The 95,256-nt window shown below is 62.2% G+C and carries 79 protein-coding genes, 2 tRNA genes and 2 pseudogenes; 36 read left to right on the top strand and 47 right to left on the bottom strand.

Features of this window, described 5'->3' with window-relative positions:
- The 10 genes and pseudogenes from APH35_RS29340 to ychF form a co-directional block, all read left to right on the top strand.
- Positions 1 to 96, top strand: a pseudogene (locus tag APH35_RS29340) (Hcp1 family type VI secretion system effector); the annotation flags it as partial.
- 10 nt (positions 97 to 106) lie between these two features.
- On the top strand, positions 107 to 1,081 hold the full coding sequence (locus tag APH35_RS11245; protein WP_060514812.1) for a hypothetical protein: 975 nt from the start codon (positions 107 to 109) through the stop codon (positions 1,079 to 1,081).
- A gap of 586 nt (positions 1,082 to 1,667) precedes the next feature.
- Complete coding sequence (locus APH35_RS11235; RefSeq protein WP_060514811.1) at positions 1,668 to 3,389, top strand: tetratricopeptide repeat protein; 1,722 nt, start codon at positions 1,668 to 1,670, stop codon at positions 3,387 to 3,389.
- A gap of 4 nt (positions 3,390 to 3,393) precedes the next feature.
- A complete protein-coding gene (gene lolB / locus APH35_RS11230) occupies positions 3,394 to 4,011 on the top strand; it encodes a lipoprotein insertase outer membrane protein LolB (protein WP_012270479.1) in 618 nt (205 codons plus the stop codon).
- Between the two features lie 4 nt (positions 4,012 to 4,015).
- The gene (gene ispE, locus APH35_RS11225; RefSeq protein WP_012270478.1) at positions 4,016 to 4,876 is read left to right on the top strand and encodes a 4-(cytidine 5'-diphospho)-2-C-methyl-D-erythritol kinase; all 861 of its coding nucleotides are present in this window, start codon (positions 4,016 to 4,018) and stop codon (positions 4,874 to 4,876) included.
- A gap of 20 nt (positions 4,877 to 4,896) precedes the next feature.
- Positions 4,897 to 4,971: transfer RNA gene (locus tag APH35_RS11220), tRNA-Gln, on the top strand.
- Between the two features lie 48 nt (positions 4,972 to 5,019).
- Positions 5,020 to 5,961 (top strand): ribose-phosphate pyrophosphokinase, encoded by a 942-nt coding sequence (locus APH35_RS11215; protein WP_003247410.1) that lies wholly within the window; start codon positions 5,020 to 5,022, stop codon positions 5,959 to 5,961.
- Between the two features lie 120 nt (positions 5,962 to 6,081).
- Positions 6,082 to 6,675, top strand: coding sequence for a 50S ribosomal protein L25/general stress protein Ctc (locus tag APH35_RS11210; protein ID WP_012270477.1), 594 nt, complete (start codon positions 6,082 to 6,084; stop codon positions 6,673 to 6,675).
- Positions 6,676 to 6,754: 79 nt separating this feature from the next.
- Entirely contained in the window at positions 6,755 to 7,339 is a 585-nt protein-coding gene (pth, locus tag APH35_RS11205) for an aminoacyl-tRNA hydrolase (RefSeq protein WP_012270476.1), read from the top strand.
- A 24-nt stretch (positions 7,340 to 7,363) separates the two neighbouring features.
- Positions 7,364 to 8,464 carry a redox-regulated ATPase YchF gene (gene ychF / locus APH35_RS11200; RefSeq protein ID WP_060514810.1) on the top strand — a complete coding sequence of 367 codons (1,101 nt, stop codon included), beginning with the start codon at positions 7,364 to 7,366 and terminating at the stop codon, positions 8,462 to 8,464.
- 144 nt (positions 8,465 to 8,608) lie between these two features.
- Here ychF and APH35_RS11195 read toward each other — a convergent pair whose 3' ends face one another.
- The 6 genes from APH35_RS11195 to APH35_RS11170 all read right to left on the bottom strand — a co-directional run bounded on the left by APH35_RS11195 (position 8,609) and on the right by APH35_RS11170 (position 18,126).
- Positions 8,609 to 9,997, bottom strand: a complete 1,389-nt coding sequence (locus APH35_RS11195; protein WP_012270474.1) for a hypothetical protein — start codon at positions 9,995 to 9,997, stop codon at positions 8,609 to 8,611.
- Positions 9,994 to 11,931 carry a dynamin family protein gene (locus APH35_RS11190; RefSeq protein WP_177335367.1) on the bottom strand — a complete coding sequence of 646 codons (1,938 nt, stop codon included), beginning with the start codon at positions 11,929 to 11,931 and terminating at the stop codon, positions 9,994 to 9,996. Before APH35_RS11190 ends, APH35_RS11195 begins: the two co-directional genes overlap by 4 nt.
- Complete coding sequence (locus APH35_RS11185; RefSeq protein ID WP_012270472.1) at positions 11,906 to 14,014, bottom strand: hypothetical protein; 2,109 nt, start codon at positions 14,012 to 14,014, stop codon at positions 11,906 to 11,908. Before APH35_RS11185 ends, APH35_RS11190 begins: the two co-directional genes overlap by 26 nt.
- Before the next feature lie 159 nt (positions 14,015 to 14,173).
- Positions 14,174 to 16,576 (bottom strand): TonB-dependent siderophore receptor, encoded by a 2,403-nt coding sequence (locus APH35_RS11180; RefSeq protein WP_060514808.1) that lies wholly within the window; start codon positions 16,574 to 16,576, stop codon positions 14,174 to 14,176.
- Between the two features lie 99 nt (positions 16,577 to 16,675).
- Positions 16,676 to 17,623, bottom strand: a complete 948-nt coding sequence (locus APH35_RS11175; protein ID WP_060514807.1) for a FecR domain-containing protein — start codon at positions 17,621 to 17,623, stop codon at positions 16,676 to 16,678.
- The gene (locus tag APH35_RS11170) at positions 17,620 to 18,126 is read right to left on the bottom strand and encodes a sigma-70 family RNA polymerase sigma factor (RefSeq protein ID WP_060514813.1); all 507 of its coding nucleotides are present in this window, start codon (positions 18,124 to 18,126) and stop codon (positions 17,620 to 17,622) included. The genes APH35_RS11175 and APH35_RS11170 overlap by 4 nt, the downstream gene beginning before the upstream one ends.
- A 118-nt stretch (positions 18,127 to 18,244) precedes the next feature.
- Between APH35_RS11170 and APH35_RS11165 the strand changes: the two genes are divergently transcribed.
- Positions 18,245 to 19,957: a SulP family inorganic anion transporter gene (locus APH35_RS11165; RefSeq protein ID WP_060514806.1), complete on the top strand. Its 1,713-nt coding sequence runs from the start codon at positions 18,245 to 18,247 to the stop codon at positions 19,955 to 19,957.
- An 8-nt stretch (positions 19,958 to 19,965) separates the two neighbouring features.
- Here APH35_RS11165 and APH35_RS11160 read toward each other — a convergent pair whose 3' ends face one another.
- From APH35_RS11160 to APH35_RS11110, 11 genes are all read right to left on the bottom strand, one after another.
- The gene (locus tag APH35_RS11160) at positions 19,966 to 20,982 is read right to left on the bottom strand and encodes a DUF2955 domain-containing protein (protein WP_012270467.1); all 1,017 of its coding nucleotides are present in this window, start codon (positions 20,980 to 20,982) and stop codon (positions 19,966 to 19,968) included.
- Positions 20,972 to 22,069 carry an HlyD family secretion protein gene (locus tag APH35_RS11155; protein ID WP_012270466.1) on the bottom strand — a complete coding sequence of 366 codons (1,098 nt, stop codon included), beginning with the start codon at positions 22,067 to 22,069 and terminating at the stop codon, positions 20,972 to 20,974. Before APH35_RS11155 ends, APH35_RS11160 begins: the two co-directional genes overlap by 11 nt.
- On the bottom strand, positions 22,066 to 23,580 hold the full coding sequence (locus APH35_RS11150; RefSeq protein ID WP_060514805.1) for an efflux transporter outer membrane subunit: 1,515 nt from the start codon (positions 23,578 to 23,580) through the stop codon (positions 22,066 to 22,068). The genes APH35_RS11155 and APH35_RS11150 overlap by 4 nt, the downstream gene beginning before the upstream one ends.
- A 3-nt stretch (positions 23,581 to 23,583) precedes the next feature.
- Positions 23,584 to 24,681 carry an AI-2E family transporter gene (locus tag APH35_RS11145; protein WP_060514804.1) on the bottom strand — a complete coding sequence of 366 codons (1,098 nt, stop codon included), beginning with the start codon at positions 24,679 to 24,681 and terminating at the stop codon, positions 23,584 to 23,586.
- 40 nt (positions 24,682 to 24,721) lie between these two features.
- Complete coding sequence (locus APH35_RS11140; protein WP_012270463.1) at positions 24,722 to 25,918, bottom strand: monovalent cation:proton antiporter-2 (CPA2) family protein; 1,197 nt, start codon at positions 25,916 to 25,918, stop codon at positions 24,722 to 24,724.
- Between the two features lie 36 nt (positions 25,919 to 25,954).
- Positions 25,955 to 26,773, bottom strand: coding sequence for a polyphosphate kinase 2 (gene ppk2, locus APH35_RS11135; RefSeq protein ID WP_012270462.1), 819 nt, complete (start codon positions 26,771 to 26,773; stop codon positions 25,955 to 25,957).
- Between the two features lie 108 nt (positions 26,774 to 26,881).
- Entirely contained in the window at positions 26,882 to 27,502 is a 621-nt protein-coding gene (ycaC, locus tag APH35_RS11130; RefSeq protein ID WP_060514803.1) for an isochorismate family cysteine hydrolase YcaC, read from the bottom strand.
- Between the two features lie 101 nt (positions 27,503 to 27,603).
- A complete protein-coding gene (locus APH35_RS11125) occupies positions 27,604 to 28,623 on the bottom strand; it encodes a transporter (protein WP_012270460.1) in 1,020 nt (339 codons plus the stop codon).
- Positions 28,624 to 28,732: 109 nt separating this feature from the next.
- Complete coding sequence (locus APH35_RS11120; protein WP_012270459.1) at positions 28,733 to 31,153, bottom strand: TonB-dependent siderophore receptor; 2,421 nt, start codon at positions 31,151 to 31,153, stop codon at positions 28,733 to 28,735.
- A 139-nt stretch (positions 31,154 to 31,292) separates the two neighbouring features.
- Positions 31,293 to 32,237 carry a FecR domain-containing protein gene (locus tag APH35_RS11115; RefSeq protein WP_012270458.1) on the bottom strand — a complete coding sequence of 315 codons (945 nt, stop codon included), beginning with the start codon at positions 32,235 to 32,237 and terminating at the stop codon, positions 31,293 to 31,295.
- Positions 32,234 to 32,737: a sigma-70 family RNA polymerase sigma factor gene (locus tag APH35_RS11110; RefSeq protein WP_012270457.1), complete on the bottom strand. Its 504-nt coding sequence runs from the start codon at positions 32,735 to 32,737 to the stop codon at positions 32,234 to 32,236. The genes APH35_RS11115 and APH35_RS11110 overlap by 4 nt, the downstream gene beginning before the upstream one ends.
- A 200-nt stretch (positions 32,738 to 32,937) precedes the next feature.
- Here APH35_RS11110 and APH35_RS11105 point away from each other — a divergent pair, with 200 nt between their 5' ends.
- From APH35_RS11105 to APH35_RS11095, 3 genes are all read left to right on the top strand, one after another.
- Entirely contained in the window at positions 32,938 to 33,327 is a 390-nt protein-coding gene (locus tag APH35_RS11105) for a YybH family protein (protein WP_060514802.1), read from the top strand.
- Between the two features lie 91 nt (positions 33,328 to 33,418).
- The gene (locus tag APH35_RS11100) at positions 33,419 to 34,918 is read left to right on the top strand and encodes a purine-cytosine permease family protein (protein WP_060514801.1); all 1,500 of its coding nucleotides are present in this window, start codon (positions 33,419 to 33,421) and stop codon (positions 34,916 to 34,918) included.
- Between the two features lie 13 nt (positions 34,919 to 34,931).
- A complete protein-coding gene (locus APH35_RS11095) occupies positions 34,932 to 36,362 on the top strand; it encodes an aldehyde dehydrogenase family protein (RefSeq protein ID WP_060514800.1) in 1,431 nt (476 codons plus the stop codon).
- Between the two features lie 105 nt (positions 36,363 to 36,467).
- Here APH35_RS11095 and APH35_RS11090 read toward each other — a convergent pair whose 3' ends face one another.
- From APH35_RS11090 to APH35_RS11080, 3 genes are all read right to left on the bottom strand, one after another.
- Positions 36,468 to 38,879 (bottom strand): DUF3772 domain-containing protein, encoded by a 2,412-nt coding sequence (locus APH35_RS11090; RefSeq protein ID WP_060492874.1) that lies wholly within the window; start codon positions 38,877 to 38,879, stop codon positions 36,468 to 36,470.
- Positions 38,880 to 38,935: 56 nt separating this feature from the next.
- Positions 38,936 to 39,988: a bifunctional DNA-binding transcriptional regulator/O6-methylguanine-DNA methyltransferase Ada gene (gene ada / locus APH35_RS11085; protein ID WP_012270452.1), complete on the bottom strand. Its 1,053-nt coding sequence runs from the start codon at positions 39,986 to 39,988 to the stop codon at positions 38,936 to 38,938.
- A 70-nt stretch (positions 39,989 to 40,058) separates the two neighbouring features.
- Positions 40,059 to 40,685 carry a DNA-3-methyladenine glycosylase family protein gene (locus APH35_RS11080; RefSeq protein WP_012270451.1) on the bottom strand — a complete coding sequence of 209 codons (627 nt, stop codon included), beginning with the start codon at positions 40,683 to 40,685 and terminating at the stop codon, positions 40,059 to 40,061.
- 171 nt (positions 40,686 to 40,856) lie between these two features.
- On the opposite strand from APH35_RS11080, the gene APH35_RS11075 reads away from it, so the two are divergent.
- Positions 40,857 to 41,372, top strand: a complete 516-nt coding sequence (locus APH35_RS11075; RefSeq protein ID WP_012270450.1) for a sigma-70 family RNA polymerase sigma factor — start codon at positions 40,857 to 40,859, stop codon at positions 41,370 to 41,372.
- Positions 41,359 to 42,315: a FecR domain-containing protein gene (locus APH35_RS11070; RefSeq protein ID WP_060514799.1), complete on the top strand. Its 957-nt coding sequence runs from the start codon at positions 41,359 to 41,361 to the stop codon at positions 42,313 to 42,315. Before APH35_RS11075 ends, APH35_RS11070 begins: the two co-directional genes overlap by 14 nt.
- Before the next feature lie 6 nt (positions 42,316 to 42,321).
- Here the strand turns inward: APH35_RS11070 and APH35_RS11065 are convergent, their stop codons facing one another.
- The 3 genes from APH35_RS11065 to APH35_RS11060 form a co-directional block, all read right to left on the bottom strand.
- Entirely contained in the window at positions 42,322 to 43,479 is a 1,158-nt protein-coding gene (locus APH35_RS11065) for an MFS transporter (protein ID WP_012270448.1), read from the bottom strand.
- Positions 43,480 to 43,562: 83 nt separating this feature from the next.
- A complete protein-coding gene (locus APH35_RS28995; RefSeq protein ID WP_171577253.1) occupies positions 43,563 to 43,700 on the bottom strand; it encodes a hypothetical protein in 138 nt (45 codons plus the stop codon).
- 101 nt (positions 43,701 to 43,801) lie between these two features.
- Entirely contained in the window at positions 43,802 to 45,016 is a 1,215-nt protein-coding gene (locus APH35_RS11060) for an MFS transporter (protein ID WP_012270447.1), read from the bottom strand.
- 184 nt (positions 45,017 to 45,200) lie between these two features.
- On the opposite strand from APH35_RS11060, the gene APH35_RS11055 reads away from it, so the two are divergent.
- On the top strand, positions 45,201 to 46,133 hold the full coding sequence (locus APH35_RS11055; protein ID WP_012270446.1) for a FecR family protein: 933 nt from the start codon (positions 45,201 to 45,203) through the stop codon (positions 46,131 to 46,133).
- 94 nt (positions 46,134 to 46,227) lie between these two features.
- Positions 46,228 to 46,304: transfer RNA gene (locus tag APH35_RS11050), tRNA-Met, on the top strand.
- A gap of 89 nt (positions 46,305 to 46,393) precedes the next feature.
- On the opposite strand, the gene APH35_RS11045 is transcribed toward APH35_RS11050, so the two are convergent.
- On the bottom strand, positions 46,394 to 46,678 hold the full coding sequence (locus tag APH35_RS11045) for a DUF4880 domain-containing protein (protein WP_012270445.1): 285 nt from the start codon (positions 46,676 to 46,678) through the stop codon (positions 46,394 to 46,396).
- Between the two features lie 107 nt (positions 46,679 to 46,785).
- Positions 46,786 to 47,400, bottom strand: coding sequence for a LysE family translocator (locus APH35_RS11040; protein WP_012270444.1), 615 nt, complete (start codon positions 47,398 to 47,400; stop codon positions 46,786 to 46,788).
- A 165-nt stretch (positions 47,401 to 47,565) separates the two neighbouring features.
- On the opposite strand from APH35_RS11040, the gene APH35_RS11035 reads away from it, so the two are divergent.
- Positions 47,566 to 48,483, top strand: a complete 918-nt coding sequence (locus APH35_RS11035; protein WP_012270443.1) for a LysR substrate-binding domain-containing protein — start codon at positions 47,566 to 47,568, stop codon at positions 48,481 to 48,483.
- Here the strand turns inward: APH35_RS11035 and APH35_RS11030 are convergent.
- The 3 genes from APH35_RS11030 to APH35_RS11020 form a co-directional block, all read right to left on the bottom strand.
- Positions 48,423 to 48,998 carry a D-Ala-D-Ala carboxypeptidase family metallohydrolase gene (locus APH35_RS11030; protein ID WP_012270442.1) on the bottom strand — a complete coding sequence of 192 codons (576 nt, stop codon included), beginning with the start codon at positions 48,996 to 48,998 and terminating at the stop codon, positions 48,423 to 48,425. The genes APH35_RS11035 and APH35_RS11030 overlap by 61 nt on opposite strands.
- Positions 48,999 to 49,063: 65 nt before the next feature.
- Entirely contained in the window at positions 49,064 to 49,519 is a 456-nt protein-coding gene (gene rimI, locus APH35_RS11025) for a ribosomal protein S18-alanine N-acetyltransferase (RefSeq protein WP_060514798.1), read from the bottom strand.
- Entirely contained in the window at positions 49,516 to 50,301 is a 786-nt protein-coding gene (locus tag APH35_RS11020; RefSeq protein WP_060514797.1) for a hypothetical protein, read from the bottom strand. Before APH35_RS11020 ends, rimI begins: the two co-directional genes overlap by 4 nt.
- A gap of 237 nt (positions 50,302 to 50,538) precedes the next feature.
- Here APH35_RS11020 and mksB point away from each other — a divergent pair, with 237 nt between their 5' ends.
- From mksB to mksF, 3 genes are read left to right on the top strand one after another with little or no spacing between them, the layout of a single operon-like run.
- Positions 50,539 to 51,828, top strand: coding sequence for an Mks condensin complex protein MksB (mksB, locus tag APH35_RS11015; RefSeq protein ID WP_012270439.1), 1,290 nt, complete (start codon positions 50,539 to 50,541; stop codon positions 51,826 to 51,828).
- On the top strand, positions 51,818 to 52,525 hold the full coding sequence (gene mksE, locus APH35_RS11010; RefSeq protein WP_060514796.1) for an Mks condensin complex protein MksE: 708 nt from the start codon (positions 51,818 to 51,820) through the stop codon (positions 52,523 to 52,525). The genes mksB and mksE overlap by 11 nt, the downstream gene beginning before the upstream one ends.
- On the top strand, positions 52,522 to 55,353 hold the full coding sequence (gene mksF / locus APH35_RS11005; protein WP_012270437.1) for an Mks condensin complex protein MksF: 2,832 nt from the start codon (positions 52,522 to 52,524) through the stop codon (positions 55,351 to 55,353). Before mksE ends, mksF begins: the two co-directional genes overlap by 4 nt.
- Before the next feature lie 104 nt (positions 55,354 to 55,457).
- Here mksF and APH35_RS11000 read toward each other — a convergent pair whose 3' ends face one another.
- The 5 genes from APH35_RS11000 to rplU form a co-directional block, all read right to left on the bottom strand.
- Positions 55,458 to 55,919, bottom strand: coding sequence for a CreA family protein (locus APH35_RS11000; protein ID WP_012270436.1), 462 nt, complete (start codon positions 55,917 to 55,919; stop codon positions 55,458 to 55,460).
- Entirely contained in the window at positions 55,916 to 57,034 is a 1,119-nt protein-coding gene (proB, locus tag APH35_RS10995; RefSeq protein WP_012270435.1) for a glutamate 5-kinase, read from the bottom strand. Before proB ends, APH35_RS11000 begins: the two co-directional genes overlap by 4 nt.
- A gap of 85 nt (positions 57,035 to 57,119) precedes the next feature.
- Positions 57,120 to 58,346: an Obg family GTPase CgtA gene (cgtA, locus tag APH35_RS10990; RefSeq protein ID WP_012270434.1), complete on the bottom strand. Its 1,227-nt coding sequence runs from the start codon at positions 58,344 to 58,346 to the stop codon at positions 57,120 to 57,122.
- Positions 58,347 to 58,533: 187 nt separating this feature from the next.
- Positions 58,534 to 58,791, bottom strand: a complete 258-nt coding sequence (gene rpmA, locus APH35_RS10985; protein WP_003247464.1) for a 50S ribosomal protein L27 — start codon at positions 58,789 to 58,791, stop codon at positions 58,534 to 58,536.
- 38 nt (positions 58,792 to 58,829) lie between these two features.
- Positions 58,830 to 59,144, bottom strand: coding sequence for a 50S ribosomal protein L21 (rplU, locus tag APH35_RS10980; RefSeq protein ID WP_003247466.1), 315 nt, complete (start codon positions 59,142 to 59,144; stop codon positions 58,830 to 58,832).
- 244 nt (positions 59,145 to 59,388) lie between these two features.
- Between rplU and APH35_RS10975 the strand changes: the two genes are divergently transcribed.
- From APH35_RS10975 to APH35_RS10965, 3 genes are all read left to right on the top strand, one after another.
- On the top strand, positions 59,389 to 60,357 hold the full coding sequence (locus APH35_RS10975; protein WP_012270433.1) for a polyprenyl synthetase family protein: 969 nt from the start codon (positions 59,389 to 59,391) through the stop codon (positions 60,355 to 60,357).
- A gap of 167 nt (positions 60,358 to 60,524) precedes the next feature.
- Complete coding sequence (locus APH35_RS10970; RefSeq protein WP_012270432.1) at positions 60,525 to 60,863, top strand: zinc ribbon domain-containing protein YjdM; 339 nt, start codon at positions 60,525 to 60,527, stop codon at positions 60,861 to 60,863.
- A gap of 84 nt (positions 60,864 to 60,947) precedes the next feature.
- Positions 60,948 to 61,193: a PA4570 family protein gene (locus APH35_RS10965; RefSeq protein WP_012270431.1), complete on the top strand. Its 246-nt coding sequence runs from the start codon at positions 60,948 to 60,950 to the stop codon at positions 61,191 to 61,193.
- A 127-nt stretch (positions 61,194 to 61,320) separates the two neighbouring features.
- Here APH35_RS10965 and APH35_RS10960 read toward each other — a convergent pair whose 3' ends face one another.
- From APH35_RS10960 to APH35_RS10940, 5 genes are all read right to left on the bottom strand, one after another.
- Positions 61,321 to 61,938, bottom strand: coding sequence for an FKBP-type peptidyl-prolyl cis-trans isomerase (locus APH35_RS10960; RefSeq protein ID WP_012270430.1), 618 nt, complete (start codon positions 61,936 to 61,938; stop codon positions 61,321 to 61,323).
- A gap of 85 nt (positions 61,939 to 62,023) precedes the next feature.
- Positions 62,024 to 62,329: a DUF6482 family protein gene (locus APH35_RS10955; RefSeq protein ID WP_012270429.1), complete on the bottom strand. Its 306-nt coding sequence runs from the start codon at positions 62,327 to 62,329 to the stop codon at positions 62,024 to 62,026.
- A gap of 128 nt (positions 62,330 to 62,457) precedes the next feature.
- Positions 62,458 to 62,946 (bottom strand): TIGR00645 family protein, encoded by a 489-nt coding sequence (locus APH35_RS10950; protein WP_012270428.1) that lies wholly within the window; start codon positions 62,944 to 62,946, stop codon positions 62,458 to 62,460.
- Between the two features lie 109 nt (positions 62,947 to 63,055).
- Complete coding sequence (locus APH35_RS10945; protein WP_003247487.1) at positions 63,056 to 63,394, bottom strand: PA4575 family protein; 339 nt, start codon at positions 63,392 to 63,394, stop codon at positions 63,056 to 63,058.
- A 160-nt stretch (positions 63,395 to 63,554) separates the two neighbouring features.
- Positions 63,555 to 65,993: a Lon protease family protein gene (locus APH35_RS10940; RefSeq protein ID WP_060514795.1), complete on the bottom strand. Its 2,439-nt coding sequence runs from the start codon at positions 65,991 to 65,993 to the stop codon at positions 63,555 to 63,557.
- Positions 65,994 to 66,254: 261 nt separating this feature from the next.
- On the opposite strand from APH35_RS10940, the gene APH35_RS10935 reads away from it, so the two are divergent.
- The 4 genes from APH35_RS10935 to APH35_RS10920 all read left to right on the top strand — a co-directional run bounded on the left by APH35_RS10935 (position 66,255) and on the right by APH35_RS10920 (position 69,845).
- Positions 66,255 to 66,743 (top strand): DUF3015 domain-containing protein, encoded by a 489-nt coding sequence (locus APH35_RS10935; RefSeq protein ID WP_012270426.1) that lies wholly within the window; start codon positions 66,255 to 66,257, stop codon positions 66,741 to 66,743.
- A 71-nt stretch (positions 66,744 to 66,814) separates the two neighbouring features.
- Entirely contained in the window at positions 66,815 to 68,668 is a 1,854-nt protein-coding gene (locus APH35_RS10930; RefSeq protein ID WP_060492884.1) for an Lnb N-terminal periplasmic domain-containing protein, read from the top strand.
- Positions 68,669 to 68,923: 255 nt separating this feature from the next.
- Positions 68,924 to 69,280, top strand: a complete 357-nt coding sequence (locus APH35_RS10925; RefSeq protein WP_060514794.1) for a hypothetical protein — start codon at positions 68,924 to 68,926, stop codon at positions 69,278 to 69,280.
- Positions 69,281 to 69,347: 67 nt separating this feature from the next.
- Positions 69,348 to 69,845, top strand: coding sequence for a GreA/GreB family elongation factor (locus tag APH35_RS10920; protein WP_012270423.1), 498 nt, complete (start codon positions 69,348 to 69,350; stop codon positions 69,843 to 69,845).
- A gap of 188 nt (positions 69,846 to 70,033) precedes the next feature.
- Here APH35_RS10920 and gdhA read toward each other — a convergent pair whose 3' ends face one another.
- The 3 genes from gdhA to APH35_RS10905 form a co-directional block, all read right to left on the bottom strand.
- Positions 70,034 to 71,374, bottom strand: a complete 1,341-nt coding sequence (gene gdhA / locus APH35_RS10915) for an NADP-specific glutamate dehydrogenase (RefSeq protein ID WP_012270422.1) — start codon at positions 71,372 to 71,374, stop codon at positions 70,034 to 70,036.
- A gap of 221 nt (positions 71,375 to 71,595) precedes the next feature.
- Positions 71,596 to 73,263: an energy-dependent translational throttle protein EttA gene (gene ettA, locus APH35_RS10910; RefSeq protein ID WP_060494663.1), complete on the bottom strand. Its 1,668-nt coding sequence runs from the start codon at positions 73,261 to 73,263 to the stop codon at positions 71,596 to 71,598.
- A 300-nt stretch (positions 73,264 to 73,563) separates the two neighbouring features.
- The gene (locus APH35_RS10905) at positions 73,564 to 73,977 is read right to left on the bottom strand and encodes a hypothetical protein (RefSeq protein ID WP_060514793.1); all 414 of its coding nucleotides are present in this window, start codon (positions 73,975 to 73,977) and stop codon (positions 73,564 to 73,566) included.
- 1,094 nt (positions 73,978 to 75,071) lie between these two features.
- Between APH35_RS10905 and APH35_RS10900 the strand changes: the two are divergent.
- From APH35_RS10900 to APH35_RS10890, 3 genes and pseudogenes are all read left to right on the top strand, one after another.
- A pseudogene (locus APH35_RS10900) lies at positions 75,072 to 78,056 on the top strand (EAL domain-containing protein); the annotation flags it as partial.
- Positions 78,057 to 78,249: 193 nt separating this feature from the next.
- Positions 78,250 to 79,503: a serine hydroxymethyltransferase gene (gene glyA / locus APH35_RS10895; RefSeq protein ID WP_012270418.1), complete on the top strand. Its 1,254-nt coding sequence runs from the start codon at positions 78,250 to 78,252 to the stop codon at positions 79,501 to 79,503.
- Positions 79,504 to 79,747: 244 nt separating this feature from the next.
- Positions 79,748 to 80,701, top strand: coding sequence for an arsenic resistance protein (locus APH35_RS10890; protein WP_060514791.1), 954 nt, complete (start codon positions 79,748 to 79,750; stop codon positions 80,699 to 80,701).
- 51 nt (positions 80,702 to 80,752) lie between these two features.
- Here the strand turns inward: APH35_RS10890 and APH35_RS10885 are convergent, their stop codons facing one another.
- From APH35_RS10885 to APH35_RS10870, 4 genes are all read right to left on the bottom strand, one after another.
- Positions 80,753 to 83,089, bottom strand: a complete 2,337-nt coding sequence (locus APH35_RS10885; protein WP_060514790.1) for a TonB-dependent siderophore receptor — start codon at positions 83,087 to 83,089, stop codon at positions 80,753 to 80,755.
- Positions 83,090 to 83,220: 131 nt separating this feature from the next.
- The gene (locus APH35_RS10880; protein WP_060514789.1) at positions 83,221 to 84,150 is read right to left on the bottom strand and encodes a FecR family protein; all 930 of its coding nucleotides are present in this window, start codon (positions 84,148 to 84,150) and stop codon (positions 83,221 to 83,223) included.
- A 5-nt stretch (positions 84,151 to 84,155) separates the two neighbouring features.
- Positions 84,156 to 84,653 carry an RNA polymerase sigma factor gene (locus APH35_RS10875; RefSeq protein ID WP_012270414.1) on the bottom strand — a complete coding sequence of 166 codons (498 nt, stop codon included), beginning with the start codon at positions 84,651 to 84,653 and terminating at the stop codon, positions 84,156 to 84,158.
- Between the two features lie 286 nt (positions 84,654 to 84,939).
- The gene (locus APH35_RS10870) at positions 84,940 to 85,869 is read right to left on the bottom strand and encodes a malate dehydrogenase (RefSeq protein WP_060514788.1); all 930 of its coding nucleotides are present in this window, start codon (positions 85,867 to 85,869) and stop codon (positions 84,940 to 84,942) included.
- A 334-nt stretch (positions 85,870 to 86,203) separates the two neighbouring features.
- On the opposite strand from APH35_RS10870, the gene APH35_RS10865 reads away from it, so the two are divergent.
- The 4 genes from APH35_RS10865 (at position 86,204) to APH35_RS10850 (ending at position 91,763) form a co-directional block, all read left to right on the top strand.
- Positions 86,204 to 87,589 (top strand): GntP family permease, encoded by a 1,386-nt coding sequence (locus APH35_RS10865; RefSeq protein ID WP_060514787.1) that lies wholly within the window; start codon positions 86,204 to 86,206, stop codon positions 87,587 to 87,589.
- A 141-nt stretch (positions 87,590 to 87,730) separates the two neighbouring features.
- Complete coding sequence (locus APH35_RS10860; protein ID WP_012270410.1) at positions 87,731 to 88,237, top strand: sigma-70 family RNA polymerase sigma factor; 507 nt, start codon at positions 87,731 to 87,733, stop codon at positions 88,235 to 88,237.
- Positions 88,234 to 89,190 (top strand): FecR domain-containing protein, encoded by a 957-nt coding sequence (locus tag APH35_RS10855; protein ID WP_060514786.1) that lies wholly within the window; start codon positions 88,234 to 88,236, stop codon positions 89,188 to 89,190. The genes APH35_RS10860 and APH35_RS10855 overlap by 4 nt, the downstream gene beginning before the upstream one ends.
- Positions 89,191 to 89,318: 128 nt before the next feature.
- Positions 89,319 to 91,763: a TonB-dependent siderophore receptor gene (locus tag APH35_RS10850; protein WP_060514785.1), complete on the top strand. Its 2,445-nt coding sequence runs from the start codon at positions 89,319 to 89,321 to the stop codon at positions 91,761 to 91,763.
- 210 nt (positions 91,764 to 91,973) lie between these two features.
- Here APH35_RS10850 and APH35_RS10845 read toward each other — a convergent pair whose 3' ends face one another.
- A complete protein-coding gene (locus tag APH35_RS10845; protein ID WP_060514784.1) occupies positions 91,974 to 94,379 on the bottom strand; it encodes a TonB-dependent siderophore receptor in 2,406 nt (801 codons plus the stop codon).
- Between the two features lie 82 nt (positions 94,380 to 94,461).
- On the bottom strand, positions 94,462 to 95,256 hold a 795-nt coding region (locus tag APH35_RS10840), incomplete at its 5' end, for a FecR domain-containing protein (RefSeq protein WP_156341213.1).

Genomic DNA, 95,256 nt, shown 5'->3' with positions numbered 1-95,256 from the left:
AAGACCACCTACACCTTACAGAAGCGTATCGACGGTTCGGGCGGCGGCAATATTGCCGGCGGTTGGGACCGGATCGGCAACAAGAAATACGCGTGAGGAAATTGCCATGACCGAAGCTCGCGCGTTCATCAACCCCAAAATGCAGAACTACCACACACTCAAGGCCGGCCTTGCCCTGAGCGGGCATTCGGCCAGCAAGTTCGATGTACTGAACTCACACATTTACAACAGTGTGGTCAGAAGCGGCGAACTGGTCATTGTCGGTGACTGGTCCACGCCTTCATGTACTAGCCAGGAGGCGTATCTGATGGCAAAGGCTGCCGCTACGCACATGGGGCTAATGCGCAGCGGGCAAGGTGCCGACGAGTTCTTTCTTGAGAACTTCGAGTTGCTGAAGAGCCTGCTCGCCCATGCATCCATGGGTGCAGGCGTGGTCAGCGATGGGTGGAGCAGATACCTGAAGGCCACTCAAGACACGTTGCTGGAAATTGAGAAACTGTATCAGGAGCACATGAGTTCTGGGACGTTCAAAGCGCGCGATCAGTTCTATGCCAAGCGAGCGGCGCTATTTGGGAGGCTGGATGAGCAGTTGAGCAAAATGGCCGCGTTCGGTGCGAGCCTGCGAAACCAAGGGTCGATTAAAAGAACCCTTGGCATCTCCACGAAAAGCTATTTGCATACAGGAGAAATTGCAGGGTATGCGGATAAGGTTGCCGGAGTGGGCAAGGCTGCCAACCTGATAAAAAAAGGTACCTATTTAGGCATATCGCTAGAGGTTGCGTCTATTGGATTAGATATTCAGAAGGCATGCACATTAGGGCGGCAAGACGCTTGCAGGAAAGCAGCATATATTGAAGGCGCTTCATTAGCCGGAAGTCTAGGAGGAGCCGCGGGTGGCGCGTATCTGGGTAGCTATGCTATTGAGCAACTTTGTATAGCGATTGGTGTTCCTACAAGAGGCCTCGGCACACTCGCGTGTGCAGTCATTGGGGGGGCGACTGGAGGCATGCTAGTAGGTGATGTCGGCAAAACACAGGGAGCAAGGCTCGGAGAACTTTTGTACGAGGTCTCAGGTGAATGACAAGCACTTTATGGATAATCATCTCTTTTCTTGTTCTGATCTCGCTGCTTTTCAGTGTTTCCGCACTGACCTATATCGCATATCGGCACGTTGAAAGCTTCGAGACGCTTTTGACAAATTGCAAATTCGTACAAGGAAACCGCTCAGCGTACTCTACGGCAGGCGTTTTCGGCAAAACGATGAGACTTTGCATGATAGCAGGAATGCTGTCGACCCCGAATTTTTACCTGCGCCGTAATCTGGCAGATATCTCTGACATAAAAAATTTCCCCCAGAGAACCAAGCGCCTGATCCTCTTTTTCTGGTACCACCTCATGCTCTCAGTGTCATCATTAATCATCTTCGAATGCGTCACAAGATACCTCGAACGAGGCTAGTTCAAAGTGCAAAAGAGGCGAACATCCCCATACCCTCTCGCGGAACAGGCATTCTGAGCCCGAGCCGCACTGCAACGAACCCATGCCTTAGCCTGTTGTCCCACACCTGCACCACCCAGGCTGTAAACCACGACCTTCGCAGGTGGGTTTGCCCCCGCGCTTGTGTCATCATGCTCCGACCGCCGGTGAGTCCTCCTATAAGCCTTTCTATGAACAAACCATACGCATTGCTGCTTGCCTTCGCCCTGCTCCAGGGCTGCCAGAGCCTGGCCCCGCAAAAAGCCGAGCCTCCCGTCGCCGAAGCCGGCAAGGGCGAGGCGGAAAAGCCCGTGGTGTATGGCTCGTTCAAGCAGGACACACTCTATAGCCTGTTGGTAGCCGAGCTGGCCGGCCAGCGCAACCGCTTCGACATCGCCCTGGCCAACTACACCGACCAGGCGGCAAAAACCCAGGACCCTGGGGTTTCCGAGCGCGCCTACCGCATTGCCGAATACCTCGGTGCTGACGAGCCGTCGCTGGACAATGCATTAGTCTGGGCCCGTAACGACCCGCAGAACCTCGACGCCCAACGTGCCGCCGCCATCCAACTGGCCCGCGCTGGCCGCTATGACGACTCCATGGCCTACATGGAAAAGGTTCTGCAGGGCCAGGGCGACACCCACTTCGACTTCCTCGCCCTGTCTGCGGCCGAAACCGACCAGAGCACCCGCGACGGCCTGCTGCAAAGCTTCGAGCGCCTGCTAGTGAAATACCCTGATAACGGCCAACTGGTATTCGGCAAGGCCTTGTTGCTGAACCAGGACGGCAAGGCCGAAGAAGCCCTGGAGCTGCTCGAATCGCACCCGGCTCAAAACGGCGAAATTGCCCCGATCCTCCTGCGCGCTCGCCTGTTGCAGGCCCTGGACCGTGGTCCGGAGGCTCTGCCACTGCTGCGCGGCGCAATCCGCGACAACCCGGACGACAAACGCCTGCGCCTGACCTACGCCCGCACCCTGGTCGAACAGGACCGCATCGCCGATGCCAAGGGCGAGTTCCTCAGCCTGGTCCAGCAATACCCCGATGATGACGAACTGCGCTACTCGTTGGCCTTGGTGTGCCTGGAGAACAAAGACTGGGATGAAGCCGAAGGCTACCTGCAGGAATTGATCGAGCGTGAGAGCAACGTCGACGCCGCACACCTGAACCTGGGCCGCATCCGCGAGGAGCGCCACGACCCTGCTGGCGCCCTGCGTGAGTACGCCCTGGTCGGCCCTGGCCCCGACTACTTGCCGGCACAACTGCGCCAGGCCGACATCCTGATCGCCAACGGCCGCAGCAGCGAGGCCTCGCGCCTGCTTGCCGAAGCCCGCGAAGCCCAGCCAGACTACGCCATCCAGCTGTACCTGATCGAATCGGAAAGCTACAGCAACAACAACAAGGACGCCCAGGCCAGCCAGGTGCTGCAGCAAGCCATCCAGCGCTACCCGGACGACCTCAACCTGCTGTACACCCGCGCCATGCTGGCCGAAAAGCGCGACGACCTGGCGCAAATGGAGAAAGACCTGCGCGCCATCATCGCCCGCGAGCCAGAAAACGCCATGGCCCTGAACGCCCTGGGCTACACCCTGGCCGACCGCACCTCTCGCTATACCGAAGCCAAGGCACTGATCGACAAAGCCCACCAGCTGACCCCGGACGACCCGGCAGTGCTCGATAGCCTGGGCTGGGTCAGCTACCGCCTGGGCAACCTCGACGCAGCGGAAACCTACCTGCGCCAGGCCTTTGCGAGCTTCCCCGACCACGAAGTGGCCGCTCACCTGGGCGAAGTGCTGTGGGCCAATGGCAAGCGCCGTGAAGCCCGCCAGGTCTGGGCGAAGGGCTTCGAAGCCCAGGCCGACAGCCCCATCCTGCGCAAGACCATTTTGCGCCTGACCGGATCCGAGACTCTTTAACGCCATGTTCCTGCGCCATTGCATCACCTTCACCCTTATCGCCCTGCTGGCCGGCTGTGCCGGCTTCGGTAGCCGAGAAGCCCTGCAGGGTCACGGCGACCCGCAGCAGTGGCGCGCCCATAAAGAACAGCTGAGCAGCCTCGATGGCTGGCAGATCAACGGCAAGGTCGGCATCCGCGCCCCGCGCGACTCCGGCAGCGGCACCCTGTTCTGGTTGCAACGCCAGGACTACTACGACATTCGCCTGGCCGGCCCGCTGGGCCGTGGCGCCGCACGCCTGACCGGGCGCCCAGGTGGCGTGGTGCTCGAAGTGGCCAACCAGGGCCGCTACGAGGCCACAAGCCCCGAAGCCCTGCTTGAAGAACAACTGGGCTGGCAGCTGCCAGTCTCGCACCTGGTCTGGTGGGTGCGCGGCCTGCCTGCCCCCGACAGCAAGAGCAAGCTGACCCTGGATGGTGACAGCCGCCTGGCCAGCCTCGATCAGGATGGCTGGCAGGTACAGTACCTGAGCTACACCGAACAAAACGGTTACTGGTTGCCGGAGCGCCTGAAACTGCACGGCAAGGACCTGGACGTGACCCTGGTGGTCAAGGACTGGCAACCGCGCCAGCTTGGGCACTGACCCTATGCACACGCTCACCCTGCCCGCCCCGGCCAAGCTCAACCTGTGGTTGCACATCATCGGCCGCCGCGCCGACGGTTACCACGAGCTGGAAACGGTGTTCCAGTTCCTCGACCACGGCGACGAACTGAGCTTCGCCCTGCGTGAAGACGGCGTGATCCGCCTGCACACCGAGATCGAGGCCGTCCCCCACGACAGCAACCTGATCGTGCGCGCCGCGCGCAAGCTGCAAGAACAATCAGGCACCGCACTCGGTGCCGATATCTGGCTGACCAAGGTGCTGCCCATGGGCGGCGGCATCGGCGGCGGCAGCTCGGATGCCGCCACCACCCTGCTGGCCCTCGCCCACCTGTGGCAACTGGATTGGGACGAAGACCGCCTGGCCGCACTGGGCCTGAGCCTGGGCGCCGACGTGCCGGTGTTCGTACGCGGCCATGCGGCGTTCGCCCAAGGTGTGGGCGAGCAACTGACACCGGTCGACCCGATCGAGCCCTGGTATGTCGTACTGGTGCCGCAAGTGTCTGTCAGCACAGTAGAAATTTTTTCACATCCACAGTTGACACGTGATTCACTCCCCCTTAAGATGCGCCCCGTTCCCGAGGGAAACAGTCGAAATGACTGCCAACCGGTGGTAGAGCAGAATTACCCAGAAGTTCGCAATGCGTTGAATTCACTGGGTAAATTCACTGAGGCTCGGCTAACCGGCACTGGAAGTTGTGTGTTTGGGGCCTTCCCAAGCAAAGCCGAAGCTGATAAAGTTCTGGCCCTTCTTTCAGCGACCCAAACAGGGTTTGTGGCGAAAGGAAGCAATATTTCGATGTTGCATCGCAAGCTGCAAAGTCTGGTCAAGAAGTCGAGCGCATAAGCGTTCGCAGCAACAGATACAGGGGCGTCGCCAAGCGGTAAGGCAGCAGGTTTTGATCCTGCCATGCGTTGGTTCGAATCCAGCCGCCCCTGCCATTTTCCTTATACTCATCCAGGTATACCCTCAGCCTTCAGGTACTGCGCGTGTCCAAGATGATGGTCTTTACGGGGAACGCTAACCCCGATCTGGCTCGGCGTGTCGTACGTCAGCTGCATATCCCTCTCGGTGACGTCTCTGTCGGTAAATTCTCCGACGGCGAGATCAGCACTGAGATCAATGAAAATGTTCGCGGTAAAGACGTTTTCATTATTCAGCCGACCTGTGCCCCGACCAACGATAATCTGATGGAACTGGTAGTGATGGCCGACGCCTTCCGCCGCTCCTCAGCCTCCCGAATCACCGCCGTGATTCCTTACTTCGGATATGCCCGCCAGGACCGCCGTCCGCGTTCGGCACGTGTAGCCATCAGCGCCAAAGTCGTCGCTGACATGCTCACTGTCGTAGGTATCGACCGTGTACTCACCGTCGACCTGCACGCTGACCAGATCCAAGGCTTCTTCGATATCCCCGTCGACAACATCTACGGCTCGCCCGTACTGGTCGACGACATCGAAGACCAGCGTTTCGAGAACCTGATGATCGTCTCCCCGGACATCGGTGGTGTCGTGCGCGCACGCGCTGTCGCCAAGTCCCTGGGCGTCGACCTGGGTATCATCGACAAACGCCGCGAAAAGGCTAACCACTCCGAGGTTATGCACATCATCGGCGACGTCGAAGGGCGCACTTGCATCCTGGTAGACGACATGGTCGACACCGCCGGCACCCTGTGCCACGCGGCCAAAGCCCTGAAAGAGCACGGCGCTGCCAAGGTTTACGCCTACTGCACGCACCCTGTCCTGTCGGGCCGCGCGATCGAGAACATCGAGAAGTCGGTACTGGACGAGCTGGTGGTGACCAACACCGTACCGCTGTCCGCCGCTGCTCAAGCCTGTGACCGTATCCGCCAGCTGGATATCGCACCGGTTGTCGCTGAAGCGGTACGCCGCATCAGCAACGAAGAATCGATCAGCGCGATGTTCCGCTAAGCGGGACACGTGTTGATGTGAAGCGCCCCGCCCCAACCTGTGTTGGGGCGGGGCTTTTTTGCCATCCCCGTCTGGCGCTGGTCGCAAACGCCATACGGGAGGCTATTTTGGAGAAACAAAATGACTGACTTCATCCTGAACGCCCAAGCGCGTACTGACCTGGGGAAAGGTGCGAGCCGCCGCCTGCGTCACGCCGCCAGCATCCCTGCCGTTGTTTACGGTGGCGATAAAGAAGCCCAATCCCTGACCATCGTGGCCAAGGAAATCGCCAAACTGTTCGAAAACGAAGCTGCCTACAGCCACGTTATCGAACTGAACGTCGACGGCGCCAAGCAGAACGTCGTGGTCAAGGCCATGCAGCGCCACCCAGCCAAAGGCTTCATCATGCACGCCGACTTCGTTCGCGTCGTTGCTGGCCAGAAGCTGACTGCCAAGGTTCCGGTTCACTTCATCGGTGAAGAAGCCCCGGTCAAGAAAGGCGGCGAGATCTCGCACGTTGTTTCCGAGATCGAAGTTTCCTGCGAAGCCAAAGACCTGCCTGAGTTCATCGAAGTTGACCTGGCCAACGCCGAAGTCGGCACCATCATCCACCTGTCGGACCTGAAAGCTCCGAAAGGCGTAGAGTTCGTCGCTCTGGCCCACGGTGATGACAAAGCTGTTGCCAACGTTCACGCTCCACGCGTTGCTCCAGAAGCAGAAGGCGCTGCCGAGTAATCCACTCGCACGCCGGCGTTGATCGGGTTACAGTGCCGCGCGCACTGTAACCCACCAACTCCAAGGAAGAGCCCCTGACGTGACCGCCATCCAGTTGATCGTTGGCCTGGGTAACCCCGGCCCCGAATACGAACAGACCCGGCATAACGCAGGGGCTCTTTTCGTTGAACGCATTGCCAGCGCCCAGCGTGTTTCGCTGACCGCTGACAAAAAATATTTCGGCCTGACGGCTAAATTCAGCCATCAGGGCAACGACGTTCGTTTGTTGATCCCCACCACCTACATGAACCGCAGCGGCCAGTCCGTGGCGGCCTTGGCCAATTTCTTCCGCATCAAGCCGGAAGCGATCCTGGTGGCACACGACGAACTCGACCTGCCCCCAGGCGTTGCCAAGCTCAAGCGCGGCGGCGGCCATGGTGGGCACAACGGCCTGCGCGACATCATCGCGCAGCTCGGTAACCAGAACGACTTCCACCGCCTGCGGCTTGGCATCGGCCACCCAGGTGACGCCAAACTGGTATCCAACTTCGTCCTGGGCCGCGCGCCGCGCGCCGAGCAGGAGAAGCTCGACGCCAGCATCGATTTTGCCCTCGGCGTGCTGCCGGATGTGCTTGCCGGCGATTTCGCCAAGGCGATGCGCGAGCTGCACAGCCAGAAGGCCTGATTTCCTTTAGAGAGGGGAATACCCATGGGTTTCAATTGCGGCATCGTCGGCCTGCCCAACGTCGGCAAGTCCACCCTGTTCAACGCCCTGACCAAGTCTGGCATCGCGGCGGAGAACTTCCCTTTCTGCACCATCGAGCCAAACAGCGGCATCGTGCCAATGCCCGACGCTCGTTTGGCTGCGCTGGCTGAAATCGTCAAGCCAAACCGCATCCTGCCGACCACCATGGAATTCGTCGACATCGCCGGCCTGGTTGCCGGTGCGTCGAAAGGCGAAGGCCTGGGCAACAAGTTCCTCGCCAACATACGCGAGACCGACGCCATTGCCCACGTGGTGCGCTGCTTCGAAGACGAGAACGTGATCCACGTTTCCAACAGCGTCGACCCCAAGCGTGACATCGAGATCATCGACCTCGAACTGATCTTCGCCGACCTCGACAGCTGCGAAAAGCAGCTGCAGAAAGTAGCCCGCAACGCCAAAGGCGGCGACAAGGAAGCCTTGGCGCAGAAGGCAATACTGGAAAAGCTGATCCCGCACTTCACCGAAGGCAAGCCTGCACGCAGCCTGATGAAGCACATGGCTGACGACGAAAGAGCTGTCATTCGTGGCTTCCACCTGCTGACCAGCAAGCCGGTGATGTACATCGCCAACGTGGCCGAAGACGGCTTCGACAACAACCCGCACCTGGACGTGGTCAAGGCCATCGCCGAGGAAGAAGGCGCGGTAGTGGTGCCGGTGTGCAACAAGATCGAGGCAGAAATCGCCGAGCTGGAAGACGGTGAAGAGAAGGACATGTTCCTCGAGGCCCTGGGCCTGGAAGAGCCTGGCCTGAACCGCGTGATCCGCGCCGGTTACGAGCTGCTGAACCTGCAGACCTACTTCACTGCCGGCGTGCAGGAAGTACGTGCCTGGACCGTACGCGTAGGTGCCACCGCACCACAAGCCGCAGGCGTGATCCACACCGACTTCGAAAAAGGCTTCATCCGCGCTGAAGTGGTGGCCTATGATGACTTCATCCAGTTCAAGGGTGAAAGCGGTGCCAAGGAAGCCGGTAAATGGCGTTTGGAAGGCAAGGACTACATCGTCAAAGACGGTGACGTGATGCACTTCCGCTTTAACGTCTGATGGGCACCGTGGAATTCCACGCTACTTGAAAGACTTCAGAACCCCCGTGATCGCCAGGCGATACGGGGGTTTTGTATTCAAGGGCCACCATTTTCATCTGTAACCCCGGCCAAGAAACAGCTTCGTATCTTAGAAACCAACTCGCTACGGTCCCAATACGAGATACAACAAACCACCAAGATTGGCCGCTGCAAGCGCCGCACAACCATACGCCACCCATTTAAGGTGCTTTTGGCCATTGACCACCTGAGCCTTGAGCGCCAATGCCTGCGCTTGATATGTCTGGTGGTGCGCATGGGCGGCCGAAAGTGCCTGATGTTGCTCGCCTAGCCGCTCATGCAGGTTGTTTGCCTGAGTCTGCCATAGGTCCTGCAATTGCTGCCCCAGTGCTGAAACCTCCTTGTGCACGGCCGAGCGCAAGTGATCTGCCGTTAGCAGGGTGAGTTTTTCCAATCGACTCACGCTTTCCTTGTCCAACTCACGCAGCTGTTCCAACAAACTGCCAAGGCTACGACCCAAACGCTGCTGTGCGCTGCCATGCACTGTAAGCCAGTGCTTCTGCATTTGCTGTTGATGAGCATCAAGCCTGCCGGCCGTAACCTCGCTTAGTGTCCGTATCGTTGCATGCAGCTCGATCTGGGCCTGTTGTTGCGCCATGAACAACGACGCCAACCGCTGCTGTTGACCCTCGAACTTGCCGGCCGCAGCCTCACCCAGCATGCACATCGTTTCATGTAGCTCAGCTTGGCCCTGCTGCTGCGCCGAGATCAGCGAAGCCAGCTGCTGGGCAAGTTGACTGACATCCTCCTGATTCGTTTGAGCCCAGCGCTGAAGCTGGTCTTCGGCATTTACCCGGCGCCCCTCTGCGGTTTCCAGCCCTTGGGCCAGCGCCTCAAGCTCAGTTTGAATACTGATGGTTTGATGGCTGACCGCCTGCCATTGCGATTGCTGCTGCTGTTGGTACTGATCCAGCTTACTGTCTGCAGCGGCCCCCATGGCTTGGACTGCGTCTACCGCTTGAGTATGTGCTTGCTGGTGCCATTGCGCGAAGGACGCCAGATTCTGAGTTAGCTGGGCAACGCTCTGCAAACTGGCATCGCCCAACCGTTGCGCTTGCGCCTGCAAGGCAACCTGGTGTTCCCCAACTCCACCGATCTGCGCTGACAACCCCACAACACCGGTTTGAATATCCTGGGATTGCTGACTGTGCTGCCCGAGGATCTCCAGCAATTGTACATTGCGCGACTGCGCAAGCTCGTTTGCATCCTGCTGGGCAAACTCCAGCGTTTGCAGTTGCTCTTCAAGCGGGAGACTGCTCTCTGGGTAATGCTTGTTGATGAAACGTGTGACTTTGCCTGTTTGAGCTTCCAGTCGGTCCTGGCGCTCGAGGATACTGCGCTCCAAGGGGTAAATGTTTTCTTCGAGCAATGCGCTCACTTCAGTTTTCAGCGGCGGTACCAGAATATCGACCAGTAACTGAGTCAACTCCTGCTTGGCAGCAGCGCGTTCGCCCTTAACGTCCTGGTCGATCATTGAGCATCCTTCCCGGAATAGAATTTTTCGGCTTCACTGATAAGCAGATGGGCTTGCATGAGCCCAAGAAACTTGTCCGTGGCGCACTGCCCCTTATCAAGTTCGTCTGTGCATGCCTGTAACGCCCGCGACAGGCTCTGATCAACACGCTGCTCAAAATGCTGGGCCATCTTTTTCGAGCCTTCCATGCGGGCGATGTTCACGCTCAATTGGTCGCTCAAGGCCCGCAGTCCACGCAGGTGCCTGGCGTGCTTATCAAGGGCTTCCTGCACCGCGCGCAACTGCCGATCGACTTCTGGCAAGGCGCGTTGTTGTTCAGAAGCTTGATTTTTCACTGCCTCGATGAAGCACATGTGCGCCAACTTAATACAACGGCCTCTGCTCACAGCAACGACATGTTCGAGCATACCCATGTCTGTTTCGTAGCTGGACGACCAGAAATAGCTTTCCAGCGTGTATTGGTCGAGGTGATAGTCCAACGGATGAAAATCGCTTTCGTCAAAAACCACAGGACGCACTGCGCGCATGAGCACCTTGCAGTGGCCCTGTAGTTCTTCACCAAAACTACTAAAAAGCAGTGTTTGAAAGACCTCTATCCAGCTTTCGAGCTGGTGCTTGAGGCATTTTTTCGCACAACGAAGCAGTTCCTGTACCGCAGGTACCGTTTGCTCTCCCCGCGCAATGACATGTGTGGGGAAAAGCCCTTCGAGAATTGGCCCGATGTCGATACGCAGCAGTCCTTCGAGCATATGCGTCCACTGCTCCGTCAATTGCCGCTCTGCCAGCAACTCGTCCCTGCGCACCTGCAGCACTCTGGCTACATCATCATCTGACTGCAACGGATAAAGCGCTTTTTGCCGTGACTCGAATGCCTCCAGGCTTGCGAGCCGCTCACGTCTTTGCTCTCGATAACTGTCCTCGAACGCCGCAATCTGCCCGGTCACCACCTGGTCGAGCTGAAAGGCAGCGAACACGCGGGACAATGGCCCGCTGGAGCGTTTGATATCCTCGATCAGCTGTCGCCGAAAGGTATCGACAACAGGGCATACCAGGGCGAAGTACGCGGGGTCTGCCTCAGCCATCTCACGCGCCGAATCCCCAAGCTCCATCACAAAGAGGTTGCTTTGAAAATGCTCGGGGATGGTCAATTCGAGTGTCTGTATTTCTTCGCTCATTGCCGAGCGCAGTGCTGTTACATCCATCGGGGCGGCCAACATGCGCTTGCGCACGCTGCTCAGAGAAAAGCTCGAGGTAATGACCACCCGAAAGCGCACCGGCTGATGCACCCAATTAGCCAGCTCTTCTATCTGCAAGTTTTCTGGCCGCAAGAACCCAAGGCTGCTGGCCTGGGTTACGAGCAGCACCAAATCGGCCACCGTGACAAAGGTTCGAGCGAGTGTTGCAACCAGCTCACGCTCGTGGGCATTGCGCGCGTCCAGTCCGGGCAGGTCGATGAGTTTGACATCGACGTCCAGAGCATTCTCGCTCGCCAGCGGGAAAAACCGAGCAGGGATGAGAATGTCGGTTAGATCGATGCCAGTGCGCTGCCCTTGCTCCACCGCTCGGCGGGTATCAGCAAGTGCCCGGGTAGCCGCCTGCCTGTCCAGCGGACCACTCTGGCCGATGTACCAGTGATCGTCGCTTGAGCGCCCGTAGCGCAACGGCATGATCGTCGCTGATTTGCCCAGCGTCTGGCCACCCCGCAGCACCTCGGCAATTTCCTCGCGGGTGTCCGAGACGAGGCCGAGCAGGTCAAGGATCAAGGTCGTCTTGCCCACTTGAGTGGCGCCATACACCACCACGGTCACTTGCTCGGAACGCCGGAGCTGGCCACTGACCTCCGGGGCCAGCTCATGGACAAAACGGTCGTAGGCTTGCAGCGCCCAGTCATGGCGCTGACGATAACGCTCAGACCACGAACGAGGCTTGGGCACGATCAATCTCGGCAGTCAGATGGCGTCGCGATGCATTCAAGGCGCGCATCACCCTTGCCAGTGCATCACGCTCGGAAAACTGATTGGCATCAATGCCGTAGGCCACACTGAGATTATGCTCGATCCGCTCCTCGATCTTGTTCATGAGCTCGTCGTAGTGCTCAAGGCTGCTTTCCACCAGGTGATCCCTGAAGCGCTCCAGGCTGGCCACGATGAAGTTGCGTTTGGCGACATTGTATTGGTGGACCGAACTGGCAGCCTTGTAACCAATGAAGCCCAGCCCCATGAGCCCGGTTGCCGCCATGGACAGTGTCGCTCCCAACCCCGTGGCAGTACCGCCAGCCAGTACCGGAAGGACATCCAGGCTGCCATCGATGGCCAAGTCCACTGCGGTTATTGCGAGCAACGCACGCCCTACCTGCTTGGCTCCCTGGGTAAAGCCTGGCAACGAAGCACGAATGTCCTTGGCGAGGGCATCGGGGTCATACTTGACCAGCTGGGCAGTATCGACCACCTGCCGCTGGAACAACGCCATACCTTGGCTCATGCGTAGATACTCCATGGTCAGTGCCGGCAGAAGCTTCAATGCAGTATCGAACTGCCGAGTACGAACCGTGGCGGGGTCGAGGTGGTTCTCGCTGATAGTCTGGTTCAACAACAAGCAGACACTTTTTTGCAAGTCAGGCGCAGCCGGGAGATTGCACTCAGGAACCACCACAGTGCCGTCAGCCTTCTCGTAACCCAGGTACCGAGCGGGCTGTTGCTGCTGACGGTGTTCCAGCAGCAGGGCAGGATTTTCATCCAGGGCAGCCTCCAGCCCCAGTTTGAAGTGATCGTCAGCCACATGCGTCAGCGCCAGGTAAATCGCATGCACCGGGGTTTGCTCGCCTTGCTGCTCCCAATGCTTGTGAATACGGCTGATGTAGCGCTGCTCGGGTTCGCTGGTCTTGAGCGAGAGGAAATCGACGATATTTCTACCCACATTGGACCACCCCTCCTCCTCCTCGCCAAACGCATGTGTAGCACTGCCTATCGCACACCGCGTGTACTGGTCGACATGTTGAAGAAGGCGTTTTTTATACTTCACTCGGTAGGCATCCGAGGAACGTCGGAACTGATCCAGAACCTTCTTGACCAGCCCCTCGCTGGCACTGGCAGAAGCTGCTGCATTGTCGATCAGGCCATCCAGGAAACCCACCGCGACTTCCAGCTCCAGCTCTAGAACGGCCTGCAGATCTGTCAGCCGTTGCTGATAGACGTCCAGCCCCGGCTCGGCGTATTGGCCTAACGCTTGGAGAAGTTGTGGTATCCAGAGCGCCTTGTATTCCTCACCACGGCCAACGCAGACAACACGATCTGCCTGGTCGGCCGGCACCTGACAGTTCAACGCCGCAGAGACACGCAATTCTTCACGTGTTTCCTGGGACTGGTTCTCCGTGCGCCCAATGGCAATGATCGGGTGCCGGCCGGGTAACGCCTGTTCCAGCATTTCCACCAATACATCTTGAGTGGACTGGGTAGCCAGAGCATTGGCGTTGGTCACCAAGATACTGCCCGTGGCATGCTTGAGCGTATCGCGCATTTCCTGCTGCCACAGGCTGTTGGTCCGGTTGAGTTTTTCGTAGCCAGGTAACAGCAAGAAACCCGCGCGCTCGCCGAAGTGACGCTTAGGCACATACAGGCGCAGCAACATGAAACGCTCGCCTGCCGCGAAGCTGCGCAGTTCATTGAACAGGGTTTGCTGGTCTATCTCTGTTTCCTGACCCAGCTCGTCCACACCGCAGGCATAGGGTGTTTTACAGTCGCGCTCAAGCACGAAGAGCGGCCGACATTCGCCACGCCCAGGGTTGTCTGGCAGCCAGTCCTCCAGATCGTACAACTCGCGCAAAAGATGCGTCTTGCCCGCGCCCTGAGTTCCGCCAATGCACACAAAAAAGCTGGAGTGCATTTCACGGATCACCAACAACTTGCGCAGCACCGCACGAAGCTTTTCTCGCTCCTGAGTACTTCGGTCAAAGTGTACGGCGATATCGAGCGCCTGCCTCAAAGCCTGTGTGACGGGATCGATGAGCGAGGCGTACATGATGAAACTCCTTGTTCTTTGACAATGCCTGGCGGGACGGGCACCGGGATACACAAGGTGTATCGGCATCAATCGATAGAAGTTTACAGGGACGAAGGTCGATGCATGTCTGCGCCCCCGGATGGGCTGGGTGATCGCAGGGCAATCACCCTTAGAACGTCAGAAATCCCCACGCAAGGTCAGCATGTAGCTACGCGGCGCGCCGTAAGTAGTGCCGCGGGTCCAGTAACCGGTCGAGTCGAAATACTTGCGGTCCAGCAGGTTCTCCACGTCCACGCCCACCGTCCAGTGCTGGTCGAGCTTGTACGCCGCCCGTGCATCGAACACCGCCCGGCCGCTGTTGCTCACGCCATTGTAAGCGTCGTAGTAATGGGACTGGGCCGACACACCACCGCCGACACTGAGGCGGTTCCACTCACCTGGCAGGGTGTAGTTGGTGTTCACCCGCAGCAGATGCTTGGGCGTTTGTGCCGAGATCGGCCCGCCAGTCTCCGACTGCGTGGTGTTGAAGGTATAACCCGCCGCCACCTGCAAGCCCGGCAGCAACTCACCGCTGGCCTCTGCCTCGAAGCCCTTGCTGCGGCTGATGCCATCGCTGTTCACGTAACAACGGCCTGCAACGTCTGTGGGACAGTTGCCATCATTGGCATAGTCGCGAGCGGCGACGTCCTCCTGTTCGATATAGAACAGCGCAAAGGACAGGTTCAGACGCTTGTCGAACAACTCGCCCTTGATGCCGGTTTCGTAGTTGGAACCGATAGCGGGGTCAAGCATCTTGCCACCCGCACTGCGGTAACTGGCCTGGGGCATGAAGATATCGGCATAGCTGGCGTACAGAGACCAGTTGTTGTTCAGGTCGTAGATGGCACCAACGAAAGGCGTGAACTCGTGCTTCTGTTCATTGGTGCTTTTCAGCCCGCCACTCCAGGCCTCGGTCTTGTACCAACTCAGGCGCCCGCCCAGTACCAGGCTGAGGTCCTCGGTCATGTGCAGGCGGGCATTGAGGTAGGTGCCGTAACGGGTATCGAAGGTGTCTTCCTTGTAGTCCCATCCCTGTCGCGAAGGTTCTGGGACAATGCTGTGGTCCGGGTCGAACACATTGAGCGGGATGGGGCTGTCGAGCTTTACCGTGGCGTCCTTGTCATTCATCTTGCGCCGGGACCAGTTGGCCCCCAGCGACAGCTGATGGCTCAGGCCAAACGCTTCGAACTCGCCGTCCAGGTGGCCGTCCACCGCGTTGGCGGTGACATCGAACTTGTGAAAGCTGGTGTCGTTGATCATCGGCCCAGTGGGGCTGCCGTACTCCAGCGTGTCCTCTGCGCTCCATTCGATGGCGCTGCGGTTGTAACTGCTTTCGGAGTGCGACAGCGCCAGCTTGCCGCTCCAGTTGTCGGTGAAACGGTGATTGAGGTCGGCGAACACTTCGTCGGTGCGGGTCTGCAGCGTGGCCCAGTCCTGGCCCAGGAAGGTGGAACGCTTGAGGTGCGGGTTGCTGCCATCCGGGTTGTTCGGCAAGCCCAGCACGCTGTAGCCGTCAATGCGCGAAGTCTGCCGGCGCAAACCCAAAGCAACGGTAGTGGCGTCGCTCAGGTCGCCTTCGACTATGCCGTACAGCAACGGCCGCTTGGACTTGCTGACATCGGTGAAGTAACCACGGTCCTCGTAGGACGCCACCACGCGGCCGCGCAGTGAACCTTGCGGGTTCAGCCTGCCACTGGCGTCCAGGTCCAGCCGGTAATTGTCCCAGGAGCCGGCACGGGTGGTCACGGAGAAACGTGGCTCCGACGTCGGGCGCTTACGCACCAGGTTGACCGCACCGCCTGGGTTGCCCGCCCCTACCAACAGGCCCGAGGCGCCTCGCAGTACCTCGACACGGTCGAACACCGCCATGTCGGGGATCATCCAGCCGGTGTAGGCGTAGGCCTGCCCGGCCACGCCGTCGACAATGTAACTGTCGTCGGTGATGTCGAAACCCCGGGAGCTGAAGTGATGGTTGCCGTAGCCACGGTTGGCGCGGGTAATGCCTGTGGTCTGGGCCATCACCTGGTCCAGTGAGACCAGGTTCTTGTCGTCCATCAGTTTGCGCGTAACCACGGTCACCGACTGCGGTGTGCGGCGCAGCGACTGAGGGGTCTTGCCGATCGTCACGGCGCCGGTGGTGTACGAGCCAGAACCCTCGGTGGTTTCGCCCAGCCCCACGCTGTTGATGTTGGTAGCACCCAGTTCCAGCGCGCCCTTGGCGTCCACCGTCGGCACCACACTGAAGGTGCCGCTGCCAGTGACGATCAGTTGCAGGCCGCTGCCCACCAGCGCCTGCTGCACGGCTTGCAAGGCACTCATCTCACCCTGGATCGCGGGGGCCTGCTTGCCGACGACCAGAGCCGGGTCCAGCGACATCACCTGCCCACCTTGGCGGGCGATGGTGTTGAGGGTTTGCGCCAGGCTGGCGGCCGGCAGGTCGAAACGCTGCAGCTGTTGCTGCGCAGATCCTTGCGCCTGGACGACGGCCGTTGGTGCGGTTGCCAGCGCGATGGCAAGGGCGAGGGGCCAAGGTTTGAACACGTGGATACTCCTGAATTTTTGCTGTTGTCAGGAGAGAGGTGGGACGAGCAAGAAAAACCGGACACGAATGATAAAAATTTTCATTCGAAAGCAGCCCGCTCAGCGCGCTTCGATCAAGGTCAGCCAGGCACCGTAGCGTTTCACGCTGATCGGCATCGTCTCTTCAAGGGCAGCCAAGGTGCGCTCGCTGTCATCCAGCGGGAACACCCCCTGTACCCGCAGGTTGCGCACCTGCGGGCTGACACGGACGAACCCCGGGCGATACGGGCGCAAGGCATCGATAACCAACGCCAGGGGCTCGTCCAGCACACTGAGGTGACCTTGCACCCAGTCGGCGCGGTAGGCCTGCCCCGCCGCCAGTGGCTCGATGCGCTGCGCATGCAACAACGCTGCCTGACCCTCTGCCAAGTCCAGCTCGGTGCCATTGGGCAACGAAGCGCGCACGGCGTGCTCCAGCACCACCACGCGGGTGGCGTCGGCCAGTTGCTCGACCAGAAAACGCGTACCCAGTGCGCGCACATCACCTTGCGCGCTACGCACGATGAACGGACGGCTCGGGTCTGCAGCCACCTGCACCACCAGCCCTCCCCTGCGCAAGCGCACCAGCCGATGGCTGCCGGAAAAGGCGAGGTCGACCGCACTGTCGGCATTCAATGTCAGCCGGCTGCCATCAGCCAACGTCAGGCTGCGACGTTCGCCGGTGCCTGTACGCAAATCGGCCGTCAATGCCTGGCCGGTATCGCTGCTGGCGGCGAACCACAAACTGCCACCCAGCACAGAAAGCCCGGCCATTGCCCGCAACACATCGCGCCGACCGACTTCCGGCTGCAGCAAGGTATCGCGCAAAGCGCCAGGAGCTCGGCGCACAACCTCGAAGTGCTCGCCCAAGCCACGTTGCAATTGCTCCCAGGCATGGACGTTGGCCGGGTCATCACCCAGCCACTGCTGAAAAAGCGCCTGTTGCCGGGCATCGTCTCGCCCGGAGCGCAGGCGCACCATCCACGCGACTGCCTGTTCGGCGGCAGGGTTCAGTAGGCGCCGGTTCATGCTTGCGCCCCGCTCAGGTAACACTGGCGCAAGGCCTGGGTCATGTAGCGGCCAACCGTACGTTCGGATACGCCCAGGCGCCGACCAATTTCCGCATAGGCCAGGCCATCGAGCTGGCTCATGAGAAACGCCTTCTTCACCACCAGCGGCAGCCCTGCCAGGCTGCGGTCGATGGCGTGCAGGGCTTCCAGCAGCAGGTGGGTTTCTTCCGGCGAGGGCGCCAGCGTTTCAGGCAGCAGCATCAGCCGCTCCAAGTAGGCCTGCTCCAGGCGTCGGCGGCGATGGCGGTCGGAAATCAGTCGCCTGGCAATGGTCGAGAGGTAGGCGCGCGGCTGCTCGATGGCCGCTGGGTCGACCCGTGCGGCAAGCAGCTGGCAGAAGGTTTCGGCAGCCGTGTCCTCGGCGTCTGGGCGGTTGCTCAGTTGCCGTTGCACATGCCGCAGCAACCAGCGGTGGTGATCGCTGAAAAACAAACCCAGCTTGCTGGTGTGGGATGCGGACACGGGCAGGACCAAAAGCTAATGAGAATTTATCGCATTTTATAGGCGAGACGCGGGAAGCGCTACCCGGCGCCAACACCTATTCTGTGATTGAGCCCCCTCCTTCTCCAGAGCCCGCACCATGCCCGACACCACACGCTTCGACTGGCAACGCTGGCTGCCCGGCCTGGTCACCCTGCTCCACTACAAAGCGGCCTGGTTACCCAAGGACATCGCCGCCGGCCTGGTGCTCACCACCATGCTGGTACCCGTGGGCATCGCCTACGCCGAAGCGTCCGGCGTCCCCGGTATCTATGGGCTGTACGCCACCATCATCCCGCTGCTGGCCTATGCCCTGTTCGGCCCCAGCCGCATCCTGGTGCTGGGGCCGGACTCGGCGCTGGCCGCGCCGATCCTGGCAGTGGTGGTGCAGTACGCTGCCAGCGACCCGCAGCGGGCGATCGCAATCGCCAGCATGATGGCGCTGGTCGCCGGGGCGTTCTGTGTGGTTGCCGGGCTGCTGCGCCTGGGCTTTATCACCGAGCTGCTGTCCAAGCCGATCCGCTACGGCTACATGAACGGCATCGCCCTCACCGTATTGATCAGCCAGTTGCCCAAGCTGGTCGGCCTCAAAGTCGACAGTGAGGGGCCCTTGCGCGACCTTTGGCACTTGGGCCAGGCGCTGTTCGCCGGCCAGGGGCACTGGCCAAGCTTCGTCGTGGGCGCCGGTAGCCTGGCGCTGATCCTGCTGCTCAAACCGTTCAAGCGCCTGCCAGGCATCTTGATCGCCGTGGTGTTGGCGACGCTGGCAGTAAGCCTGTTCAACCTCGACCAAATGGGCGTCAAGGTACTCGGGCAATTGCCCCAGGGCCTGCCCAGCTTCGTCTTCCCCTGGGTAACCGACATCGACCTGGTCGAAGTGATACTGGGCGGGGTTGCCGTGGCGCTGGTGTCGTTCGCCGACACCAGCGTACTGTCACGCTCTTATGCCGCACGCCTGAAAATGCCGGTAAACCCCAACCAGGAGATGTTCGGCCTGGGCGTGGCCAACCTGGCTTCGGGGCTGTTCCAAGGCATCCCGATCAGCAGCAGTTCGTCACGCACACCGGTGGCCGAAGCCGCCGGCTCGCAGACCCAGCTCACCGGCATCATCGGCGCGCTGGCAGTAACCCTGTTGCTGCTGGTAGCGCCCAATCTGATGCAGCACCTGCCCAACAGCGCGCTGGCTGCGGTGGTCATTGCCGCTGCGCTGGGGCTGTTCGAGTTCGCCGACCTCAAGCGTATTTTCCGCATGCAGCAGTGGGAATTCTGGCTGTCGATCACCTGCTTTGTCGGTGTGGCGGTGTTCGGCGCCATTCCCGGTATCTGCATTGCCGTGGCGGTGTCGGTGATCGAGTTCCTGTGGGACGGCTGGCGGCCGCACCACGCGGTGCTCGGGCGTGCCGATGGGCTGCGTGGTTACCATGACGTGCAGCGTTATCCACAGGCCCGGCGTATTCCGGGGCTGGTGCTGCTGCGCTGGGACGCGCCGCTGTTCTTTGCCAATGCCGAGCAGTTCCAGAGCACAGTGATGGCGGCGGTGGACGCGTCGCCGACGCCGGTGCAGCGGCTGATAATTGCGGCGGAACCGGTGACCAGTATCGACATCACCTCGGCGGACATGCTGGCCGAGCTGGACCGAGCGCTGGAGGCACGGGGGGTGGAGTTGCAGTTTGCCGAAATGAAGGACCCGGTGAAGGACAAGATGCGGCGATTCGGGTTGTTCGAGCATATGGGAGAGAGGGCTTTTCACCCTACAGTGGGCGCGGCAGTGGATGCCTATCTGGAAGAGAGTGGGGTCGATTGGCAGCCCTGACAGAAGAACTAAACAGCCCGTACCCGAAGCCGAAACCGGTCAATCCAGATAAGCATGGCACTGGCATACACCGACACCGCCAGAAACAGTGCCATGCGCACGGCAAAGGCGCGGTAAACGTCCTGCCCGCCGGCACTGTCCTGCACCGACTGCCCTAACAGGATCAGCATTGTCGTCAGGCAGCTCACCCAATAAGCCGGGCTCTGCCGGTTCGACACGGCCTGGTACAGCCGTCGCGCCTGCCAGAGCGCGAACAGCAGTACCCACAGGAAGAACATCCACAGGTGCACGTACAGGCTCAACGCGCCCCACAACACTATCGCCAACACCCCAGCAAGCAAGGTTGAACCGATCAGCTCTCGGCTGGCGTGCCGCGCACGGGTTTCGCCGGCCTGCTGCCCAACGCTCACGGCTTTCATGATCAGTGGCATGTACTGGTCCGGCGCGATCAACGCCAGGAGAAAGGCCGGCATCACGATCAGTGTGGCCCGCAGCGCCACCCAGCTGACATGCTCGCTGGCCAGCAGCGCCGCCGCCGGTTGTGCCGGCGCATCGGCTGGCTCGGGAAACAGCACATGCGCCACTGTCGTGCCCAGCACCGCCAGCAGCATGCCCTTGGCCAGCGCTTCGACTACCGAAAGCGCCAATGTGAAATCGCTGGTGCCGGCAGCAGCAATCATGGTCAGGCCGACCACCAGCAGGTTGGCCAGCAGGCCGTTGCCCCCCTTCAACGCATAGCGCAATGTCAGGAAAACCCCCACCCCCACCAGCAACACGCCAGCCGTTGGGGCATGGCGCAACAGCGGAATAAGCAGCAGACCGCTGCCGCAACTTAGCAGCACCAGCAGCGCCAGGGCCGGCGCCGCACGCAGGGGCAGTGGCTGACTGCGCATGGCGAGCAGCAATACTGCAAACACAGGTGCCAGGATCGGCACCGGCAAGCCGATACCAAAGCTCACCGCCAGGCACAGTGCCACGCCCCAGGCCAGGCGCAGGGCGCGCAGGCGGCGCAGCTCAATAGGCATATGACAGCCAGCTCATCAGCCACATGAACAACCGGCCCAGCAGGTTCAGGGGGTTGCCTTCGCCGGGCAAGGCCATGACCTCGGCCTGGCCACCGACCCGCAACACGGTCTTGTCCTGAAGCTGGTCGCGCTCCAGCTCGACGATCACCGGGAAGCGCTGCGCCGAACGCAGCCACTCGCGGCTGTTCTGCACGGTCGGCAGCGTACCCGGCGCTGCAGGCTGGCCCACGCTCACACCGTAGCCAATGCTGCGTATACGCCCCTTCAACACAGTGCCGGGCAGCGCGTCGAGCACCACCAGCACCGGCGTGTCGGGGCGCAGCCGACCGAGGTTGTTCTCGGTCATGTCGGCACTTATCCACACGTCATGAATACTGATCAGGGTCATCATCGGGCTGCCCGCCCCGACATAGTGGCCAACGTCGGTACGCAAGTCGGTGATCAACCCGTTCGCATCAGCGCGTACCACGGTACGGGCAAGGTCCAGGCGGGCCTTTTCCACGTTGGCCGCTGCACTGCGCAGCTGGGCATTGTCCTCCTGTGCACCGCCCTGCTGTTCACGGGCGCGCACCACTTCAGCACGGGCCGCCGCCACTTGGCTTATGGCCTGGTCACGGGTGGCCTGTGCGCCTTCCAGGCGGCGCACCGATACCGTGCCGGGGTCTTCGTCAATCAGCCGCTTGAGGCGTTCTGCGTCCTGCCGCGCCTTGCGTTCATTGGCCTGGGCCGCCACGAGCGCAGCCTGAGCGGAGTCGATGCCAGCGGTACTGGCGCCGATCTGCCGGCGCACGGTATCGAGATCGGCTTCGGCGCGGGCCAAGGCAATGCGGTACTGTTCTTGGTCGAGTTCGAACAGCACATCGCCCTGGCGCACTTCCTGGTTGTTGCCGACGGCCACACGCTTGATCTGCCCGGCCACTTCGGCGGCCACCGGCACCACGTAGGCCTGCAGGCGTGCCTGCTGGGTGTATGGCGTGAAGCGGTCCGCCAGCAGGTACCAAAGCAGGCTCACGGCAATTAGCAACAGCACCCAGCGCATACCGCGATCAGGGGCTGACGGGGGCGGCGCTGGCCTGGTGTCGCTCATTCGGTTTCACCTTGTGCATGTGCGCTGGAGGCTGGCACGTCGAGCAGCTCGCCCCAGTCGGTGCGTTGCTGCATGTGCTGGCGGGTGGCCGGGTCGATCGGCGCGCGGCGGGTGTCCCAGCCTCCGCCCAGGGCCTTGTACAACGTCACCAGGCTGCTGACCGCGTTGCCACGGCTGACCAGGTAACCATCCTGTTGCTGCAACAGCAGTTGCTGGGCATCGAGCACCCGCTGGAAGTCGGCGAAGCCTTCGCGGTACTGCGAGCTGGCCAGGGTCAGCGAGCGTTGCGCCGCCTGGGAAGCCTGGTCGCGAATGGTTGCACTTTGCAGCGAGCGCACCAGACCGCTGGCAGCGTCGTCGGCTTCACGGGCGGCTTCGCGCACACCCTGGTGGTACAGCTCGATCAGTTGCTGCAAGCGGGCATCTTCCACCCGCACGGCATTTTTGCGCCGGCCGTAGTCGAACGGGTTCCAGATCAGGCTCGGCCCTGCCGCCAGGTCGAAAGTGTTGGGCAGGTGACTGGCCGAAAGAAAGGTCCAGCCGATACTGCCAAGCAGGCTCAGTTGTGGATAAAGATCGGCCTCGGCCACCCCGACCAGCGCCGACTGCGCCGCCACTGCCTGCTCGGCGGCGCGAATGTCTGGCCGGCGCTGCAGCAGGTTGGCAGGCACGTCCTGCAATATTGCGCGCTCTGGCAGCGGCAGCTGGCCATGACCGGCCTGCAACTGCGGCAGCGGCCCGGGCGGGCGGCCCAGCAATGAGCACAACACATTGCGCAGGGCGTTGAGCTGATTCTCGAATTCAGGGATGGTGGCCAGGGTCGCCAGGTATTGAGTACGCGCCTGCTGCCAGTCGAGTTCGTCATGTTCGCCGTGGCGGAAAAGCCGCTCGGTGATCTCCAGGCTACGCGCCTGGCGCTTGGCGTTCTCTTGCGCGATATCCAGCCGCGCCTCGGCGGTACGCAGGGCAAAGTAAGTGTCGGCCACTTGTGCACGCAGCAACAACATGGCGTCGGCGTAGTTGGCCTGGGAGGCGAAGTAGAGGGCATCTGCGCTTTCGATGGCGCGACTGAAGCGGCCCCAGAAGTCGATCTCCCAGCCAATGTCGAAGCCGACGCTGGATTGCCAGAACACCGAATCACGGGCGGTGGCAGTACCGGACTGGTTCTGCTTCAGGTACAGGCTCTGCGCGCTCAGTTGCTGCAGCTGTGGATAACGCCCGGTCTGCACGATGGCCAATTGCGCACGAGCTTCAGCGATACGCAGGCCAGCCACGCGCAGGTTGGTGTTGTTGGCGTCGGCCTCGGCAATCAGCGCGTCCAGCATCGGGTCGGCAAACACCGCCCACCACTGGCGCAGGTCAGGGGTGGTGGCGCTACGCCCTGCCTGTTCCAGCATGGGTGTGCTCCAGCCGTCCAGCCACGGGGCCTGGGGCTTTTCGAAATCGGGGCCGACCTGGGTGCAACCAGCCAGCAGCATCAGCAACCCCAGGCCATAGCAGCAGTTGGGCATGGCTCAGGCGGCGGGGGGTGCCGGTTGCTCCGGCACCTGCAGCGCAACCCATTGCCAGAACAACACGTAGGTCACGCCTAGGATTACCGGGCCAATGAACAACCCGATGATGCCTTTGACCACCATGCCGCCCAGTGCCCCAATCAGCACCACCGGCATCGGCACATCGACCCCGCGCCCCAGCAGCATTGGTTTGAGCACGTTATCGGCAAGGCCGGCGACGAAGGTGTAGACGGCAAAAACGATGGCCGCCACCGTGAAGCCTTCGGTGTTGAATACATAAATGATTACCGGCACCGTGACCAACGTGGCCGGGGCTTGGGCAATCCCAAGCATGAGGATGACGATGGCCAGCATCCCTGCCCCTGGTACGCCTTTGATGACGAAACCGACACCGATCAACAGCATTTGGATGAACGCAATGCCGATCACGCCTTGCGCCACCGCGCGAATGGTAGCGGTGCACAGCGTGGCCAAGGGCTTACCGCGCTCTTCGCCCGAAACCCGCATGGCAATACGCTGCGCTGCGACTTCACCGCGTTCACCGAAGGCCATGATGACCCCGGAAATGATGATCGCGCCGATGAACAGCAGGAAGGCCCCACCGGCACTGGCCGCAGCGCCCAGTACGGTAAGCCCGGCACCCTTGATCTGGGGCATCCACTGATTCAGTACACTGGCCATGTTTTCGGAGGCCGCCAACCACAGCGCATGCACCTTCGGCCCGATCAGTGGCCAGCTCGCCACGGAGTCAGGTGGGACCGGCACGCTCCAGGCACCGCTCTTGAGCAAGGTCACCAGGCTGTCCACCGATTCACCAATGGACATCACGACCAGGTAGATCGGCACCAACAGCACCACCAGTACCAGCAGCACCACCAGCGTCGCCGCATAGCCTTGCTTGAGCCCAGTGCGGCGCTGGATACGGCAATGCAACGGGTACAACGTGACCGCCAGGATCACCGCCCACAGCATCAATTCCAGGAACGGTTGGAATACCTGGAAGGAGAAGATCACCAAGGCTGCCACCAGGCCGGCCTTGATGAGTACATCGAGCAAGCCCCGCGACAGGGCGCTGTCCAGCTTGAAACTCGACTGCATGATCCACCTCCCGACATTCAATGCACCAGCCAGGCGCAATTCACTGGCCCGTTTCAGGGGATACCTGCACGGGGCTGTCGTCGCGTAGCTGCCGCGCCAAGGCCATCATTACCAAGGGCACCACGGCCATCGACAAGGTGATGGCCAGTACCAGCAGGTCGTGCACCTGCTGGGTGAGGACCTGATGGTCCAGCGCCAGCTTGAACACCACGAAGGCGAACTCGCCCCCCGAGGCCAGCACTACGCCCAGGCAGAGCGCCTGTGCCTTGTTGAGCCCACCGAGCGTGCGCCCCAGGCCATACAACAAGGGCAGCTTGATGGCGACCAGCAGCAAGGTGAGCCCCAACACCATCAGCGGCATGCCGAACAGCAGGCGCAGGTCGGCACTCATGCCCACGCCAACGAAGAACAGCCCCAGCAGCAGGCCTTTGATTGGCTCGATCTGGGTTTCCAGTTCGTGGCGAAAGGGCGACTCGGCCATCAGCACGCCGGCCAGAAAGGCCCCCAGCGCCATCGAAACACCCACGTGCTCCATCAACCAGGCGGTGCCCAGCACCACCAGCAAAGCCGTGGCGGTCGACAGCTCAGGCAGACCCGACCCCACCGTCCACTTGAATACCGGGGTCAACAGATAACGGCCAAAAACAATCAGCACACCAATGCCAACAGCCACGGCCAGCAACGGCCAGGCACCTTCGTCGGCGGTGCTGACATCACCACCGAGCAACGGCACCACAGCAATCAGGGGAATGGCGGCAATGTCCTGGAACAGCAGAATGGCCACGGCCAGACGGCCGTGAGGCTTGCCCAGGTCCTTGCGTTCGGCCAGTACCTGCAAGCCAAAGGCGGTGGACGACAGCGCCAGGCCCAGGCCCAGCACGATCGCAGCGGCCCTGGATTGGTCGAACACCCCATACGCCAGCAGCCCAAGCAGCACGGCGGTAAGCCCCACCTGCAAGCTGCCGACGCCAAACAGCGCCCGGCGCATGGTCCACAGACGCCGTGGGGACAGCTCCAGGCCAATCACGAACAGCAACATGACCACGCCCATTTCCGACAGCCGCGCCACGTTGTCCGGGTTGCCGAGCAGCCCAAGCACCGACGGGCCAATCAGGATACCCGCCAACAGATAACCCGGTACCGCCCCCATTTTCAGACGTTGCGCCAGCGGTACCAGAAGCACCACGGCCAACAGGAACACCACCGTCGCCTGCAGCAGGCTGCCGTCATGAGGCATGAGCTCGTACCTTCGCAGCTTCCCGTAGGAAGGGGTTCAGAAGCGTTCTTCGACGACCTTGAACGGGTAGGCCACAGCCTTGTACTTGCCGATCTTGCCGCGTTTGGGCAGCTTCACCAGCTGCTCGCGGGTGATGTCTTTGTAGGGAATACGGCTGAGCAGATGGCTGATGATGTTCAGCCGAGCGCGACGTTTGTCGTTGGAGTGCGCCATGAACCACGGCGCCCAAGCGGTATCCGAGGCCTGGAACATGTCGTCACGCGCCTGGGTATAGTCATCCCAGCGGGTGTACGACTTGAGGTCCATCGGCGACAGCTTCCACAGTTTGCGGCCGTCGGTGATGCGATCCTGCAAGCGCCGGGTTTGCTCTTCGGCGCTGACTTCAAGCCAGTACTTGATGAGGATGATCCCCGACTCGACCATGACCTTTTCAAACACCGGCACACCGGTCAGGAACTTATCCACTTGCTCATCGGAGCAGAAGCCCATTACCCGCTCCACCCCTGCGCGGTTGTACCAACTGCGATCGAAGATCACCACTTCGCCTGCCGCAGGCAAGTGGCCCAGGTAGCGCTGCAGGTACATCTGGGATTTTTCCCGTTCGGTCGGCGCCGGCAGCGCCACCACACGAAACACCCGCGGGCTGACGCGCTCGGTAATGGCCTTGATGGTGCCGCCCTTGCCGGCGCCATCGCGGCCTTCGAAGACAATGCATACCTTCAAGCCCTTGGCCACCACCCACTCCTGCAGCTTCACCAGCTCTACATGCAGGTTCCTGAGCGCTTTTTCGTAGGCCTTGCCGCCCAGTTTTTCTGGCTGTTCCTGGGTGGGTTTCTTCCTGGACGGCTTCGACATGACACTCTCCTGAAGGCGAATGAAGAGTCAGTATGGTCGATTCATGACGGTTTGCCGCTTCGCTTGCAGATTGATGCGGGGGCTGCCGTGCAGCCCCGCCGGGTGGCGCTATTTGGCCAGCTTGCTGTAACTGGTCATCAAGTTGCGGTAGTCGGGGATATGGTTGGAGAACAGGGTACCCAGCCCCTCGATGTCATTGCGCCAGTCACGGTGCAGCTCGCAGGCCACGCCGAACCAGGTCATCAGCTGCGCCCCCGCAGCCTCCATGCGCCGCCAGGCCGAATCTCGGGTCAGTTCGTTGAAGGTGCCTGATGCATCGGTGACAACGAATACTTCGAAGCCCTCCTCCAGTGCCGACAAGGCCGGGAAGGCCACACACACTTCAGTGACGACACCGGCGATCAGCAACTGCTTCTTGCCGGTGGCTTTGACTGCTTTGACGAAGTCTTCGTTGTCCCAGGCGTTGATGTTGCCGGGGCGTGCAATGTAGGGGGCGTTGGGGAACTGCTCTTTCAGTTCCGGCACCAGCGGGCCGTTGGGGCCGGTCTCGAAGCTGGTGGTAAGGATGGTCGGCAGCTTGAAGTACTTGGCCAGGTCCGAGAGGGCCAGCACATTGTTCTTGAAGCGGTCGGGGTCGATGTCCCTTACCAGCGAGAGCAGGCCGGTCTGGTGGTCGACCAGCAGCACGGCGGCGTTGTTCTTGTCCAGACGCTTGTATTGGAAGCTCACGGTGGATCTCCTTGCTTCAGCGGGTTGGGAGTATCAGCGTAGGCAAGGATAAGGGTGGGAGCGACCGTCAGTCGGTTCGCTTGTTCTGTGCCTGCCCAGTTTTAGTATTCCCGGCGCTTGCGAAACGCCCAGCGCCCAACCAGCACGGTGAAGGTCGCCACCAGGGCAACCAGCACCCAGAAGCCATGGGGGTTTTCCGCCAGCGGCACGCCGCCCACGTTCATGCCGAAGAAGCCCGCGATGATGTTGATCGGCAGCGCCAGCACCGTTACCACGGTCAGGGTGAACAACGTGCGGTTGGTCTGTTCGTTGACCTTGGCGGCGATTTCTTCCTGCAGCAGCTTGATCCGCTCGCCCAGGGCGGTGAGGTCGCTGATCACCAGGGTGAACTCTTCAGTGGCGGCACGCAGTTGGCGTATGTCCTGTTCCTTCAGCCACTCCGGCGGGCGGTTGAGCAAGCGCAACAGCGCCCCCGGCTCCAGCGCCAGCAGGCGCTGCAAGCGCACCAGAACCCGGCGCATGCTGCCCAGCTCGGCACGGTTGTCGCTTAGGCGCTGGGACAGCAACTGGTCTTCGATGCGATCGACGCTGGTGGTGGTTTCACGCACGATCTGGGTCAGCACATCGCCCTGGTCACGCAGCAGGTGGACCAACAGTTCGATGGACGAATGAAAACGCTCACCCTGCTTGACCGACGAACGCAGCTTGTCCACCGAGTGCAACGGCTGCAGTCGCGCACTCACCAGCAACTGGCTGCTGGCACAGGCCCACAGCGTGGAAATGTCCGACGACACCAGGCCGAAGTTGAACACCACATCGTTGACCACTGCCAGCAGTGCTGAGTCGGCGTGCTCGATGCGGGTCGAGCGGGAACCTTCGCGCAGCGTTTCGAAGAAAGCGTCGGGCAACTGCAGGTGGGTGCGCAGCCAGCGCTCGCAGGCGGCGTGGGCCAGGTTCAGGTGCACCCAGAGAAACTCGCCGGGCTCCAGCGGCTGGCCGAGCGTGTGCAACAACTGCGTCGAATCGATTTCGCGCCCTGGCTGGCCGGGGCGGAAAGCGAAGGCGTAGAGCAAGCCGAACAGGTCGTGGTCCTGTGGCAGGTGCAGCGCGGGATGGCCCATTCGAACTCGCAATGAGGCACGGGGAGATGGCAGAAATGTTGCTGAATATTCGTTGCAGCCAGATGACAGCAACCTTCAGCGGCACTGTCCGCTCCCACAGGGTCGGTGTCTACCAGCGATAGGTGGCCGTGCCCAGCACTGTGCGACCATTGCCGTAGATACAACGGGTAGCGTCATAGCATCCCGCCACATACTCTTTGTCGGCCAGGTTGCTGGCGTTTACCGCAAACCGCCACGGCCCGGTTTCGTAATGCACGGCGGCATCGAGCAAGGTATAGGCCGGCACGTTCAGCGAGTTGTCCGGTGCCCCCGGATTGCGACCGGTGTAGCGCACCCCTGCGCCGAAACCCAGGCCCTTGAGCAAGCCATCGTGCAAGGTGTAGTCAGCCCATACCGAGGCCAGGTTGCGCGGTGTCGGGATGCTGATGGGCGTCTTGCCATCGGTCTCGTCGTTGGCCTTGGTCACCTTCACGTCCTGGTAGGTATAGGTGGCGATCAAGTTGAGCTCGTTGCTCAGGCTGGCCACCCCTTCCAACTCGATGCCACGCGAGCGCACCTGCCCCGTCTGTACCTTGTCATTGGGGTTGCCTGGCGCAGTGGTCAGCACGTTGTCCTGGGTAATCTCGAAGACAGCGGCAGTCAGCGAGCTGTTCGAGCCCGGTGGCTGGTACTTGATACCCGCTTCGTATTGCTTGGCTTCGGTGGGCTCGAATGGCTGATTGTTGGCATCGGTGCCAGGGTTTGGCGTGAAACCTTCGCTGTAGCTCAGGTAGGGTGCCAGGCCGTTGTCGGCCAGATACACCAGGCCAACCCGGCCACTGAACGCCTCGTCACGGGTATGTATTTCGGGATCGGAACCGGCATCGGTCCAGTTTCGGGTTTGCGATGTGGCCCAGTCATAGCGACCACCCAGGGTCAGTACCCAATGGTCGTCGAAGTGCAATTGGTCTTGCAGGTACAACCCGGTTTGTCGGCTGGTCTGATGGCTGTAGCTCCAGGTGTCCGGAGTGAACTGGCTTGGGTCGACCGGGCCATAGTCCGTGCCGCCATACAGGTCGACAGGGGTGGTCAGGACGTAGGCCTGCGGGTCAGAGGTTTGCTGACGCTGCCAATCCACACCGATCAGCAGGGTATGGCGGATGTCGCCAGTACTGAAGTCGGCCTGGGCCTGGTTATCCACAGCCCAGCGGCTGTACTTGGGGTTCTCGATGCCGGCGTAGCGTAACAGTGTGCGCTCGTCACCACCTTCCATGCCGTAGTAGGCGGTAGTGCCAACACCAAAGACCATGTTGTCATTCAGGTCCAGATGCGAATAACGCAGGTTCTGGCGCAGCTGCCAGACGTCGTTCAGGCGCGTTTCGAATTCGTAGCCGAGGCTGTACTGGGTCTTCTCGTACTTGGAGAAGTGCTTGTCGCCGGTGAAGGTATCGCGACCGATCTTGCCGTAGGGCGAGTGGGACAAAGTACCAACTGCCGGCAGGAAGTTGTCCTGGGCGTTGGAATCGTCCGCCAGGTAATTGCCCATTACGGTCAGCCGGGTCTCTTCCGACGGCTGCCAGGTCAGGGCGGCGGAGAGTGCCTGGCGCTTGTCCTCCCAAGGGGTGTCGCGAATGTTGGCTTCATGGCCGATGGCCGTTATGCGGTAGCTCCAAACGCCCTCGTCATCCAACGCGCCGGTGCTGTCGAAGCCCAGCTGTCGGCGCGCGTCAGTGCCGTACTGGGCCTGGATTTCGTGGCTGCTGACCGTGCTCGGGCGCTTGGATACCTGGTTGATCACCCCACCGGGGTCGCCCTGCCCATACAAGACGCCTGCCGGACCACGCAGCACTTCGACACGTTCGAGCATGTAGGGGTCGACCATCCAGCTGGCCAGGTTGATGGTGGTCGGCAGTTGCAGGCCGTCTAGATAGGTCGTCGGCGAGAAGCCGCGTACGACCGTGTACCAGTCGGAGCGGTTGTTGGCGCCGTAGGAAGACACGCCCGGGGTGTAACGCAGGGCCTCATTGACCGACTGCACGCCTTGAGCCTCCATGCGTTCACGGGTTACCACCGAAATTGACTGCGGGGTCTCATGGATAGGCGTGTCGGTCTTGGTTGCAGTGACACTGCGCTTGGCCACGTAGCTGCCCACCGGCCCCAGCGGGTTCTCTTCGCCCAGGGCGGAAATGGTCTGTGCCTGCAAGGTGACCGCCCCTTGGCTCGTCGCACGTACCAGGCGCCAGCTGCCATCGCTGCTGGCTTCGGCGGCCAAGTCAGTGTTGCCGAGCAGGGAAGCGAAGCCTACGTCGATCGGGTAATCACCTGACAGGCCGCGGCTGCTCAGGCCACGTGTGAGTGCCGGATCGAAACTCAGCAGCACGCCGGCCTGGCGGGCATAGGCGTTGAGGGCACCTTCCAGGCTACCGGCCGGGACCTCGACGTGGTGGCTTGGCGCAGCCTGCGCCAGGCTGCCGATGGGCAGGCTGACACTCAGGCCCAGCAGGGCGATACGCAGGGCGCGGGCAAGCGGGGTGTGCGGGGACGACGCCATGGGGTTTCCTTGTGGTCATGAGCGGAATTGCAAGGAGGCCGAGCCACGGCGAAAAAACTGCAAAAAAAAGAAAATAGTTTCTGTGAGATGTGCATGAACGTTTTCGCGGGCATGCCCGAGAAGGGGCTCACGCGCGTTGTCAGGCCGGCTCCAGGGTCACCCACCAGCGGGTCAAATACCGCGTTCGCACAGGCAAAGTACGGCCCAATGCCGCCAGCGCCCGGTCCGGCTCGTCCAGCGGAAACACCCCGGAAATCAGCAAGTCCGCTACCGCAGGGTCACAGCGCAACACCCCGTTGCGATAACGCCCGAGCTCGGCACACAGGCGGGCCAAAGGCCACTGCCGAACGACCAGATACCCGTCGCGCCAGGCCAGTGCGTCACGGTCCAATGGCTGGGTCGCAAATACCCTTTGCCGGTTGAAACGCACCTGCTCCCCCGCGCGTATAACGGCTGCAGATTGCAGCAAGGTACCCGGCCGCACCGCAACGGCCCCCTCCTCCACGGCCAGCAACGCACTCTCGTCATTCAGCCGCACCGAGAAACCGGTCCCGAGTGCCTGCAAGGTCCCCAAGGGGGTTTCAACCCAGAATGGCCGTTCGGCCCCTTGCTTGCCGGTCTGGATCATCACCTCGCCAGCCAGCAGATTTATACGCCGCTGCTGGCTGTCGAATGCCAGGTCCAACGCGCTACCACTGTTCATCTGCAGCCAGCCGCCATCCGGCAGCTGCAGGCGCCTGCGCTCACCCATGGCAGTGCGCTGCCCTGCCAGCCAGGGCGAGCCGCGCATCCCCAGGCTGGCACTACCGACCACGGCTGAGCCGCCCAATAGCAACGCCAGCCCTTTGAGTACCGTGCGTCGATCGCGGTAACGCAGGGCCTGGCTTGCCTGGGGTGGCGGCATCGCCCCCAGGCGCCCGTCGAACACCGCCAGCCGTTGCCAGGCCTGCTCATGGCTTGGGTGCAAACCGCGCCAACGCTGGCAGGCTTCCAGTTCTTCGACCTGGGCCAGCCCCGAGGCCAGGCGCACGCGCCAGCCGATGGCCTGCGCCACCACTTGCTCAGTCGGTTCCGATGCGCTCACGAATACAGCACCCGGTAGCAATGGCCGAACGCCTGGGTCATGTACTGTTGCACCGAACTGAGCGAGAGGCCCAGCTGTTCGGCAATTTGTGGATAAGTCAGCCCGTCCAGCTGCGACAGCAGGAACGCGCTACGCACCTTGGGCTTCAGCCCATCGAGCATCCGGTCGATTTCCACCAGGGTTTCCAGCACCAGCACCCGCGCTTCGGCTGACGGAGCTTCCGGCTCAGGCAGCGCCGCGAGGCTGTCGAGCCAGGCCCGTTCCAGGCTCAGCCGGCGATAATGGTCCACCACCAGCCCCTTGGCGACGGTGGCCAGAAATGCACGTGGCTCGCGCAGGCCATTCAAGGTGTCACGCCCCAGCAGGCGAAGGAACGTGTCCTGGGCCAGGTCGGCAGCCTGGTGCTGGCACTCCAGGCGCTTGAACAGCCAACCACGCAGCCAGGAGTGATGGCCACGGTAAAGCTCGCCGACTTGAGCGTTGTGGGGCAGCGACGACACGGGAGTACCTCGAGGCAGGGTTACGCGAGGGTGTTAATGGGAAGCAGTATTATTTACAAGTGCGCGCATTTCAAGAGACTTGCCCATGGCCATCACTTCACAAATTCCTGAACTGATTATTTGCCGTCAGCGATTTGTCCCCTCGCCAACCACCACCAGAATCGCTTCACCATAATCACAAAAACCGTGAGGCCACTCCCGTGGACCAGACACTCCAGGTGCGCCAAGCCGCCGCCGACCTCGTTGCCGCGTTCGCCAGCAACGACACCGCCCGCTATTTCGCCTGTTTCAGCGAAGACGCCACATTCCTGTACCACACCTTGCCGCAGCCGCTGCTGTCGCGCCGCGCCTACGAAGACCTTTGGGCCCAGTGGCAGGCCGAAGGCTTTGCCGTGCTCGCCTGCGAGTCGAGCAACGCCCAGGTAAGCCTGCAAGGTGACGTGGCGATCTTCATGCACGATGTGGCCACGCATATCCGTATCGCCGGTGAAGACCACCGCTTGAGCGAACGCGAGACAATTGTCTTTCGCCGCCAGGCCGACCAGTGGTTGGCCTGTCACGAGCACCTGTCGGTCGTAACGCCGGCCTGATCACCTTTACGCGGCACTGCCGCCCTGCCATCGCACCCACAAGAAGGCCCGCGCACTGCGCAGGCTACAACAACCGCGCTGGAGCACCACCATGAGCCACTCGACCGGTATCGAGACCAACGGCGTCGAACAGATCCCCGCCGATCAACGCGACGCCTCCCCACTAGACCTGTTCCGCCTGATCTTCGGCGGTGCCAATACCTTCGCTACCGCCGTGCTGGGCAGTTTCCCGGTGCTGTTCGGGCTGTCGTTCCAGGCGGGTGTGTGGGCCATTCTGCTTGGCGTTGGCGTCGGTGCACTGATCCTCGCACCGATGGGGTTGTTCGGCGCGCTCAACGGCACCAACAACGCCGTTTCGTCAGGCGCGCACTTTGGCGTGCACGGGCGTATCGTCGGCTCGTTCCTGTCACTGCTCACGGCGGTGGCGTTCTTCTCGCTGTCGGTTTGGAGCTCGGGGGATGCCCTGGTCGGCGGAGCCAAGCGCCTGGCCGGCCTGCCGGAAACCGACCTGACCCTGGGCCTGGCCTACGGCTTGTTCGCGGTGCTGGTACTGGTGGTATGCATCTTCGGCTTCCGCTTCATGTTGTGGGTCAACAAGATTGCCGTGTGGGCTTCAAGCCTGCTGTTCCTGTTGGGCATCGTCGCCTTTGCCGGCCCGTTCGATGCGGGTTATGCAGGCAGCGTCAACCTTGGCCAGGCAGGCTTCTGGGCGGCGTTCGTCGGCGCAGCGATCCTGGCCATGAGCAACCCGGTGTCGTTTGGCGCCTTCCTGGGCGACTGGTCGCGCTACATCCCGCGTGAGACGCCCAAGGCACGCATCATGCTGGCAGTGATCGCGGCACAGGGCGCAACGCTGATTCCGTTCCTGTTCGGCCTGTGTACCGCCACCCTGGTTGCCACCCAGGCACCGGACTACATCGCCGCCAACAACTATGTGGGCGGCCTGCTGGCGGTAGCGCCAAGTTGGTTCTTCCTGCCGGTGTGCCTGATTGCGGTGATCGGCGGCATGTCCACCGGCACCACCGCGCTGTATGGCACGGGCCTGGACATGTCCAGCGTGTTCCCCCGCTTGCTCAGCCGTGCCGGCGCCACGCTGCTGATCGGCGTGCTGGCAATCGGCTTCATCTTCGTTGGCCGCTTCACCTTCAACCTGGTGCAGAGCGTGTCGACCTTTGCCGTGCTGATCATTACCTGCACAAGCCCGTGGATGGTGATCATGATCCTTGGCCTGATTACTCGCCGCGGCTTCTACCACGCCGATGACCTGCAGGTGTTCACCCGCGGCCAGCGTGGTGGCCACTACTGGTTCCTGCACGGCTGGAACTGGCGCGGCATGGGGGCGTGGATCCCCAGCGCGGCGGTCGGTCTGTGCTTCGTCAACCTGCCGGGGCAGTTCGTCGGCCCGCTGGGCGACCTGGCCGGTGGCATCGACCTGAGCCTGCCAGTCACCCTGGGGCTGGCTGGCGTGCTGTACCTGCTGCTGCTCAACCTGTTCCCTGAACCTGCTGGCGTGTATGGCCCCCAGGGCCCGCGTTGGGTGCGTTGCAAAAGCACCGCGCGCACGCCTGTGACCACTGCCGAAATGGCCTGACTGGAAACCAACCATGACCACTTCCCACTATATCGCCGGCCGTTGGGTCGAAGGCCAGGGCAGCGACTGCATCAGCGTCAACGACCCTGCGCTGGGGCAACCGTTCGCCGAACTGATGGCCGCCAGCGTGGCCCAGGTCGACCAGGCCGTAGCCGCTGCCCGCAGCGCTCTGCCCGCCTGGAAAAACACCAGCGCCAGCGAACGCGCAACCTTCCTGCGTGGCTTTGCCGAACAGCTCGGGCAGCGCCGTGAAGCGCTGATCACCTTGCAGATGCGCAACAACGGCAAACCCCGTCACGAGGCCGAAATCGACCTGGATGACGCCATCGCCACCTTCGGCTACTACGCCGAACTGGCCGAGCAACTGCCGTCGAAAAACCGTGACGTGCCGCTGGCCGCACCCGGTTTTACCGCCCGCACCCGCCTGGAGCCGGTGGGCGTGGTCGGCCTGATCGTGCCGTGGAACTTCCCGCTGGTCACCAGTGCCTGGAAGCTCGCCCCGGCCCTGGCTGCCGGCTGCACCGTGGTGCTCAAACCGTCGGAGGTCACCCCGCTGATCGAGCAGGCCTACGGCCAGATCGCCGACGCCCTGGGCCTGCCGGCCGGCGTGCTGAACATTGTCAACGGCAAGGCCGAGACTGGCGCCGCGCTCAGCAACCACAATGGCCTGGACAAGCTGTCGTTCACCGGCAGCAACAGCGTCGGCAGCCAGGTAATGCGTAGCGCGTCGGCGCAGTGCCGGCCGGTGACACTGGAGCTGGGCGGCAAGTCGGCCATCGTGGTGTTCGACGATTGCGACATCGACCAGGCGGTGGAGTGGATTGTTGCCGGCATCAGCTGGAACGCCGGGCAGATGTGTTCGGCCACTTCACGGCTGCTGGTCCAGGACGGCATTGCCGATGCGCTGTTGCCACGCTTGCAGGCGGCACTGGAAAACCTGCGGGTGGGCAACCCATTGACCGAAGAGGTCGACATGGGCCCGCTGACCAGCCAGGCGCAGTGGCTGAAGGTGGCCAGCTACTTTGCCACGGCGCGGGAAGAAGGTTTGCAGTGCCTGGCCGGCGGCAAGGCTTTGGACCGTGATGGCTGGTTCGTCAGCCCCACGCTGTATGCCGACGTGCCGAAAGACAGCCGCCTGTGGACCGAGGAAATATTTGGCCCAGTGCTGTGCGCACGGCGCTTTGCGACAGAAGAACAGGCGATTGCCGAAGCCAACGACAGCCGCTTCGGGCTGGTAGCCACCGTCTGCTCCGCTGACCTGGAGCGTGCCGAGCGCGTGGCCGATGCGCTGGAGGTTGGCCACGTATGGATCAACTCTGTGCAGGCAGTGTTCGTCGAAACCTCGTGGGGCGGTACCAAGGGCAGCGGGATCGGCCGCGAGCTGGGGCCTTGGGGGTTGTCGGCGTACCAATCGGTCAAGCATGTGACGCGCTGCCTCGGCTAACATCGCAAGGCGCCGCTCCCCCAGCAAGTGTGCAGCCCTTCAGCATGCGCGGTACCTGTGGGAGCGGCCTTGTGCCGCGATAGGGCTGCAGAGCAGCCCCGGCATTCACACCGATTCGTCAGCGGGGCGCACACCCTCTTGCACCAGTACCATGCTCTGTGGCGAAGACAGGGGAATACCTTCGTCACGCAGGCGCCCAAGAATAGTGAACAGCAGGTCGCTGCGGGTGCCTGACACCTGCCGCGGCCCAGCCACGTAGCCGCTGACGCCAATCACCATGCCACTGGTCGTCAGGTCCTTGAACGACACCGAAGAAGCCGGCGCATCCAGAATCGCCTCATGCTCGTGGTAGGCCGCCAGCAGCAGCTCACGCACCTGGTTGGCATCGGTCTCCAGCGGCAGTGTCAAGGTAATGCTGACCACACCCAGCGCATTGCCCATGGTCACGTTGCGCACGTTCTGCGAGATGAACTGCGAGTTGGGCACGATCACCGTTGAACGGTCTGACATCTGGATTTCGGTGGCGCGCACGTTGATGCGGCGGATATCGCCCTCGACACCCGCCAGGCTCACCCAATCACCCACCTTCACCGGGCGCTCAGTCAACAGGATCAGGCCGGAGATAAAGTTCTGCACAATCTGCTGCAGGCCGAAACCGATACCGACCGACAGCGCACTGACCACCCAGGTCAGGCTGGTGAGATTGATGCGCAAGGTCGACATCACCAGCATGGCCAGGAACAGGAAACCCAGGTAACCCACCAGGGTCACCAGCGAGGCCCGCATGCCGGCGTCCATGTCGGTTTCCGGCAGCAGGCGATCGCTCAGCCAGCGCTTGACCACACGGATGGCGAACAGGCCACCCAAGAAAATCGCCAGGGCCAGCAGGATGTCCTGCGGCACGATATTCAGGTTGCCGAGCAGCTTGCCGCCGGTGCCGTCCCAATCGCCCAGGCTCAGCAGCAGTTCGCTAGGGCTGGTGCCCGATGGCATCAACACCAGCAACAGCGCCAGGAACAGCACGATGGTGCGGCCGATGCCAGCCAGGATGGTGCTGGCTTGCGCCTGGTGACGAGGTGCCAGGCCCAGGGTCGAGGCCAGCGCCAGGCCTCCGGGCTGGCGTGGCGACAGCAGGGTTTCGCACAGGTCGCCGAAGAAGGTGGTCAGCAAGTAGGCACAAGTGACCACCAGGCTGACCCACAGCAACTTGGCAGTGAGGAAATAGGCAAGCGTCAGGTAGCCGGTGAGCAGTGCCAGCAGGATCAACGCCAGCCAGATGACCATCACGAACGGGATCAGCCCAGCCAGGCCCGTCGGGCGCTCCAGTTCATGCTTGCGCAGGGTGTGGCGATAACGCAGCAACGCGCCGGCAAAGATGAACGCCACTACCAGTGCGGTCAGCCCGTTGACGGCCACCGTCAGCGCCAGGCTGGCGCCGATCACACTGTTCATGCGCTCCATGGTCATCATGACCATCAGGGCCAATGCCAGTACCTTCGGGAACCAGCCCAGCGCGCTGGCAACTTCGTCATGGATCGGCGGCAGCCGCCAGGACGGCCGCTGCAGCATCAGCATGGCGCGGCCCAGGCCGGTGATGAAGGCACTGAACACGACCAGGGCGAGAATGTGGTTGGTCAGGCTGGCGATATCCGAACCCAACTCTGCACTGCTTTCCAGCCCCCAGCGCAGCAACGAAACAGAACCGGCGATGGTACCCAAGGTTGCCAGGCTGACACCAAGGGCCAAAGCGCTGCGGCGCAGGCGCCCTTCGGGCAGCCAGCCGACCATGGCACTGGCCAGCAAGCGCTCGAGCACGCGGCGCACCAAGGTCCATACCAGAATCGCCGCCACCAGGCTGGTAATGAACAGCCAGCGGTGATCGGCGCTGAAGGCGCTGTTGATGGCATCGGCTGCCTCGCCGCGCAGGTCGCGCAGGCGCGCCACGTCGTCCTGGGTGGGGCGGATGATGCTCTGCCAAAACGCCGGGCTCAGTGGCGAAGCGGCACGGCTGGTGATCTGCGAGTTGAACTGGCTGCGGCGCAGGTTGACGATTTGCGTGGACAGGTCGCGGGCCGACTGGGTCAGCTTGATGGCCTGGTCCTGCTGGGCTACCAGCGCCTTTTTCTCAGCCTCCAGCTCTTTGCGCTGCTGGGTCAGAGTGAGTGCCTCGTCCGGCTGGGCCGGGCCGATGACCTTCAGCTTGTCGTCGAGTTTTCCCACATCGGCAGTGCGCTGTGCACTCAATGCATCGGCCTGACGCTGAACCTGCATGGCTGCAAGACGCAGTTGCGACAGCAGGTCGTCGTTGGCCTCGCTGGTGACGCCCTGACGGATCTGGTCCAGGCGGTCGTTCAGCTGTTCAAGGCTGGCGTTTTCGTCCAGTGCTGGCGCTTCGGCAGCCGCCAAATTGGACAATGGCGTGGCCGGGGCCGACCACGCCGGGCTGGCGAGCACCAGCATAAAGGCCAGCAGGGCCATCAGGCCTGGGCAACTACGGGCAAGGCTGACACGCCTCATCGAATATTCCTCTTTACAATTCGATTTGGCGGGGGATTCTACGCGGCTTCTGGCAATCAGGAGAGTGCCGTCTCTCGCTTCAGCAATTGCTCTTTGCGCTCCACGCCCCAGCGGTAGCCGCTGATGTCGCCATCCCGGCGCACCACGCGGTGGCAGGGGATGGCCACGGCAATGGGGTTGGCCGCGCAGGCCATGGCAACTGCACGCACGGCCTTGGGCGCGCCAATGCGCTCGGCAATGTCGGTGTAGCTGACCCGGCTGCCGGCCGGCACCTCGCGCAGGGCCTGCCACACTCGCTCCTGAAACGCGGTGCCTTGCACATCCAGCGGCAGGGCCAGGCCCAGCGCCGGGGCCTCGACGAAACCGATCACTTCGGCGACCAGCCGTTCGTAGGCGCTGTCACCGCCTATCAGGTGAGCCTTGGGGAACTGGTCCTGCAAGGCGTTCAACAAGGCTTCGGGGTCGTCACCCAGCAGGATCGCGCATATGCCCTTGTCGCTCTGGGCCACCAGAATCGCGCCCAGCGAGCACTGCCCCAAGGCAAAATGGAGGGTAGCCCCGGCACCGCCGGCGCGGTACTGCCGTGGGCGCATGCCCAGGCGCTGGTCGGCGCTTTCGTAGAAGCGGCTGTTGGAGTTGTAGCCGGCGTCGTAGATGGCATCGGTGACCGAGCGCTGGCCGTCTTCCAGGTGCGCGCGCAAGCGACGGGCGCGGAAGGCCGTGGCGTAGGCTTTGGGGGTAACGCCGGTTTCGGCCTTGAACAGCCGGTGCAGGTGGAAGGGGCTGACGGCCAGTTGCGCACTGAGCTGGTCGAGGCTGGGCGCGGGGTCGCTGGTTTCGATCAGCCGGCAGGCGCGGGTGACCAGCTGGCGATGGCGGGCGGTGCTGGCCTTGCCGATACAGCGTTTGCAGGCGCGATAGCCCGCGGCTTCGGCAGCAGCGGGGGTGTCGTAGAAATCGACGTTCGTGCGTTTGGCCAGGCGTGATTTACAGCCAGGGTGGCAGTACACACCAGTGGTGCGTACGGCGTACACGAAGTGGCCTGTGGCGGTGGCGTCGCGGGACTCGACAGCTTGCCAGCGTTGGTCGGGGGTGGTGTAGAGGGTCATGGTTCAGCATCCAGATAAGTTGTCGCCTGTACTGGCCCGCGAAAGGGCCGCAACGGGCAATGCAATAGCCTCAGGCACGCCACAGATACCAGGCCGCCACCGTACGAAACGGCCGCCAAGCGCCCCCCAGCGAGCGCATCTGCGCCGGTGTCGGCGCCTTCTCCAGCCCCTTGAGCCGCCGGTACCCTTCACGCACACCAAAATCGTCCACTGGCAAAATGTCCGATCGCTCAAGGCTATAGATCAGCAGCATCTCGACCGTCCATCGCCCTACCCCACGCAGCGCCACCAGGCGTTCGATCAAGGCCTCGTCGGCCATGGCCAACGCCTGCTCCCGCGTCGGCACCAAGCCCTCCAGACTGGCTTGAGCGATACCCTGGATCGTCGCCAACTTGCTCGCCGAGAAGCCGCAGGCCCGCAAGGTTTGCGGGGTAACCGCCAGCAACTGCTCTGGCTGCGGGAAGGCATTCGCCGGAAACAGAGCCAGCAACCGCCCCAGGATCGCTTCCGCCGCACGCGCGTGCAGCTGCTGATAGGCAATCGCCCGCACCAACGCTTCGTAAGGCTCACGTCCCGAGGTGGCCTGGTGCAGACAAGGCCCGGTCGCCGCAATGTGCCGCGACCAGTCCGGGTCAAGTGACGCCAGGTGTGCGGTGGCCTCGCGGTAGGCCTCGGGGGAAAGGTCGGCCAGAATCATGGCAACTCCGTCAAGTCGATTGCAGGTCCAGCTTAGCGCAGCCGCTCATCGGGCAAACGCCGGTTCTTGCGCGGCTAATTCCTGGCATACCATTGCTCCGCGCCATCCTCCCCGCATAGAATTGAGAACTATTCACAATCGCACACATCACGGGACCGGGCCTTCGCTACGATGCAGTTCAACGACACGCTCAAACCGACCGAGGTCGCTCTGCTCTACCAGTCCCACCATGCCTGGCTGCGCAGCTGGTTGCGCAGCCGGGTCGGCTGTAGCGAACACGCCGCAGACCTGGCGCAGGATACCTTCGTGCGCGTGTTGCGCGCCCGCCAGGTGTCGCCGCTGAAGGAGCCGCGCGCCTACCTCAGCAGCATCGCCCGTGGCTTGATGATCGACCAGTTCCGCCGCCGCGCGCTGGAACGGGCTTACCAGGAAAGCCTGGCTAACCTGCCCGAAGCAGAAGTGCCCAGCGAAGAGGACAGGCTGGTCATCCTCGATAGCCTGGAACGCCTCGACCGCGCCTTGCACCAGTTGAAGCCGCGCGTGCGCCAGGCGTTCCTGCTGGCACAGCTCGACGGTTTGAGCATCGTGCAGGTCGCCCAACGCCTGGAGGTGTCCAGGGCCACCGTCGAGCGCGATCTGGCCAAGGCCCTGGGTGTCTGCTATCGGTTGCGCTATGCCGATGCCTGATGATACGCCGGCACAGGTGCAGGTCGATCAGGCCATCGACTGGTTGGTGAAACTGCGCTTCGACAGCCCCAGCGCGCGTACCGAGCAGCAGTTTCAGCAGTGGCTGGGCAGCCACCCGCACAACCCCTTGGCCTGGCAGCGGGTCAGTCATCTAAGCGACGAGCTGGCCGGGCTGCCCAAGGACCTGAGCCGACGCACCCTGGAGGGTAGCCAGCGCCAACGCGTCAGCCGCCGGGACCACCTGAAGTTGCTGGGGCTGTTGGCCGTAGGCGGCAGCCTGGGCTGGGCCGCACGCGAACCGCTGGGCCTGCCACAACTGCTGGCCGACAGCAGCACCGCCACGGGTGAACGGCGCCAGTGGCAAAGTACTGACGGTAGCCGTATCCAGCTCAACACTGCCAGCGCCATCGACCTGCACTTCAGCGCGCAGCAGCGCCAGCTGGAGCTGATACGGGGCGAAATCAGCCTGGACAGCAACCCGAATGACAACCGCCCGTTCCACATCGACACCCGTATCGGTCCGCTGACCACCGTCGATGGCCAACTGTTGCTGCGTGAAAACAGCCAGGGCCTGCTGCTGTCGGTGCGTCGAGGTGAAGTCACGCTGTTCCCTGCCTCGGCCTCACCGAGGCAGGTGCTGCCAGGTGAAACCTTGCAAGTCGGGACCAACGGCAGCATCCAGGCGTTGGCGCTGCACAGCGACCCTTGGGGCTGGACTGACGGGGTACTCAGCGTGCAACAAATGCCACTTGCCGAATTTGTCAGCGAACTCGGCCGCTACCGCCCGGGCCTGTTGCGCTGCGCTCCAGAGGTGGCGGGCCTGAAGGTTTCAGGCACCTATCAGTTGGGCGACACCGAGCAAATCCTGCAGTTGCTCAGCCGCAGCCTGCCGGTGCGGGTCGACTACAGGACCCGCTACTGGGTAAGCATCGGCGCGGCGTGAGGGGCATTATTCCGCCACAGCCCGCATCCGCCCTGCACGCCGATACGACTGCCTGGCAAAGCACACGAACAGCCCGGCCATCAGTGCCAGCGCCATGGGCAGGCCATGCGGCGCGACGTTCATGGCTGCCCCACTGACCAACGGCCCCACCAGGCTGCCCACGCCCCACAACAAGCCCACGCTGGCATTGGCTGTCACCAGGTCCTGGCCCTTGAAGCGCTGCCCGATCAGCACCAGCGCCAGGGTATAGATGCCCCCTGCCACCGCGCCCAGCACCACCAGCAGCGGCCACAGCAGCCAGGTCAGGTTCAGCAGCCAAGGCAAGCCGATGCCGATCGCCATCGCCACCAGCCCGCACGCCAGGTGCAGCCCGGTGCGCTCGACCCGGTCGGCCAACCAGCCCAACGGCAGCTGGAACAGCATGTCGCCGGCAAACACCACTGTCACCATCAACGCCGCCACGCCAACGGCAAAACCATGACTGGTGGCGTAAACCGGTAGCAGCGACAGCACCACGGCATCGAAGAACGAGAAGAACAGCACGGCCATGCACAACGCCGGCGCCACACGGAAAAACCCGGCTAGGCCGAAGCTCTTTTCGCCCTCTTCGTGTTCGACATGGTCGTTGGGCACGGTCAGCACGATGCACAGCAACGCCAGCCCATAGCAGACCGTGACGACACCCGTTATCCAGGGGCTGTTTGCGCCCAGCACTGCCAGCATGGCTGGGCCAAGCACCTGAAAACCGGTGAAGCTGGTGGCGTACAGGGCCATGATCTTGCCGCGGTTGTGCTCTGGGCACAGTTCGTTGACCCACGACTCGCCGAGGATGATGGCGATCCCCATGCCAAGCCCCAGCCCCAGGCGTAGCAGCGCCAGCAGCCACAGCGAGCCGAAAGCCGATTCAAGCAAGGCAATGCTGACCGTGCACAGGCTGAAACACAGCAGATAGATGGTGCGCCGGGTGAGATGACGGCAACAGGCGTCGACCAGAAACGCCGAGAGCATCATGCCTGCGGCAGGGATGGCCGAGATGATGCCGATTTCCAGGGTGCTTGCCCCCGCCTCATGCAGGCGCAACGACACCAGCGGCAAGCTGGCCCCCAGGCTGAAACCCACAACCGAAACGGCGAACAACAGGCCCGCCAGTAAACGCATGTTCATGTACCACTCCTTGCAAACCGAAAAGACGTGCAGACACAGGCGCGCACGCCGGGGCGGCGAGCGACGCAAAAGCGCAGATCAGTTCAGGCGAGGTGTGGCGAAAAGGTGAAGGCAAACAGCACGCTGCGGCGGCGCTTGAGTACCGTGTCGCTCGGCCATGCACGACGCAGGGCCTGGAAGGCAGGCTGGCGGGCGCTGGGCAGGGATTGGGTACGGCACATTGCTTTGGCTACTACGCAGGTGGTTGAAAAAAAGAGGCGGCACTCTAGGCCAAGGGTGCCCAATCGTCAATCGTCGGGGCTGCTTTGCAGCCCCGCTTGCATCAGCGCTTACCGGTGCTCGGCAACAACACCGCCAGTAGCCCGAACAATGGCAGGAACGAGCACAGCCCGTACACATACTCGATACCGCGCAGGTCTGCCACATACCCCAACAGCGCCGCGCCAATGCCGCCAAAGCCGAACATCAAGCCGAAGAAGATCCCGGCAATCATGCCCACACTGCCCGGTACCAGTTCCTGCGCATACACCACGATGGCCGAGAACGCCGACGCCAGGATAAAACCGATCACCACGCTCAGTACCGTGGTCCAGAACAGGTCGGCATACGGCAGCGCCAAGGTGAACGGCGCCACGCCCAGGATCGAGAACCAGATCACCGCCTTGCGCCCGATACGGTCACCGATCGGCCCGCCAAAGAAGGTGCCCGCTGCTACCGCGCCGAGGAACAGGAACAGATGCAGCTGCGAGCTGGCCACCGATACACCGAACTTCTCGATCAGGTAGAAGGTGAAGTAGCTCGTGAAGCTGGCCATGTAGAAGTACTTGGAGAACACCAACAGGCCCAGCACGATCAGCGCCGCGATCACCCGATTGCGCGAAATGCCGTGGGTGGCTTGCACCGCCTTGCGCGCCTTGGCCTGGTTGAGGTGCTCCTTGTACCAGCCGCGCAGCATCAGGGTGACACCGAGGAAGAATAGCCCCGCCAGGCCGAACCAGGCCACGTGGGTCTGACCGAACGGAATGACGATGGCCGCCGCCAGCAGCGGGCCCAGTGCTGAACCGGTGTTGCCGCCCACTTGGAAAGTCGACTGGGCCAGGCCGAAACGCCCACCCGAAGCCAACCGCGCGATACGCGAGGTTTCCGGGTGGAAGGTCGACGAGCCGATGCCCACCAGCGCCGACGCCAGCAAGATCATCGGGAAACTGCCGACGAAGGCCAGCATCACGATGCCCACCAGTGTGCACAGGGTGCCTAGGGGCAGCAGGTTGGGCGTCGGTCGGCGGTCGGTGAAGAAGCCGACCCAGGGCTGCAACAGCGAGGCGGTGATCTGGAATGTCAGGGTGATCATGCCAATCTGGGCGAAGCTCAGGTCGTAGTTGGCCTTGAGCATGGGGTAGATCGCCGGCAGTACCGACTGGATCAGGTCGTTGATCAAGTGCGCCAAGGCACAGAAACCGATGATGCGCATCACCAGCGGTGTGGCCTGGTTGGCCGTTGCAGCGGTGGATGCGGTGGAGGCACTACTGGTGGCCATTTGCCTAAATCTCCGTCCTCAGGTTTGGGATCCGATTATCGGGAAACAAATAGATACATAGCTACCTTTTTTATCCCTCTGTCGCAACGTACTTGAAAATGGTTCTCAATATAATTAGCATCCTTGGCTCATTATCCCTGTCATCGTTGGGCGAAACGGCCCCTATCGTGAGCAGACCGAACCCATGAGCCCGATGCCCGCCAAGCAACTGCAGCCCGACCCACAGCAGGAAGCGCTGGAGTGGTTTTCGTTGCTGCGCCAGCCCGGTTGCGACGACACCCAGCGCCAGGCATTCGCGGCCTGGTGCCAAGCCCCTGAGAACGCACACGCCTATGCCGAGCTGGAAACGTTCTGGCAACAACTGCAACCACCCCCCGCTCGCCCTCGCCCACGGCAAGTCGCTGTGCAGCGCAGCCACCTGGGCAAATGGTTGGCGGTTGTATTCCTGCTTGGTTTGGGCGCCGCAGCCTACCTGTACTGGCCGCTGATGCAACGCCTGGCCAGTGAGCTGCACACCGATGTGGGCGAGCGCCGCAGCACGCGCCTGGCAGATGGCACGACATTGAACCTGGACAGCGCCAGCGCGATGAACGTCGACCTGCGCGGGCGCACCCGCCTGCTGCACCTGGTGCAGGGCCAGGTGTTCATGGAAGTGATGCTCGACGGGCGAGCCATGGAGGTAGAAGTCGGCAACGCCCGCATCCAGGTGTACGGCACCCGCCTGCAGGTAGCCCGCCATGCCGGGCGTGACGAACTCGTGGTACTCAGTGGCAAGGCCATGGTCACCCAGGGCGGTGAGCAGCGCATGGTCTCGGCGGGTGAGCGGGTGACCTTCGATGGCATGCGCATCGACCCGGTGCAGAAGGCCGACCTGAAGACCGCCGACAGCTGGCGCAGCGGTCGCCTGAAAGCCACCGACATGCCTTTGGGGCAAGTGCTCGAACGCCTTGCCGGTTACCAAGGGCAGCGTCTGTGGATGATGGATGAACAAGTGGCGCATCGACGCGTGAGCGGCGATTTCAATCTCGACCGGCCTGGCGAAAGCCTGCAATCCCTGGCTGACGCCCAGCATCTGCAACTGCAGGGCGTGCTGGGACACTGGCTTGTGGTGCGCTGAAACAGGGGCTGGCTGCTAAGTTTTTGAAAGCGTGCAAATTTTTTTGAAATGAGTGTTGACAGGGGGGCCGTTCAAGAGAATAATGCGCGCCATCGGCTACATAGCTCAGTTGGTTAGAGCATAGCATTCATAATGCTGGGGTCCGGGGTTCAAGTCCCTGTGTAGCCACCAAACAAGACGAAGGGCTTACCGCAAGGTAAGCCCTTTTTCTTTGCCTACGAAAAAGTTGTCGCCTGGCGATAGGCTGGCCCCTGCTGCAGCTACAGCGCCAATGACAGCGCCAATACCACGGCCACGATCAAGGCCAGTGCCTTCAGCCCCCGGCTCGAAAGGCGCTGCTGATTGCAGCTCAGTTGCGCGCTGCATGCAGGCGCCTGCTTGAGCACTTGCATGGGGCCCAGAGTTTCATGCATGCGCTGGAATGCTTCCAGATGCTCACTGTCCTGCGCTAACCAGGCACGGAACGCCTCACGGTCGCGCCCACTCGGCTGGCCCTCCAGACGCACCAGCCATTCGGCAGCTTCGTGAAGGATTTCCGGGCTCACAGACAGGCCTCAGCGGCGGCAGATGGGGTTGGTATCATCGCGAAGCTTCGCAAATGGGAATGATTCTATTCTAAATGGCCATCACCCCAACATGCAATCATCCCCGCTCAACGGATACCGGCCACCGCCACTGCCAGGCCAAGCCCGATCAACGCCAGCCCAATGACGCGGTCCACCAGCACCTGACGGTCGATCATTGCCTTGCGCAATGCTGTGCTGGAGAAAAACACTGCGACCAGGCTGAACCAAAGCCAATGGGCAAAGGACATGAATGCGCCGTAGGCGAATGCCTGCTTCAATGGGCTACCAGGTTGCACCACCTGGGTGAAGGCGCTGATGACGAATAACATGGTCTTGGGGTTGAGGGCGTTGGTCAGAAAGCCGGTGCGCAGCGCTTGCACCATGCTGGCGGCCGATTGACCGCCCCCCTCAAGGCTGATGCGTTGAGTATTGGTAAGCGATTTGTAGCCCAGGTAAACCAGATAGCCCGCGCCCAGTACTTTCATGCCCAGGAACAGCGCCGGGCTCTGGCTGATAACCACGGCAATGCCCAAGACCGTATACAGCACGTGCACTTGTACCCCCAGGGCGATACCCATTGCGGCGGCCAGCCCGGCCTTGCGGCCCTGTGCATAACTGCTGCGAGTGACCATGGCGAAGTCGGCGCCAGGACTGATGACGGCGAGCAGGGTAAACAAGGCGACGGCAATTAGTTCGGTCATGCTGAGGGGCTCTCGATAGGCGATGAAAATGCGCAGACCGCGTTATTATCGAGTGCTTATAGAAGAGTAAAAATCGATTTAAAGTGCTGTAAATCTGATAGTTTTCCTCACAGACAAGCAAAACGTTAACCTGTGCAAACGCTTGCACAGGCCAGCAGGAAGACCATGAAACTGCCGCCATTAAATGCCTTGCGTTACTTCGACATCGCCGCCCAAACCGAGAACTTCGTGCGCGCCGCCGAACACTTGCACGTCACTCACGGCGCGGTCAGCCGCCAGGTACGCCTGCTTGAAGAAAGCCTTGGCGTCGAGCTGTTCGAGCGCCGTAACCGGGCCATTTTCCTCACCCCCGCCGGCCGAGCCTTGCAAGGCACTACCCAGGCAATATTCGAACAACTCGAAGGCGCCGTGCAGCGCTTGCAACAACAGGCCCGCGACAATGTGCTGGTGCTGTCCTGCGAGCCGACCATCGCCATGCGTTGGCTGATCCCACGCCTGCCCCGCTTCCATGCTGCACACCCCGACCTGCAGTTGCACCTGGTGGCCGCAGGCGGGCCGCTGGACTTCGCCCGCAGCGGTGTCGACCTGGCAATCCGCCGCGACGACTTCCACTGGGGCAACCAGCTGTACAACCAGAAAATCTGTGACGAATGGATCGGCCCGGTGCGCCACCCCGGCGCCCCCATTCAACTGGACGGCCAGCGCTTGCTGCACAGCACCACCCGCCCCGCTGCATGGCCCACCTGGCTGCGCCTGAGCGGCCAGCAGGCACTGCACAACGAACGCAGCGACTACGAGCACTTCTACCTGTCTATCCAGGCCGCCAGCGCCGGCCTGGGCCTGGCCATGGCCTCAGCCCTGATGGTGGGCGACGAACTCGACAGCGGGCAGTTGCAGGCCCCCTACGGTTTTGTGCGCGACGGCTCGGCCTATCACCTGCTTAGCCCACTGCCCCTGGACGACAACAGCAAACGCCAGCGCTTCGCCGAGTGGGTAATGGACGAATGCCGGCGCTCCCTGGCTCATTTGGGCTTGTTGCAGAACGACGACCCCGCACTGCCATCGCCACCCCAGGTGCGATAACCGGCGGTATCCACGTGAATGCGGCCTGAAGGATAGCGCCCCAGGCCCATGTTCCAGGCCTGCCCGTGCTGCTGCCAGAAACGGCACAGCGGGTTGGGGTCGGCCCAGGCTGGCAGCAAGATATCGACGGCGAAAGCGCGCATATGCGCACTGTTCGCTGCCCCGCCGGCGCAGGCGTTCAGTCGCGGCTCACGGTAAGCCGAAACCACCTCGAACTGGCGCAGGATGCCTTGGTCATCGAGTGTCTTGATCAACGCAAGGGTGGTGCGCACAGCCGGCCAATTGCCGGCGGGTGGCACGGCGAAAGGCGACGCTCGGCACAGCTTCCAGTCCGAGGCCGACCGCAGCAACTGATGGATAGGCACTACCCCATATAGACGGGCATCGACCAGCATTTCACGAAAGGGCCGAGTTTGATGGTCACCAGCCCACTGGGCGAACATCCACACGTCGCGCTCATCGGCGTGAGCAGCCCCGGCAATCAACAGGCCTGCTACAAGAAGCAGTTTTTTCATCCTTAAGCCATCCGTGCTTGGAGAACAAAGAAAACCACGCCGTGGCTGCTATCGATTAAGCCAGGTCAATCCTCAAGCAGCGTGCAGGCCATCACCAGGGCATCTTCACGGCCACCAGCAATCGGATAATAGTCACGGCGTCGGCCGATTTCGTTGAAACCGTAACGTTCGTATAGATGATAAGCCGACTGGTTGCTGGCGCGTACTTCCAGGAAACATTCGCGACCATTGAGCTGGTAGGCCCGGGCCATCAGGTGCTCGAGCAGGCGCAGGCCCATGCCGCAACCCTGGTTTTCCGGCTTTACGGTGATATTGAGCAGGTGGGCTTCGTCGATGATCACGTTGATTACGCCATGGCCCACTTGCTGCTGGCCGTCGAACATCAGCCAGACCTCGTACGACTTGAGCGCATCCTGAAAGATTCCGCGGGTCCAGGGATGACTGAACGCGGCATATTCGATCTTAAGCACGGCATCCAGATCCGCCTCGGTCATCGGGCGGAAACTGATCGAGTCACTCATTCAACGCTCTTCCAGCGCGCCATCAGCTGGCGCATGGCTTTCCAGACGTCCGCCTTGCGTTGCGGCTCGTCCATCAACAGTTCAAGGCCCGGCAGCGCCCAGGCGTCGCCCAGGCCGTCCAGCTTAAGGGGTTGGTAATAGGCCTCGGCATCGGCATTGGCGGCAAAGCGCAGTGCCGGCAAGCCAATCAGCCACAGACAGGTGCTCGAGGCGTCTTCCAGGCGGGCCTGGACAAAACCCTGGACGAAATCGCGCGCGGCCTCCGGGCCCTGGTCCATGTTGCCGCGCACCAGCAGCGGCCAGCGCACAGGCTCGCCGATGATCTGCGGGGCGTCGGGCAGGCCGGCGGCACGCAGCATGTCCTTGAGCAGCAGGTAGGACGGGTCGCGGCTCTGGAACGGCTGGCCTGTGGCCAACTCCACCAGCAATAGGCAACTGCCGGTGCGCAGCAACTGCAACGAGAAGCGTGGAGGTGGCACGGGCGCCGGGCGGGGTGCCGCCGGCTGCTCTTCGGCCTCGACCGGCTTGGCGGCGGGTTTGGGCGCGCTGTTCGGGCGCGGGATCTCGATTTTCGGCCGTTCGCCGGAACGGGCCTGGGGTGTGGCGGGAGCGTCATTTGCAGCCGGTGCCGGCCTGATTTCGAAATCGACATCCTCGACCGTCGCCACCGGCAACAACAGCTCCGGCCGCGACGGTGCGGCGAACGGCAGTTCGGCGCGCGGCAACCAGTGCACCACTTGCATGGCGGAAAGGTAGGCGCGGCGACGGGGTTCGGTGAGCAAGGGATGGGTATCCGAGGGGTGAAGACAATTGGGCATTCTAACGTGTACGCCTTGGTTTTTGCAGCGCCTATCAGACCGAGCGCCGCCGGTGCGGCGCTCGCTCTCAAAACCGCCCCAAAAACAACGCCATACACCTACTAGTCATAAGGTTATCCCTCATTACAGACCAAGGGGTGAAAACCTCCCCCCGGGATGCAGTACAATCGCCCCCTTTTTCTTGGCAACGAGTCGAAGCCAATGATCGAACCCAAGCGCGTCCTGCGCGCCCTAGCCGAACACTGGGCCCTGATCGAGCCGCTGTGCGAGCGTTTCGACCAGGGCACCCTGAGCCTGGTCGAGTTGCGCCAGCATGTGGCCCGCCAGCAGCTCGAAAGCACCCCGCAGGACATCACCCAGCTACTCGACGTGTGGATCCGCCTGGATATCCTGGTCCCGGTTGCCAAGAGCCCGAACCGTTTCGAGCTCAACGCGCAGATCCACGACTTCCTCGCCTACCTGCGCCGCGAACACCGGCTGGGCCTGTGCCTGGAAATCGAAGCGTACTTGCGCCACCTGGAACGCCTGGCCGGGCACATTCAGGATGCCTTCGACAATCGCGACAGCGACGACCTGGCGCGCCAGCTGCGCCTGCTCGACATGCGCGTGCGCGATGTGCTGAAAAAACTCGACAACGACGAGCAGGCGCTGGTAGCCGTGGCCGAACGGGCCAAGACCAGCAACCGCCAGATTCCGCTGCGCCAGCGTTATGCCGAAGTACTCGCCACCTGGGACGAATACGTCGAGCCGATGATCCAGCTGGTCAACGCCGACGGCGCCTTCGAGCAGGGCGTACGCAAGGTCGAGACCGTGCTGTTGAAGCTGCTGGGCGAACAGGCGCGCCTGGGCCACCTGGTCGATGACGACATGCTGCTGCGTACCCACGCACGCATCCTGGAAATGCAGACCAGCGCCCAGCTGACGCTGCGCCACGCCCGCGAGTTGCTATTGCCGCTGCGCGAAGAAGCACGCCGGCACAATGCCGTGACCCGTGGCGCCGCACTGGCCCTGTCGGTGATCCGGCGCAAGGGCATCGATGCCGTGCCGCAAGCGGCCATGCCGATGTTCACCCGCCCGCAAAGCACCTTCCTTGGCAGTGCCAGCCAGGTCGAGGCCTACGTCTACGCCCTGGCCCGCTTCGAACCCAAGCCAGCGCGCTTCCCCAAGGCCCACAAGACCCAGTCCGGTGCCCTGCCCCGCGCCCCGCGCACGGTGAAAGAAATGGCCGAACGCTGCGAACAAGCCCTGCCGCTGCCTGACCTGATGGTCTGGCTGCTTGAGCAGGAGCCCGAGGGTGCTACGGACGAGTTGCTGTACTGGTTCTCGCGCCTGTCGCGGGAAAAACGCTTCAAGCGCGAACGCCTCGACCGCCGCGAGTACACCACCCAGGAACACCTGGTCAGCCTGCGCTCGTTCGCCCTGACCTCCAGCCGCGAAGACGCCGCCAGCGCGCCTACCGAATCCAACGCGAGCCCAGCCCATGCATCTTGATCTTTCCGAACTGTCCCAGCTCGCGCCGATCTTCCGCGAGCTGTTCAAAGGCTTCCACGTCAGCCGCCGCGACCCCGAGTTGTATGCGCAGCTGTCGAATTTCCAGGACCAGTACCGCACCCTGTTCAAGGCCCTGGGCTTCGAACTGGTGTGCGACACCCGTGGCTTCTACTACTTCGTCCCGGACATGACCGCCGCCCAGGTCAACAAGACCGCGCAGCGCCTGTCGCTGTTCACCTTCATCCTGGTCGAACATCTTGCCGACCAGGGCCGTGACCCGATGGCCGTGCTCGACGGCGGCAGCATTGGCCGCGACGAACTGCCCTCGCTGCTGGACAAGTACCGCGACCTGTTCTTGCAGGCCGAAGTGCAGACCGTGGACGAGCTGGAAGAAAAGATCCTGCGGCGCATGACCCAGCTCGGCTTCGCCCACGAGGAAGGTGGTATCTACCGCTTCCTGCCGCCCATGCACCGCTTCCTCGATGTGTGCCTTTCGGTGCAGCAAGACCGCGACCTGGCCGCCACCCTGCACAGCGACCTGCCGCTGCCGACCCCGGTACTGGTCGAGGAAGAAAGCGCCGAAGAACTCAACCGTACCGACGACCCGCTCGACCTCACGCCCTTCGAGGGCGAGGAAAGCGAAGAGGACGCGCTGGCCCGGGCCATCCGCGAAGAGCAACAGGAGATTGACGCATGAGCCAGGAACGCTACGGCATCCGCCGCTTCGCATTGCTCAACACCGCCGGCTACAGCCTTGGCCTGTTCCCGCTGGAGCACCCGCTGTCGGTGTACGGCGCCAACAACCTGGGTAAATCGGCGTCGATCAACGCCCTGCAGTTCCCTATCCTGGCGCGCATGTCGGACATGAGCTTCGGCAAGTACAGCCTCGAGCAGTCGCGCCGCTTCTACTTTGCCAGCGACACCTCGTACATTCTCTGCGAACTGAGCCTGCCCCACGGCCCGCACGTGATCGGCGTGGTCGGGCGCGGCCCGGGTGGCGGTTTCGGCCACCAGTTCTTCGCCTACAAAGGCGAACTGGACCTGGCCCACTACCAGAAAAACGACACCTGCCTACGCCAGAAAGAGCTGTTCACCAACCTCGAGCGCCTTGGCATCAAGGCTTATGAAGTGAAGCCGGACGAACTGCGCCGGTTGCTGGTTGGCGGCCACACCTCGGTGCCGCTGGACCTGACCATGATCCCGCTGCGCTCCACCAGCGAACAAAGCCTGAAAACCTTCCGCGCGCTGTTCATCAACCTGCTGCACATGCGCGAAATCACCGCGGCCAAGCTCAAGCAGCTGTTCCTCGACGCGTTCGAGCACAGCCTGCGTTCAGGCAGCGTCGACTACATCGCGGCGTGCGAAGAGGCCTTCCGCGACGTACGCCGCATGGAGCAGGACTACAACGCCCTGGTTGCTGCCGGCCCACTGGTCGAGGCCCTGGCTGGTGGTGTTGCCCAGCGCGACATCCTGCGCGGCAAGCTGCACCGCATTTCGCCTGTGCTCGACACCCTGCTGGGCACCTGGCAGGAATACGCCATGGCGCGCAAGGAAGAGCTGGTCATCCAGTCCGAGCACTACCGTGGCGAGCAGGACCGCCTGCAGAACGATCAGCGCGGCGGTACCCAGGAACTGATGCGCCTGGAACGTGAAATCACCGGTATCCAGCGTTGGCTGGGCGAGCTGTCGGTGCTCAAGCACCGCTTCGCCCTGGTCGATGACGTCAAGGTGCTGGAGCAGCAGTTGCTGGCGGCCAAGGACGCCCACGACGAACTGGCCGGCGCCCTGGCCCAGTCGCGGCAGTTCAGTGCCGAAGACCTGGACGAGCGCGTACGCGACCTGGAAAAACGCCTGAAGCAGGTCAAGCAGCAGCTGGACCACGCCGACAACAACAGCTACGCCCGCCTGCGCGAAGAGTTCTCGCAGCAGGACGTCGACCGCCTGATGCGCCTGTTCAACGGCGCACTGTTCAGCCTGCCGCTGGGCGACCGTGGCATCGAGCTGGACGACAGCGACCTGTGGGTGAAAACGCTGGAAGCGGTGCTGGATGGCTTCAAGGGCGAACGTTTCGAAGCCCCGGGCCTGGCCATCGACTTGACCCACATCGACCCGCCGGCACTGCAAGCCCTGGCGGACCGCGCCGCCCTGCGCGACCAGAAAGAGCGCCTGGAAAAAGAGCTGAAGCAGCTCAAGACCCAGCAAGCCGTGGCCGCCGACCGCTCCGCCTCCAAAGCGCAGACCGAAACCCTGTACCAGGAAGTGCTGGATGCGCAGAAAGCGCTGGAGGACTTCCGCCGCAGCCAAACCCTGGCCGCCGAAGAGCCCGAGAAGCTGGAACAGCTGTCGCAACTGGAAGCCGCCCAGGACGAACTCAAGCGCTCCAGCGATGCCTTCACCGAGCGTGTCCAGCAGCTGTCGGCCAAGCTGCAGCTGGTCGGTAGGCAGCTTGGTGACCTGGAGTCCAAGCAGCGCACCCTGGAAGACGCCCTGCGTCGTCGCCAACTGCTACCGGCCGACCTGCCCTACGGCACGCCGTTCATGGAAGCCATCGACGACTCGATGGACAACCTGCTGCCGCTGCTTAACGACTACCAGGACAGCTGGCAAGGCCTGCAACGTGTGGATAACCAGATCGAGGCGCTGTACGCCCAGGTGCGCCTGAAAGGCGTGGCCAAGTTCGACAGCGAAGACGACATGGAACGCCGCCTGCAGTTGCTGGTGAACGCTTATGCGCACCGAACCGACGAGGCCCTGACCCTGGCCAAGGCCCGCCGCGCTGCAGTCACCGACATCGCCCGTACCCTGCGCAACATCCGCAGCGACTACGACAGCCTCGAGCACCAGCTGGCCTTGTTCAACCGCGAGATCAACAAGCGCCAGGTGTCCAACCTGGAAAGCTTCCGTGTGGTACTGGCGCCGAACAAGGAAGCGCTCAAGCACATCGACCAGATCATCCACAGTGCCGGCCAGTACGAAGAAGGCGAAACCCTGTCGGTGTTCGACCTGACCCAAAGTGCCGATCAGGACAACAAGAACGAAGAGGCCAAGGAATACCTGGCACGCCTGGTGGCAGCCAACCACAACCAGTTGGGCCTCAAGGACCTGTTCGAGCTGGCGTTCGAGATCACCAAGGTCAACGGCCAGCCGATCATCCACGCCGACATCGACGGCGCAGCGTCCAACGGCACCACCATGACCATCAAGGCGCTGACCAACATGTACCTGTTGCTGCACCTGATGGACCGCGACCTGGCCGGTCGCATTCGCCTGCCGTACTACCTGGACGAAGCGGCGGACATCGACGAACGCAACCAGGCGGCACTGCTGGAAACCAGCCTGCAGCTGGGCTTCGTGCCGATTCTGGCGAGCGTGAAGCCGCAGGTATCGGCACGCGTGGCGATCGACCTGGAAGGTGGCAGCGGGCCAAACGGCATCTACATCGACGAGGCGGACTGGAAGTTCATCAGCCGGCTGGATGAAGTGAAGGCGGTTGTGCGTGAGGATCAGGCCGAGGAATTGGCCTGATATCGGTGTGATAGGGCCGCTCCTACAGGGATATGTGCTCCCCTGTAGGAGCGACCTTGTGTCGCGAAAGGAGGCCGAAGGCCTCCCGGCAATCTACCAGGCTATCAATGAGCCCAAGGCAAGATCGGTATCGCGGTCACCGCATTCTGCGGGCTGCCTTCGATCATGCGGTCGCTGTACACCAGGTACACCAGCGTATTGCGCTTCTTGTCCAAAAAGCGCACCACCTGCATGGTCTTGAACACCAGCGAGGTGCGTTCCTTGAACACTTCCTCGCCATCCTTCAACTCACCCTTGAAGTTGATCGGCCCGACCTGACGGCAGGCAATCGACGCCTCCGCACGGTCTTCCGCCAGCCCCAAGCCACCCTTCATGCCGCCAGTCTTGGCCCGTGACAGGTAGCAGGTCACGCCCTCGACCTTGGGATCGTCAAACGCTTCGACCACAATGCGGTCGTTCGGCCCAAGGAACTTGAAGACCGTGGACACCTGGCCGACTTCCTCGGCCCCGGCCAGCATTGGCAGTGCCAGCGCTGCCACGGCAATCACCCGCTTGAACAGGCTCATACCAGCACCAGATTGTCGCGGTGTACCAGCTCAGGCTCGGCGCTGTAGCCAAGAATCGACTCGATCGCGTCCGAGGGCTGGCCAATGATCTTCTGCGCCTCCAGGGCGCTGTAGTTGGCAAGGCCGCGGGCCACCTCGATACCGTCCGGGCCAACGCACACCACCATCTCGCCACGACGGAAGCTGCCCTGCACGGTCTTCACACCTACCGGCAACAGGCTCTTGTTGGCCTGGCGCAGTGCCTGCACGGCACCGGCATCCAGCACCAGGGTGCCACGGGTCTGCAGGTGGCCGGCCAGCCATTGCTTGCGCGCAGCGAGCATGCCGCGCTCGGGCGACAACAGGGTGCCCAGGCGCTCACCCGCCTTGAGGCGATCCAGCACGCGCTCGATGCGGCCACCGATGATGATGGTGTGGGCACCGGAACGGGCGGCCAGGCGCGCAGCGCGCAGCTTGGTCTGCATGCCGCCACGGCCCAGGGCGCCCCCGGTACCACCGGCCACGGCGTCCAGCGACGGGTCGTCGGCACGGGCTTCGTAGATCAGCTGAGCTTCGGGGTTGTTGCGCGGGTCGGCGTCGAACATGCCATCGCGGTCGGTGAGGATCACCAGCAGGTCGGCCTCGACCAGGTTGGCCACCAGTGCCGCGAGGGTGTCGTTGTCGCCAAAGCGGATTTCATCGGTGACCACGGTGTCGTTTTCGTTGATCACCGGCACCACACCCAGGTCGACCAAGGTGCGCAAGGTGCTGCGGGCGTTCAGGTAACGTTTGCGGTCGGACAGGTCGTCATGGGTCAGCAGGATCTGCGCGGTGTGCTTGCCGTGTTCGCCAAAGCTCGACTCCCAGGCCTGCACCAGGCGCATCTGGCCGAGCGAGGCAGCCGCCTGCAGCTCGTTCATCGCGCTCGGTCGCGTGGTCCAGCCCAGCTGGCTCATGCCGGCAGCCACAGCCCCGGAGGAGACCAGTACCAACTCCACGCCTGCCTCACGCAGCGCGACCATCTGCTCGACCCAAACGGCCATGGCACCGCGGTCGAGGCCCTTGCCATCGGCGGTCAGCAGAGCACTGCCAATCTTCACGACCCAGCGCTTGGCGCCCGTCACCTTGCTTCGCATCTTCTTCCAACCTATGTCGAATCTGTAGATACCGTGGATACAAAAACGCCGCTCCAGAGAGCGGCGTTTAGTGTACTGCAACCGGTCAGTCGCGCACGTAAATGATTTCCGGGCCGTCTTCGTCGTCCTCGAAATCATCATCCCAACCGTCATCGTCGCCGATGTCGTGCACGCTCTTGACGCCAGTACGGCGCAGGGTACGCGCGTCGTCCAGGGCCTGCAGCTGGGCACGGGCTTCGTCTTCGATGCGCTGGTCGAGGTCGGCCAGCTCTTCGGCGTAGGCCGGGTCGTTGGCCAGGCGATCGGCGCGGTCTTCGAGGTAGCGCATCAGGTCATGGCTGAGCTTGTCGGTACCCTGCTTGGAGATAGCCGAGATCACGTAGACCGGGCCTTCCCACTCGAGGCGATCAATCACTTCCTGAACACGTTCATCACGCTCGTCGTCCATGACCATGTCCGACTTGTTCAGTACCAGCCAACGCTCACGCTCGGCCAGCGACGGGCTGAAGCGGGTCAGCTCGTTGACGATGACTTCGGCGGCATCGGCCGGGCTGCTTTCATCCAGCGGCGCGATATCCACCAGGTGCAGCAGTACGCGAGTACGCGCCAGGTGCTTGAGGAAGCGGATACCCAGGCCGGCACCCTCGGAAGCGCCTTCGATCAGGCCGGGGATGTCGGCGATGACGAAGCTCTTCCAGCGGTCGACGCTGACCACGCCCAGGTTTGGCACCAGGGTGGTGAACGGGTAGTCGGCCACTTTCGGCTTGGCGGCCGAGACCGAGCGAATGAAGGTACTCTTGCCGGCGTTCGGCAGGCCCAGCAGGCCGACGTCGGCCAACACCTTCATTTCCATCTTCAGGTCACGCTGGTCACCCGGTTTGCCTGGGGTGGTCTGGCGCGGCGCACGGTTGGTGCTGGACTTGAAGCGGGTGTTGCCCAGGCCGTGCCAGCCGCCTTGTGCAACCATCAGCTTCTGGCCAGGGGTAACCAGGTCACCGATCACTTCCTGGGTCGAGGCGTCAATCACGGTGGTGCCGACCGGCACGCGCAGGAACAGGTCTTCACCCTTCTTGCCAGTGCAGTCGGTGCTGCCGCCGTTGGAGCCGCGCTGGGCTTCGTGGTGACGGGTGTAGCGGTAGTCGACCAGGGTGTTCAGGTTTTCGTCGGCAACCATGTACACCGAGCCACCATCACCGCCGTCACCGCCGTTGGGGCCACCGTTCTCGATGAATTTCTCGCGACGGAAGCTCATGCAACCGTTGCCGCCGTCACCGGCTTTGACCCGAATCGATACTTCGTCAACAAACTTCATTAAAACCGCCTCTCGTCGGCAGACGAGCTGAATGACTCAAAACATGAGGCTCTTGCAAAAATGAGCGCGGCGGCCCCGTACGACCGTAGAAACCAACGCCGGCAACCCAGACAAACAGCTTTGCAAGAGGCTCACCACAAACGAAAAAGCCCCGTCGCATGACGGGGCTTCTGGAGCGACGTCGCGATTAAGCGGCGACGATGCTCACGTAACGGCGCATGAACTCGCCTTTCTTCTCGAACTTGATCACGCCTTCGATCTTGGCGAACAAGGTGTGGTCCTTGCCCATGCCAACGCCGTAGCCAGCGTGGAATTCGGTGCCGCGCTGACGGACGATGATGTTGCCTGGCTTGATAACCTGGCCGCCATACATCTTCACGCCAAGGCGTTTAGATTCTGAGTCGCGACCGTTACGAGTACTACCACCAGCCTTCTTGTGAGCCATGGTTCAATTCTCCAAATAAATTCAGGGGATCTAGGGGATTAAGCCTGGATGCCGGTGATTTTGATCTCGGTGAACCACTGGCGGTGGCCCATACGCTTCATGTGGTGCTTACGACGACGGAACTTGATGATGCGAACCTTGTCGTGGCGGCCTTGCGAAACGACTTCGGCCACTACTTTAGCGCCAGCAACAACTGGAGCACCGATGGTGACTTCTTCACCGTTGGCGACCAGCAGAACGCGATCGAAGGTCACGGATTCGCCAGTGGCGACTTCCAGTTTTTCGATCTTGAGGAATTCACCTTCAGCGACTTTGTACTGCTTGCCGCCGGTAACGATTACTGCGTAAGACATGGTATTTCTCCGATAATCCTGCTCACCCAGCGCTTTATATGATGAGTATTGGCTGGCATGGCTGCACAGGGCTGGAACGGCCCGGCGCAATTGCGTAAGGCAGGTGCTGCCCAGGAAGTTAGGGTGCGCGATTGTACGCAACCGCGGTTTTGCTTGCAAGTACCGCCCCCGGCCAGCTGGCACCGCGCCTTGACACACCGGGACCCGCGACCTAGCATGCCGCGCAACCTCACTGGAGCAGCCGATGCAACCCCAAACCTTCTACCGCGCGGTGGCTGATGATTTCAGCGCCGTCGACGAGATCATCAAGAAGCAGCTGACCTCGCGCGTGCCGCTGGTATCGAAGATCGGCGACTATATCACGTCGGCCGGTGGCAAGCGCCTGCGTCCCCTGCTGGTACTGCTGTGTGGCAAGGCCCTGGGCCGTGAAGGCGACGACCTGCGCCTGCTGGCCGCCACCATTGAATTCCTGCACACCGCCACCCTGCTGCACGACGACGTGGTCGACATGTCCGGCATGCGCCGTGGCCGCTCCACCGCCAATGCCCTGTGGGGCAATGCGCCGAGCGTATTGGTGGGTGACTTCCTTTATTCGCGCTCGTTCGAAATGATGGTCGAACTGGGCTCGATGCCGGTCATGCAGATCCTCTCCAAGGCCACCCGGGTGATTGCCGAGGGTGAAGTGCTGCAGCTGTCGCGGGTACGCGACGCCAGCACCACCGAGGAGGTCTACATGGAGGTGATTCGCGGCAAGACCGCGATGCTGTTCGAAGCCTCGACCCACAGCGCCGCAGCGCTGGCCGAAGCCACTGATGAGCAGCGCGAAGCCCTGCGCACCTTCGGCGACCACCTGGGCGTGGCCTTCCAACTGGTCGACGACCTGCTGGACTACAAGGGTGACTCGCAAACCCTGGGCAAGAACGTCGGTGACGACCTGGCCGAAGGCAAGCCTACCCTGCCGCTGATCTACACCATGCGCGAAGGCACTGCCGAGCAGGCCGCACTGGTTCGCCAGGCGATCCAGAAGGGTGGCCTGGAGGATCTGGAGCAGATTCGCGTGGCGGTCGAAGAGTCCGGCGCGCTGAAGTACACCGCAGAGCTGGCGCGTGATTATGTGAAGCGTGCCATTGCATGCCTCGAAGTACTGCCAGCCAGCGAATACCGGGATGCGCTGGTTGAGCTGAGCGAGTTTGCGGTCGCGCGTACTCACTGACAGACAGAGTCGTCTTCATTCGCGGGCAAGCCCGCTCCTACAAGGACTGCGCCGCCTGTAGGAGCGGGCTTGCCCGCGATGCTTTTGTCCGGACATAATCACTTCTGGAAAAATACCTTTTACAATGTGGGCTTTTAACCGCCCGTCTGTTTGTTTGAGGATCCGAAGTGAGCACTCTGCCACCCTGCCCAAAATGCAACTCCGAATACACCTATGAGGATGGCACTCAGCTGATCTGCCCTGAATGCGCCCACGAGTGGTCGGCCAGCGGCGATGCCGAGGCCAGCGACGAGGTGGTGAAAAAGGACTCGGTCGGCAACATCCTGCAGGACGGCGACACCGTCACCGTGATCAAGGACCTCAAGGTCAAAGGTTCGTCCCTGGTGGTCAAGGTTGGCACCAAGGTCAAAAACATCCGCCTGTGTGACGGCGACCACGATATCGACTGCAAAATCGACGGTATCGGCGCCATGAAGCTGAAGTCCGAATTCGTGCGCAAAGTCTGATTACACAAAAATCCGCCAATTGGTGCTTGCTATTTTGATAATAAGAATTATTCTCACTGGGACCGCTTTCCAAGGAGAATAGCCATGACTTATCTGATCGACGCCTGGCTGGACCGCCCTCACCCCTACCTGCGCATTCTTCATCGGGAAACCGGCGAAGTGTGTGCGGTGCTTGAACAAGATGCACTCGACGAATTGCGTGACCAGGGCGACCTGGACATGAGCGGGTTGAATTCGAGTGAACCTGGGGTACTGAAGGAATTGGTGCGGAACTTGTTTCTGTTCTGCTATGCGCGGGCATTGCGCCCGATGGGGACAGATTGGAATTGAGGCCAGCAGGGCTGGCCTCTTCGCGAGCAAGCCCGCTCCCACAGCGACCGCGCAAGGTTTGAGTTCTGCGCAATACCTGGAGGAGCGGGCTTGCCCGCGAATGGGCCGCAATGCGGCCCCGAGGGCATTACAGAACGTCGAGCAACTCGACGTCGAACACCAGTACGCTGTGCGGCGGGATGCTGCCAACGCCTTGGGCACCGTAAGCCAGCTCGCTCGGCACGTACAGGCGCCATTTGCTGCCAGCGTTCATCAGCTGCAGGGCTTCGGTCCAGCCAGCGATCACACCACCAACCGGGAATTCAGCCGGCTGGCCGCGCTCGTAGGAGCTGTCGAACACGGTGCCGTCGATCAGGGTGCCGTGGTAGTGCGTACGCACGTTGCTTTCGCGGGTCGGCTTGGCGCCTTCACCTGCGGTCAGTACTTCGAACTGCAGGCCCGAAGCCAGGGTGGTGATGCCATCACGCTTGGCGTTTTCGGCCAGGAATTCCTTGCCAGCGCCAGCAGCGGCTTCAGCCTTGGCGGCCGCTTCGGCTTGCATGATGTCACGGATCACTTTGAAGCTGGCCGACAGGTCGGCTTCGCTGACGCGGCTGTCGGCGCCGTTGAAGGCGTCGGTCAGGCCGGCCAGGATGGCTTCCAGGCTGACGCCTGGTGGCGGGTTGTCGCGCAGCTGGCCGCCCAGCTGACGGCCGATACCGTAGCTGACGCGCGTTTCGTCGGTGGACAGATTGAGTTCGGACATTGTCGTGCTCCACTGCAGGGCGCAGTGCAGCCGCGCCCTTGATGAAAAGGGCGAGCAGCCTAGCACACTGGGGCGCGGCGAGCAGCTACCAGGCCGAGCGTTGGGAGATCGGCACCTTCAGGTCTTCTTCCGGGTGCGTACCCATGCCGCACATTTCGTCCTGCACCGACCAATGCACCAGGTTCATCGAGACCATGGGGATGGTTTGCAGCAACTTGCGCGCATCTTCCACCGAGTGCACGCGCAAGCGTTCACCACGGGTATCGGACAGAGGGTGAGCGTGGCCTTTGACCCGGGCCTCGAGCAGGTAGTCACCGCCTTCGATGGCGATCAGGTTCAGTTCGTCGACATGGCCAGCCCTGGCCTCGGTGTTGAGCTGATGCAGGTTCATGAGAGCACCTCGCGATGAGAACCACGCATGAGTGCTCATTTTTTCTACAGGCCAGCCGAAAGCACAAGCCAGAAACAACACCGCCCGTCCGTTTTGCAACGGACGGGCGGTGAATGCAGCAACCTGGCTTAGTGCTTGGTCAGCTTGTCCAGGTAGCCCATGCAAAACGCCGAGATCACGAAGGTCATGTGGATGATCACGTACCACATCAGGTAATCGGTGGAGATGTTCTGCGCATCCATGAACACCCGCAGCAGGTGAATCGACGAAATCGCCACGATCGATGCGGCAACTTTCATCTTCAGCGACGAAGAGTCCATCTTGCCGAGCCAGTTGAGCTTTTCCTTGCTTTCGTCGATGTCCAGTTGCGAAACGAAGTTCTCGTACCCGGAGATCATCACCATGACCAGCAGGCCACCCACCAGCGACATGTCGATCAGCGACAAGATCACCAGGATCAGGTCGGCTTCGCTCAGGGCGAAGACGTTGGGCAGGACATGGACCACTTCCTGGAAGAATTTCAGTGCCAGGGCCAGCAAGCCAAGGGACAGGCCGAAGTAGATCGGGGCGAGCAGCCAGCGCGAGGCATACATCGCGTTTTCGAGGATACGTTCCATGAAGTTCAGGACTCATCAGGTGACTAAAAATCGACGGCGAGTATAGCCAGCCACCTGTTACAGCAAAAGCCCGGTGAACGGGGGGCTGCTTTACAGCCCCGGCAATCGTTCAGGTCTCTGGATGAAACTGGTAATCCCCAAGATTACGGCACCGCTCGCCATTGATCCGCCGTAACTGCGCCTGCAAATGCAAACACCAGATCTGCGGGTCTTCGGCCACCTGGTACCCATGCAAGGTCAGGCTGTCGACGATGGCATTGAGCACCGATTCGGCCACCAGCGGCCCATGAAACGGCCCCTGCGCCTTGATCGCGGAAGGTTGTTCACCGGCCATGCCGGCGGCGAACAGCAACGTCCACATGCCGTTGTCCCCGGCCAGTGGGCGGATGCTGCATTCGATGCGGGTCACCAGGCCCAGGCACTGGCGTGTGAGGCTGAGGTTGCGCATGGCCGCGTCCCCTCCAAAAAGCCTTGTTCAGCCTGAACCTCAGGCTGTTTCCATCCTGAACCTGATACCGTCCTTAAGTTCCAGCATAGAAGAACAGTACAGAAAGATGGAAAACCGGCGCTGAACGGTAGCACATCGCCGCCAGCGCCAGTTTATTGACTCAAGCCGGTTTGGCCTTGGCAATCACCTCTTCCAGGTGTTCCTTTTCTGCCTTCTCGATTTCTTCTTCGCTGATCATCTCGGCAATTTCACGCAGGCGCTCCACCACCCGAGCATTGACGCTGCCCTCGGTGAACAGCCCCTTGTCGTCGAGCACCCCGGCCTCCTCGCCCACCAGCAGGCTCAGCGCCTCATCAGCCTGGCTGACCGCATAGACGTGGAACATGCCGTTCTCCACGGCCTGCAGCACGCGCTCATCAAGCATCAGGGTGGCAACGTTGGCACGCGGAATGATCACCCCCTGCTCGCCCGTCAGGCCTCGCGCCTCGCAGAGGCGGAAGAAGCCCTCGATCTTCTCGTTGACCCCGCCCACTGCCTGCACTTCACCAAACTGGTTGATGGAACCAGTGATAGCGAAACACTGCTTGAGCGGCGTGCGCGACAAGGCTGAAATCAGCGTGCAGGCTTCGCCCAGCGAGGCGCTGTCACCGTCCACGTAGCCGTAGGACTGTTCCAGGGCGATGCTCGCGGAAATCGCCAGCGGGAATTCCTGGGCATAGCGGCTGCCCAGATAACCGGTAAGGATCATCACGCCTTTGGAGTGGATCGGCTGGCCAAGGTTGACCTCACGCTCGATGTCGACAATGCCGCTGCCGCCTGGGTACACAGTGGCCGAAATACGTGCCGGCATACCGAACGCCGAGTCGCCCACCTCCAGCACCGTGAGGCCGTTGCACTTGCCGATTGCAGCACCTTCGGTATCGATGAGGATGATGCCGGCGAGCATGTCGTCCAGCACCCGCTGCGACACACGCCCGGTGCGGGTGGCCTTGGCCTTGAGCGCACGCTCGATGTGGCCGGCGTCGGTCATTTCGTCACTGGCCAGCTGGCGAATGAAATCAGCCTCGCTCACCAACTGGAACAGGTCGCCGATACGCGCCGACAGGCGCGACTGGTTTTCAGCCAGGCGAGCGCTGTAGGTGGCCAGGCGCGCCACGGCGTCGCTGGTCAGCGGCGCCATGCCCTCTTCGTTGGTGCGGGTGCGCAACAGCTGGGCGAACTGCTCCAGGTTCTCGTCGACCATCGGCATGTCTTCGTCGAAGTCCACCAGCACGCGGAACATCTCCTGGAAGTCCGGGTCGTGGTCCTGCAGCGCGTAGTACAGCTGGCGCGAGCCGATGATCACCAGTTTGACGTTGAGCGGAATCATCTGCGGCTGCAGGCTGACCGTGGCGACACGGCCCAGTTCACCGATCGGCGACTCCATCTTCAGCTTGCGCGACTGCAGTGCACGCTTGAGCGCATCCCAAACGAACGGCTCGCCCAGCATCTTCTCGGCTTCAAGAATCAAGAAGCCACCGTTGGCACGGTGCAGCGCGCCTGGGCGCAGTTGGCGATAGGAGGTGTACAGCGCGCCTTGGTCGGTGCTGTATTCGATACGGCCGAACAGGTTGTCATAGGTCGGATGCGGCTCGAACACCACCGGCGCGCCGCCGGCTGCGTGATGGCCCACCACCAGGCTGGGCGCGTACTGCTCTTCGAGCAGCTTGCGGGCCACGGCGTCGGTCTTGCTGTCATCCACCAGTTGCTCGACCACGGTACGCAGCAGGTTCAACTGCACCGATTGCAGGTATGCGCAGACCGCCGCGTTCTCGGCGTACTTTTCCGACAGCGGCGCCAACAGCGGCTGCAGCGCCAGGGTGATGGTTTCTTCGTTCAGCTGGCGCAGTTGGTTGTTCGACTCGCGCTTCCACTGCGGCAAGCTGGCCAGCTCTTCGTTCAGCTGTTCCTCGAGCAAGGCAATGTCTTCGTGGAACTGCTCGCGTACCGCTTCCGGCAACTGGGCGAACTCGGCTTCATCCAGCGCCTTGCCATCGGCCATCGGCGTGAAGGCGACGTTGCTGGCATCGCGATACAAGGCCACGTCTTTTTCCAGCGATGCGCGCTCTATCACGTCCAGGGCGCGGTCATAGCGCTGGTTGAAGGCACGGTCGATAGCACCCTTCTTCTGCTGATAGGACGGGTGTTCGAAAACGGCAGGAAACGTGGACAGCAGGTTGTCGATCAACCCGCCCATGTCGCTGATGAACTCGGCGGCGCTCCCAGACGGCAGCTCCAGTGCCCGTGGCTCACGGGTGTCGTCGAAGTGGTTGACGTAGACCCAGTCGGCCGGGGTCTGCTGGCGCTTGCCCTCGGCCTTGAGGTAGCGCTTGACGAACGAGAAGCGCCCGGTACCGGGCTCACCCATTACATACACGTTGTAACCAGGGCGCGGCATGGCCACGCCAAACTGCAGGGCCTCGACAGCACGCTCCTGGCCCAGGACTCCGCGAAACGGCTCCAGATCGTCGGTATTGGTAAAGGCAAACTGCTCGGGGGAGAAACGCCGGGTCAGGGCTTCAGGCGCGAGACGCAGGCGCGCAGCGACAGGATCGGGCATTGGGTTTCCTTACTTCGGCGGGCAGATGACCAGCATTCTGGCGCTGCCCCAGCGCGCCTTGCAAGGCTCTACGGGACTTTAATATCGCGGCAGGTCTTAGCCCGTGCAGGTCATGTAACAGCAAATTTTTCGCAATCAACAACGCAACCTTTAGATCGTGCCTAAACTCCAAGCTGCGCGGGTGGGTGAAAAGCTTTCCCGACCTGGCAACCGAGTTGCCAGAAACCCTGACCCTTGGTTAAGACAAAGAGAACAAATGCTATGAAACGGATTCTTCTGGGTACTCTGTTCACCGTGGTCTCGCTGAACGCCATGGCCGAAGCGCCTGGCGGCCCGAACTGCGGCTGGGGCAACATGCTGTTCGAAGGCCAGCGCGGCACGCCGGCACACTTCCTGGCTTCCACCACAAACGGCACCTCCGGTAACGCCACCTTCGGCATGACCTCCGGCACCAACGGCTGCTCGACCAAGGCTTCGCTGACCTACGGCGGCAAGTCCTGGTTCGCCATGAACGGCATGATGAACGAGCTGTCCGAAGACATGGCCATGGGCCAGGGCGAAGCACTGACCACCTATGCCGTCGTCCTTGGTGTGGCCCCGGAAGACCGCGGCTACTTCAACTCGGTCACCCACCAGCACTTCAACCAAATCTTCAGCAGCGCCGACGTCACTGCCGAAACGGTTCACAGCAACACCCTGGCCGTTCTGAAAAGCGACCCACGCCTGGCCAAATACGCCACCGAGGCCTAAGCACAGCTGCTCCCGCCCCACCCGGGGCGGGTTTCGCCTTTTTCGGCATCGTTTAGAAGTAGTTGCCCGATATGCTCAAACGCCTCGCTGCCCTGGCGCTGTGTGCCTGCGCCCCCGTACAAGCCGCGCCCGTGCTGGATCAAGGCCGTCTCCAGCAACTGGCCAATACCCCTTACTGGCTCGCCATTGGTCACTACGAAACCGCCAAGCTCGGCGGCTGGCGCAGTTATGTGGACGATGATGCGTTCTTCCTCGCCGAGGACGGTGCGCATCACCCCGACCAGGAGCTGAAGGCCACGGTCGACGCGCTGTATGCCCCGGCCAGCCTCGGCGACAAGCACGCCCAATGCGTATTCCCGGCGCGTACCCGCTGGCTGCGCGAACAACTCGACCTGCAAGGCTTGCCGCAACCGGACTGCCAGGAATTCAAGACCTGGTACCAGTCGATCGACCCGCACAGCGCCGCGCTGATCTTCCCGGCAGCTTACCTGAACAGCCCGTCGTCGATGTTCGGCCACACGCTGCTGCGCATCGACCAGTCCACCACCCGCAGCGACGACACCACCCTGCTGAGCTACGCGATCAATTTCGGTGCCTACATCGAAGGCAGCGACAACAGCATCCTGTACGCCTGGAAAGGCCTGATGGGGGGCTACCCAGGGCTGTTCGCGCTGATGCCCTACCAGGAAAAACTCTCCGAATACCGCAGCCTGGAAAACCGCGACCTGTGGGAGTACCAGCTGGACCTGACACCCGAGGAAACCGGGCGCATGGTCGAGCACGTGTGGGAGCTGAAGCAGATCCAGTTCGACTACTTCTTCTTCGATGAAAACTGCTCGTATCGCCTACTGGAGCTGCTGCAAGTGGCCCGGCCGAGCCTGGACCTGACGTCACAGTTTCCGCTAACCGCCATTCCCACCGACACCGTGAAAGCCGTGAAGCAGTCCGGCCTGGTCGCCAGTGAGACTTACCGCCCCTCTCGCGAGCGCGAGTTGCTGGCCCGTGCCGAGCCGCTTGACCACAACGAAAAACGCCAGGTACTGGCGGCAAGCGCCGACACCGCGCAGCTGCAAAGCGCCGAGTTCAAGGCCCTGCCCCGCGAACGCCAGGCGCTGGTGCAAGATGCGGCGTATCGCCTGGAGCGGTACCGGGCCAATGGCCAGGAACGCGACCCCGGCCAGGCCAAACGCAGCTTCGAGCTGCTGCGGGCAATCAACGGCAACCCACCGCCGCCCCTGCAAATCGAACGCCCCGGCCTGCCCGAGGATGGTCATGACTCGCGCACTTGGCAGTTGGGCGTGGGCACCCGTGAAGACCGTGCCTACGCTGAATACGGCCTGCGCATGGCCTACCACGACCTGAATGACAACGCCTATGGCTTCCCGCTGGGCGCGCAGATCGAAATTTTGCAACTGAAGGTGCGCCAGTACGAAGGCAACGATTGGCAGGTACAACGGCTGGACCTGGCCACCATTCGCTCACTGACGCCACGCAACGAGCTGCTCAAGCCCTGGTCATGGCAGGTGGCTGGTGGGCTGGAGCGGGTGCCGGGCAAGCACGATGACGAGGTGCTGGTGAGCCATGTGAACGGCGGCGCCGGTGGCACCTGGCAGCTGGCCGACGGTTTGTTGGGCTTTGCCCTGGGCACGGTGCGGGTCGAGCATCACAATGACTTCGCCCAGTTCATCGCCCCAGCGGCGGGGTTCAACGGCGGCCTGCTGTGGCGCAACGGCTTGGGCAACATGACGCTGGAGGCCAAGGGCGACTACTTCACCAATGGCGAAGTGCGGCGCAGCGTGAGCCTGAACCAGCAATGGGAAATCAGCCAGAACCTTGGGCTGCGGTTGAGTGCTTCGCGCGAATTCAGCCATTTGGCTACCGCGCAGAACGAGGTGATGCTGGAACTGAAGTGGTATCACTACTAGCGGGTCGGGCCTGCGCGCTTTTTGTAGGAGCGGCCTTGTGTCGCGATCGGGCCGCAGAGCGGCCCCAGCAATATTTGCATCATCGCTGAAATCCCGGGGCCGCTTTGCGGCCCGATCGCGACACAAGGCCGCTCCTACAGACAGCGCGTCAGGCTGAAAGCTGAGTATCCCAACCAACTCTTTGACACTGTTTTGACACCTCCCCGACAAATCGCCACCTAGACTTTCCACCATCAACGGGAGGGTCTGGTGGTTATGTCGCGGTACTGGTTCGGCGTGTGCATTGCGTTGTTGCTGTCAGGTTGCGAAACCACCCACGAGCAGATGGTCAACCATGGTTATCCCCCGGCCTATGCCGATGGCTTTCAGGACGGCTGCAGCAGCGGTCGCCAGGCGGCCGGGCTGATGGTGGGCGGGTTCAACAAAAACGTGCCGCGCTACCTGCACGAGCGCCAGTACGAAACCGGCTGGGACGACGGCTTCCGCCAGTGCCACGCCATGCAGAACAGTGAAGAACAGCGCGAGTACCACGAGCGCTTCTGGGACCAGCGCGACCGCGAGTGGGAGCAGGAAAAGGACCGTGGTGCCGCCAAGGCCTATCGCCACGACTGAGTCGCAAACGGACATCCCTTGAAACCGGCAGCCTGCCATGATGGTCTCCTGCACAAGGAGCCCCCGCATGAGCCGAGCATTCGTCAACGAAGACCAGGCCGCCGCCCAGGCCGACCAGCCGGTCGAGCGACGCATCAGCGAACAACCCAACTACGTCACTGCCAGCGGACTGCAGCAGTTACAGGCGCGCGTGGCCGAGCTGAATGCCTTGCGCAGTGAACTGCTGGCACAAGGTGAGCGTGGCGACAAGCAGCGGCTGGCCGATACCGAGCGCGACCTGCGCTATTTCAGCGCGCGGGTACAGAGTGCCCAAGTGGTGCCGGCGGCGGCTTCTCGCAGCAAGGTGCAGATTGGTAGCCGGGTGCGGTTCGTGGATGCGCAGGACCAGGAGCATGTGGTGCGACTGGTAGGCGAGGATGAAGCGGATGCTGGGCGTGGATTGATTAACTGGGGGTCGCCGTTGGGGCGGGCTTTGCTGGGTGCGGGGCCTGGGGATGAAGTGGTTTGGCGGCGGCCGGTGGGGGATCAGGTGATCGAGATACTTGAAATTGAGGGTGAAAGCTGAGGGCCCTGGGGGCTGCTTTGCAGCCCTTTCGCGACACAAGGCCGCTCCTACAAGATTGCGCGATCATTCAGGTTGTCGCGGTCCCCTGTAGGAGCGGCCTTGTGTCGCGAAAGGGCCGCAAAGCGGCCCCCTGTAGGAGCGGCCTTGTGTCGCGAAAGGGCCGCAAAGCGGCCCCCAGCAGCCTCAGATCAGACGACGCCCTGAGCCAGCATCGCATCGGCCACTTTCACAAAGCCTGCGATGTTCGCACCTTTGACGTAGTTGATACGGCCATCGGCTTCTTCACCGTAGTGCACGCATGCATGGTGAATCGACTGCATGATGTTGTGCAGCTTGCTGTCCACTTCACCGGCAGTCCACAGCAGGCGCATGGCGTTCTGCGACATTTCCAGGCCCGATACGGCCACGCCACCGGCGTTGGAGGCCTTGCCCGGGGCGTACAGGATGCCGGCGTCCAGGAAGATATCCACAGCTTCCAGGGTGGTCGGCATGTTGGCGCCTTCAGCCACGCAGATGCAGCCGTTACGCAGCAGCGTGCGGGCGTCTTCGGCGCCCAGTTCATTCTGCGTGGCGCACGGCAGGGCGATGTCGCACGGCAGGCTCCATGGGGTCTGGCCTTTGCGGAACTCCAGGCCGAACTGCCCTGCCAGCTCGCTGATGCGGCCACGCTTGACGTTCTTCAGCTCCATCAAGGCGTCCCACTGGGCATCGGTCAAGCCGGCTTCAGCGTACAAGGTGCCTTCGGAGTCAGACAGCGAGATCACCTTGCCGCCCAGGTCCATGACCTTGCGCGCGGCATACTGGGCAACGTTGCCCGAACCGGACACCGCCACGCGGCGGCCGTCGATACGCTTGTCCTGGCGTTTGAGCATTTCTTCGGCGAAGTACACGCAACCATAGCCGGTGGCTTCCGGACGGATCAGGCTGCCGCCGTAGGTCATGCCTTTGCCGGTCAACACCGAGGTGAACTGGTTGGCCAGGCGTTTGTACTGGCCGAACATGAAGCCAATTTCGCGGGCACCCACACCGATGTCACCGGCCGGTACGTCGCAGTCGGCGCCAATGTGGCGGTACAGCTCGCTCATGAAGGCCTGGCAGAAGCGCATCACTTCAGCGTCGCTCTTGCCTTTAGGGTCGAAGTCCGAGCCGCCCTTGCCGCCGCCCATGGGCAGCGAGGTCAGGGAGTTCTTGAACACTTGCTCGAAGGCCAGGAACTTCAGCACGCTGAGGTTAACCGACGGGTGGAAACGCAGCCCGCCCTTGTACGGGCCAATGGCGCTGCTCATCTGGATGCGGTAACCGCGATTGACCTGCACCTTGCCCTGGTCATCGACCCAGGACACGCGGAACAGTACAGCGCGCTCGGGCTCGACCATGCGCTCGAGGATCCCGGATTGCAGGTAGTGAGGGTTGGCTTCAAGGAATGGCCACAGGGTGCGCAACACCTCTTCCACCGCCTGGTGGAATTCCGGTTGGCCAGGGTCACGCTGTTGCAGGCGTGCAAGGAAATTGTCGACAGATTCGATCATGGTAGACATCTCACCGAAGGTTTTGGACTTATTGGTTTTTTCAGGAATGTACCAAGAAGCAATCGCACCGGAATAGGGCGAGATGTCGTTTTTTTGAAATTATTTGGTGCGTTTTATATAAATGTATACAAAATAACCGCCCAGCACCCTGCTTCTGCCTGTGCGGCGGGCACAAAAATGGGGCCACCATGGGCCCCATTCCTGTGCATCAAAAAACCGGCTTACTGAGCCAGCTTCTTGTGCCGTACACGGTGCGGCTGGGCAGCGGCATCGCCCAGGCGCTTCTTGCGGTCAGCTTCGTACTCGGTGTAGTTACCTTCGAAGAACACCACGTTCGAGTCGTCTTCGTACGCCAGGATGTGGGTAGCCACACGGTCCAGGAACCAACGGTCGTGGGAAATCACGATCGCGGCGCCCGGGAAGTCCAGCAGGGCCTCTTCCAGCGAACGCAGGGTTTCGACGTCGAGGTCGTTGGACGGTTCGTCGAGCAGCAGGACGTTACCGCCCTCCTTCAGGGTCAGCGCCAGGTGCAGGCGGCCACGCTCACCACCGGACAGGTCCTTGACGAATTTTTGCTGGTCGCCACCTTTGAAGTTGAAGCGGCCAACGTAGGTACGCGAAGGGATCTCGTAGTTGCCGATGCGGATCTGGTCGGAGCCGTCGGAGATCTGCTGGAACACGGTCTTGGCGCCGTCCAGGTCCTCGCGGCTCTGGTCCACACAGGCCAGTTGCACGGTTTCACCGATCTCGATGCTGCCCGAGTCTGGCTGCTCCTTGCCCATCAGCATGCGGAACAGCGTCGACTTACCGGCACCGTTACCACCGATCACGCCGACGATGGCACCCTTGGGCATGGCGAACGACAGGTTGTCGATCAGCACGCGGTCGCCGTAGCCCTTGGTGACGTTCTTGAACTCGATGACCTTGTCACCCAGGCGCGGACCGGCCGGGATGTAGATCTCGTTGGTTTCGCTGCGTTTCTGGAATTCCTGCGACTGCATTTCTTCGAAGCGCTGCAGACGGGCCTTGGACTTGGACTGGCGGGCCTTGGCGCCTTTGCGCACCCACTCCAGTTCCTCTTTCATGGCCTTCTCGTGGGCGCTCTGCTGCTTGGATTCCTGCGCCAGACGGTCCGACTTGGCTTCCAGCCAGCCCGAGTAGTTGCCTTCGTACGGGATACCGGCGCCGCGGTCCAGTTCCAGGATCCAGCCGGCGACGTTGTCGAGGAAATAACGGTCGTGGGTAATGGCTACCACGGTGCCAGGGAAGTCGTGCAGGAAGCGCTCAAGCCAGGCCACCGAGTCGGCGTCCAGGTGGTTGGTTGGTTCGTCGAGCAGCAGCATGTCGGGGGCCGACAGCAGCAGGCGGCACAGGGCCACACGGCGCTTCTCACCACCAGACAGGTGTTCGATGCGCGCATCCCAGGCCGGCAGGCGCAGGGCATCGGCGGCGACGTCCAGTTGGCGCTCCAGGTTGTGACCGTCGGCGGCCTGCAGGATGGCTTCCAGCTTGGCCTGCTCGGCGGCCAGCTTGTCGAAGTCGGCATCCGGGTCGGCGTAGGCGGCGTAGACCTCGTCCAGGCGCGCCTGGGCGTCCTTGATCACGCTGACCGCTTCCTCGACCACTTCACGCACGGTCTTGGTCGGGTCCAGTTGCGGTTCCTGGGGCAGGTAACCCACGTTGATGTCGGGCATCGGACGGGCTTCGCCGTCGAATTCCTTGTCGACGCCCGCCATGATCCGCAGCAGGGTCGATTTACCGGCGCCGTTCAGGCCGAGCACGCCAATCTTGGCGCCCGGGAAGAACGACAGGGAAATGTTCTTGAGAATTTCCCGCTTCGGCGGCACGACCTTGCTCAGCCGATGCATGGTGTAGACGTATTGAGCCAAAACCAAGCCCTCTAATCAGATAGGTAAAGACATCGACGATCGCCCCGGCAGCATGGCCTGGGGGATGTGTTGGGTGTCATTGAACAAAGTCGACCATTCTACGCCAACGCGCAGCGTTGCATAGGAGGGACCGCCAGTGGGGGGTGGGATCGGTGTGATCCTTGGGGGGGTCTATTGCCTGTTCCGGCCTCTTCGCGGCTAAAGCCGCTCCCACAGGAATATCACTGCCTTCAAGGGCAATACAGCACCTGTGGGAGCGGCTTTAGCCGCGAAAGGGCCGCCGCAGTGGCCGAAGAGGGCTCAGACGTGACGCTGCTTGGCCTTGCCACGCGGCAAACGGCAACGGTCGCTCTGCTCAGCCAGGCGAGAGGCCCAGGCGGACTTCACGCTGAAGCCTGCGCTGAGGGTAGGCTGCTGCTCGGCGCCCTTGGCCACATTAGCCGGCTTGGCGGCCGCAGGCGCCGTACTGACAACCTTGCCAGCAGGCTTGGCCGCAGCCACGGCAACGGCCGGCGCAGCTGCCGCCTTGGCGGTCTTGCGCAGTTCAGCCAGCGATGGGGCCTTGCTCTTGGCGGTGGCAGCCGCGTCTGGTTTGACCAGCGAACGCTGGCACGATTTGCAGGATACGTCCTCGGTCACGGCAGTGCTGACAAGGGTCTGACTGCTGCGCCCACAGGCGGAATCGAGGCCATTGGAGGAAAAGTGAGTAACCAAAACCGAACATCTCCGATGCGTTGTCATGTGAAGCGGGCGCTATTCTCGCACAGGTTGCAGGGGCTTGCCGAACCACCGGGCAGGCACCATCGGTCAACATGGCTGGCACTTTGCCATAATCCTAGGCATGCTAGCCGGTTTCGGGTGTCCGGCCTTATAGTGCGCCACCGCGTCGCAACAACCAGGCACCGGCATACACCGTGCATGATCCTTCCCTGCCATCGCCAGCCCAATCGCAGGATCAACGCTTGACCAACCTTACTCATCCGTCGTCATTGCGTACCGCGCAACAAGCGCCCGCCGTTACCCTGCGCGGGTCGATCAAGGGTGCGCTGGCACTGTTGGCCCTGATTCTGCTGGGCCTGCTGCTGTGGCAACTATTCGCCCAGTTCAACCATACCCAGGCCGACCTGCGCAAACAGAGCCTGGACGCCACCGCGGAACTGGCCGACCACCTGAGCCTGAACATGGCGTTCAAGGCGCAGCAGGCAGTGAATGTGGTGCAGCCCTATGTCAATGCACCGACACCCGCTGCCCTGCCGAGCCTGGTGGACACCCTGCGCGAGCGCCTGCCTGCCTTGCAAAGCGTGGCCTGGCTGGACAGTGCCGGGCAACTGCGCGTCGACAGCCTGGCCGGCAGCCCGGACCGCCAGTTGCTTGACGAACTGCTAACACTGAACCAGGGGCGCCCGTACTTCTTCACCAATTCGGCCGACAACCGCACCCTGTATCTGTTGCTGCGCCAGGCCGCCGAACAGGACCGTGGCTACTGGTTGCTGCGCCTTTCACCGGACTACTACCGCGAGCTCACCCTCCACCTCGATGGTGGCGGCCACCCGCTGTGGCTGCTGGAGAACAGCCGCAGTGGCGAGGTGCTGCAGAGCCACGCCCCAACCGATACCAGCAACGCGCCGCTGCAAAGCGTGATGCTGGCCTTCATCGACAACAGTACCTGGCAGTTGCGCGGCCTGTTCGACGCCGAGCTGGCCCAGCAAAAGTTATTGCCGGCGCTGATCGGCAAATGCCTGCTGGTGCTGTTTTGCGCCCTGCTGCCGGTGCTGGCGCTGATCAACATGCGCCGCCGCCAGCGCGCGCTGCAGGAAGACCGCCGGCGCTATCAGGAAATTTTCGAAGGCACCGGCGTGGCCCTGTGCGTGCTCGATTTGTCCAGCCTGCCCAGCCAGCTCGACCGCTACCACCTGCGCAACCGCGCTGCGCTCAAGCACAGCCTGGCGCTGGACCCGAACCTGCGCCGCTCGCTACTGCTGGAGCTGAAGATCACCGAGGTCAACCAGGTGGCGCGCCAACTGCTGAACATCGAGTGCCACGAAGGCGCATGGCAGCGGCTGATCGACGGCACCGGCGATGGCCGCGACAGCGTCGGCATGCAGCTGATCGACGCACTGATCGAGCAACGCCAGCTGCTTGAGCTGGAAGTGCGCCTGCCGGCACCGCTGGGCGGCGAACTGCACCTGTGGTTGATGGCGCGCCTGCCGCAGCAGCGCCGCGACTACCAGGCAGTGATCCTCAGCATCAGCGACATCACCAGCCGCAAACAGGTCGAGCTGTCGCTGCTGGAGCGCGAAGGCTTCTGGTCGGACGTGGTGCGCACCGTACCCGACCAGTTGTACGTGCAGGATGTGCTGAGCCAGCGGATGATCTTCAGCAACCGCCACCTCGGCCAGACCCTGGGCTACGACCGTACCGAGCTGGCACAGATGGGCGACCGCTTCTGGGAACTGCTGCTGCACCCCGAGGATGCCGCGCACTACCAGGCCCTGCGCCAGCAACAGCGCGACAGCGGCCATGACCAACCGCTGCACTGCCAGTTGCGCTTCCGCCACCGCGACGGCGGCTGGCGCTGCTACGACATTCGCGAGCAGGTGCTGACCCGCGATGCCGAAGGCCTGGTGACGCGCATCATCGGCGTGGGCAAGGATGTGACCGTGCAGATCGAGGCCAGCCAGTCGCTACGTGACAGCGAGCAGCGCTACCGCATGCTCGCCGAAAGCATCAGCGACGTGATCTTCTCCACCGACAGCCTGCTCAAGCTCAACTATGTCAGCCCCTCGGTACAGAGCGTGCTGGGCTACCAGGCCGACTGGATATTCGCCAACGGCTGGCAGTCGATCATCGCCAACCCGGCCCAGCTCACCGGCATCTACAGCCTGATGGAGCGCGTCAGCAAAGCCATGGGCGACCCATCGCAACTGGCGCAACTGCGCAGCCAGCTACCGACCCAGCTGTTCCTGTTCGACTGCCTGCGTGCCGATGGCCGCAAGATCCCCATCGAGCTGCGTCTGGTGCTGGTGTGGGACGATGACCAGCGCTTTGAGGGCGTGCTTGGGGTGGGCCGCGACATCAGCCAGCAACGCCGTGCCGAAAAAGACCTACGCATGGCCGCAACGGTATTCGAACACTCCACGTCGGCGATCCTCATCACCGACCCGGCCGGCTACATCGTCCAGGCCAACGAGGCGTTCAGCCGCGTCAGTGGGTACGCCGTCAGTGAAGTGCTCGACCAGTTGCCGGGCATGCTCACCGTCGACGAACAGCAGGAGGGCCACCTGCGCTATGTGGTCAAGCAACTGCACCAGCGCGGCAGTTGGGAAGGCGAGGTGTGGCTCAAGCGCCGTGACGGCGACCACTACCCGGCCTGGGTGGGCATCACGGCGGTACTGGACGACGAAGGCGACCTGGCCAGCTACGTGTGCTTCTTCACCGACATCAGCGAGCGCAAAGCCAGCGAACAGCGCATCCACCGCCTGGCCTACTACGACGCCCTCACCCACCTGCCCAACCGCACGCTGTTCCAGGACCGTTTGTACAACGCCCTGCAACAGGCCGAGCGGCAGAAGGCCTGGGTGGTGCTGATGTTCCTCGACCTCGACCGTTTCAAGCCGATCAACGACTCCCTCGGCCATGCCGCCGGCGACCGCATGCTCAAGGACATGGCCCTGCGCCTGCTGGCCTGCGTGGATGACGACGACACCGTGGCACGCATGGGCGGCGACGAGTTCACCCTGCTGCTGCAACCGCGCCCCACCCGCGAGATGGCCCTGAACCGCGCCATCCATGTGGCCGAGAACATTCTCGGCAGCCTGGTGCGGCCGTTTGTGCTGGAAAACCGTGAATTCTTCGTCACGGCCAGTATCGGCATCGCCCTCAGCCCGCAGGATGGCAGCGAGCTGAGCCAGTTGATGAAAAACGCCGACACCGCCATGTACCACGCCAAGGAACGCGGCAAGAACAACTTCCAGTTCTACCAGGCCGAAATGAACGCCAGCGCACTGGAGCGCCTGGAGCTGGAAAGCGACTTGCGCCATGCCATGGAGCAGAACGAGTTCATCCTGTACTACCAGCCGCAGTTCAGCGGCGACGGCAAGCGCCTGACGGGCGCCGAGGCCCTGCTGCGCTGGCGCCACCCAACCCGTGGTCTGGTGCCACCGGGCGACTTTATCCCGGTGATCGAAGAACTGGGCCTGGTGGTGGACGTGGGTGACTGGGTGCTGCGCGAGGCCAGCCGCCAGCTCAAGGCCTGGCACAAGGCCAAGGTGCGGGTACCCAAGGTGTCGGTGAACATATCGGCGCGGCAGTTCTCCGACGGGCAACTGGGCACGCGGATTGCCAATATCCTCGAAGAAAGCGGCCTGCCACCGGCATGCCTGGAGCTGGAGCTGACCGAAAGTATCCTGATGCGCGAAGTGAACGAGGCGCTGCAGATTCTTGCCAGCCTGAAAAACCTCGGCCTGAGCATTGCGGTGGACGACTTCGGCACGGGTTACTCGTCGCTCAACTACCTCAAGCAGTTCCCCATCGACGTACTGAAGATCGACCGCACCTTCGTCGACGGCCTGCCCGAAGGCGAGCAGGACGCGCAGATCGCCCGGGCGATCATCGCCATGGCCCACAGCCTCAACCTGGCGGTAATCGCCGAGGGCGTGGAAACCCACGAACAGCTGGAGTTCCTGCGCGAGCATGGCTGCGACGAGGTGCAGGGCTACCTGTTTGGGCGGCCGATGCCGGCGCATCAGTTCGAAGCGCAGTTCTCCAACGAGACCCTGTTCATGTTCCATTGATGTGCCAGCGATGGGGCGCGCGGCGCCCCTGAAAATGGACCTTAGAGTCAACTCATGGATCTACGCAGCCCAGACACGGCGCGGGATGCAACATGAGCCCCATTGGTCCGCGACTTGATGCCACTTCATATGCCAGCCGCGAATCAATCGGTTAGAATGCCCACCCAAATTACCCCGATCCTTGAGGACCGCCATGTTCAGCCGTGATTTGACCATTGCCAAGTACGACGCCGAGCTCTTCGAAGCCATGCAGCAAGAAGCCCTGCGCCAGGAAGAGCATATCGAGCTGATCGCTTCGGAAAACTACACCAGCCCGGCCGTCATGGAAGCTCAGGGCTCGGTCCTGACCAACAAGTACGCCGAAGGCTACCCAGGCAAGCGCTACTACGGTGGTTGCGAGTACGTCGACATCGTCGAGCAACTGGCCATCGACCGTGCCAAGGAGCTGTTCGGCGCCGACTACGCCAACGTCCAGCCGCACGCTGGCTCCCAGGCCAACGCTGCCGTCTACCTGGCCCTGCTGTCGGCCGGTGACACCATCCTGGGCATGAGCCTGGCCCACGGTGGTCACCTGACCCACGGTGCTTCGGTAAGCTCGTCGGGCAAGCTGTACAACGCCATCCAGTACGGCATCGACGGCAACGGCCTGATCGACTACGACGAAGTCGAGCGCCTGGCTGTCGAGCACAAGCCAAAGATGATCGTTGCCGGCTTCTCGGCCTACTCGCAGGTTCTGGACTTCGCCCGCTTCCGCGCCATCGCCGACAAGGTCGGTGCCTACCTGTTCGTCGACATGGCCCACGTTGCCGGCCTGGTTGCCGCTGGCGTGTACCCGAACCCGGTGCCGTTCGCCGACGTGGTCACCACCACCACCCACAAGACCCTGCGCGGCCCACGCGGCGGCCTGATCCTGGCCCGTGCCAACGCCGACATCGAGAAGAAGCTGAACTCCGCTGTGTTCCCGGGCGCCCAAGGCGGCCCGCTGGAGCACGTCATCGCCGCCAAGGCCATCTGCTTCAAAGAAGCCCTGCAACCTGAGTTCAAGGCTTACCAGCAGCAAGTCGTGAAGAACGCCCAGGCCATGGCCAGCGTGTTCATCGAGCGTGGTTTCGACGTGGTTTCCGGTGGCACCCAGAACCACCTGTTCCTGCTGTCGCTGATCAAGCAGGAAATTTCCGGTAAGGACGCTGACGCTGCCCTGGGCAAAGCCTTCATCACCGTGAACAAGAACTCGGTCCCGAACGACCCACGTTCGCCGTTCGTCACCTCGGGCCTGCGTTTCGGCACCCCAGCCGTTACCACCCGTGGTTTCAAGGAAGCCGAGTGCAAGGAACTGGCTGGCTGGATCTGCGACATCCTGGCTGACCTGAACAACGAAGCGGTGATCGACGCCGTACGTGAGAAGGTCAAGGCCATCTGCAAGAAGCTGCCGGTTTACGGCAACTGATTGGCGCCAGCCTGAAGTGAAAAAGCCCGGCCCAGTGCCGGGCTTTTTCGTTTTTCATGAACCAGATTCGCTGACCTGTCGCGGTCCCTGTGGGAGCGGGTTTACCCGCGAAGAAGGCAACGAGGTGAATGGCACCGGCTACGCCGGTGTTCGCGGGTAAACCCGCTCCCACAGGTAATATGCTTGCCTTCAGTACTTGGGCCCAGTCCAAGCTGATTCCCCATTACCAACCACAGGCCACACCTTGACCAGAGAACAACTCGAGACCCACCAGATCCCGATCTACTTCGCTGCCGTGCTCGCCGCCGTTGCCTTCGGCTTGGTGGCCACTGACAGCGCGCGGTATCTGGAAGCCGTGGTCACCCCGGCCATTGCCGTGCTGATGTACGCGATGTTTCTGCAAATCCCTTTCCTCGACCTGCGCCAAGGCCTGGGTAATCGCCGTTTCATGGGCGCCCTGCTGCTCGCCAACTTCATTCTTGTGCCGCTGTTGGTCTGGGCGATCACTCGCGGGTTGGTCGAGCACCCGGCGATTCTCGTCGGTGCCTTGCTGGTGCTGCTCACGCCCTGCATCGACTATGTGGTGGTGTTCACCCACATCGGCAAAGGCGACTCGCGCCTGACCCTGGCCGCCACCCCGGTGCTGTTGCTGGTACAGCTGGCAATGCTGCCGATCTACCTGGCCCTGATGCTGGGGGCCAACAACAACGTGGTGATTTCCATCACCCCGTTCGTGGAAGCCTTCGTGCTGCTGATCGTGCTGCCCATGCTGCTGGCCGTGCTCACCAGCCTAGGTGCCCGCCGTTCACGCACCGTCGCAACCTGGAACGACGCCTGGGCGTGGTTGCCCGTTCCGGCGATGGCCTTGGTGCTGGTGGTAGTGATCGCGTCGCAGATAGCCGTGGTGCTGCGTGATTTCGACCGTTTGCTGCCGGTGATTCCGGTGTACGTCGGCTTCATGCTGCTGGCGCCTGTGCTCGGGTTCGTCTGCGCGCGGCTGCTGCGCCTGCCGGCCACCGAAGCACGCTCGGTAACCTTCAGCGCCGCCACACGCAATTCGTTGGTCGTATTGCCGCTAGCGTTGGCGCTGCCGGAAGACATACGCGGGTTGGCGGCAGCGGCGGTGATCACCCAAACGCTGGTGGAGCTGGTGAGTGAGCTGGCTTATGTGCGAATGGTGCCTCGGTTGGTGCGTTGACACCGGCACCCGCAATACCAGCGATGGGCCGCAAAGCGGCCCCTTGGGTAATCACCAGTTATACGTCACCGTCCCGTAAACCGTGCGCTGCTGCCCATACTGGCAGCCCATATCGCTGAAACAGCCGGCCACATACTCCTTGTCGAACAGGTTGCTGGCATTGAGCGCCAGCTCCACGCCTTTGAGCGAAGCGTCCAGCTTGCCCAACTCGTAGCTGACCATCGCATCCACCAGCACGTAGCTGTCGACCTTGAAGCTGTTCTGCGCATCGCCGAAGGTGCTACCCACATAACGGGTGCCAGCGCCCAGCCGCAGCCCGTTCAGCGATCCACCTTGCAACTGGTAGTCCGCCCACAGCGAGGCCATGTGCTCCGGCGTACGGAACGGCGTATTGCCCTGGGTGCCGCGCTCGGACTGTGTAACTTCGACATCGTTCCAGGTGTAGCTGCCAATCAGGTTGAATCCCGGCGCCAGCTCGGTTCTGGCCTCCAGCTCGACACCGCGTGAGCGTACTTCGCCTTCCTGGCGGCTGAAGCCGTTGATGGTCTCGGTGACGTTCTGCTTGGTCAGCTCGAACACCGCGATGGTGTACAGGCTGTTGCTGCCCGGTGGCTCGTATTTCAGGCCCAGCTCGTACTGTTTGCCGGTTTCCGGGTCGAGCTGGGTGCCATCGGCGGTAGTGCCCATCACCGGCAGGAACGACTCGCTGTAGCTGACGTACGGCGCCAGGCCATTGTCGAACAGGTAGACCAACCCGGCACGGCCGCTGAATTTCTCGTCCTTCTGAGTTTGCGGGGCGCGATCGTCCTTCTGGTTGACCGCCCAGTCGTAGCGCCCGCCCAGCAGCAACACCCAGTTGTCGATACGCAGCTGGTCCTGCAGGTACACGCCGGTCTGGGACAGCTTCTGCTCATAGCTGGCAAAGCTGAACGGCACTGTGCTCAGCGGCTGACCGTACACCGGCTGGAACGGGTCGAAGCTTTGCAGGATGAAGTCCAGTGACTGCTGCTGGTCGAACTTGCCGTTGTTGTAGTCCACCCCACTCAGCAAAGTGTGCTCCACCGGCCCGGTCGCGAAGTCGGCCTGAACATGGGTGTCCACCGTAAACAAACGGCCATCGCCCTTGCGCTGGTCGCTGTAACGCGAATACTGCCCACCGCCGACTGGGCCGAACAAGGCGATTTCGCTGCTGGCCTGGCGGTAGTTGCTGTAGCGCACATTCTGGCGCAGGGTCCAGGTTTCATCGAAGTGATGTTCGAACACATAGCCCAACGAGGTCTTTTCGTTGGTCATGAAGTCGTAGGCGCTGTCGCCCACGTAGGTGTCACGGTCCAGCCGGCCACGCGCATCGCGGAACACGGTGCCGCTGGCGGGAAGCGAGTTGGCGAAGTTACCAGTCTGACGCTGATACTCACCCAGCAGGGTGAACTCGGTATTGGCACTGGGCCGATAGCTGAGCGCCGGGGCGATGTACTGCCGGCGGTTGGTGATGTGATCGGTCTGGGCATCGGTTTCGCGGAACAGGCCGGTCAGGCGATAACTCCAGATGCCTTCGTCATCCAGCGCATCACCCAGGTCGAAGGCGCCTTGCTGATAGTTCAGGTTGCCGGCCTGCAACTGCACTTCGTGCAAGGGCTGCTGGGTGGGGCGCTTGCTCACCAGGTTGATCTGCCCGCCTGGGTCCGAGGCGCCGTACAACACCGAGCTGGCACCACGCAGTACCTCGATGCGCTCCAGGCCATACGGTTCTGGCGCGTCCCAGCCGAGAAACTCCGGCAGGAAGGTACGGGTGCCATCGCGCAGCATGCGCCCGGTGCCCTGCTGGAAACCGCGGATGGACAACTGATCGACGACGAACTGCGGGCCAGCCAGTTCGGTGTTGACGCCTGGGGTGTAGCGCAGCGCCTGGGCCACGGTCTTGGGTTGCTGCGCCTCGATCTGCTCGCGGGTAATGACCGAGACCGAGGCTGGGGTCTCGATCAACGGGGTGTCGGTCTTGCTGCCGACCGAGGAGCGCTTGGCCACGTAGCCATCGTCCGGGCTGACGGAGCTGTAGGCCTGGCCAACGATCGACGTGGCCCCAAGCTCCAGCGCGCCAGACGATTGCGCAGCGGGCTCCAAGGTGACGCTGGTGCTGCCGGTGGCGCGCCAGGTCAGGCCACTGCCCTGCAGTAGCTCGGACAGCGCCGCTTCCGGTTCATGCCGCCCAGTGACGCCTCGGCTGCTCTTGCCCTGCACCAAATTGCCATCGAAGATCACCTGCAGTCCGCCCTGCGCGGCCAGACGGTTGAGCGCACTGGCCAGGGGTTGCGGGGCGATGTCGAACTCACGCGGCTCGGCCAGGGCCAGCCCTGGGAGCAGCGCGCACAGCAAAGAAAACGACGTCATCGACGCCCTGCGAAATTGCCCTCGGTCCATCACACTCCCCTTTCAAATACGAAGCATTCGTTTTTGAGAAGGGATGACGGATGACTGTGACAGACCCGTAAAAATAATTGTCGATGCAGGCTAACCCGTGCTCAGTCACGCGCCTCAAACACCAGCAGAAAATCCGAGTACCGATGAATGCTCAGGGGGAACGCCTGCTCAAGGGTCGCCAAGCCTTCATCCAGCCGGTCCAGCTGGAAGGTGCCACTGACCTTGAGCCCACGCAATTGCTCATCGCCAATCAGCAACCACCCCGGCCGATACCGTTCCAGAGCCTTCAGCACCTGCGCCAGCGGCGCCTGCTCAAACACCAGCCGCCCCTGCTGCCAGGCCAGTGCACTGTCCACATCCAGCCCGTGCTTGCCGCCCAACCGCCCAGCCTCTCGCCCCACCGCTTCACCGGCAGAAAGCTCGACCCGGTCGGCGGTATCACTGACTGCCACCCGCCCACGCTTGACCACCACCCCCACCGACGCGCCCTCACGGCTCACTGCATACACAGTACCCAACGCCGTAGCCTGCACCGCCCCTGCCTGCACGGTGAACGGCCGTGCCGGGTCATGCGCCACCTCGAACACCGCCTCGCCCTTGCGCAAGGTGATACGCCGCGCCCGGTCATTCATCTCAACGTCCACAGCCGACTCGGCATCCAGGCTGATACGCGAGCCATCACTCAACGTGACAACCCGGCGCTCCCCTACCCCGGTCCGATAATCCGCGCCCCATTGCCCATGCCAGGCCAACGCCACGCCGACGGCCAACACCAGCACCGCCGCACTGGCCAACGACCATTGCCGCGCCGGCGCACGCCGCCGCGCAGGGGCCTGAAGCTGCCCGCTCAACGCCCATAGCCGTCTTGCCTCGACAAACGCCTGCTGATGCTCCGGCGCCTGCGCGCACCAGGCCCGCGCCGCCTCCACGTCGCCAGGCCGCACATCTCCCGAAGTCAGACGCACCACCCAGGCCTGGGCAGCCCGGCGTACGTCAGGTGAGGGGTCGAGGGGAGCGGAAGGCTTGTGCATAACGGTCAACGTTGCAAACTCTGGCCCAGAAAGTCCAGCGCAATGGCCAACTGCTTCTCCACCGTGCTCACGGAAACGCCCAACTGCTCGGCCACCGCTTTGTGCGCCATACCCTCCAGGCGGCACAGCAGAAAAATCTCCTGGCAACGTGGCGGCAGGCGCTGCAACGCCTCGGCCATCAGCGCCAGCTCGCGCCGGGCGGCGACTTCGGCAAATGGCTCGGGGCTTTCGCCGGTGACTTCGTACAGGTACGCCATACCTTCGTCATGCTGCCCCCGCGTGCCACGGCTGCGGGTGTGGTCGATGACCAGGTTGCGGGCAATGCGAAACAGCAGGCTGCGCAGGTTCAGCACCGGGGCCCGGGGTGGTTGGCGCAGCATGCGCAGGTAGGTTTCCTGCACCAGGTCGGCGGCGGTGTCGGTGTTGCGCAACTGGCGGTACAGGAACGCGCGCAACTCTCCGGCATGGGCCTTGAAAGCCAGTTCCAGCTCTTCGGTCTTCATGCGTGGGGGCGACCCGGGAGGGGGAAGAAGGCGCTGACTTTAACGATAAGGGTTTTCATTTACAACGGGCGCCTTGCACGCCGCATCCTGGGCATTGCCGAGCTTGCGCTGCAGCCACTGGCGAATCCAGCCGTGATGGAAACGGTAGAGTGCCGCCAGTTCGAGGCCTGGGGCTGTAGCACTGGGAACGGGCAATTGGAGCGCGGAACGTCGGCGGCGTTGGTCATGGGTGGCGCTTGGTCTAGAAACCGAGCGCCACCTGCGCGGCGCGTGATCTGCCCCTCGCTTACAAAGCCTTCATCTCATCAATATCCCGCGCCACCTGATCCGCAGACTGGTCGAACATCGCCTGTTCCTGCGCATCCAGCGGCAACTCGATCACCCGCGCAAGCCCCTCGTCTGCGAGTACACAGGGCACACCCATGGCAATATCCTTGCGCCCATATTCACCCTGCAGAATCGCCACAGCCGGCAAAATGCGGTTTCGCCCATTGGCGATGGCATCCACCATCTGTGCAATCGCCACGCCCGGTGCATCGCAGGCGCTGCCCATCTTCTTCAAGCCCAGAATCTCGCCGCCGCCTTTGCGAGTTCGCTCGACAATCTGCTCGATCTGCTCGCTGGAGAGAAAATGCGACAGCGGCACCGAGCCGATCTGGCAGTAGCGCATCAGCGGCACCATGCTGTCGCCATGCCCCCCCAGCACCAGCGCCGTGATGTCCTTGGCAGAAAAGCCGGTTTGCTCGGCGATGATACACTTCATGCGTGCGGTATCCAGCACGCCCGCCTGCCCAAACACCTTGTCGCGCCCCAGCCCGCTGACGCTCCAGGCGCGATAGGTCAGCACGTCGACCGGGTTGGACACCACCAATACCGTCGCTGCCGGGGCATGGTGTTTGATGTCCGTCATGATGCCATCCAGTATCGGCAGGTTGATGCTCAGCACATCCTGACGTGACTGGCCGGGCTTGCGCGGTACGCCCGCCGTAATCACCACCAGGTCGGAACCGTCCAGCATTTCGGCCTTGGCCCCGCCGTAGACTCGGGTATCCGAGCCAGACTCCACGGCGGCCTGCCACACGTCCAGCGCTTTGCCCTGCGCCAGCTCGCCCTGCACATCCATCAACACCAGCTCACGGCACAACTCATCCCGGGCAATGATCTGCGCCGCGGCCTCGCCGACCAGGCCGGCACCTACGATTGTCAATTTGTTCACCAGACACCTCCCAGCGGCGCGCGCCACCAGGAACACGCCTGCGTATAGAAAGAAGTATTGCCCGCTGGGGCCAAAAGGCCACCCGAAGGCGATACCTGGCCATCAGAGCCAACCCGCATCGGCACGCCCGCCAAGACCCGACTGCCTGCTCTTGACAGTCTCCCGCCGCAACGCGAATACTTTGAGAGGATTCATATAGATGACCAAATAACAAGGTGAATCACCCCATGAATGCTCTGCCCTGCAATGCTTTTTCGCCCGGTGCTGCCCCTGCGTGCACCCGCCTCGGATTCACCCCTTCAGCTAAAGCGCCCGCCCAACCGAGACTGCCTGAATGACCCCCTTGGATATACAGCTGTTACTGACCGCGCTGGTCAGTGTCCTGGTGCTGGTGGCACTCATCGTGTCGCGCCTGAAGATGCACCCGCTGCTGGCCTTGCTGGTGGTGTCCATTGGGGTGGGCTTCGCTACCCGCATGGAGCCAGGCAGCATCGTCTCCCACTTGCTTACCGGCGCTGGAAAAACCCTGGGGGCCGTCGGGGTGGTGATTGCCCTTGGCGCGATGCTCGGCAAAATTCTGGCTGACGCTGGCGTCAACGAGCAGGTCGCTGATGTCATCCTCAAGCGCACCTCGGACCGCATGATTCCGTGGGCCATGATGTTGGTTGCCTTCGTCATTGGCATCCCCATGTTTTTCGAAGTGGGCCTGGTGATCATGCTGCCGCTGATTTTCAGCGTGGCGCGCAAGCTGGAAAGCAAGGCCCGCTTCAAGGGCTCTGCATACGTGTATGTAGGCGTGCCGGTGATTTCGGCGCTGGCTGCCATGCACGGCATGGTACCGCCGCACCCTGGCCCCCTGACCGCCATCGCGGTGCTCAAGACCTCGGTTGGGCCCACCATGCTTTACGGCTTCCTGGCGGCTATCCCGGCAATGATCCTGGGCGGCCCGCTGTATGGCATGTTCATTTCGCCGCGCATGAGCACTCGGCCTGATCAGGCTTTGCTGGACCAGTTCACCCTGGCTGAAAAAGCCGACGATCAACCCCGCCCCGGCGTAGCGATCGGCATGCTGGCCGCGTTGCTGCCGGCGATTCTGATGCTGGTGCATGCCGTCGCCGAGATGCTGCTACCCAAGGGCAACCCGTTGCTGGAGCTGGCCAGTTTCCTCGGCAACCCGCTGATCGCCATGTTGCTGGGCGTGCTGTTCGCCGGCGCCAGCCTGGTACTGGCGCGCGGCGGTGACGCCGAACACCTGCGCGATGCACTGGGCAAAAGCCTCAAGCCTATCGCCTCGATCATCATGATCATCGCCGGCGGCGGGGCTTTTCAGGAGATGCTGACCAGCGCCAAGGTGGGTGATGCCATTGTGCACCTGACTCAGCAATCGGCCTTCCCGCCCTTGATGCTGGGGTGGTTGATCGCGATGTTGCTTTCGGTGTCTACCGGCTCCGCCACGGTAGGTATCGTTGGGGCTGCCGGCTTGCTGGCACCGCTGGCAGGTGCTGACCCCAGCCTCAACCTGCCGTTGCTGGCCTTGTCCATCGGCTGTGGCTCGCTGTTCTTCAACTATGCGAACCATGCAGGGTTCTGGATGGTGAAAGAGTCCTTTGGGATGACCATGGGCGAAGCCACCAAGACCATCTCGGTGGTGCAGTCCATCGTGGCGGTGGTCGGGTTGATTGTGGTGCTGGTCTTGAATGCGGCAATTACTGTGAATTGATCCCGGGGCATTGCTCAAGCTGCACGACCCATCGCCAGAAGGTTGTGCAGCCGATTCCGGCAAAGGCAGTTTCCAAATTTCCTCTTCCCCCCTACAATTGCAACTGATTCTTATCTGCGGCCAATTGACGGGAAGAGGAACGTGCCCACTGATGCCCCGTTGCAACCCCTCGACAGCCTTTATCGCGACCACCACGGCTGGCTGCAAGGTTGGCTGCGTCTGCGCCTTGGTGATCGAGAACGGGCTGCGGATATTGCCCAGGACACTTTCCTGCGCCTGCTGGTAACGCGACGCCTGCCAGAGCAGAACGACGGCCGCCGTTTCCTGGCCCAGATCGCCCGCAACCTGGTCATAGACCAATGGCGCCGCCAACGGATCAAGCACGCTTACCTGGAGAGCCTGGCCGCCCTCCCCGAACCAGAAAGCCCGTCGCTGGAAACCCGCGCCATCGTGATCGAAACCCTGATGCAGATCGACGCCATGCTCGACAGCATGCCGGCGAAGGTGCGCGAGGCGTTCCTGCTGTCGCAGTTTGAAGGGCTGACCTATAGCCAAATCGCCGAACGCCTCGAAGTCAGTGTCAGCTCGGTACAAAAGTACATGCTGCGCGCCATCACCGCCTGCTATCAGGTGCTGTACGCCGAATGAAAACTTCCAACGAAACGCCCATCGCCGCAACCATCGTCGAACAGGCCAGCCATTGGTTAATGCTGCAATGGAGCGGCGAGCTGGACAAGGCACAGCAGCGTCGCTTTGCTGAGTGGCGAAATGCGGACCCGGAACATGCCCGTGCGTGGCAGCGCCTGGAGCACCTGCAACATACCCTGAGCGGTGTGTCAGCGGATACCGCGCTGGCCGTGCTACGGGAGCAGCCTGACGCGCGCCGTCGACAGACGCTGAAACTGCTCAGCGCCCTGCTTTTGGCTGGCGGCAGCGGTTACATCGTCCAATCGCAATTGCCCTGGCGCGAGGCCATGGCAGATCTGCGCAGCGGCACGGGTGAGCGCCTGCAGCGCACGTTGGCCGATGGCAGCCGGCTTGGCTTGAACAGCGGTAGCGCGGTTGATATCCAGTTCAGCGCAAGCGAGCGCCGCATTCGCCTGCTCGCTGGGGAGTTGCTGCTCGACAGCGGCCATGACCCCGCGCAACGCCCACTGATCGTGGACACCGTAGCCGGGGATGTCCTGGCACTCGGCACGCGCTTTTCCGTGTACCAACATGACGATAAATGCCAGGTCGACCTGTTTGAGGGCGAACTGGAACTGCACCCGCGTCAGGCTCGCGCCATACGCCTGCAAGCCGGACAAGGTTGCTGGTTTTCCACCACCCAGATCGGTGACATCGCACCCGCGAATCTCAACGCCATCGCCTGGCACGAAGGTCGGCTGATCGCCGAGCGCATGCCGCTCGGGCAGTTCACCGCAGAACTGGCTCGCCATCGGGCCGGTGTGCTGCGCTGCGACCCTGCCGTCGCCGCCCTGCCGCTAACCGGCGTTTTTCCGCTGGCAGACACCGACCGCGTACTTACAGCGCTAGAGCAATCCCTACCGGTAAAAGTACACCGCCTGACACGTTTTTGGACCACCATCAGTCCCGCATGACCAGCGTTACCCAAGTGCTGCAACGGCAATGAATGAAAAAAACGCTGCTGCCCGTTGTCGGTTTTACCGACTCGTCCGGGATACCTCTTGAATTTAACCAAGAAGCATTCTCAAGAGGAACAGTCAGAATGCCGTATCTGCCCACAACACCCCGTTCTCGATTGAGCCTTGCGGTTCGTCACACCCTGTTTGCCGGCTTGCTTTGCAGCAGCCCCCTTCTACTGGCGCTGCCCGCAACATCGGCTGGCGCCAGCGAGCAATCACGCAGTTACGCCATCCCCGCCGGCGGCCTGGATCAGGCGTTGAACCGCTTCGCGAGCGAGGCCGGCATCCTGCTTTCTGCCGACGCCCAGCTGACCGCCGGCAAGCGCAGCGCTGGGCTCAATGGCAGCTATGACATTGACGAGGGCCTGGCCCAGCTGCTGGCGGGTACTGGCCTTCGGGCACTCAATAGCGGTGGCAACTATACGGTGGAGGTCGTTGCCGACAGTGGTGGCGCCCTGGAGTTGAGTGCAACCAACATCATCAGCAACCAGCTGGGCACCGTCACCGAAGGCACGGGGTCCTACACGCCCGGCACCATCGCCACGGCCACCCGCCTGGTGCTGAAACCCAGGGAAACCCCGCAGTCGATCAGCGTGGTCACTCGTCAGCACATGGATGACTTTGCCCTCAACACTGTCGACGCAGTCATGCGCCACACCCCAGGTATTACCGTGTCGGCTTACGACACTGATCGCACCAACTACTATTCGCGCGGTTTCTCGATCAACAACTTCCAGTACGACGGCATCCCCTCCGCCGTGCGCAACGTCGCCTACTCGGCAGGCAACACCCTGAGCGACATGGCGATCTACGACCGTATCGAAGTGCTCAAGGGCGCATCCGGCCTACTCAGCGGCGCAGGCTCGCTGGGCGGCACCATCAACCTGGTACGCAAAAAGCCCACCGCCGACTTCCAGGGCCACGCCACCCTGGGTGCAGGCTCGTGGGACAACTACCGCAGCGAACTGGATGTCAGCGGCCCGCTGACCGAAACCGGCAACGTTCGCGGCCGGGCCGTGGCCGCCTATCAGGACAAGCATTCGTTCATCGACCGCTACTCGAGCCAGAACTCGGTGTTCTACGGCATCCTCGAGTTCGACCTGTCACCTGACACGCTGCTGACGGTAGGCGCCGACTACCAGGACAACGACCCCAAGGGTTCCACCTGGTCTGGCAGCTTCCCGCTGCTCAATTCCAAGGGCGAGCGCAACGACGCCAAGCGCTCGTTCAGCAACTCGACCGACTGGAGCAGCTGGCAGCAATACACCCGCACGGTGTTCGCCACCCTGGAACACGACCTGGGTGACGGCTGGGTGACCAAGCTGCAACTGGACCACAAGTACAACGGCTACGATGCGCAAATGGGCGCCATCCAATTCGACCAGCCGCAGCCCGACGGCAGCGCTGAAATCAACGCACAACGCTACAAGGGCGACACCACAAGCGACTCGGCTGACCTTTACGTGAGCGGCCCGTTCAGCATGCTCGGCCGCGAGCATGACCTGGTACTGGGCGGCTCCATCAGCAAGGCCCACTGGAGCGGCAAGGGTTACTGGGACGAAACCTTCTCGGTGCCGAACCGGGTGGACTACAACAACTGGCACGGCAACCTGCCCAAGCCCGACTGGGGTCCGGTGTCGCAGCGCACCGACGATGTCATCCGCCAGACCGGCGTGTACCTCACCACCCGCCTGAACGTGACCGACGACCTGAAAGTGCTGCTGGGTGGCCGCGTGGTCAACTACAGCCTGACCGGCCTGACCCCGACCTACACCGAGTCCGGGCGCTTCATTCCCTATGCCGGCGCCATCTACGACCTGAACGAAAATTTCTCGGTCTACGCCAGCTACACCGACGTGTTCATGCCCCAGGAAAACTACAACCGCGACCGCGACAACAAACTGATCGAGCCGGATGAAGGCGAAAACTACGAAATCGGCATCAAGAGCGAGTTTTTCGACGGCCGCCTGAACGCCAGCCTGGCCTACTTCGAGGTCAAGGAAAGCAACCGCTCGGTGCCGGATGACGCCTACAACAACCAGACCCCTACCCCGCCCAACTACGCGTTCAAGGGCAGCAAGGCGACCACCAAAGGCTACGAGCTGGAAGTGTCCGGCGAGCTGGCCCCGGGCTGGCAGGCGCAGGGCGGCTACACCCACAAGGTGGTGCGCGACAGCAACGACGTGAAGCTCTCCACCTTCGAGCCCGAAGACCAGCTAAGCCTCTACACCACCTACAAACTCACCGGTGACCTGGACAAGATCACCGTTGGCGGTGGTGCGCGTTGGCAGAACAAGGCCTGGCAGCAGATCTGGAACAGCCCCAAGGGCATGAACGAGGACGTTACGCAAGAATCCTACTGGGTGGTGGACCTGATGACCCGCTACCAGATCACCCCGAACCTGTCGGCGACCGTCAACCTCAACAACATCTTCGACAAGTATTACTACACCAACGTCGGCTTCTATAACTCGGCCATCTACGGCGAACCGCGCAACGTCATGGTCACTACTCGCTGGGACTTCTGAGGCCAGCGCGGGCCAGGGGCCTGGCCATCACCCAGGCTATCGCGTCACCCGGTAAGAGCAGCCTTGTGCTGCTCCTACAGGTTCCGTGCTTACCGTGGCATCGCCCAGCAGCGGCCTTGCGCAGAACTCAAACACCCACACAATCGCTGTAGGCGCTGGCTTGCCTGCGATGGGCTGCGCAGCAGCCCCAGCCTCCCTCAAGGGCACAAGTCAGAAGTTGTACTTGATACCCGTCATGATGTTTCTTGGCGCACCGTACATACCGTGGTCGCCGGCATAGCTGAGGTACTCGCGGTCGAACACGTTGTTCAGGTTCACAGACGCACTCAGATGTTGGTTGAAGTCGTAGCGCGCCAAGAGGTTGGTGACGGCATAGCTGCCCTGAGTGAAGGTGTGCAGGTCGGCACCGGTTTTACTCTGCCAGTTCACACCGCCGCCAAGGGTGACCTTGTTCAAGATGCCCGGCAGGCGATAGCTGGTGAAGGTCTTCAGACTGTGGCGAGGCAGGGTAGTAACGATACGTTGGTCGTCAGCGTCGGTGCTGACTGCATAGGCATAACCGGCAGATGCCTGCCAGCCTTCAGCCAGTTCTCCATCCAGGGTGAATTCAGCGCCCTTGGTAGTGGTGCCCTGTTCTGACTTGTACGTGTTGCCGCCTGGGGTATCGATCCAGATCGCCAGGTTGTCCTGCTCGATCTTGAACAGCGCGACGCTGGAGTTCAGCTTGCCATCGAAGTGGCTGCCCTTGATACCAACTTCATAACCGGTGCCTTCCATCGGGTCCAGTGGTTTGTTGTTGATGTCGCGAACCCAGGACGACTGAGGGTTGAAGATTTTCGTGTAGCTGGCATACAGCGACCACGTATCGTTGACGTCATACACTACGCCGGCATACGGAATGTAGACGCCGGTCTCCGACTCTTTGGTCTTGGTTTTTTCTGCGTTGTAGGGTTTGTCCTCGATCTCACGATGCCAGTCGATCACGCGGCTACCCAGCAAGATACTGAGAGCGTCGGTGGCATGCAGGCGCGTGGCGAGATAAGCGGCGTATTGGGTTTCGTCGTTAGTGGATTTGCCAGTGACGTTGAATTCCGGTTTTACCGAGTTGCCGTTCCAGTTCAGCAGGTTGTCGATCGCCCCGGCCGGAGAGCCGGAATAGTCGTACTTCCAGCCGCCATAGCTTGGCACGTTCTCGTAGTAGTTGGACAAGGTCACACCGGCGATCAACTCGTGCTCGCGGCCCAACAGGCCGAACGGGCCGGTCAGGTAGGCATCGATGTTGTTCTGGCGCGGGATACCAGAGAAACGCACGGGCAACTGAGTGGTGCCGCTTCCGTCCGGGTTGAGGCCACCGTTTACGTAGTTGAAGACTTCATCGAACTTGTTTTCGGAGTGGGTCAGCTCGATCTTCCCGCTCCAACCATTGGCGAACTGCTGTTCGATCGACGTGAAAAAGCTGGTTTGTTCATGGTCGTTGTACGACCAGGTTTGAGCTGAATTGAGCGAGCGTTTGAGGTTGGTGCGAGAGCCGTCGGTGAAACGGGTCGGCAGGCCAGAGCGCATTGGGGAGTCAACGTCTGTGCGTTGGTAACTGAAGCCCATGGTCAGTAGGGTGTCTTCAGTCAGGTCAAACTCGGTAATGCCGTAGATCAGTTGCGAGTCCTGCTTGTAGCGGTCGACCCAGGACCGCTCGGTCTTGAAGTCGGCGACCACACGACCGCGTACGTTACCGGTTTCGGTCAGCGGGCCAGACACATCAAAGCCGGTACCGTAGCGGTCCCAATTACCGGCTTCGGCCCAGACGCTGGCCTGTGCCTCAGCGGTCGGACGCTTGCGGATCAGGTTGATCGTCGCTGAAGGGCTACCCAGGCCGCTGATCAAGCCGGTAGCACCGCGCACCACCTCCACACGGTCATACATGGCCATGCTCTGGGTGTAGTTGTCCATGCGCTTGACGGTGGGCACGCCGTCGATTTCAAAGTTCTGAATCTCGAAGCCCCGAGAGAAGTAACCGTCAGACTCGGCACCCAGTCCGTCGCGCAACACGATGACGCCCGGGGTGGCATCGAGGGTGTCACTGAGATTGGTCAGGCGCTGATCATCCAGGCGCTGGCGGGTCATGACGGTCAGCGACTGCGGGGTTTCTTTGGGGGTCAGGTTCAGGCGGGTCGAACTGCTGGATGAATAGGTGGTGTACAGCCCGGTACCTTCTGTCGTCGACCCGGGCGCTTTGCCCGAAATTGAAATGCTTTGAAGCTCCAGGGCGCTAGAAGCTGGCGCTCGTTGCAGGGTGTATCGCCCATCCGGCTGGCGAACCGCAATGAGTTGGCTGCCTGCGAGTAGCGCCTGTAAAGCACCGTCGACCGTGTAATCACCACTCAAACCAGGGCTGTTTTGCCCGGCAATCAAATCATTGGGAAACGACAGCAGCAAATGGGCTTGCTGGCCCAGTTGGTTGAGCGCAGTACCGAGTGACGCCGGGGGAATTTCGTAGTGTTGCACGCTGTTATCGGCAGCGGCCCACACGGGCGATGAAGTAGCGATCAGAACCGCCGCGGTGCAACCCAATGTGTTGGCGAGCGACCTGTAGTGCGACGAAATACTGCGGTGAGGCATGTGAAGTTCCCCCGATGATTTTTGATGTATGGCCTATGAGTCTCGCCAGAAATCAAAACGGCTCATCGAGGACGAAAAAACTTCAGACGTTCGCTGGCGAGGGACGCAAGTTGATCCACAGGCGAGTGAAACGCTGTACCTCCAATTGCAGCGTCTGGGCGACGGCATCGATGACTCGATCGCTGTCAGCCAGCGGGTAGGTGCCCCACACGCGCAGATTGGCCAAGGCGGCGTCGCACCCAAGATACCCATGACGATAGCGGCCAAGTTCGTCGAGGAAAGCCTGAAGCGGTTGGCCGTTGGCGACGATCATGCCTTCGGCCCAGGCGGGGCTGGATGCTTGCATTACACCCTGATCGAGCACCCCAAGCGGCCCGAAACGCGCCAGTTGCCCAGCTTGCAGGGCAGTCCAGGTGCCGGCCTGAGTCGGGGTCACTTGAAGCGAGCCACGATAGACCGCCAACTGGGTAGAGCCATTGTCGAGCTGCCGTATCGTGAAACGTGCCGAGGACGCTTGCGTGCGAACCTGAGCGGTATCGATGTATAGCGCCGGGTTCAAGGCAGCATCAATCAAGACCTCGCCGCTGAACAATCGAAGGTGCCAACGATGGCCCGTCGCACAAGCGTTTATCGCGCTATGGGTATTGAGTTCTAGCGACAGATCCGAGGCCAGCGCAACACGTCGCTGCTCGCCCACACCCGTGGTGTAATCGGCACTGAGGCGCGACACCATTTCGCTGTCTCGACTCATCCATGCACCGGCGCTTGCAGCCAGCAACAATGCCAACCCTTTTATCGCCCGACGCCTGCTCAGCTTTTCCTGGGAGGGAAGCAACAGCGCCCGCCGGGCAAGGTCTGGATCGCCTCGGGTGCGCAA

Origin of the sequence: Pseudomonas sp. NBRC 111132 (genome assembly GCF_001320565.1) — a bacterium.
In the GTDB taxonomy this organism is placed as follows: Bacteria; Pseudomonadota; Gammaproteobacteria; order Pseudomonadales; family Pseudomonadaceae; genus Aquipseudomonas; species Aquipseudomonas putida_P.
Note: the sequence above shows the minus strand (reverse complement) of the source record. Positions and strands in the feature narration are given on the sequence as shown.

Bases quoted from the DNA above. Each gene is read 5' to 3' on its own strand.
- APH35_RS10955 (WP_012270429.1), bottom strand. From the start codon at position 62,329: ATGAACCTGCATCAGCTCAACACCGAGGCCAGGGCTGGCCATGTCGAC.
- rplU (WP_003247466.1), bottom strand. From the start codon at position 59,144: ATGTCTTACGCAGTAATCGTTACCGGCGGCAAGCAGTACAAAGTCGCT.
- APH35_RS10925 (WP_060514794.1), top strand. From the start codon at position 68,924: ATGTCGCGGTACTGGTTCGGCGTGTGCATTGCGTTGTTGCTGTCAGGT.
- ppk2 (WP_012270462.1), bottom strand. From the start codon at position 26,773: ATGTCGAAGCCGTCCAGGAAGAAACCCACCCAGGAACAGCCAGAAAAA.
- APH35_RS11030 (WP_012270442.1), bottom strand. From the start codon at position 48,998: ATGAAAAAACTGCTTCTTGTAGCAGGCCTGTTGATTGCCGGGGCTGCT.
- APH35_RS10850 (WP_060514785.1), top strand. From the start codon at position 89,319: ATGCCGTATCTGCCCACAACACCCCGTTCTCGATTGAGCCTTGCGGTT.
- gdhA (WP_012270422.1), bottom strand. From the start codon at position 71,374: ATGATCGAATCTGTCGACAATTTCCTTGCACGCCTGCAACAGCGTGAC.
- APH35_RS11150 (WP_060514805.1), bottom strand. From the start codon at position 23,580: ATGCCCAACTGCTGCTATGGCCTGGGGTTGCTGATGCTGCTGGCTGGT.
- APH35_RS11195 (WP_012270474.1), bottom strand. From the start codon at position 9,997: ATGATCGACCAGGACGTTAAGGGCGAACGCGCTGCTGCCAAGCAGGAG.
- APH35_RS10960 (WP_012270430.1), bottom strand. From the start codon at position 61,938: ATGTCCGAACTCAATCTGTCCACCGACGAAACGCGCGTCAGCTACGGT.
- APH35_RS11245 (WP_060514812.1), top strand. From the start codon at position 107: ATGACCGAAGCTCGCGCGTTCATCAACCCCAAAATGCAGAACTACCAC.
- APH35_RS10920 (WP_012270423.1), top strand. From the start codon at position 69,348: ATGAGCCGAGCATTCGTCAACGAAGACCAGGCCGCCGCCCAGGCCGAC.
- APH35_RS11035 (WP_012270443.1), top strand. From the start codon at position 47,566: ATGAAACTGCCGCCATTAAATGCCTTGCGTTACTTCGACATCGCCGCC.
- APH35_RS10950 (WP_012270428.1), bottom strand. From the start codon at position 62,946: ATGGAACGTATCCTCGAAAACGCGATGTATGCCTCGCGCTGGCTGCTC.
- lolB (WP_012270479.1), top strand. From the start codon at position 3,394: ATGTTCCTGCGCCATTGCATCACCTTCACCCTTATCGCCCTGCTGGCC.
- APH35_RS11165 (WP_060514806.1), top strand. From the start codon at position 18,245: ATGCCCGACACCACACGCTTCGACTGGCAACGCTGGCTGCCCGGCCTG.
- APH35_RS11235 (WP_060514811.1), top strand. From the start codon at position 1,668: ATGAACAAACCATACGCATTGCTGCTTGCCTTCGCCCTGCTCCAGGGC.
- APH35_RS11060 (WP_012270447.1), bottom strand. From the start codon at position 45,016: ATGGCCACCAGTAGTGCCTCCACCGCATCCACCGCTGCAACGGCCAAC.
- APH35_RS10875 (WP_012270414.1), bottom strand. From the start codon at position 84,653: ATGAAGACCGAAGAGCTGGAACTGGCTTTCAAGGCCCATGCCGGAGAG.
- APH35_RS11070 (WP_060514799.1), top strand. From the start codon at position 41,359: ATGCCGATGCCTGATGATACGCCGGCACAGGTGCAGGTCGATCAGGCC.
- APH35_RS10945 (WP_003247487.1), bottom strand. From the start codon at position 63,394: ATGCGCAACCTCAGCCTCACACGCCAGTGCCTGGGCCTGGTGACCCGC.
- APH35_RS10865 (WP_060514787.1), top strand. From the start codon at position 86,204: ATGACCCCCTTGGATATACAGCTGTTACTGACCGCGCTGGTCAGTGTC.
- APH35_RS28995 (WP_171577253.1), bottom strand. From the start codon at position 43,700: ATGTGCCGTACCCAATCCCTGCCCAGCGCCCGCCAGCCTGCCTTCCAG.
- APH35_RS11120 (WP_012270459.1), bottom strand. From the start codon at position 31,153: ATGGCGTCGTCCCCGCACACCCCGCTTGCCCGCGCCCTGCGTATCGCC.
- ada (WP_012270452.1), bottom strand. From the start codon at position 39,988: ATGACCCTCTACACCACCCCCGACCAACGCTGGCAAGCTGTCGAGTCC.
- ispE (WP_012270478.1), top strand. From the start codon at position 4,016: ATGCACACGCTCACCCTGCCCGCCCCGGCCAAGCTCAACCTGTGGTTG.
- mksB (WP_012270439.1), top strand. From the start codon at position 50,539: ATGATCGAACCCAAGCGCGTCCTGCGCGCCCTAGCCGAACACTGGGCC.
- ychF (WP_060514810.1), top strand. From the start codon at position 7,364: ATGGGTTTCAATTGCGGCATCGTCGGCCTGCCCAACGTCGGCAAGTCC.
- APH35_RS10855 (WP_060514786.1), top strand. From the start codon at position 88,234: ATGAAAACTTCCAACGAAACGCCCATCGCCGCAACCATCGTCGAACAG.
- APH35_RS11065 (WP_012270448.1), bottom strand. From the start codon at position 43,479: ATGAACATGCGTTTACTGGCGGGCCTGTTGTTCGCCGTTTCGGTTGTG.
- APH35_RS11055 (WP_012270446.1), top strand. From the start codon at position 45,201: ATGAGCCCGATGCCCGCCAAGCAACTGCAGCCCGACCCACAGCAGGAA.
- APH35_RS11125 (WP_012270460.1), bottom strand. From the start codon at position 28,623: ATGGGCCATCCCGCGCTGCACCTGCCACAGGACCACGACCTGTTCGGC.
- APH35_RS11075 (WP_012270450.1), top strand. From the start codon at position 40,857: ATGCAGTTCAACGACACGCTCAAACCGACCGAGGTCGCTCTGCTCTAC.
- proB (WP_012270435.1), bottom strand. From the start codon at position 57,034: ATGCGAAGCAAGGTGACGGGCGCCAAGCGCTGGGTCGTGAAGATTGGC.
- rimI (WP_060514798.1), bottom strand. From the start codon at position 49,519: ATGAGTGACTCGATCAGTTTCCGCCCGATGACCGAGGCGGATCTGGAT.
- APH35_RS11080 (WP_012270451.1), bottom strand. From the start codon at position 40,685: ATGATTCTGGCCGACCTTTCCCCCGAGGCCTACCGCGAGGCCACCGCA.
- APH35_RS10975 (WP_012270433.1), top strand. From the start codon at position 59,389: ATGCAACCCCAAACCTTCTACCGCGCGGTGGCTGATGATTTCAGCGCC.
- APH35_RS11145 (WP_060514804.1), bottom strand. From the start codon at position 24,681: ATGCAGTCGAGTTTCAAGCTGGACAGCGCCCTGTCGCGGGGCTTGCTC.
- APH35_RS11000 (WP_012270436.1), bottom strand. From the start codon at position 55,919: ATGAGCCTGTTCAAGCGGGTGATTGCCGTGGCAGCGCTGGCACTGCCA.
- APH35_RS11140 (WP_012270463.1), bottom strand. From the start codon at position 25,918: ATGCCTCATGACGGCAGCCTGCTGCAGGCGACGGTGGTGTTCCTGTTG.
- APH35_RS10930 (WP_060492884.1), top strand. From the start codon at position 66,815: ATGCTCAAACGCCTCGCTGCCCTGGCGCTGTGTGCCTGCGCCCCCGTA.
- APH35_RS11160 (WP_012270467.1), bottom strand. From the start codon at position 20,982: ATGCCTATTGAGCTGCGCCGCCTGCGCGCCCTGCGCCTGGCCTGGGGC.
- APH35_RS11155 (WP_012270466.1), bottom strand. From the start codon at position 22,069: ATGAGCGACACCAGGCCAGCGCCGCCCCCGTCAGCCCCTGATCGCGGT.
- APH35_RS11040 (WP_012270444.1), bottom strand. From the start codon at position 47,400: ATGACCGAACTAATTGCCGTCGCCTTGTTTACCCTGCTCGCCGTCATC.
- glyA (WP_012270418.1), top strand. From the start codon at position 78,250: ATGTTCAGCCGTGATTTGACCATTGCCAAGTACGACGCCGAGCTCTTC.
- rpmA (WP_003247464.1), bottom strand. From the start codon at position 58,791: ATGGCTCACAAGAAGGCTGGTGGTAGTACTCGTAACGGTCGCGACTCA.
- APH35_RS10935 (WP_012270426.1), top strand. From the start codon at position 66,255: ATGAAACGGATTCTTCTGGGTACTCTGTTCACCGTGGTCTCGCTGAAC.
- mksF (WP_012270437.1), top strand. From the start codon at position 52,522: ATGAGCCAGGAACGCTACGGCATCCGCCGCTTCGCATTGCTCAACACC.
- APH35_RS11175 (WP_060514807.1), bottom strand. From the start codon at position 17,623: ATGAACCGGCGCCTACTGAACCCTGCCGCCGAACAGGCAGTCGCGTGG.
- APH35_RS10885 (WP_060514790.1), bottom strand. From the start codon at position 83,089: ATGACGTCGTTTTCTTTGCTGTGCGCGCTGCTCCCAGGGCTGGCCCTG.
- APH35_RS11100 (WP_060514801.1), top strand. From the start codon at position 33,419: ATGAGCCACTCGACCGGTATCGAGACCAACGGCGTCGAACAGATCCCC.
- APH35_RS10965 (WP_012270431.1), top strand. From the start codon at position 60,948: ATGACTTATCTGATCGACGCCTGGCTGGACCGCCCTCACCCCTACCTG.
- APH35_RS11210 (WP_012270477.1), top strand. From the start codon at position 6,082: ATGACTGACTTCATCCTGAACGCCCAAGCGCGTACTGACCTGGGGAAA.
- APH35_RS11095 (WP_060514800.1), top strand. From the start codon at position 34,932: ATGACCACTTCCCACTATATCGCCGGCCGTTGGGTCGAAGGCCAGGGC.
- APH35_RS10940 (WP_060514795.1), bottom strand. From the start codon at position 65,993: ATGCCCGATCCTGTCGCTGCGCGCCTGCGTCTCGCGCCTGAAGCCCTG.
- APH35_RS11185 (WP_012270472.1), bottom strand. From the start codon at position 14,014: ATGTACGCCTCGCTCATCGATCCCGTCACACAGGCTTTGAGGCAGGCG.
- APH35_RS10845 (WP_060514784.1), bottom strand. From the start codon at position 94,379: ATGCCTCACCGCAGTATTTCGTCGCACTACAGGTCGCTCGCCAACACA.
- cgtA (WP_012270434.1), bottom strand. From the start codon at position 58,346: ATGAAGTTTGTTGACGAAGTATCGATTCGGGTCAAAGCCGGTGACGGC.
- APH35_RS10880 (WP_060514789.1), bottom strand. From the start codon at position 84,150: ATGCACAAGCCTTCCGCTCCCCTCGACCCCTCACCTGACGTACGCCGG.
- mksE (WP_060514796.1), top strand. From the start codon at position 51,818: ATGCATCTTGATCTTTCCGAACTGTCCCAGCTCGCGCCGATCTTCCGC.
- APH35_RS11090 (WP_060492874.1), bottom strand. From the start codon at position 38,879: ATGAGGCGTGTCAGCCTTGCCCGTAGTTGCCCAGGCCTGATGGCCCTG.